The sequence below is a fragment of the Mesorhizobium sp. M0983 genome, from assembly GCF_040318975.1.
Taxonomy (GTDB): Bacteria; Pseudomonadota; Alphaproteobacteria; order Rhizobiales; family Rhizobiaceae; genus Mesorhizobium.
Window position 1 is genome coordinate 1 of the sequence record NZ_JAMYNH010000016.1, and the last position, 113,599, is coordinate 113,599.

General features: G+C 62.5%; 105 protein-coding genes, 3 tRNA genes, 1 pseudogene and 1 riboswitch (1 of these 110 cut by a window edge). Of the genes and pseudogenes, 53 read left to right on the forward strand and 56 right to left on the reverse strand.

What is annotated here, in order from left to right; genetic code table 11:
- Nucleotides 1-130 precede the first annotated feature (130 nt).
- Both NKH71_RS24270 and NKH71_RS24275 read left to right on the forward strand, forming a co-directional pair.
- Nucleotides 131-1,417: an NAD(P)/FAD-dependent oxidoreductase gene (locus tag NKH71_RS24270; RefSeq protein WP_352493830.1), complete on the forward strand. Its 1,287-nt coding sequence runs from the start codon at nt 131-133 to the stop codon at nt 1,415-1,417.
- A 258-nt stretch (nt 1,418-1,675) separates the two neighbouring features.
- Nucleotides 1,676-2,476, forward strand: a complete 801-nt coding sequence (locus tag NKH71_RS24275) for an SH3 domain-containing protein (RefSeq protein WP_245278604.1) — start codon at nt 1,676-1,678, stop codon at nt 2,474-2,476.
- 67 nt (nt 2,477-2,543) lie between these two features.
- Here the strand turns inward: NKH71_RS24275 and NKH71_RS24280 are convergent, their stop codons facing one another.
- The gene (locus NKH71_RS24280) at nt 2,544-3,290 is read right to left on the reverse strand and encodes an SDR family oxidoreductase (RefSeq protein WP_023719410.1); all 747 of its coding nucleotides are present in this window, start codon (nt 3,288-3,290) and stop codon (nt 2,544-2,546) included.
- 274 nt (nt 3,291-3,564) lie between these two features.
- Here NKH71_RS24280 and zwf point away from each other — a divergent pair, with 274 nt between their 5' ends.
- The 3 genes from zwf (at nt 3,565) to edd (ending at nt 7,626) form a co-directional block, all read left to right on the forward strand.
- Nucleotides 3,565-5,034: a glucose-6-phosphate dehydrogenase gene (gene zwf, locus NKH71_RS24285; RefSeq protein ID WP_023719411.1), complete on the forward strand. Its 1,470-nt coding sequence runs from the start codon at nt 3,565-3,567 to the stop codon at nt 5,032-5,034.
- The gene (gene pgl / locus NKH71_RS24290; protein WP_352547851.1) at nt 5,016-5,729 is read left to right on the forward strand and encodes a 6-phosphogluconolactonase; all 714 of its coding nucleotides are present in this window, start codon (nt 5,016-5,018) and stop codon (nt 5,727-5,729) included. The genes zwf and pgl overlap by 19 nt, the downstream gene beginning before the upstream one ends.
- A gap of 73 nt (nt 5,730-5,802) precedes the next feature.
- Nucleotides 5,803-7,626: a phosphogluconate dehydratase gene (gene edd, locus NKH71_RS24295; protein ID WP_352547852.1), complete on the forward strand. Its 1,824-nt coding sequence runs from the start codon at nt 5,803-5,805 to the stop codon at nt 7,624-7,626.
- Nucleotides 7,627-7,674: 48 nt separating this feature from the next.
- Here the strand turns inward: edd and NKH71_RS24300 are convergent, their stop codons facing one another.
- From NKH71_RS24300 to NKH71_RS24315, 4 genes are all read right to left on the reverse strand, one after another.
- On the reverse strand, nt 7,675-9,342 hold the full coding sequence (locus NKH71_RS24300; RefSeq protein WP_352791927.1) for a vWA domain-containing protein: 1,668 nt from the start codon (nt 9,340-9,342) through the stop codon (nt 7,675-7,677).
- Between the two features lie 112 nt (nt 9,343-9,454).
- Nucleotides 9,455-10,453 (reverse strand): GlxA family transcriptional regulator, encoded by a 999-nt coding sequence (locus NKH71_RS24305; protein WP_023719415.1) that lies wholly within the window; start codon nt 10,451-10,453, stop codon nt 9,455-9,457.
- A 16-nt stretch (nt 10,454-10,469) separates the two neighbouring features.
- Entirely contained in the window at nt 10,470-11,369 is a 900-nt protein-coding gene (gene folD / locus NKH71_RS24310; RefSeq protein WP_352791928.1) for a bifunctional methylenetetrahydrofolate dehydrogenase/methenyltetrahydrofolate cyclohydrolase FolD, read from the reverse strand.
- Between the two features lie 209 nt (nt 11,370-11,578).
- Complete coding sequence (locus NKH71_RS24315; RefSeq protein WP_352791929.1) at nt 11,579-12,229, reverse strand: hypothetical protein; 651 nt, start codon at nt 12,227-12,229, stop codon at nt 11,579-11,581.
- 742 nt (nt 12,230-12,971) lie between these two features.
- Here NKH71_RS24315 and proC point away from each other — a divergent pair.
- A complete protein-coding gene (gene proC, locus NKH71_RS24320; RefSeq protein ID WP_352791930.1) occupies nt 12,972-13,787 on the forward strand; it encodes a pyrroline-5-carboxylate reductase in 816 nt (271 codons plus the stop codon).
- A gap of 278 nt (nt 13,788-14,065) precedes the next feature.
- Here the strand turns inward: proC and NKH71_RS24325 are convergent, their stop codons facing one another.
- The 4 genes from NKH71_RS24325 to NKH71_RS24340 all read right to left on the reverse strand — a co-directional run bounded on the left by NKH71_RS24325 (nt 14,066) and on the right by NKH71_RS24340 (nt 18,522).
- Nucleotides 14,066-15,382: an NAD(P)H-dependent oxidoreductase gene (locus NKH71_RS24325; RefSeq protein ID WP_352791931.1), complete on the reverse strand. Its 1,317-nt coding sequence runs from the start codon at nt 15,380-15,382 to the stop codon at nt 14,066-14,068.
- Between the two features lie 99 nt (nt 15,383-15,481).
- Entirely contained in the window at nt 15,482-16,945 is a 1,464-nt protein-coding gene (locus NKH71_RS24330) for a hypothetical protein (RefSeq protein WP_352895376.1), read from the reverse strand.
- Nucleotides 16,946-17,059: 114 nt separating this feature from the next.
- A complete protein-coding gene (locus tag NKH71_RS24335; protein WP_352895377.1) occupies nt 17,060-18,178 on the reverse strand; it encodes a tetratricopeptide repeat protein in 1,119 nt (372 codons plus the stop codon).
- Between the two features lie 50 nt (nt 18,179-18,228).
- Entirely contained in the window at nt 18,229-18,522 is a 294-nt protein-coding gene (locus NKH71_RS24340) for a caspase family protein (protein ID WP_352791933.1), read from the reverse strand.
- Nucleotides 18,523-18,744: 222 nt separating this feature from the next.
- Between NKH71_RS24340 and NKH71_RS24345 the strand changes: the two genes are divergently transcribed.
- The gene (locus NKH71_RS24345) at nt 18,745-19,626 is read left to right on the forward strand and encodes a YihY/virulence factor BrkB family protein (protein WP_352493821.1); all 882 of its coding nucleotides are present in this window, start codon (nt 18,745-18,747) and stop codon (nt 19,624-19,626) included.
- A 114-nt stretch (nt 19,627-19,740) separates the two neighbouring features.
- Here the strand turns inward: NKH71_RS24345 and NKH71_RS24350 are convergent, their stop codons facing one another.
- From NKH71_RS24350 to NKH71_RS24365, 4 genes are all read right to left on the reverse strand, one after another.
- A complete protein-coding gene (locus NKH71_RS24350) occupies nt 19,741-20,502 on the reverse strand; it encodes a glutamine amidotransferase (protein WP_352791934.1) in 762 nt (253 codons plus the stop codon).
- 85 nt (nt 20,503-20,587) lie between these two features.
- Nucleotides 20,588-21,589 carry a rhamnose ABC transporter substrate-binding protein gene (locus tag NKH71_RS24355; protein WP_352482406.1) on the reverse strand — a complete coding sequence of 334 codons (1,002 nt, stop codon included), beginning with the start codon at nt 21,587-21,589 and terminating at the stop codon, nt 20,588-20,590.
- Nucleotides 21,590-21,635: 46 nt separating this feature from the next.
- Nucleotides 21,636-22,625, reverse strand: coding sequence for an ABC transporter permease (locus tag NKH71_RS24360; protein WP_352482407.1), 990 nt, complete (start codon nt 22,623-22,625; stop codon nt 21,636-21,638).
- A complete protein-coding gene (locus tag NKH71_RS24365; protein ID WP_352791685.1) occupies nt 22,622-25,180 on the reverse strand; it encodes an ATP-binding cassette domain-containing protein in 2,559 nt (852 codons plus the stop codon). Before NKH71_RS24365 ends, NKH71_RS24360 begins: the two co-directional genes overlap by 4 nt.
- Before the next feature lie 193 nt (nt 25,181-25,373).
- Between NKH71_RS24365 and NKH71_RS24370 the strand changes: the two genes are divergently transcribed.
- From NKH71_RS24370 to NKH71_RS24400, 7 genes are all read left to right on the forward strand, one after another.
- Entirely contained in the window at nt 25,374-26,657 is a 1,284-nt protein-coding gene (locus tag NKH71_RS24370) for an ROK family transcriptional regulator (RefSeq protein WP_023719428.1), read from the forward strand.
- A gap of 193 nt (nt 26,658-26,850) precedes the next feature.
- Complete coding sequence (locus NKH71_RS24375; RefSeq protein WP_023719429.1) at nt 26,851-27,051, forward strand: CsbD family protein; 201 nt, start codon at nt 26,851-26,853, stop codon at nt 27,049-27,051.
- Between the two features lie 503 nt (nt 27,052-27,554).
- Nucleotides 27,555-28,097, forward strand: a complete 543-nt coding sequence (locus NKH71_RS24380) for a hypothetical protein (RefSeq protein WP_023719430.1) — start codon at nt 27,555-27,557, stop codon at nt 28,095-28,097.
- A 278-nt stretch (nt 28,098-28,375) separates the two neighbouring features.
- A complete protein-coding gene (locus NKH71_RS24385) occupies nt 28,376-28,633 on the forward strand; it encodes a hypothetical protein (RefSeq protein ID WP_023719431.1) in 258 nt (85 codons plus the stop codon).
- Nucleotides 28,634-28,712: 79 nt separating this feature from the next.
- Nucleotides 28,713-29,306, forward strand: coding sequence for an SOS response-associated peptidase (locus NKH71_RS24390; RefSeq protein ID WP_023719432.1), 594 nt, complete (start codon nt 28,713-28,715; stop codon nt 29,304-29,306).
- Nucleotides 29,307-29,379: 73 nt separating this feature from the next.
- The gene (locus NKH71_RS24395) at nt 29,380-30,261 is read left to right on the forward strand and encodes a transglutaminase family protein (protein WP_352895378.1); all 882 of its coding nucleotides are present in this window, start codon (nt 29,380-29,382) and stop codon (nt 30,259-30,261) included.
- 88 nt (nt 30,262-30,349) lie between these two features.
- Nucleotides 30,350-31,201, forward strand: coding sequence for a transglutaminase-like domain-containing protein (locus NKH71_RS24400; RefSeq protein ID WP_023719434.1), 852 nt, complete (start codon nt 30,350-30,352; stop codon nt 31,199-31,201).
- A 128-nt stretch (nt 31,202-31,329) separates the two neighbouring features.
- On the opposite strand, the gene NKH71_RS24405 is transcribed toward NKH71_RS24400, so the two are convergent.
- The gene (locus tag NKH71_RS24405) at nt 31,330-31,881 is read right to left on the reverse strand and encodes a group I truncated hemoglobin (protein ID WP_023719435.1); all 552 of its coding nucleotides are present in this window, start codon (nt 31,879-31,881) and stop codon (nt 31,330-31,332) included.
- A 136-nt stretch (nt 31,882-32,017) separates the two neighbouring features.
- Between NKH71_RS24405 and NKH71_RS24410 the strand changes: the two genes are divergently transcribed.
- Nucleotides 32,018-32,206 (forward strand): hypothetical protein, encoded by a 189-nt coding sequence (locus NKH71_RS24410; RefSeq protein ID WP_023719436.1) that lies wholly within the window; start codon nt 32,018-32,020, stop codon nt 32,204-32,206.
- Between the two features lie 1,099 nt (nt 32,207-33,305).
- Nucleotides 33,306-33,923 carry a cupin domain-containing protein gene (locus NKH71_RS24415; RefSeq protein ID WP_352482423.1) on the forward strand — a complete coding sequence of 206 codons (618 nt, stop codon included), beginning with the start codon at nt 33,306-33,308 and terminating at the stop codon, nt 33,921-33,923.
- A gap of 1,370 nt (nt 33,924-35,293) precedes the next feature.
- Here the strand turns inward: NKH71_RS24415 and NKH71_RS24420 are convergent.
- Complete coding sequence (locus NKH71_RS24420) at nt 35,294-35,557, reverse strand: hypothetical protein (protein ID WP_023719439.1); 264 nt, start codon at nt 35,555-35,557, stop codon at nt 35,294-35,296.
- 203 nt (nt 35,558-35,760) lie between these two features.
- Nucleotides 35,761-35,835: transfer RNA gene (locus tag NKH71_RS24425), tRNA-Thr, on the reverse strand.
- A 160-nt stretch (nt 35,836-35,995) separates the two neighbouring features.
- On the opposite strand from NKH71_RS24425, the gene NKH71_RS24430 reads away from it, so the two are divergent.
- The 10 genes from NKH71_RS24430 to NKH71_RS24475 all read left to right on the forward strand — a co-directional run bounded on the left by NKH71_RS24430 (nt 35,996) and on the right by NKH71_RS24475 (nt 42,221).
- Nucleotides 35,996-36,178, forward strand: coding sequence for a hypothetical protein (locus NKH71_RS24430; protein WP_023719440.1), 183 nt, complete (start codon nt 35,996-35,998; stop codon nt 36,176-36,178).
- Nucleotides 36,179-36,337: 159 nt separating this feature from the next.
- On the forward strand, nt 36,338-37,630 hold the full coding sequence (gene murA / locus NKH71_RS24435; protein WP_352895379.1) for a UDP-N-acetylglucosamine 1-carboxyvinyltransferase: 1,293 nt from the start codon (nt 36,338-36,340) through the stop codon (nt 37,628-37,630).
- A 300-nt stretch (nt 37,631-37,930) separates the two neighbouring features.
- Nucleotides 37,931-38,365, forward strand: coding sequence for a DUF2948 family protein (locus tag NKH71_RS24440; RefSeq protein WP_023719442.1), 435 nt, complete (start codon nt 37,931-37,933; stop codon nt 38,363-38,365).
- 4 nt (nt 38,366-38,369) lie between these two features.
- Nucleotides 38,370-39,662: a histidinol dehydrogenase gene (gene hisD, locus NKH71_RS24445; protein WP_023719443.1), complete on the forward strand. Its 1,293-nt coding sequence runs from the start codon at nt 38,370-38,372 to the stop codon at nt 39,660-39,662.
- 2 nt (nt 39,663-39,664) lie between these two features.
- Complete coding sequence (locus NKH71_RS24450; protein ID WP_023719444.1) at nt 39,665-40,150, forward strand: UPF0262 family protein; 486 nt, start codon at nt 39,665-39,667, stop codon at nt 40,148-40,150.
- Nucleotides 40,151-40,208: 58 nt separating this feature from the next.
- Nucleotides 40,209-40,619, forward strand: coding sequence for an arsenate-mycothiol transferase ArsC (locus tag NKH71_RS24455; RefSeq protein ID WP_023719445.1), 411 nt, complete (start codon nt 40,209-40,211; stop codon nt 40,617-40,619).
- Nucleotides 40,620-40,708: 89 nt separating this feature from the next.
- The gene (gene infA / locus NKH71_RS24460) at nt 40,709-40,927 is read left to right on the forward strand and encodes a translation initiation factor IF-1 (protein ID WP_006200926.1); all 219 of its coding nucleotides are present in this window, start codon (nt 40,709-40,711) and stop codon (nt 40,925-40,927) included.
- Nucleotides 40,928-40,952: 25 nt separating this feature from the next.
- Nucleotides 40,953-41,582 (forward strand): Maf-like protein, encoded by a 630-nt coding sequence (locus NKH71_RS24465; protein ID WP_023719446.1) that lies wholly within the window; start codon nt 40,953-40,955, stop codon nt 41,580-41,582.
- Nucleotides 41,579-41,770 (forward strand): DNA gyrase inhibitor YacG, encoded by a 192-nt coding sequence (gene yacG / locus NKH71_RS24470; RefSeq protein WP_023719447.1) that lies wholly within the window; start codon nt 41,579-41,581, stop codon nt 41,768-41,770. Before NKH71_RS24465 ends, yacG begins: the two co-directional genes overlap by 4 nt.
- Before the next feature lie 375 nt (nt 41,771-42,145).
- Nucleotides 42,146-42,221: transfer RNA gene (locus NKH71_RS24475), tRNA-Phe, on the forward strand.
- Between the two features lie 202 nt (nt 42,222-42,423).
- Here the strand turns inward: NKH71_RS24475 and NKH71_RS24480 are convergent.
- The 13 genes and pseudogenes from NKH71_RS24480 to NKH71_RS24540 all read right to left on the reverse strand — a co-directional run bounded on the left by NKH71_RS24480 (nt 42,424) and on the right by NKH71_RS24540 (nt 54,878).
- Nucleotides 42,424-43,038 carry a class I SAM-dependent DNA methyltransferase gene (locus tag NKH71_RS24480; protein ID WP_245278607.1) on the reverse strand — a complete coding sequence of 205 codons (615 nt, stop codon included), beginning with the start codon at nt 43,036-43,038 and terminating at the stop codon, nt 42,424-42,426.
- 217 nt (nt 43,039-43,255) lie between these two features.
- The gene (locus NKH71_RS24485; RefSeq protein WP_023719449.1) at nt 43,256-44,011 is read right to left on the reverse strand and encodes an AAA family ATPase; all 756 of its coding nucleotides are present in this window, start codon (nt 44,009-44,011) and stop codon (nt 43,256-43,258) included.
- Nucleotides 44,008-44,463, reverse strand: coding sequence for a hypothetical protein (locus NKH71_RS24490; protein ID WP_352791676.1), 456 nt, complete (start codon nt 44,461-44,463; stop codon nt 44,008-44,010). Before NKH71_RS24490 ends, NKH71_RS24485 begins: the two co-directional genes overlap by 4 nt.
- Nucleotides 44,464-44,925: 462 nt before the next feature.
- Nucleotides 44,926-46,518 (reverse strand): gamma-glutamyltransferase, encoded by a 1,593-nt coding sequence (ggt, locus tag NKH71_RS24495; RefSeq protein WP_352791674.1) that lies wholly within the window; start codon nt 46,516-46,518, stop codon nt 44,926-44,928.
- A gap of 21 nt (nt 46,519-46,539) precedes the next feature.
- Entirely contained in the window at nt 46,540-47,259 is a 720-nt protein-coding gene (locus NKH71_RS24500; RefSeq protein ID WP_352716986.1) for an ABC transporter permease, read from the reverse strand.
- The gene (locus NKH71_RS24505; RefSeq protein ID WP_023719453.1) at nt 47,256-47,969 is read right to left on the reverse strand and encodes an ABC transporter permease; all 714 of its coding nucleotides are present in this window, start codon (nt 47,967-47,969) and stop codon (nt 47,256-47,258) included. The genes NKH71_RS24500 and NKH71_RS24505 overlap by 4 nt, the downstream gene beginning before the upstream one ends.
- Nucleotides 47,970-48,038: 69 nt before the next feature.
- A complete protein-coding gene (locus NKH71_RS24510; RefSeq protein WP_352791673.1) occupies nt 48,039-48,884 on the reverse strand; it encodes a transporter substrate-binding domain-containing protein in 846 nt (281 codons plus the stop codon).
- Nucleotides 48,885-48,970: 86 nt separating this feature from the next.
- On the reverse strand, nt 48,971-49,642 hold the full coding sequence (locus NKH71_RS24515) for a GntR family transcriptional regulator (protein WP_352482437.1): 672 nt from the start codon (nt 49,640-49,642) through the stop codon (nt 48,971-48,973).
- Between the two features lie 272 nt (nt 49,643-49,914).
- A complete protein-coding gene (locus NKH71_RS24520) occupies nt 49,915-50,970 on the reverse strand; it encodes an ABC transporter ATP-binding protein (RefSeq protein WP_352482438.1) in 1,056 nt (351 codons plus the stop codon).
- A gap of 26 nt (nt 50,971-50,996) precedes the next feature.
- Nucleotides 50,997-51,732 (reverse strand): annotated as a pseudogene (locus NKH71_RS24525) (RraA family protein).
- A gap of 64 nt (nt 51,733-51,796) precedes the next feature.
- Nucleotides 51,797-52,675, reverse strand: coding sequence for a carbohydrate ABC transporter permease (locus NKH71_RS24530; RefSeq protein WP_352790979.1), 879 nt, complete (start codon nt 52,673-52,675; stop codon nt 51,797-51,799).
- Nucleotides 52,672-53,595 carry a carbohydrate ABC transporter permease gene (locus tag NKH71_RS24535; RefSeq protein WP_352482440.1) on the reverse strand — a complete coding sequence of 308 codons (924 nt, stop codon included), beginning with the start codon at nt 53,593-53,595 and terminating at the stop codon, nt 52,672-52,674. Before NKH71_RS24535 ends, NKH71_RS24530 begins: the two co-directional genes overlap by 4 nt.
- A 2-nt stretch (nt 53,596-53,597) precedes the next feature.
- Complete coding sequence (locus NKH71_RS24540; protein ID WP_352790977.1) at nt 53,598-54,878, reverse strand: ABC transporter substrate-binding protein; 1,281 nt, start codon at nt 54,876-54,878, stop codon at nt 53,598-53,600.
- Between the two features lie 473 nt (nt 54,879-55,351).
- Here NKH71_RS24540 and NKH71_RS24545 point away from each other — a divergent pair, with 473 nt between their 5' ends.
- On the forward strand, nt 55,352-56,053 hold the full coding sequence (locus NKH71_RS24545; protein ID WP_352547886.1) for a FadR/GntR family transcriptional regulator: 702 nt from the start codon (nt 55,352-55,354) through the stop codon (nt 56,051-56,053).
- A gap of 72 nt (nt 56,054-56,125) precedes the next feature.
- On the opposite strand, the gene NKH71_RS24550 is transcribed toward NKH71_RS24545, so the two are convergent.
- Nucleotides 56,126-57,112 (reverse strand): aldo/keto reductase, encoded by a 987-nt coding sequence (locus NKH71_RS24550; RefSeq protein WP_352895380.1) that lies wholly within the window; start codon nt 57,110-57,112, stop codon nt 56,126-56,128.
- A gap of 267 nt (nt 57,113-57,379) precedes the next feature.
- Here NKH71_RS24550 and NKH71_RS24555 point away from each other — a divergent pair, with 267 nt between their 5' ends.
- Nucleotides 57,380-58,537: a mandelate racemase/muconate lactonizing enzyme family protein gene (locus NKH71_RS24555; protein ID WP_352482446.1), complete on the forward strand. Its 1,158-nt coding sequence runs from the start codon at nt 57,380-57,382 to the stop codon at nt 58,535-58,537.
- 83 nt (nt 58,538-58,620) lie between these two features.
- Nucleotides 58,621-59,517: an NAD-dependent epimerase/dehydratase family protein gene (locus NKH71_RS24560; RefSeq protein WP_352482448.1), complete on the forward strand. Its 897-nt coding sequence runs from the start codon at nt 58,621-58,623 to the stop codon at nt 59,515-59,517.
- A gap of 554 nt (nt 59,518-60,071) precedes the next feature.
- Here the strand turns inward: NKH71_RS24560 and NKH71_RS24565 are convergent.
- From NKH71_RS24565 to NKH71_RS24575, 3 genes are all read right to left on the reverse strand, one after another.
- Entirely contained in the window at nt 60,072-60,488 is a 417-nt protein-coding gene (locus NKH71_RS24565) for a VanZ family protein (protein ID WP_352482449.1), read from the reverse strand.
- A 731-nt stretch (nt 60,489-61,219) separates the two neighbouring features.
- Nucleotides 61,220-61,486: a DUF6894 family protein gene (locus NKH71_RS24570; protein ID WP_352482450.1), complete on the reverse strand. Its 267-nt coding sequence runs from the start codon at nt 61,484-61,486 to the stop codon at nt 61,220-61,222.
- A gap of 102 nt (nt 61,487-61,588) precedes the next feature.
- The gene (locus tag NKH71_RS24575; protein WP_352482451.1) at nt 61,589-61,780 is read right to left on the reverse strand and encodes a DUF3606 domain-containing protein; all 192 of its coding nucleotides are present in this window, start codon (nt 61,778-61,780) and stop codon (nt 61,589-61,591) included.
- 418 nt (nt 61,781-62,198) lie between these two features.
- On the opposite strand from NKH71_RS24575, the gene NKH71_RS24580 reads away from it, so the two are divergent.
- The 3 genes from NKH71_RS24580 to NKH71_RS24590 all read left to right on the forward strand — a co-directional run bounded on the left by NKH71_RS24580 (nt 62,199) and on the right by NKH71_RS24590 (nt 63,606).
- A complete protein-coding gene (locus tag NKH71_RS24580) occupies nt 62,199-62,498 on the forward strand; it encodes a DUF1236 domain-containing protein (RefSeq protein ID WP_352482452.1) in 300 nt (99 codons plus the stop codon).
- Nucleotides 62,499-62,636: 138 nt separating this feature from the next.
- Nucleotides 62,637-63,086 (forward strand): hypothetical protein, encoded by a 450-nt coding sequence (locus NKH71_RS24585; RefSeq protein ID WP_352482454.1) that lies wholly within the window; start codon nt 62,637-62,639, stop codon nt 63,084-63,086.
- Between the two features lie 175 nt (nt 63,087-63,261).
- Entirely contained in the window at nt 63,262-63,606 is a 345-nt protein-coding gene (locus NKH71_RS24590) for a hypothetical protein (RefSeq protein ID WP_352482455.1), read from the forward strand.
- 68 nt (nt 63,607-63,674) lie between these two features.
- Here NKH71_RS24590 and ggt (NKH71_RS24595) read toward each other — a convergent pair whose 3' ends face one another.
- The 3 genes from ggt (NKH71_RS24595) to NKH71_RS24605 all read right to left on the reverse strand — a co-directional run bounded on the left by ggt (NKH71_RS24595) (nt 63,675) and on the right by NKH71_RS24605 (nt 69,410).
- Nucleotides 63,675-65,411, reverse strand: coding sequence for a gamma-glutamyltransferase (gene ggt / locus NKH71_RS24595; protein WP_352482457.1), 1,737 nt, complete (start codon nt 65,409-65,411; stop codon nt 63,675-63,677).
- A gap of 433 nt (nt 65,412-65,844) precedes the next feature.
- Nucleotides 65,845-67,137 carry an L-rhamnose catabolism isomerase gene (gene rhaI, locus NKH71_RS24600; protein WP_352482458.1) on the reverse strand — a complete coding sequence of 431 codons (1,293 nt, stop codon included), beginning with the start codon at nt 67,135-67,137 and terminating at the stop codon, nt 65,845-65,847.
- A 170-nt stretch (nt 67,138-67,307) separates the two neighbouring features.
- Nucleotides 67,308-69,410 (reverse strand): bifunctional rhamnulose-1-phosphate aldolase/short-chain dehydrogenase, encoded by a 2,103-nt coding sequence (locus NKH71_RS24605; RefSeq protein WP_352482459.1) that lies wholly within the window; start codon nt 69,408-69,410, stop codon nt 67,308-67,310.
- Nucleotides 69,411-69,597: 187 nt separating this feature from the next.
- Between NKH71_RS24605 and NKH71_RS24610 the strand changes: the two genes are divergently transcribed.
- The 7 genes from NKH71_RS24610 (at nt 69,598) to NKH71_RS24640 (ending at nt 76,739) form a co-directional block, all read left to right on the forward strand.
- Nucleotides 69,598-70,407 (forward strand): DeoR/GlpR family DNA-binding transcription regulator, encoded by an 810-nt coding sequence (locus tag NKH71_RS24610; protein WP_352482460.1) that lies wholly within the window; start codon nt 69,598-69,600, stop codon nt 70,405-70,407.
- Nucleotides 70,408-70,462: 55 nt separating this feature from the next.
- Entirely contained in the window at nt 70,463-71,458 is a 996-nt protein-coding gene (gene rhaS / locus NKH71_RS24615; protein ID WP_352448664.1) for a rhamnose ABC transporter substrate-binding protein, read from the forward strand.
- An 83-nt stretch (nt 71,459-71,541) separates the two neighbouring features.
- The gene (locus NKH71_RS24620) at nt 71,542-73,083 is read left to right on the forward strand and encodes a sugar ABC transporter ATP-binding protein (protein ID WP_352482461.1); all 1,542 of its coding nucleotides are present in this window, start codon (nt 71,542-71,544) and stop codon (nt 73,081-73,083) included.
- Nucleotides 73,080-74,057 (forward strand): ABC transporter permease, encoded by a 978-nt coding sequence (locus tag NKH71_RS24625; RefSeq protein WP_352790969.1) that lies wholly within the window; start codon nt 73,080-73,082, stop codon nt 74,055-74,057. The genes NKH71_RS24620 and NKH71_RS24625 overlap by 4 nt, the downstream gene beginning before the upstream one ends.
- Nucleotides 74,054-75,055, forward strand: a complete 1,002-nt coding sequence (locus NKH71_RS24630) for an ABC transporter permease (protein ID WP_352790967.1) — start codon at nt 74,054-74,056, stop codon at nt 75,053-75,055. Before NKH71_RS24625 ends, NKH71_RS24630 begins: the two co-directional genes overlap by 4 nt.
- Nucleotides 75,055-75,372, forward strand: coding sequence for an L-rhamnose mutarotase (gene rhaM, locus NKH71_RS24635; RefSeq protein ID WP_352482465.1), 318 nt, complete (start codon nt 75,055-75,057; stop codon nt 75,370-75,372). Before NKH71_RS24630 ends, rhaM begins: the two co-directional genes overlap by 1 nt.
- Entirely contained in the window at nt 75,369-76,739 is a 1,371-nt protein-coding gene (locus tag NKH71_RS24640) for an FGGY-family carbohydrate kinase (RefSeq protein ID WP_352790966.1), read from the forward strand. Before rhaM ends, NKH71_RS24640 begins: the two co-directional genes overlap by 4 nt.
- 36 nt (nt 76,740-76,775) lie before the next feature.
- Here the strand turns inward: NKH71_RS24640 and NKH71_RS24645 are convergent, their stop codons facing one another.
- Both NKH71_RS24645 and galE read right to left on the reverse strand, forming a co-directional pair.
- The gene (locus NKH71_RS24645) at nt 76,776-78,026 is read right to left on the reverse strand and encodes a D-amino acid dehydrogenase (RefSeq protein WP_352640407.1); all 1,251 of its coding nucleotides are present in this window, start codon (nt 78,024-78,026) and stop codon (nt 76,776-76,778) included.
- A gap of 104 nt (nt 78,027-78,130) precedes the next feature.
- Nucleotides 78,131-79,126 (reverse strand): UDP-glucose 4-epimerase GalE, encoded by a 996-nt coding sequence (gene galE / locus NKH71_RS24650; RefSeq protein WP_023719473.1) that lies wholly within the window; start codon nt 79,124-79,126, stop codon nt 78,131-78,133.
- Nucleotides 79,127-79,391: 265 nt separating this feature from the next.
- Between galE and hemA the strand changes: the two genes are divergently transcribed.
- Nucleotides 79,392-80,669, forward strand: a complete 1,278-nt coding sequence (hemA, locus tag NKH71_RS24655) for a 5-aminolevulinate synthase (protein ID WP_023719474.1) — start codon at nt 79,392-79,394, stop codon at nt 80,667-80,669.
- A gap of 92 nt (nt 80,670-80,761) precedes the next feature.
- Here the strand turns inward: hemA and NKH71_RS24660 are convergent, their stop codons facing one another.
- Both NKH71_RS24660 and mscL read right to left on the reverse strand, forming a co-directional pair.
- Nucleotides 80,762-81,928 carry a pyridoxal phosphate-dependent aminotransferase gene (locus NKH71_RS24660; protein WP_352547899.1) on the reverse strand — a complete coding sequence of 389 codons (1,167 nt, stop codon included), beginning with the start codon at nt 81,926-81,928 and terminating at the stop codon, nt 80,762-80,764.
- Between the two features lie 111 nt (nt 81,929-82,039).
- Nucleotides 82,040-82,462, reverse strand: coding sequence for a large conductance mechanosensitive channel protein MscL (gene mscL / locus NKH71_RS24665; protein ID WP_023719476.1), 423 nt, complete (start codon nt 82,460-82,462; stop codon nt 82,040-82,042).
- A 233-nt stretch (nt 82,463-82,695) separates the two neighbouring features.
- Here mscL and NKH71_RS24670 point away from each other — a divergent pair, with 233 nt between their 5' ends.
- Nucleotides 82,696-86,184, forward strand: a complete 3,489-nt coding sequence (locus NKH71_RS24670; protein ID WP_352895381.1) for a PAS domain-containing hybrid sensor histidine kinase/response regulator — start codon at nt 82,696-82,698, stop codon at nt 86,182-86,184.
- A gap of 3 nt (nt 86,185-86,187) precedes the next feature.
- Here the strand turns inward: NKH71_RS24670 and NKH71_RS24675 are convergent, their stop codons facing one another.
- Nucleotides 86,188-86,850 (reverse strand): response regulator, encoded by a 663-nt coding sequence (locus NKH71_RS24675; protein WP_502893818.1) that lies wholly within the window; start codon nt 86,848-86,850, stop codon nt 86,188-86,190.
- Between the two features lie 118 nt (nt 86,851-86,968).
- Nucleotides 86,969-87,400 carry a hypothetical protein gene (locus NKH71_RS24680; RefSeq protein WP_352493790.1) on the reverse strand — a complete coding sequence of 144 codons (432 nt, stop codon included), beginning with the start codon at nt 87,398-87,400 and terminating at the stop codon, nt 86,969-86,971.
- Between the two features lie 126 nt (nt 87,401-87,526).
- Between NKH71_RS24680 and NKH71_RS24685 the strand changes: the two genes are divergently transcribed.
- Nucleotides 87,527-87,877: a DUF952 domain-containing protein gene (locus tag NKH71_RS24685; RefSeq protein ID WP_352482472.1), complete on the forward strand. Its 351-nt coding sequence runs from the start codon at nt 87,527-87,529 to the stop codon at nt 87,875-87,877.
- On the forward strand, nt 87,874-88,950 hold the full coding sequence (locus NKH71_RS24690) for a quinone-dependent dihydroorotate dehydrogenase (RefSeq protein WP_352482473.1): 1,077 nt from the start codon (nt 87,874-87,876) through the stop codon (nt 88,948-88,950). The genes NKH71_RS24685 and NKH71_RS24690 overlap by 4 nt, the downstream gene beginning before the upstream one ends.
- Before the next feature lie 3 nt (nt 88,951-88,953).
- On the opposite strand, the gene NKH71_RS24695 is transcribed toward NKH71_RS24690, so the two are convergent.
- Nucleotides 88,954-90,378 carry an MATE family efflux transporter gene (locus NKH71_RS24695; RefSeq protein ID WP_352482506.1) on the reverse strand — a complete coding sequence of 475 codons (1,425 nt, stop codon included), beginning with the start codon at nt 90,376-90,378 and terminating at the stop codon, nt 88,954-88,956.
- 50 nt (nt 90,379-90,428) lie between these two features.
- Here NKH71_RS24695 and NKH71_RS24700 point away from each other — a divergent pair, with 50 nt between their 5' ends.
- The gene (locus NKH71_RS24700) at nt 90,429-91,331 is read left to right on the forward strand and encodes a histone deacetylase family protein (protein ID WP_352482474.1); all 903 of its coding nucleotides are present in this window, start codon (nt 90,429-90,431) and stop codon (nt 91,329-91,331) included.
- Between the two features lie 62 nt (nt 91,332-91,393).
- Here NKH71_RS24700 and NKH71_RS24705 read toward each other — a convergent pair whose 3' ends face one another.
- The gene (locus NKH71_RS24705; protein WP_352475918.1) at nt 91,394-91,657 is read right to left on the reverse strand and encodes a DUF6460 domain-containing protein; all 264 of its coding nucleotides are present in this window, start codon (nt 91,655-91,657) and stop codon (nt 91,394-91,396) included.
- A 132-nt stretch (nt 91,658-91,789) separates the two neighbouring features.
- Between NKH71_RS24705 and NKH71_RS24710 the strand changes: the two genes are divergently transcribed.
- Nucleotides 91,790-91,863, forward strand: a tRNA-Gly gene (locus NKH71_RS24710).
- A 313-nt stretch (nt 91,864-92,176) separates the two neighbouring features.
- Here the strand turns inward: NKH71_RS24710 and NKH71_RS24715 are convergent.
- Nucleotides 92,177-93,166, reverse strand: coding sequence for a LysR family transcriptional regulator (locus NKH71_RS24715; RefSeq protein ID WP_352895382.1), 990 nt, complete (start codon nt 93,164-93,166; stop codon nt 92,177-92,179).
- 317 nt (nt 93,167-93,483) lie between these two features.
- Here NKH71_RS24715 and chvE point away from each other — a divergent pair, with 317 nt between their 5' ends.
- The 4 genes from chvE to araD1 all read left to right on the forward strand — a co-directional run bounded on the left by chvE (nt 93,484) and on the right by araD1 (nt 98,645).
- On the forward strand, nt 93,484-94,548 hold the full coding sequence (gene chvE, locus NKH71_RS24720; RefSeq protein ID WP_023719486.1) for a multiple monosaccharide ABC transporter substrate-binding protein: 1,065 nt from the start codon (nt 93,484-93,486) through the stop codon (nt 94,546-94,548).
- Nucleotides 94,549-94,647: 99 nt separating this feature from the next.
- On the forward strand, nt 94,648-96,180 hold the full coding sequence (gene mmsA / locus NKH71_RS24725) for a multiple monosaccharide ABC transporter ATP-binding protein (protein ID WP_023719487.1): 1,533 nt from the start codon (nt 94,648-94,650) through the stop codon (nt 96,178-96,180).
- Nucleotides 96,177-97,469 carry a multiple monosaccharide ABC transporter permease gene (gene mmsB / locus NKH71_RS24730; protein ID WP_352790962.1) on the forward strand — a complete coding sequence of 431 codons (1,293 nt, stop codon included), beginning with the start codon at nt 96,177-96,179 and terminating at the stop codon, nt 97,467-97,469. The genes mmsA and mmsB overlap by 4 nt, the downstream gene beginning before the upstream one ends.
- 183 nt (nt 97,470-97,652) lie before the next feature.
- Entirely contained in the window at nt 97,653-98,645 is a 993-nt protein-coding gene (gene araD1, locus NKH71_RS24735) for an AraD1 family protein (protein WP_352817560.1), read from the forward strand.
- A 28-nt stretch (nt 98,646-98,673) separates the two neighbouring features.
- Here araD1 and NKH71_RS24740 read toward each other — a convergent pair whose 3' ends face one another.
- Nucleotides 98,674-99,768 (reverse strand): 2'-deoxycytidine 5'-triphosphate deaminase, encoded by a 1,095-nt coding sequence (locus tag NKH71_RS24740; protein ID WP_352790958.1) that lies wholly within the window; start codon nt 99,766-99,768, stop codon nt 98,674-98,676.
- A gap of 135 nt (nt 99,769-99,903) precedes the next feature.
- Nucleotides 99,904-99,981: riboswitch (SAM riboswitch) on the forward strand.
- 70 nt (nt 99,982-100,051) lie between these two features.
- Here NKH71_RS24740 and NKH71_RS24745 point away from each other — a divergent pair.
- The gene (locus NKH71_RS24745) at nt 100,052-101,242 is read left to right on the forward strand and encodes an O-succinylhomoserine sulfhydrylase (protein ID WP_352790956.1); all 1,191 of its coding nucleotides are present in this window, start codon (nt 100,052-100,054) and stop codon (nt 101,240-101,242) included.
- A 52-nt stretch (nt 101,243-101,294) separates the two neighbouring features.
- Here the strand turns inward: NKH71_RS24745 and NKH71_RS24750 are convergent, their stop codons facing one another.
- A complete protein-coding gene (locus tag NKH71_RS24750; RefSeq protein WP_352790954.1) occupies nt 101,295-102,449 on the reverse strand; it encodes a ceramide glucosyltransferase in 1,155 nt (384 codons plus the stop codon).
- A gap of 227 nt (nt 102,450-102,676) precedes the next feature.
- On the opposite strand from NKH71_RS24750, the gene apaG reads away from it, so the two are divergent.
- Nucleotides 102,677-103,069, forward strand: a complete 393-nt coding sequence (gene apaG / locus NKH71_RS24755) for a Co2+/Mg2+ efflux facilitator ApaG/CorD (protein WP_254816331.1) — start codon at nt 102,677-102,679, stop codon at nt 103,067-103,069.
- Between the two features lie 76 nt (nt 103,070-103,145).
- Here apaG and NKH71_RS24760 read toward each other — a convergent pair whose 3' ends face one another.
- From NKH71_RS24760 to NKH71_RS24770, 3 genes are all read right to left on the reverse strand, one after another.
- Nucleotides 103,146-104,156, reverse strand: a complete 1,011-nt coding sequence (locus NKH71_RS24760; RefSeq protein WP_023719494.1) for an Hsp33 family molecular chaperone — start codon at nt 104,154-104,156, stop codon at nt 103,146-103,148.
- A 117-nt stretch (nt 104,157-104,273) separates the two neighbouring features.
- Nucleotides 104,274-105,185, reverse strand: coding sequence for an ornithine carbamoyltransferase (gene argF / locus NKH71_RS24765; protein WP_031194171.1), 912 nt, complete (start codon nt 105,183-105,185; stop codon nt 104,274-104,276).
- A 14-nt stretch (nt 105,186-105,199) separates the two neighbouring features.
- On the reverse strand, nt 105,200-106,399 hold the full coding sequence (locus NKH71_RS24770; RefSeq protein ID WP_023719496.1) for an aspartate aminotransferase family protein: 1,200 nt from the start codon (nt 106,397-106,399) through the stop codon (nt 105,200-105,202).
- 354 nt (nt 106,400-106,753) lie between these two features.
- Here NKH71_RS24770 and NKH71_RS24775 point away from each other — a divergent pair, with 354 nt between their 5' ends.
- Nucleotides 106,754-107,278, forward strand: a complete 525-nt coding sequence (locus NKH71_RS24775) for a GcrA family cell cycle regulator (RefSeq protein WP_023719497.1) — start codon at nt 106,754-106,756, stop codon at nt 107,276-107,278.
- Between the two features lie 69 nt (nt 107,279-107,347).
- Here NKH71_RS24775 and NKH71_RS24780 read toward each other — a convergent pair whose 3' ends face one another.
- The 3 genes from NKH71_RS24780 to NKH71_RS24790 all read right to left on the reverse strand — a co-directional run bounded on the left by NKH71_RS24780 (nt 107,348) and on the right by NKH71_RS24790 (nt 110,652).
- The gene (locus tag NKH71_RS24780) at nt 107,348-108,355 is read right to left on the reverse strand and encodes a magnesium and cobalt transport protein CorA (protein WP_023677347.1); all 1,008 of its coding nucleotides are present in this window, start codon (nt 108,353-108,355) and stop codon (nt 107,348-107,350) included.
- A 192-nt stretch (nt 108,356-108,547) separates the two neighbouring features.
- Nucleotides 108,548-109,273 (reverse strand): phosphate signaling complex protein PhoU, encoded by a 726-nt coding sequence (gene phoU / locus NKH71_RS24785; RefSeq protein ID WP_023719498.1) that lies wholly within the window; start codon nt 109,271-109,273, stop codon nt 108,548-108,550.
- Nucleotides 109,274-109,386: 113 nt separating this feature from the next.
- Nucleotides 109,387-110,652 carry an ATP-binding protein gene (locus NKH71_RS24790; protein ID WP_352493784.1) on the reverse strand — a complete coding sequence of 422 codons (1,266 nt, stop codon included), beginning with the start codon at nt 110,650-110,652 and terminating at the stop codon, nt 109,387-109,389.
- A 109-nt stretch (nt 110,653-110,761) separates the two neighbouring features.
- Between NKH71_RS24790 and ppk2 the strand changes: the two genes are divergently transcribed.
- The gene (ppk2, locus tag NKH71_RS24795; RefSeq protein WP_352482484.1) at nt 110,762-111,664 is read left to right on the forward strand and encodes a polyphosphate kinase 2; all 903 of its coding nucleotides are present in this window, start codon (nt 110,762-110,764) and stop codon (nt 111,662-111,664) included.
- A gap of 24 nt (nt 111,665-111,688) precedes the next feature.
- Here ppk2 and NKH71_RS24800 read toward each other — a convergent pair whose 3' ends face one another.
- The 3 genes from NKH71_RS24800 to NKH71_RS24810 all read right to left on the reverse strand — a co-directional run.
- A complete protein-coding gene (locus tag NKH71_RS24800) occupies nt 111,689-112,438 on the reverse strand; it encodes an enoyl-CoA hydratase-related protein (RefSeq protein WP_023719501.1) in 750 nt (249 codons plus the stop codon).
- 14 nt (nt 112,439-112,452) lie between these two features.
- Nucleotides 112,453-113,091 carry an acyl-homoserine-lactone synthase gene (locus tag NKH71_RS24805; protein WP_023719502.1) on the reverse strand — a complete coding sequence of 213 codons (639 nt, stop codon included), beginning with the start codon at nt 113,089-113,091 and terminating at the stop codon, nt 112,453-112,455.
- A gap of 97 nt (nt 113,092-113,188) precedes the next feature.
- Nucleotides 113,189-113,599, reverse strand: partial view of a helix-turn-helix transcriptional regulator gene (locus NKH71_RS24810; protein ID WP_352482485.1) — the 3' portion only. 321 nt of this gene lie beyond the right edge of the window; the window shows 411 of its 732 coding nt (coding positions 322-732); its start codon lies beyond the right edge, outside the window; its stop codon occupies nt 113,189-113,191.

A 113,599-nucleotide genomic window follows, 5' to 3' on the forward strand; every position in this document is an offset into this window, starting at 1 on the left:
AATCGCCAAGCTTTACTCAGTATACTCACGAACGCCCGACCGCTCCATCGGCCGAACAGCCGATCGCAGTCACATCCCTACTGCCCTACTGCCCTACTGCCCTACTGCCCTACTCCCCTAGCCGAGCATCATGACTTACCAATCCCCAATCTCCCCCGGCCGCTCCTGGTACGAGGACACGGCCGGACCAAGGCCCGAATATCCGGCGCTCGACGGCGACCGGACATGCGACGTGGTGATCGTCGGCGGCGGCTTTACCGGCCTGTCGGCTGCGGCTCATCTCGCCAAGTCAGGCGCGGATGTCGTGCTTATCGAAACGCATCGTTTCGGTGACGGCGCATCGGGCCGCAATGGCGGCCAGCTCGGCACCGGACAGCGGGCCTGGGCAGAGGAGCTGGAAGCGGAATACGGCTTTTCCTGCGCCAAGGCGCTGTTCGACCTGGCCGAAGAGGCCAAGGCGCATCTCCTCGACTTCGCCGCGGTGCACCAGATCGAGATCGACTATATGCCCGGCCAAATGTCGGTGGCGCACAAAAAGCGCTATGTCGACGACTACAAGGCACATGCCGAGATCATGGCAAGCCGGTTCGGCTATCCGCACATCTCATTCATGGATGCCGCGGAGACAGCCGAGCGGCTCGGCTCGACGCATTATTTCGGCGGCACCCGCGACACGGGCACCGGCCACATCCATCCGCTGAAGCTGGTGATCGGCACCGCAAAAGTCGCGGCACAGGCCGGCGCAAAGCTTTTCGAGCAGACACCGTCGACCGGCATCACCTCCGGCGGCGGCAAAGTGAGGGTGACGACGCCGAAGGGCACGATCATCGCCGGGAAGTGCTTGATCGGGGTCAACGCCTATGGCGGCACGCTCGAGCCGGTGAGTGCTTCGCATATCATGCCGATCGGCTCATTCATCGGCGCAACGGTACCGCTGGGCGCCGATTCCAAAGTGTTGCCGGGTGGCGAGGCGGTCGACGATTCGCGCTTCGTCGTGCGCTATTTCCGCAAATCGAAGGATGGGCGGCTGCTGTTTGGCGGGCGCGAGATCTACGCAGTCAACGATCCCAAGGACATTCACATCCACATCCGCCGGCAGATCGCCGAGATCTATCCGGCACTGAAGGACATTGAGATCACCCATGGCTGGGGCGGCTATGTCGGCATCACCGTACCGAGAAAGCCGTTCGTGCGCGAAGTCATGCCCAATGTGATCTCGGTCGGTGGTTATTCCGGCCACGGCGTCATGCTGTCCAATTTTTTCGGCAAGCTTTATGCCGAGACGGTCGCCGGCAACCGCGACCGGCTGAAGCTGATCGAGGATCTGAAGATTCCGCCTTTCCCCGGCGGCCGGCGTTTCCGCGCGCCACTGCTCTTTCTTGCGCTCAACTGGTACGCGTTGCGGGACAGGATTTAACCAGGCGTTGCAGAATCCTTAACCAGGGCGCAGAATCCCCGCCAAGGGCGCAGTGATGCCACAATCGCGGGCGAAAGATGATGCTCGTGGGCAGCTGAACGGGGAATTTTTGCGGGCCTGCCCGCTTTTGGTTTGGGAACGATGCCGATCGAAATGCCGGCACTCCGGCATCGTCGTGAGAACATCGGCCCGCAAATGGAGGTGGCAAGTGTGAGAGAGCCCTTCAGTTTCGGTGCGCCGGAACGACGGCGCCTTGCGATGCAATTCGGTTACGATATGCGGCCGACGTTCTGGCACGGGGTCCGGTCGAACGCGCATCTCGTGATCGCTGCGCTTGGCACGGCAGCACTGCTCGGCGTTGCCGCAGTGGCGCTGTGGCTGGCCTTGCCGGCCAATGAACGACAGGCGGCGGCGAGCCCTGAGCAGACCGTTCCGACCATTCCGGTCAAGACGACGAAGATCATGCCTTCCAAGGTCGCTGCGGCGCCGCGGACGACGGGCAAGGCCGACGCGGTTTCCCCGGCGGTGGCCGCGGCGGAAGCCGACATACCGGCGCTGGCTCCCAACGATCCCCGCTGGACGGGACCAAAGACGGCATCGGCCGCCGCCACAGCAGCATCCGACCAACTGGCAAGCCAGACCGATCAGGCGGCCGATAAATCGTCTGCTTCGGTGGCATTCGCCGATCCGGCAGCGAAACCCGACGCTGCGGCATTGTTTGCCAAGGTGGCGGCTCCCGGCAGCTCGACGAAAAACACAGGGCCCGACGGTGCGCAGACCGCTGCCATCCCCACACCCAAGCCGCAACTGCCGACGCAGTCCGCGAGCGAAGACGACAACAGCACCAAGGCAAAATCCGGAAAAACCAATACTGCCGGTACCGGACGCATCCTGAGATCCGTCACCATGCGCACCGGCCCAAAGAAGAATGCGGCCGCCATTCTCACCGTGCCGGCCAAGACCTCGGTGCAAGTGATGAGTTGCAAGCAGTGGTGCCAGATCGTCTACAACGGCAAGCGCGGCTGGGTCTACAAGAGCTACGTCAAAACCGGGGCGTAGGACAGACAGAGCGATCGCGGCTCGGATCGCTCGCCATCAGCCGCCTGTCGCCGGATGGCCTAGGGGTTCAAATGCAACGGCCGCCGTCGACTTCCAGCGCCACGCCGGTGATGAAAGCTGCTTCATCCGATGCGAGCCAAAGCGCGGCATTGGCCACGTCAAGCGGCGTCGAAAGCCGGCCGAGCGGGATCGATGCGCGGAACTTCTCGCGGATCTCGGGTGTGTCGGCGCCCATGAATTTCTCAAGCATGCCGGTCTCGCCGGCGACCGGGCACAGGCAGTTGACACGGATGTTCTTTGGCGCGAGTTCCACCGCCATCGATTTGGTCGCGGTGATCGCCCAGCCCTTCGATGCGTTGTACCAGGTGAGACCAGGCCGCGGCCTGATACCGGCCGTGGAAGCCGTCGTCAGGATGACGCCGCCGCCTTGCCGCTCCATGGCCGGCACCACGGCAAGTGCTGCGTTGTAGATTGCCTTCATGTTGACTGACGTGATCAGGTCGAAGGTCGCTTCGTCGACTTCCAGCATGTCACCGTTGCGATGGGTGTAACCGGCATTGTTGACCATGATGTCGATGCGACCGAAGGCGCTCATTGCAGCATGGACCATGTCGTCGAATTCGGACCGCAGCGAGACGTCGGTCTGGGTCCAGATCGCCTTTTCGCCGATCTCGCCGGCGACGCGCTCTGCGTCCTTGGCGTTCAGATCGGCGACAACGACCCGCGCGCCCTCCTCGGCAAAGCGCCTGGCCATGCCCTCGCCAAAGCCCGAGGCAGCGCCGGTGATGATGGCGACCTTGTTTTGGAGGCGCATGCCTTTCTCACTCATCGTTGAAGACGATCGACGACGCGTTTGGCCATGGCCATCGAAAGATGTGTGTCCATTGCCGATTTCTCCTTTGGCTTTCGCCTTGATCCCGCTCTATGCTGCACCTGCGAACGCTCCCGGAAGCATCGCTTGCCGACAAGCCTCCGGCCAGAGCCGGTGTCAAGAGCACACGCGGATGTGACGCAATGACACTGGCAAGTTTAAATCGATTAGATTATATCAGCCGCGTTATCGCGACCGGCGTCAGAGCGGACAGACCATGACCAGCCAGATCATCCCCGTCGACCCTTTCGACTTTATCATTTTCGGCGGCACCGGCGATCTGTCGGAACGCAAGCTTCTGCCGTCACTGTACCACCGGCAGCGCGACCACCAGTTTTCCGAGCCGACGCGCATAATCGGCACATCACGTTCGAAGATGACCGATGAGGAATTCCAGTCTTTCGCCCGGCAGGCGATTGCCGATCATGTGAAACCGGAAGATATCGACGCCACGGAACTGAAAACGTTCCTCGCACGGCTCTCCTATGTCCCGGCCGACGCAACCACAGGTGCCGGCTTCGACAGGCTGAAGAAGGCGATCGGCGACAGCGAACACATCCGCGCTTTCTATCTGGCGGTGGCGCCGGCGCTATTCGGCGACATCTCGCACAAGCTGAAGGAGCACGGGCTGATCACGCCGAATTCGCGGATCGTGCTGGAAAAGCCGATCGGCCGCGATCTCGCTTCGGCGCGCGCGCTCAACGACCTGGTCGGCGACGACTTCCATGAAAGCCAGATTTTCCGCATCGACCACTATCTCGGCAAGGAGACGGTGCAGAATTTGATGGCGCTGCGCTTCGCCAACGCGCTCTACGAGCCGTTGTGGAATTCCGCCAATGTCGATCATGTGCAGATCACCGTGGCCGAGACGGTCGGCCTGGAAGACCGCGTCACCTATTACGACAAGGCTGGCGCGTTGCGCGACATGGTACAGAACCACATGCTGCAGCTGCTCTGCCTCGTCGCCATGGAGGCGCCGTCGTCGATGGACGCCGATGCCGTCCGTGACGAAAAACTGAAAGTGCTGCGGGCGCTGAAACGCATCAACGGCAACGAAGCGCCCAAGCACACGGTGCGTGGGCAATACCGTGCCGGCGCCTCGGCCGGCGGGCCGGTGAAGGGCTATGTCGAGGAACTCGGCAAGAACAGCAACACCGAGACCTTCGTTGCGCTCAAGGCCGAGATCGGCAACTGGCGCTGGGCCAGCGTGCCGTTCTACCTCCGCACCGGCAAGCGGCTGGCGACCCGCGTTTCGGAGATCGTTATCGAATTCAAGCCAATCCCGCATTCGATCTTCGGCGAGAGCGCCGGGCCGGTCTCCGCCAACCAACTGGTCATCAGGCTGCAGCCCGACGAAGGCGTCAAGCAGTTCATCATGATCAAGGATCCTGGCCCGGGCGGCATGCGGCTGCGCCAGATCCCGCTCGACATGAGTTTTGCGCAATCCTTCGACGGCCGCGCGCCCGATGCCTATGAGCGGCTGATCATGGACGTCATCCGTGGCAACCAGACGCTGTTCATGCGCCGCGACGAGGTCGAGGCTGCGTGGAAATGGATCGACCCGATCCAGGACGCCTGGGAAAGCGGAAGGCAAGAGGCGCAAGGCTACACCGCAGGCACATGGGGCCCCTCGGCCTCGATTGCGCTGATCGAACGCGATGGGCGGACATGGCACGAGAGCAATTAGGCGGCGCCTACAACTGGCACGAATTTGCCGGACGCCAGGAGTTGGCGACAGCGCTTGCCGGCCACGTCGCCGGCCGCCTGTCAAAGGCGATCGCCGAGCGCGGCACGGCACTGCTTGCAGTCTCGGGCGGCACGACGCCGGCGAAATTCTTCGCGGCGCTTTCGACCGTTCCTATCGCCTGGGAAAAGGTGACGATAACATTGGTCGACGAGCGCTTCGTGCCGCCCTCGTCGCCGCGCTCCAATGCCGGTCTGGTTGCCGCTAACCTGCTGCAGAACGCGGCCGCCGCCGCGAATTTCGTGCCGCTCTACCACGCTGCGGCAACTATCGCGGGCGCAGCGGTCTCCGACAGTGAGGCGCTGCAAGTGCTGCCCTGGCCCCTCGATGTTGTTGTGCTCGGCATGGGAACTGATGGCCACACCGCCTCGTTCTTTCCGGATGCCGACAACCTGGCAAGATTGCTCGATCCGTCGTCGCAAAGGATCGTGCTTCCGGTTCACGCGGCAAGCGCCGGCGAGCCGCGGCTGACGCTGTCACTGGCGCGGATCATCAATGCCGCCTTCATCGCGCTGCATATCGAGGGCGCGGAAAAACGCACCGCATTCGAGGCCGCGCTTGGAGTTGGAACACGAAAGCCCATTCGCGCCGTGCTCGATGCAACTCAAAAGCCCGTAGAGGTTTTCTGGGCACCCTGATCTCAACTTGGCTGCAGGTCCCGGCAACAGCCGGAAGGTGTTTGCGGGACCTCGCCTGAAAGGACCGACCGCCATGACCGCAAGACGCGACATCGAAGCCATCACCCAGCGCATCCGTGAGCGCTCCAGGCCCGGTCGCGAGGCTTATCTCGGCCGCATCGGCGAAGCCTCGAACCGCACCGCCAACCGGGCCGTGCTGTCCTGCGGCAACCTGGCCCATGGCTTTGCCGTGTGCAGTCCTTCCGAAAAGGTGGCGCTTGGCGGCGACCGGGTGCCGAACCTCGGCATTATCACCTCCTATAACGACATGCTGTCGGCGCATCAGCCTTTCGAGACGTTTCCGGCACTGATCAAGGACGCGGCCCGCGAGGCCGGCGGCATCGCCCAGGTGGCCGGCGGCGTGCCCGCGATGTGCGACGGCGTAACCCAGGGCCAGCCCGGAATGGAGCTGTCGCTGTTCTCGCGCGACGTGATCGCCATGGCCGCGGCGATCGGCCTGTCGCACAACATGTTCGATGCCGCCGTCTATCTCGGCGTCTGCGACAAGATCGTGCCGGGGCTGGTGATCGCGGCGCTGACCTTTGGTCATCTGCCGGCGGTCTTCATCCCGGCCGGGCCGATGACGACCGGCATTCCGAACGACGAAAAGGCCAAGATCCGCCAGCTCTATGCCGAGGGCAAGGCGGGGCGGGCCGAACTGCTCGAAGCCGAATCCAAATCCTATCACGGGCCGGGAACCTGCACTTTCTACGGCACCGCCAATTCCAACCAGATGCTGATGGAGATCATGGGCCTGCACACGCCTGGCGCCTCGTTCGTCAATCCGGGCACGCCGCTGCGCGACGCGCTGACCAGGGAAGCGACCAAGCGGGCGCTGGCGATCACAGCGCTCGGCAACGCCTACACGCCAGCCGGGCGGATGATCGATGAGCGCTCGATCGTCAACGGTATCGTCGGCCTGCACGCCACCGGCGGTTCGACCAACCACACCATCCATTTGATCGCCATGGCGGCGGCGGCCGGCATCGCCATTACCTGGCAGGATATTTCCGACATCTCGGAAGCGGTGCCGCTGCTGGCGCGGGTCTATCCGAACGGCCTTGCCGATGTGAACCACTTCCACGCCGCCGGCGGGCTCGGCTTCCTGATCCGCGAACTGCTCGACGCAGGCATTTTACATGAGGATGTGCAGACGGTGTGGGGCGAAGGGCTGCGCCCCTACGCGGTCGAGGCCAAGCTCGGCGCCGATGGCGGCGTCGTGCGCGAGGCCTCGCCGCGCCAGAGCGGCGACGAGAAGGTGCTGGCGCCGTTCAAGAAGGCGTTCCAGCCGAGCGGCGGGCTGAAAGTGCTTTCAGGCAATCTCGGCCACGCCGTCATCAAGACATCGGCGGTCAAGCCGGAGCGGCGCATCATCGAGGCACCGGCCAAGGTGTTCGACAGCCAGCAAGGGCTGAACGAGGCGTTCAAGGCGGGGTCGCTGACCGGCGACTTCATCGCCGTCATTCGGTTCCAGGGCCCGAAGGCCAACGGCATGCCGGAATTGCACCGGCTGACCACCGTGCTCGGCATCCTGCAGGACCGCGGCCAGCATGTGGCGCTGGTTACCGACGGGCGCATGTCGGGTGCCTCCGGCAAGGTGCCGGCGGCGATCCACGTGACGCCGGAAGCGGCGGAGGACGGGCCGATCGCCAGGATTCATGACGGCGATATTATCAGGCTCGACGCCGAGGCCGGAACGCTCGAGGTGCTGGTGCCGGCCGGCGATTTCGCACTGCGCCGGCCCGCGGACAGCGACCTCATAGGCAATGAATTCGGCTTCGGCCGGGAGCTCTTCGCCGGGTTCCGGCAGATGGTGGGCCGCGCCGACCATGGCGCGAGCGCCTTCGGCGTGGCGTGACTTTTTCGGCCATGAGGAAGAGCGGCTGGTGGCCGCTCTCCCTTGGATCTATTGAACCGTCAGCTCGGCTCGCGCGCCGGCCCTGACCGTTACCGCGCCTTCCTTCGAGCTGCTGTCCGACTTCTCCGAAACCACCGCGTAGTCGCCAACCGACAAGGTGGCCTGATACTTCTGGTCATAGGCGTAGCCGACCGACTTGCGGGTTCCATCGATGTTCTTCTTGGCCTCGAATATCTCGATCTTCGAGGCCCCTGGCGCGGTGATCGCCAGCACGCCGGCGTTCATGGCGATCTTCAGATCCTGATGTTCGCCAATTTTGACACTGAACGGCTGCTCGGCCACCGCGAGATCGACGGTCGCGACCATTACATAATCGTCGGGCGGCAGATCGAACTTGCTGTCGGGGCCGTAGGCATAGGTCACCTCCTGCCTGGTCCCGCCGATGTCCTTTTTCGCCTGGAACACCTTGAAGCCGACGCCAGAACCCTCGGCCTTGTCGCCACCGGCAGCATAGTAGGCGTTGGCGACGACATGCCCGACGCCGACGATGATATCCTTGTCGATGACCCTGCCGGCGGCAAGCGGGACCGTCTCGGTAACCACGCCCTGGCCGATCGTGACGGTCACCTTCTCGTCGCCGGCCGGCAGCACGACTTTCGTGTCGCCATAGTAGGTCGGCAGGGTGTCGACGCCTGGATAGGCGATCACGACCGCCGCGCCGCCGTCAACGTCCGCCCCTTCGCTTGGCCGCGGGTGGATAACCAGCGTGCCGGCATTCAACGTGAAGAGCGGCTTGGCGACCTGGCCAGGCTCGATCTTGATCTTCTGTTCGGCCTTGGCCTCGCCGGCGCGCGCGACGACGATATAGTCGCCCGCCTCCAGATTGCCCTTGTAGGCGCCGTATTCGGTGGCGACGGGATCGCCGCGCGTGCCGTCGGAATTCGCCTTATAGATCTCCCAGGCATTGCCGTCGGTGACGGGATCGCCACCTTCGGCAAGCACGACGGTGGGCACGAAATTGGACTCCGCCGGCTGGGCAGGCGCCGGCTGGGGAGCAGGCTCCGGGGCGGCAGCCGGTTCAGGAGCGGATGGCGGCGGCGCAACGGTCTCGACGAGGGCGTCCTGCAATGCCTTTTCATCCGATGCTTCGATATATTTGCCGCCGGTGTTATCGGCCAGGCAGGCGACCTGCTTGCCTTCGGCAGCCGTCAGGCCAAAGCCGACGACATCGACGGTGAAGTCGATGCCGGCAGCCTCAAGCTCCTTGCCGAGCGCACAGGGATCGCCGCTGCATGTCTCGATGCCATCGGTGATGAGAACGACCGTCGCCTTGTCCTCGGTGTATTTCAATGCTTCCGCCGCTTGCTTGACAGCGGCGGTCAGCGGCGTCTTGCCCTGAAATTTCAAGCTGTCGGCCGCGGCTGAGATCGCACTTGCCGAGCCTGCCTGCGGCGGCACGATGAGTTCGATGTCGTCGCAACTGGCCTTCTCGCGATGGCCATAGGCCATGAGGCCGATTTCCTCATCGGCCGGGACCGATTGCAGCACGTTCCGCAGCGATTGACGGGCGATTTCGAGCTTGGGCTTGCCGTCGATCTGCGCCCACATCGAGCCGGAGGCATCGAGAATGACGATGACGCGATCGGCGGCGAAACCGAACCCCGTCGTCCAGAGCAACAGGGCCGCCGCAGCGACGCTCCGCACAAATCCCGCCATCAAAAATCTCCCCCGTCAGTCGCCGCCGCTCGGCGCCGGAACGCTATTTGACGCCGCGTCGCGACACAAGCCCGGACGGAGTACGAAGCTGCGTCGCCTCTCTGCCAAACCCTCAATAGGTCGTGCGGCGTTCCTCGGAAGGCGGCCGGCCGAATTGCAGCCGGTAGCTCTGGGCAAAATAGGAATGCGAGGTGAAGCCGGTGGCGATTGCCACGTCGAGGATCGGCATGTTGGTCTGGCGCAGCAATTCGCGCGCCCGCTCGAGCCTGAGCCGCATGTAATAGCGCCCGGGCGTCACACTGAGATGGCGCAGGAACAGGCGCTCGACCTGGCGCACCGACAGGCCCGCCGACTTGGCGAGCTGCACCGCCGACAGCGGCTCGTCGAGATGGTCGGCCATCAGCTCGACGATGCGGCGCAGCTTCTCCGACTTGCCGGTCAGGTCGCGTTCCGGGCCGACGCGCTGGCGGTCCCCGGCCGAGCGGATGCGCTCATGCTGGAACTGGTTGGCGACGCCATTGGCGAGACTCGAGCCGAAATCGCCGCGCACGATTTCCAGCATCAGGTCGATCGAGGTGGTGCCGCCGGCGCAGGTGTAGCGCTTGCGGTCGATCTCGAAGACGTTGCCGGTGCAGTTGATGTCCGGAAAGCGTTCGAGGAACCCGGCGCGGTTTTCCCAATGGATGGTGCAGCGATAGCCATCGAGCTGGCCTGCTTCGGCAAGCAAATAGGAGCCGACCGAAAGCGCGCCGAGCGCATTGCCGCGCCGGCCCCAGCTGCGCAGCGCCGCCAGCACCTTGCTCTTGCCGGGAAATTCCGTCGTCAGCCCGACCGAGACGAAAAGGATATCGACCGGCGGCAGATCGACAACGGCGTAGTCGATCTTGAGCGGCAGGCCGTTGGAAGCCATGACGGCATCGCCGTCGGCCGACACCGTCGTCCAGCCATAGAAATCGCGGCCGAGCAGCCGGTTCGCCGACCGGAACGTGTCGATTGCCGCGGCCAGCGAGAACATGGAGAACTTGTCGACCAGCAGAAACCCGAACTGCCGGCCGCCCTGAACGGGATCATTGGTGACCGGCCGTTCTAAGGGAACAGTGAGGTTCGGCAAGGACGCTGCTCTCTGGTCAGAAGGAAGGCCGTTTCAACCCGGCTGCGAGGTAGGCGGAAGCTAGCGTGTTGGCCATCAGCATGGCAATGGTCATCGGCCCGACGCCGCCAGGCACCGGCGTGATGGCGCCGGCCGCCTTCGCTGCTTCGGCAAAGGCGACATCGCCGACGAGGCGGGTCTTGCCTTCGCCCTTTTCAGGTGCGGCGATACGGTTGATGCCGACGTCGATGACGGTGGCGCCAGGCTTGACCCAGTCGCCGCGGACCATTTCAGGCCGGCCGACGGCTGCGACCAGAATATCGGCGGTGCGGGCAAGCGCCGGCAGGTCCCTGGTGCGGCTGTGTGCGATGGTGACCGTGCAGTTGGCGGCAAGCAGTAGATTCGCCATCGGTTTGCCGACGATGTTCGAGCGCCCGACGACGACCGCATTGAGGCCGGACAGATCCTTGCCGCGCACCCGTTCGATCAGCAGCATCGAGCCGGCCGGCGTGCAAGGCACGAAGGCGGTCTCGAACTCGCCGGTGCCGAGCTTGCCGACATTGATGAAGTGGAAGCCGTCGACATCCTTCTCCGGCGCGATGGTCTGGATGACTTTGCCGGCATCGATATGGCCGGGAAGCGGAAGCTGCACCAGGATGCCGTTGATGGCCGGATCGGCGTTGAGCTGGCCGATGATCTTCAACAGGTCCGGCTCGGAGGTCTCGGCCGGCAGCGTGTGCTGAACCGAATGGAAGCCGCATTCCTTGGCGGTGCGGGATTTGGAGGCGACATAGACCTGGCTCGCCGGATCCTCGCCGACGATGACCACCGCGAGGCCGGGCTGCCGTCCGCCCTTTTCCGCCAGTTCGGCGACCAGGGCCTTGACCCGCCGCACCACGTCTTCGGCGACGCTTTTTCCGTCAATCAACTCAGCCATGAACCACCCTCGACGCCCGATCGCCTAAGCCTGCCGCGTTAAAGCATCCCGCGGCGTACTCCAGATACCTTTTATGCATGTCGTTGCCCAGAACCATGCGCAGCCGGGCGGACATGCAGCGCGGCATTTTCACGAAAATCGAGCCGGGCAATCCCGTCAATGCGCCGTCCCATGCCGCTAACTCGAAACCGGCATGTTTTATTCGACGCTTAGAAATAGCGGCGCGTGCGGTTTTCGGTGAGCTCGCGAACCGCTTCGCGGAATTCACGCAGGCTGGCACGGATTTCCTCGATCTGGCTTTGCTGATCGGCGGCTTCCGAAACCTGATTTGCCTCCTTCGACCAGGCCTGAGTATAGGCCGAATGCTGCGGCGTGGGTTGCTGCGGATAAGGTGGCTGTCCGGCATAGAGCGGCTGTAGATCGAAGGCAGGCGGCATCGCTGCGCCGGAATTTGTCGCGGCGGAAGTCTCGCCGGACGCCATCTCCTCCGGCGCTCTGCCGGGCATGAGCCTGCGCAGCGCTGACAACACGGTACCGATCGGACCCCGACGCGCTGCCCGGTACGCTTTGTCCTCAGCGGGACCGGCATCGCGGCCGCCAACGGAGCCAGCGGGGTCGAACAATACATCGGCAGCTGCAGGCTCTTCCGTCAGTATGGTGGCGGCCTCCGGCCCATCAGGATGGAGCTGGCTTGTGCCGGCGGCTGCCAACAGGATCGGACTGGCACGCGCCTCGCGGCGCGACCGGGCGAGACGATGGCGTGTGGCGGCATCCTCGCGCCATGACGGGCCTGCACGGTCCTCTAGCGAAACCAGCGATGCTTCGTCCTCGTCGCGCACTGCCTCGACGAGCGACAGCAAAGACCGCTCGTTCCTCCAGTGTTGACGATTATCCCTGTAAGCCATGGTTCCTGGAGCTTTCCCCTAGGGCTGGGACGTAGCGACCGTCCACTGGTTAAGCCATGCTAAACAGGCATAGGAAATAAAAGGTTAATTTGGTCGGCTGAGAGACCTCGTTTCCCGCCTTAAGACAATGCCATCGAGTTCGTCGCCCACGATTGGTCGATCACTCGAAAAATGGCGGGATGTCGGTTAAGGGTTCATGAAGTCGCCCTCTTGAACACCGTCAGAATTCGGGGGAGGCTATCCGTATGATAACGCCAGACACTCCGTTTGCGCTGATGCTGGAGATGCACGCTGTGCTCTTCGGAGTTCCGGTGCTTAGTCTGCTGGCAGGGACCGCAATCCTTGCTTTGATACGCCGATGGCGCTTTTCTTCAGGGGCCGTGGCGGCTTGCAAGATGGCTATGGGAGTCGGCGTCGTGGCCGTGGCAGTTGTGCTTGGTTGGGGAGGATTTCTTGTCGGCTTTGGTGCGCTGTTGGAGAATCCAGGCTATCGCTCCCACCTCGTCTGCAATCCCTGTTTTTAGTCTGGGATGGGCCGAACCTGGCCGTCCAGAGTGATCGGGTCAGGACTGACCGAGCCCGATCAGGCGGCGAAAGCGGCGACATAACCCGGCCCCTGATCAAGGTCCGAGAGGGGCTTCCCCGTCCGTCCACGAACGTCTATGGCAAAGCCAACCATTTCGAATGGAGAGCTTCGATGACGATCAGGCTTGTTCTCGCCGGTTGCGGCAATATGGGCTACGCCATGCTCTCCGGCTGGCTGAAAGCCGGCAAGCTGGCTCCGGCTGCGGTGTTCGTGGTCGAGCCCAATGCCGAGTTGCGCAAGCGTGCCGAAGCACTGGGCTGCGCTGCTGCCGCGGATATCGGCGCCATACCGGCCAACGCCGTTCCGGCCCTCGTCGTCATTGCGGTCAAGCCGCAGGTGATCCGCGACGTGACGGCTGGCTACATCCGCTTCAACGATGGCCGAACCACTTTCCTCAGCATCGCCGCGGGGACGCCGGTCGCCACGTTCGAAGGCATTCTCGGCGACCGCGCGCCGATCGTGCGCTGCATGCCCAACACGCCGGCGGCTATCGGCAAGGGCATGATGGTGGTGTTTTCCAACAGGCTGGTTTCCGAGGACACCAAACGCCTTGTCGCCGACCTGCTTTCGGCAAGCGGGCAAGTGGCCGATATCGATGACGAGGGCCTGATGGATACGGTGACGGCAGTCTCCGGATCCGGTCCAGCCTATATCTTCCATTTCATCGAAGCGCTGACCGTGGCCGCCGAGAAGGCTGGCCTGCCGACCGGGACTGCCAAGCTCTTGGCCATGCAGACGGTCTACGGCGCCGCATCGCTGGCCGCCGAAAGCGGCGAGGAGCCCGGCGTGCTCAGGCAGCAGGTGACCAGCCCCAACGGCACCACGGCTGCGGCCCTTGCAGTACTGATGGGCGAGGACCGGCTGACACGCCTGCTCACCGAGGCGGTGGAAGCGGCGCGGCTGCGGTCGATAGAGCTGGGGAAGTAGGGCTTTCAGGGGAAGCCGGTCGGCGGCGATGATCTGCCGTGCATTTCAGGGGCAATAGCAAACGCTCTGTAGCGATCCTTCGCGCCCCCCTCTGTCCTGCCGGACATCTCCCCCACAACAAGGGGGGAGATTGGCAGTTTGGGCGCTCCGCTCACGAACTGCGATGTTGGAGATTGGCGAAAGCCGGCGTGACGTCCGATCTCCCCCCATGTGGGGGAGATGTCCGGCAGGACAGAGAGGGGCGCTGTCCCGCCGACGTCAAAGTTTCTGCACCGCACCTAACCCGCCCCATACAGCATCTCGTCCTGCAGCCGGCGCAAGGCGAATAGCCTGGTCGTCGGGTCGGGCGCGGCATTGTCGGCGGTGAGCAATTCGCCTTTCCTCACCGGTTTCAGCACCTTGCCGCCTTCGAGCAGGCCGACGGGCACGGCGTGGTGGGCGCGAGCCTCCTCGACGGTCATGGTCCAGGAGCGGTAGCAGGTCTCGCCGATCGCGTCGAACGTCTCGCCTGCCGCCAGATCGCGCTTGGCCACGGCGCAGACCTCGGCCACCGGCCTCGGCAGCGGCACCATGTCGGGCTTGCCGTAAAGCGCGATACGGGCGGCCGTCAGCGGCACTTCCAGCGAGGTCAGATGGTAGGGCCTGAAGAAGCTGTAATAGGGGCCGTGGCCGATATGCAGATCGTCCATGCGCTCGATGATCCGCGGATGAGTCGCCTCGACGATGACGAAGACACCGGGCGCCACGCCCTTGCCGACGGTATAGTCGACAACGCCCTTCTTCGACAGGATGCCGCCCTGCTCGCGCGGGATCAGCACCTTGACCAGCTCGTCACGGTCGGCCTTGGGGCCGTGCATGCCGGGAACGTCGGGTACCAGCCCAGTGGCGTTGGCGATGGCGCACATCTCGACCATGGTTTTCGAGCCGTCGACGAACTCGACCAGCATGCGCGGATTCATGTTGCGGCGCAGCGCTTCCGCGCGGTAGTCGTCGGGAACGGCGTCGTGGTTGAGAGGGTTGTTCTTGCCCTTGCCGGCGGAGACGATGGTGTAGCCGAGCGCCGAGGCGAACTCGATCAGCTCCATGCAGCTCGACGGCTCGTCGCCGGCGCCGACCGAATAGACGACGCCGAGCCGGTCGGCCTGCTGCTTGAGGTAGCAGCCAATAGTGACGTCGGCCTCGACATTCATCATCACCAGATGCTTGCCGTGCTGCATCGCCATCAGGTCGAAATCGGCGGCGACGCCGGGCTTGCCGGTGGCATCGATGACAACATCGATGAGCGGATTGGTGACCAGCATCTCGTTCGAGGTGATTGCGATCTTGCCGCTCTCGATCGCCTGGCTGACCTTCGAAGCGCTGTCCGCTTCGGCTGCCATTGCCTCGTCGCCATAGGCGATGCGGATGGCGTCACGCGCTGTATGCGGCCGGCGGGTCGAAATCGCGCAAACCGAAATGCCCGGCATCAGCATGCCTTGTGTCACCAGATCGGTGCCCATCTCGCCCGAACCGATGACACCGATGCGCACCGGGCGGCCTTCCGCCGCGCGCTTGGCAAGATCCCGGGCAAGCCCAGTCAAGGCGACATTGGTCATGCTGAAAACGTCCACTGCTTTTTTGATTTGAAGCGGGAATAGCAGGGAACGGCAACCCTTTGCCAATCGAAACCGGTCGCGGCCACCTTTTCCTGTGCGCTATTGCAATTCGGCCAGCAACGCTTGTGCCTCGGCAAGGTTCTTTGCGGAGCCGGCGGCAAGGTCGTCCATCTTGCCATCCCGAAAGATGACGAGCGCATGCTGGCAGGCGGCTATCGCTTCCTCGGCCATTGCCTTCTGCTTGCGAGCAGCACCCAGATCGGTAAGCACGTCGCACAGGCTGTCCTCGGTGAACGCAATGCCCGGCACCGAACCGATCTTCTTCTGCACGGCGATGGCCTCGCGCAGGATCGGCACCGCCTCCTCGATTTTGGCGACGTCGTTTTCGGCGCGGCCGGCGAGCGTCAGCTGATAGCCGATCTCGTTTTGCAGGCTCGCCCAGCGCTCGGGGTCGCGGTCGCGGTCGACCTGGTCTGCCAACGCCCGATTGACGGCGACCGCCTCGTGGAACAAAGCCGGCGAAGGCTCTTTCGCGCCGATCATGCCAAGCACATTGGCCAGGCTTGCCTGCGTGCTGGCCCAACGTTCGGGGGCGCGGTCGCGCGTGCGCACGCTCTGGATCGAACGATAGATGCCGGCCGAACGCTTCAGCAGGGCAACGTCGTCGCGCCAGTAGCCCAGCGTCGAAAGCGCGGTGGCCAGATTGGTCTGGTTGCGCAGCCATTCGTCGGCATCCCTGTCGCGGCTTATCACTGTCAGTGCCGCCTCATAGGCCTGGACAGACTTGGCCATGGCGTCCGGGTCGGAACTGGCGTTTGCCTGCATCATGCGGACATTGCCGAGGTCGCCTTCGACCGAAGCCCAGAGCGAGCGGTCGGGCAGCGTGGCATAGACGGCCAGTGCCTTTTCATGCGCGGCCGCCGCCTTCTGGTAGAGCGACGGGTCATTGGCGCTGCCGGCAAGGTAGTAATAGGCGCTGCCGAGTTCGTTCTGCAGCTGGGCGTGATCTTCCGGCACCGTGGCGAGGTCGTAGAAGGGCAGCGCCGCTTCAAGCGCCGTCGCCGACTGGTTGAACGCTTCGCCGTCCTGCGTGCGGTCGCCCAGAACCAGGAGCACATGGCCGAGACCCCATTGCGTTGCCGCCCAAGCGTCGGGGTCGCTGTCACGGCTCTGCATTTCGAGCGCCGCGCGATAGGCCACCGCCGAGCGCTGGAGCGCCTCGTCCGAACCGCCATCGGCCTTGCCGAGCATGGAAAGTGCTGCGCCCAGCCGGTACTGCGTCTTCGCCCAGTCCTTCGGGGCGCTCTCCTTGGTTCGCACGGTGAGCGCTGCATCATAGGCGGCGACCGCTTCTTCAAGGACCGCTTTGTCGCGAGCACGGTCGCCCCAGGTCGACAGCGAGTTGCCGAGACTGTGCTCTATTGAGGCGAATTCGAGCGGCGCGGCGGCGACGGTATAGACCTGCGAGGCCTCGCGATAGGCGGACGCCGACTTCCGGAGATAGTCGATGCCGGTGTCCCGATCGCCAAGCGTCGCATAGACCGAGCCCAGATTCTGGTTCAACGAAGCCCAGTCGAGCGGCAGCTTTTCGCGCGGATATTCAGAAAGTGCGGCCTCATAGGCAGCGACCGCCTTGAGCAGCGCGTCATTGCCGGCCTGCCTGGCGCCGAGACGCTGCTAGGCATTGCCAAGCGTCAACTGGCCGTTTGCCCAGCTGGCCGGCGCATGGTCGCGCGTCCACACCGTCAGTGCGGCCTCTGCCGCCTCCCGAGCACGCTGAAGCGTAGCAATGTCGCCATTGATCTGGCCGATCGATTCCAGCGCCGAACTCAAATTGTTCTGGATCGTCGCCCATTGCGCCGGCGCGCGCTCGCGCGTCATTTCCTCCGTCGCCGCCTGATAGGCGGCAACGGCCTGCTCAAGCGTCGGTACGTCTTGTTCACGCTCCCCGAGGCGGAACAAGGCCGCGCCGAGATTGACCTGGCTCAACGCCCAGTCGAGCGGCCCGCGCTCCCTGCGGTATTCGGTCAGCGCGGCGCGATGCGCTTCGATGGCGGCGCGAAAGCTGTCGCTGGTGGCTTGGCGCTCACCCAGTTCGGAGAGCACGATGCCGAGATTATTCTCAGTCGCCGCCCATTCGAGCGGCAGCTTTTTCGACACTTGCACCTCGAGCGCCGCGCGGAACGAGGCAACGGCATTGTCGAGCAACGTCGTGCCGTTCTCGCGCTGGCCGAGCCGCCAATAGACGGTGCCGAGATTGCCTAGCGTCGAGGCCCAGTCGTCCGGATTGGCGTCGCGCGTGTAGACGCTCAGCGCCTGATCGAAGGCGGCTGCCGCTTTGTCGAGGTCTTCGCGGCCGGCCTCGCGCTCGCCCAGCGTCGACAGTGTGGTGGCGAGATTGTTTTGCGTGGCCGCCCATTGCCGCGGGCTGTTTTCGCGCGACACATAGGTCAGCGCCTTTTCATAGGCAGCGACCGCCTGCACCAGAAAGGCGTTGTCGCCCGAGAAAGAACCATGCGCGGAGAGCGCCTGGGCCTCGGCTGCCTTGTAGAACCAGGCTTCATGGTCGTCCCATTTCTCGACCTGCTCATAGGCCTTGGCATAGTCCTGGGCTGCCGCCTGATAGCTGAAGGAGATTTCGTAGGTTTTGGCGCTGTCGCCGAAAACCTCGGCAAACTCGAAACGACGCGCCTTGAGGTCGGCTTCAGCCTGGTCGACGGTCTTCGACAGTTCGCCAACGCGGGCCTTGGCCTGTTCATGGATTTTCTGCGCTGCTTCCAGCGCGCCTTCCTGCACCGCTTGTTCGGCCAGTTTTGAAAACCGGACGATTTCCGGATCCTGGCTCTTCAGCGTCGCCTGCTCGGCCAGTACCTGGCGACGTCGGCACCCTCGGCATCGTCGACGAAGCCTTCGAGGTCGCGCCGCAATTTGCGTGCGTCGCGATTGGTCGCGACATCGGTTTCGAAGCCGAGCCTGTCGAACATCTCCTCGATGGCGCGGGCGTCGTTTTCCGCATTGGGCAGCTTGCCGACATGCTCATAGTCGGACTGCCCGATGACGAGCGCGACGCCTTTTAGCGCCTTCGGCTCCTCGCCCCGAGCAGGAACCAGCGCGCACAAAAGCAGCGCGGCAAACGCCACGCCTATGCGCCCTGTTGCACCTGGAAACAACATCGCCCACCCCAACCCAGCGTGCAATCTTCCACAGCGCCATGGCATCATGATGGCCGGCGCTTGGCAAGTGTTCGGGCAAGAGGTGTTCTTGTCGTGGCCTGTCGTGCCGCTCCGTTGCGATCTTCGCGCCCCTCCCTCGCCCAGCGCTGCGCCGCCGCTACTTGTTTGTTGACAGCATGCGAGGCCCACATGTGGAATTTGGCAGCAGAGAGCTGGAGGCTCCTCAAGCAGAGCGTCCTCGGCTTCATCGATGACAATGCGCTGAGCCATGGGGCGGCGATAGCTTTTTATGCCACGACCTCGCTTGCGCCGATCCTGCTGATCGTCGTCGCTATCGCCGGCATGGCCTTCGGGCACGAGGCGGCACAACTCGCCCTTTCGGCACAGATCGCCGGCCTGATGGGACCGCAAAGTGCCGAGCTGCTGCAGGCGACGATCGAAAACGCTTCGCAGAAGGAAGCGGGAACCCTTGCCAGCATTCTGGGGCTGGTCACGCTGTTCGTCGCCGCATCCGGCGTGTTCGGCGAAATGCAGCTGGCGCTGAACGAAATCTGGAAAGTCAAACCGAGGGCAGCAACGATCTCACGGCTGGTGCGGGCACGCATTGCAAGCCTGGGCCTGGTCGCCGCTCTCGGTTTCCTGCTCCTGGTGTCCTTGGTTGTAAGCGCCGCGATTTCGGCGCTCGGAGACGTCATCAACGCCTATCTGCCGTTCGGCACCATCATCCTGAGCGCGGTCAACGGGATTGTCTCGTTTGCCCTGATCGCGCTGCTGTTTGCCGCGATCTACAAGGTGCTGCCCGACCGCAGTCTGCAATGGCGCGATGTCGGCCTTGGCGCCGTCGTCACCGGGTTTCTGTTCACCATCGGCAAGTCGCTGATTGGCTGGTATATCGGAACCAGCGCTTTCGCATCGTCGTACGGCGCGGCCGGCGCCCTGCTCGTCGTGCTGTTGTGGGTCTACTATTCGGCCGAGATATTTCTGCTGGGCGCCGAATTCACGCGAGCCTATTCGGTTCGGCACGGCAGCCGGTCCGATTTGAAGAACAAGGTGGAATCGCATGACAAATGAGTTCACGCCGAAATTCGACTTGGCCGGCAAGGTGGTGCCTGTCACCGGCGCCTCGCGCGGCATCGGCCGCGCCGGCAGGCGAACTGCATCGGTCAAACCTGGTGTCCAGCTTTCTCATTCATTGCCGGCGAGCCAACGGACCATGTTCGCCATCAGTTTTCCGTAGAACGGCCATCCGAGGAAATTCTGCGAGAGCCAATGCGGGCCGATATCTGTTGCCCAGGCAATCGTGCGGCCGCGGCCATGGCTACCGACGGCAAGGAGCGGCCAGTCGGTGCCGCGGTGGTGGCAGGTCGCCAGAAGCCGGGACGAACCGTCGTGCCTGAATTCCAGCTTGTTCATGCCGAGGATCGGCGGCAACGGCCCCTCCACCCCGGAAAAAATCGGGTGGGATGACTGCAGGATGGAGGTCTGCAGGCCTTGCGGGACCTCCATGCCGTCGCTGTAGGGGAGGCAACGGACCGGCAGCACGTCCTCGACCGGGGTGTCGTGGAAACGCGCCGTCCCGAACATGCCCTGAAAACCCATATAGCCGCCGGCCAGCATCAGCCCGCCCCCACGTTCGACATAGGCCTTGAGCAGATCGAGGCGGTTGACGCCGACACGCCCGGCGCGGGCATCCGGCGTCACCAGCAATGTCAGGGCGCCGACGTCGGAGATCACCACCGCCTGATATTGGGCGAGCCCATCGAGGTCATAGGGAAACTCCGCGCTGCAACGCTCACCGCCGATCTGCGTGACGGCGATGCCCTCAGTGGCCAGCGCGGCATTGAAGGCCGTCGCGCCATTTGTCGAGGTCGCACTTGTAAGCACATCGCTACCGACGGCGACCGACGTCGTCGCCGCAAAGGTTTCGCCCGCAAGCAATATCTTCATTGCCGCCCCCGCACTGTTTTCATTCGAGAGGTTTAGGAAGGGCGCCGGTTGGACCGGCGCCCCGCGGAGTTCGAACTCCAAAGGATCAGAACTTGAACTCGGCCAGATTTTCGGGGGTCACGATCTTGGCTGGACCAAGGATCAGTTCGCCGCCGGCGCCAATCGTGTATTCGCCGAGCCTGCCTGCCGTGAACTTCTCACCCTCCTTTCCGGTGATCTTGCACTGCGCAAGCGCCTGGGCCGTCTGGTAGGTAAGATAGCCAAGATCGGTGACGTTCCACCAGATATCCTGGGCCGCCCCGTCCTTGATGTATTTCGAGATCAGAGTAGCCGGCGCGAGGCCGGTCAGCTTGACCTTGCCGATCATGCCCGCCTCCTCGAGCGCACGCGCGGCCGCCGGAAGGCCGATGCCTGCCGGGACGATGATCACCTTGAGATCGGGAAACGCCTGGACCAGCGCCAGCGCCTGCTGCTGGTTGATTTGTTCGCTTTCTTCGCCATAGGCCACCTGCACCAGCTTCATTTTGGAGAACTTCGGCTCGGCAGCCATCTTCGCCTTCATGAAGTCGATCCAGGCGTTCTGGTTGGTCGCCGTCGGCGTCGACGACAGGATCGCGAATTCGCCTTCACCGCCGCTGAGGGCGAATGCACTTTCCAGCATCATCTCGGCGAGACTGTCGCCCTTGACCTGATTGACAAATGCCGCGCGGGCATCGGCGGCCACATCGGAGTCATACGAAATCACCCTGACGCCCTGCTGAACGGCGCGCTTCAGCGCCGGCGCGACGGCATTGGCGTCGTTGCTGGCGATTGCGATGACCCCGACCTTCTGCGACACTAGGCTGTTGATGAATTCGATTTGCGCCTCGGCGGTCGCCTGCGATGGGGCGACCTGGGTAGCGGTGCCGCCAATTTCCTTGGCTGCCTCTTGTGCGCCTCCAAAAGCCACTTTGAAGTAGGGGTCTGTGTCGAGCTTGGGCAGGAAACCGACCGTTACGGGTTCCTTGGCGCATTCCTGGCTGAAGGCCAGCGAGGTTGGCGCGAGCAGAACCGCGGATGCGAGCAGGGCTAATCTAAACGCTTTCATTGTGACTCCTCCGTCAAAATTCGGGCTTAAAGGAAGGGGCCCGAGATCACCCCTTGGTCTCGCGCATTGCGCGGGATCTGCTGAGCATCTCCTGTGTGGAGCGCCAGTAATTGCCGACCAGCAGCGAGCCGATCAGAAGCAGGCCGATGATCATCCCCTGCGCGTCGCCACCGATCTGGTTGAGCGCCAGCACATTGCGGATGATGGCGATCAGGACCAGCGCCAGCATGACGCCGGTCAGGCGGCCCTTGCCGCCAAAGACGCTGACGCCGCCGAGCAGCACGATGGTGATGACGTCGAGCTCCATGCCGAGCGCATTGTTGGCGCGGGCGTTGGAGAGGCGCGCGGTATAGACGATGCCGGCGATGGCGGCGACGACGCCCGAGACGACGAACAGGTTCAGGACCATCCGGCGCGTGTTTATGCCGGAATAGCGCGCCACTTCGGGGCTGCCACCGAGCGCGTAGATGCGCTTGCCGGTCGGCGTCTTCTGCAGCACGACCGCAAACACCGGCGCCAGCAGCAGGAAGGGGACGATGGTCCACGGTATCTCGGTGCTCGGCAGGTTGTTGATGCCGAAATCCACGACCGCGGGCGGCAGGATGTTGACCGAACCGGTGCCGAGCAGGATGTAGCCAATACCTCGATAGAGCGCCATCGTGCCGAGCGTCACCACCAGCGACTGCAGTCCAAGGCCCGAGACCAGGTAGCCGTTGAAAGCGCCGAGCAGGCCGCCGGCGACGAGCGTCAGCGGGATTGCGGCAAGCGTTGGCACGCCGGCCTGTACCAGCAAGCCAAAGACGACGGACGTCAGCGCCAGCACCGAGGCGATCGACAGGTCGATTTCGCGGGTGATGATGAGCAGCGTCATCGGCAGGATCAGCAGCGCCTTTTCCGAGGCGCTGGCGGCCAGTTGCGAGAGATTGAAGCCGGAGACGAAATTCGGCACGAAGATCGCCGCGTAGAGGAAGATGGCCACGCAGGAGGTCGCCAGCAGCAGATCCCAGAAGTCGATCGAACGGAGGAACTTTCTCACCGCGCCCTCGCCTGTCTTGCCTGCTCGGCACGCCGCACGATGAACGTGTCGATGCCGATGGCGACCAGGATCACCAGGCCGTAGACGCCCTGCAGCCACAGCGGGTCGACGCGCACCAGCGTCAGCCCGTTCTTGATGACGAGCAGCGTGAGCGCGCCGAGGATGATGCCGAGCAGCGTGCCCGAACCACCGCGGATGGCGACGCCGCCGACCACCGCCGACGCGATCACGGTGAGTTCGAAACCGAGCGCGACGCGGGCATCGATGGTCGCATAGCGGGATGCCCACAGCGCACCGCACAGGCCGCCGAGCAGGCCGGCCATGCCAAAGGCCAGCAGAATCCGCCGGTCGACGGGGATGCCGATAAGACGTGCGCCGTCGGGATTGGAGCCGGCGGCAAACAGTTCGCGCCCGATGGCGGTGCGATAGAGCAGCACATAACCCAGGCACAGGATGACGATCGCGATAATGACGATCAGCGGCACGCCGGCGATCTTCAGGCCGGTCATGTCGAGCCAGGCTTGCGTGACTTCGTCGGCGCTGATCTGGTCGCCGGCTGCCCAGATCGAGTTGAAGCCGCGGAAGATCGACATCGAGGCCAGCGTGACGACGATCGCCGGGATCTTTCCCCTGGTAACGACAAGGCCGTTGATCAGGCCAGCGACACCACCGACCGCGCATGCGGTCATCAGGCCGATGCCGATGTCGAGCCCTGGATAGGCCTGGACCATGCTCGCCGCCATGTAAGCCGACAAGCCGATCACCGCGGCGATCGAAAGGTCGATGTTGCGGGTGATCAGCACCAGCATCTGCGCGAGCGCTGCAACCACGAGCAGGGCGGCATCCATCGACACGGCGGTCAGGTTTGCCGCGCTCACCATGCGCGGGTTGATGATGGTGACCGGGATAGCGACCGCCAGCATCGCGGCGAGCAGGCCGAACTCCCGCCGCTTCAGTATGTCGAGCGGTCCTTTTCTCTTCTCCTCGCTGGCAGGCTGTGCTGCCGGGTCGGCGCTTTCACCGGCCTTCGTCGCTGCTTCCAGCACCTTTTCCTGGGTGGCTTCGCCCCTGGTAAATTCGGCCGTCCGATGGCCTTCGCGCAGCACGATGATGCGGTCGCACATGCCGATGAGCTCGGGCATTTCGGAGGAGATCAGGATGATGGCCATGCCCTGCGCGGCAAGGTCGGCGATCATCGCATGCACTTCCGCCTTGGTGCCGACATCGATGCCTTGCGTCGGCTCGTCGAGGATGAGGACGCGCGGCTCGGTGCGCAGCCATTTGGCCAACACCACCTTCTGCTGGTTGCCGCCGGACAGTTCCTTCACCGGCTGCGCGTAGCCGGAAAAGCGAAGCTTCATGCGCTTCAGCCAGTCCGAAACCAGATCGATCGCGCGGTCCGTGCCGTAGAAGCCGGAGCGGGCTGCCTTGTCGAGGACGGGCAGCACGGCGTTGTCGAGGATGGAAAAATCCATCACCAGGCTCTGGCCCATGCGGTCTTCCGAAACATAGGCGATGCGCGCATCCATGGCGTCGCGTGCCGATGCGAAGCGCACAGCCTCGCCGTCGATCAGGATTTCGCCGGCATCCGGCTGGTCGATGCCGAACAGCACGCGCGCGATCTCGGTCCGCCCGCTGCCGACCAGGCCGCCGAGCCCGAGCACCTCTCCGGCGTGGAGCTTGAGGTCGATGTTGGAAAAGCCGCCGGCATGCGAAAGCCCCCTCGCCTCCAGCACCAGCGCGCCGGTGGCGTGGTTTCGTTCCGGATAGAGGTCGGTCACTTCGCGGCCGACCATCATGCCGATGGCGGCGGCGCGACCAAGCTCGGCCTTCGGCTTGATGCCAATGAGGCGGCCGTCGCGCAGCACCGCGATGCGGTCGGCGATGCGGAAGATCTCGTCCATGCGATGGCCGACGAACATCATCGCCACGCCATGCAGCCGCAGGTCGGCGACGACGGTGAACAGCCGCTCGACCTCGCGCTGCGACAGGGCGGCCGTCGGCTCGTCCATGATCAGCACCCGCGCGTCGAGCGACAGGGCGCGGGCGATCTCGACCAGTTGCTGTTCGGAGGTGCGCAACGTTCCGAGCCGGGTTTCGGCCGGCACGTCGAGGCCGACTGTCGCCAGCACCTTGCGCGCGCCGGCAAGCACGGCAGCGTTGTCGATGCCGCCGAAGCGATCGCGCGGCATATGGCCGAGATAGATGTTTTCCGCCACCGAAAGATCCGGGAAAAGACCAGGATGCTGGTGCATGACCGAGATGCCGGCAGCCTGGGCATCGTGCGGCGAATGGAAGACCACAGGCTTGCCGTCGACTTCGATATGGCCGCCGGTAGAGAGGTACACGCCGGCCAGCAGCTTCACGCAGGTGCTCTTGCCGGCACCGTTTTCGCCAAGCAGAGCCAGCACCTCGCCTGAGCGCAATTCGAAGGACGCGTCCTTGAGGGCAATCGTGCCGCCGAAGGCCTTTGTCGCCTGAACCAGGGCAACGGGGACAGCCACGTCGCTCTTCACCACGGCATCGGCTTCGCCTAATGCGCCCAAGTGCAGCACCCTTCCTCCCTGGTCCTGTTTTTTCAATTTGCTATATTAAATGGTTTGACGCCGCAACTGGAAAATTGACTTCCATGACCCCGAAGGGCACTGTCGCGTCGCGCACGGGTGCAGCTGGAGTGCTCGACCCAGCAGCCTAAAAGCTGCAGGCGGCCAGAGTGGCTCCGCGAGAATGAATGGGGAGGCGCCGGTTTTGTCCGGAAAAGGCAGCAATTCGGTCAAGGTTCGGCATTACAACGAGCGCTTCGTGCTTGATGCCATCCGCCGTCTGAAGGAGGCATCCAAGTCCGATCTGGCGCGCGCCGCAAATCTGACGCCGGCCGCGGTCGCCACCATTGTCGACGGGCTGGAGTCGTCCGGATTCGTAAAGCAAGTGGGAAAAAGGTTCGGGCAACGCGGATCGCCGTCCACCCTCTACCGGCTTACACCGGAGCGCATCTACAGCGCCGGCATCAAGATCGGCCGGCGCGCGCTGGAGGCCGTGCTCGTCGACTTCGCCGGCGAGGTCCGCTCGCGCGAGTCGCACGAATATCGCTTCCCGGATCCCGACATGGTGCTCAAGGCCGGCAACATGTCGCTGGCCAATTTCGACAAACTGGTCGAGGGGCTTGGCGATGCCAGCATCGTCGGCGTCGGCATCGCGTCGCCATATTTCCTCGGCGGCTGGAGCGAGGAGCTCGGCTTTCCCGACGACCTCGGTAGCCGGTGGGAAGCAATCGATCTGACGACTTTCTTCGCCACAAAGCCGAAGACCCCGGTCTTCGTGGAAAACGACGCGTCATCGGCCGCACTGGCCGAGCTCATCCAGGGGACTGGCGCGCGGTTCCGCGACTTCATGCATATTTCGATCGACACCTTTGTCGGCGGCGGACTGGTGCAAGGCGGCAAGGTCCACACCGGGCCGCACGGCAACAGTGCCGCGCTCGGTCCTTTGCCGGTCTCGCCTTCAAGCCTCGATTCGGTGGCGGCCAAGCCGGCGCGCTACCAGAGCCTGCTGCATCGCGCTTCGATCTATGTGCTGGTCAATCATCTCAAATCGCGCGGCATCGAAATCAACCGTGTGCGCGAACTCGATCCCTTGCCGCCGGGTGCGCGCGAGCCGCTGTCCGAATGGATCGACGATTGTGCCAATGCGCTGGTCGAGGCGATTATCGCCATCACCTCCGTCATCGACATCGAGGCGATCGTCCTCGACAGCATCCTGCCGCGGCCGATCCATCTCGAGCTGTTGGCAAAGGTGCAGACCCAGTTCAACAGGATCAGCGCCATCGGCATCGTGGCGCCGGAAATCGTATCTGGACAATTCGGCCCCGAGGCCTCGCCGATCGGCGCGGCGATGCTGCCGTTCTCGGCACTGTTGGCGCCCGACAGCGGCGTGCTGATGATCGGCAAGGACAGAACAATGCTGCTGGGCAGCCTTTCGAGGCTCGCCAGCCAAAGCCAACCAGCGAGAAGCTCGGCGACTTCAACGGGATAGGTTGGCGCTGCGAGAGAGCATCAAGCTCCGGGCATCATCAACATCAGTTCGCAGTCCGGCACGGGCACGGCGGGCTTTTTGCGCCGGCACCGGAACTTTTAGCGGCCGCTGATCTTCATTCGTCACCGACATTGAAATGCCGATCGGTCCGCGCTCCGCTTCAGTGCGGGCCCAGGAAGCAAAGGAGGAACATATGAACTGGGATCAAATCAAGGGAAAATGGACGCAGTTCAAGGGCAAGGCGAAGGAGCAGTGGGGTGACCTCACCGACGATGATCTTGATCGGATCGAGGGCAACCGAGACCAGCTCTTGGGGCGTATCCAGGAGCGATATGGCATCGCCAAGGAAGAGGCAGAGCGCCAGGTAGATAACTGGTCCAGAAGCATCAGCTGAGCCTTGGACGCAACGCCGTCTGCTGCCCACCACCGGGGTGAACTCTGCGTCGCCCGCCGTGCCGACTGGTGCGGTGGGCTCTTTCGACAGCGAGGCCCGCGAGGAACCTTTAGCCGTATCTAATGTTCTACTTGCGTGGCGGGCTTCGCCCCGGCGTGCGCCCAGCCCGGAGGCGAAGGAGTGCAATCATGAACAACATTATCTGGCTGGTCGGCGCCATCGTGATCGTAATCGCTATTTTGAGCTTTTTGGGTCTGCGATAGCATCTGAGCCCTCTCTTCGAGCCGGCGGCCCGGTCGGCATGGCCTCAGCACACCCAAGCTGGTCAGACTTAGGTCCCAAGCAAGACGCTCCAGGAATGGACCGAAGCCCCGGCTGAGGAACGTAGCCGGCTGGCTCACGTTGTAGTGAGCTTTGGCGCGACCAAGATGCGTCTGGGCGGAAGAGTTCAAGCCAGAGAGGAGAAGCCCGACGCTCCGAACGAGCGTCGGGTTTGGACGCAAATGCAAACGATCAGCCGACTATTCGATTCCCATGCCCAGGCAGCACGTGCTGTTGCCAGGCTTCAGGCCGGCGGGATTCGTCGCCGGCAGATCAGCGTGGTCGGATCTTACAATGACAACGATGAACCGATCAGCGTTGCTGGATATTACAACGATGAGATGAGCGCTCTCTGGCGAGGTGCGGGCGCAGGCGCCGCACTTGGCGCGACGGCTGGTCTGCTGGCCGGTTTTAGCGCTTTTGGAGCTCAGGGCATTGATCCCGCGGGGATGACCGGCATGGCTCTGGTCGGTGCGGCGTGGGGCGGCTTTGGCGGCGGGCTTCTTGGAACCTTCGCCAATTTTGCCCAGAAGCCGGGCAAGCCGAAGATCGCAGAGGGTGTCGTTCTGGTGATGGCCCGCGTCGATGAAAAGCAGGCCGGCGCCGCGCAGGCAGTGCTTCGGAGTTCCGTGGAGATGCCGCGGCGCATCTGCCGTTCCGGACAGATGAAGACGAGCGCTTACACAAATTCAAGCCGGCTCCGCGTCCAATCTGGTGCCCGATGAAGTTTGTTTCGCGAAATGGGAATTCAAACCGGAGGCGCGCGACGAAAGTTTGGCAAACCAACACCTTGGAGGCATGCGGGCTGCTTGCCGTCGTGCTGTCCCTTATCCTTACGGTTCTATTGGCAGGTCTCATCCTTGGCTGAAGCCGTGCCCTTGCCGCCGGCGACACGGTGCCAAGCTCCGGCAATCGGCAACTGGCGAAAGGTGCGGCCAGTTCGAAGGATTAAACCATTCGTGCTAAGCGTTCACAGCTTGTCGCCATAGGAGAGGACGCCGAGATGGACAAACGGGCTGAAGGAGACGCGGAGAGATTGGCTCGAGGCGAGTTCGAGCTCAAAGCCGAACGATATGGCGTGAACGCCTTTCTTCTCGTTGTCGAACTTATAAATCTGCTGGAAAAGCGCGGAACAATCAGCAGCGACGACGTCGCGAAAATAGCCGAGGCCGCCGCACTTGCCGTTGCCGCATCCAGCGAACCCGACATGAACAGCATCAATCTGTTGCAGGCCATCGCCGCCGCACGCCGGCCCAAATAGGGCAAATCCGGCAGCAATCGGCGCGAACCGATAACGCTATATTGAAACTGATCTCGATCGAGCGTCCGGAGCCATATTAATGTGCAATGACTACGAGCAGCACATCGCCTGGGCCGAGTATTGCCGGATGATGGCTTTGCTGACGCTCAATATTCCCAGCCATCAAACCGAACTGGATCTGCCGCAGGCGGATGACATCCACATCAACGACCCCGCGCCTGTAATGCGGGCTGCCGGCAACACAATCGAACTGGCGTCGATGACGTTCGGCTTTCCTCCGGCCGGACCAAAAGGCGGACCTGTATTCAACTTTCGCTCGGAGGGACGACAGTTCGGCAACAGCAAACGCTGCCTTGTCCCGGCGTCGGCATTCTTCGAATTCACGGGAACGAAATATCCGAAAGCCAAGCACAGGTTCACGCTGAATGGCCATCCGTTCATGGCGATTGCCGGGCTTTGGCGCGAGGCTGTCGGCAACAAGCCGCCGACGTTCACGATGCTGACGACCGATCCAAGCCCGGATGTCGCGCCGTATCACAATCGGCAAGTGGTTGTGCTGCGGCCATCGGACTGGGCGGCATGGATCCATCTGAGGAAGTCCGAGGCTGAACTCATGCGGCCGCTGCCGGAAGGGTCGCTCAGAGCGGAAACAGTTCGCGCAGGTTCCGAGTAGGAACCATCGGAAGAGCGTGGAAAAGATTATATGATTGCGCCAACATCGCAGGTAAACTTGTCGACCAAAACTGATGCCGATCTTCTCAGTCCAGCATACGACGGTCTATCGCTATAGCCGGCCGGTGAGGTTCGGCGAGCATCGGCTGATGTTCAGACCGCGCGACAGCTTCGATCAAAGACTCCTGGACCACGCCTTGTCTGTCGATCCCGAGCCGAAAGAGGTTCGCTGGATCCATGACGTTTTCGGAAACTGCGTGGCGGTGATCGATTTCGAGAACCCCGCGAAAGAGCTGCGCTTTGCGACAGACATTCGGCTGGACCACACGCCGCAGCATGCGCCCGATTTCCGTATCGACGAAGCTGCGCTTCACTATCCGTTTTCCTACGATCCCGACGAAGCCGCCGATCTCTCCCAGACGATGGAACGTCAATACGAGGATGACAGTGACGAGGTTGGCAAGTGGGCACGACAGTTCCTCAGTGCCGCAGGGCACACCGGGACCGGCAATCTGTTGATGACGCTTTGCTATGCCATCCACGAGAGCTTTGTGTATTCCCGTCGAAGCGAGCCAGGGACGCAGCCGCCGCTGATGACGTTGCACCTGCGTCGCGGCACATGCCGGGACTTTGCGCTGTTCATGATGGAGGCGGTTCGTTCGCTCGGCTTTGCCGCCCGTTTTGTGACTGGTTACGTCTATGTGCCGAGCCGCGACAGCGCGACGGTTCTTGGCGGCGGGTCGACGCATGCCTGGTGCCAGGTCTATCTGCCGGGTGCCGGCTGGGTCGAGTTCGACCCCACCGCTGGCATTGTCGGCAATCGGGATTTGATCAGGGTGGCCGTGGCCCGGCATCCTCGTCAAGCCATTCCGCTTTCCGGGAGTTATTCGGGAAGCGCGTCGAGCTTTCTTGCAATGACCGTCGAGGTGAATGTGGCGAAGGAGATCGGTGCGTAGGAAAATTAGCATCCGCTGATGTTTTCCCGGAACTGTTTGGCCGACGCGGAGTTTGCCCGGTTGCTGAATGACAACAATCGGAGCGTCGATGCGGATCCGCGCAGGTTACACCCTCACCTACGAATGTCCGCAGCCAACGCCGATGCTGTTGGCGCTCGAAATCCATCCATCGCGCCGGGTCGATCTGTTGACGGAACAGGTCATCGATTTCGATCGTCCCGTCGAAGCACGCGGCTACGTCGACGGTTTCGGCAACGCCTGCACGAGGATCGAGGCGCCCTCGGGCCAGACGACGATCTCAACCACCTTCGATATCTACGATAGCGGCGAGCCCGATGCGGTCGCCGAGCAGGCTGTGCAGCACAAGATCAAGGACCTGCCGGACGAGGTGCTCGTCTTTCTTCTCGGCAGCCGCTACTGCGATACCGATCGTCTTGGAGATTTTGCCTGGGCGAAATTCGGCAATACCGCGCCTGGATGCGCGCGTGTCCAGGCGATCTGTGATTTCGTTCACAATCACATCGTCTTCGATTACCAGAAAGCTGACCCGCTGCGGACGGCTCACGACAGCTTCACCGACCAGGCCGGCGTTTGTCGTGACTTTACCCATTTGGCGATCGCGCTATGCCGTTGCATGAATATTCCCGCGCGGTACTGCACCGGCTATCTCGGTGACATCGGGGTACCGCCGGCGCCGTATCCGATGGATTTCAGCGCCTGGTTCCAGGCCTATCTCGCCGCCACCTGGTTCACATTCGATCCTCGCCACAACCGCCCGCGCATCGGGCGGATATTGATGGCAACCGGGCGCGACGCGACCGACGTCGCCATCTCAACCAGTTTCGGTTTTTCGCGGCTTACCCGTTTCGAAGTCGTGACGGAGGAGGTCCAGGCCGAACCTTCCCTGGCGTCTGTCGAAAATTCCGCGTTCTCACCTTGAGCTGCAAGGTTCGTAGAGGTGGGTCGACGATGTCCCGAGGCCCCTCTGACCTCGAGGTCAGGGCCGCGCCGCATAGTCACGGCGACGCGCGCCATGCTCAGAACGAATGCCCGCACGATATAAGCGCTTCAGCCCCGCTTGACGTAGCCGGCGGTGACCTCGTCTTTGTGGGCGGCGAAAGCTTCCAAGACTTCGGTTTTCTCAGGCTTCGGAATTTTGAAATGATCCAGGGTTCGCCCGAGTTCCGCTGCGACCTCATCGAATTCCGCCGGGGAAATCCGCAGGTCGCGATGCGCCTCCTCGAGGCCGAGCGGCGTCGTGCCGGGCTTGGTGGCGACGAACTTGAAGGGCCCACCAGAAACGTCGCAGACCCACAGCGTGCGCATGAACTTGAGGCCGGGCAACCTTTCAAGGTTCTTGGTGTGCCATTTGCGCAATTGTGGGTTCTTCGACTTCTTGCCGACGATCGGGTTCTTCACGACGGCGTCGCTGAAATGATCGATCACCGCTGCGATGGCGAACACACCCCCCAGCCTCTCATACAGACTTTCTTCAGCTGTGGTTTTCTTGGCCTGGGCGAGTGCGTTGTCGGCAGGCAATACCGCCGTCGACGCGGCGGCCAGCGCCAGCGCGGCAACAACACTTCGTCTTGTCAAAGAGGTCGAAACGGCCGTTTTCATCCCTGGTTCCCTTCGAGGTTAGGCCAGAGCAAGCCGCAGCCTGTCTGGCGGGCTTCATGAAGTGACATTCGGACACACTTTGTCATATTTTAGCATCGTCTAAGGAACTAACGAGCCCTTCGCCCGAATTATTCCGATGGACGGCATTCTCACGGTCAACATGCGTAAAAAGGGCGAAGGCCGCGCGGATGAGGAAGGCTTAAGCACGCGTCGCTGCACGCGGCAGAGGTCGCGAAGCCACTTCGGCCGCATCGGCGGCCCGATCGATGTTGCGGGCACCGTAGTGTTCCTGGCCTCGCTGGCGGCGGTCGCCTGCGGCCAATAGCCTGTGCTTTTCAAAGATCGCTAGCTTCTGCGGATAGGTGATCCGCACCTTTGCGTTGCACCCGTCGCATTTGAAGTGCGCGATTGTTCTTAGTGCAGAGCCCTTTCTTACCGCCGGATGCGAGCAATCCGGACATTCGAATGTGAGCGCGACATCCGATAAGTCTTTGGCTAAGCCCATTTCCATCCCCTTCGCAAGCTCGGTGGCTACACTCTGGCGATTCTCAATGGGCAATTCAGATGCCAAACGGCTGTGCCAAAGCGGGATTAGACCAATTCACCTCGGAACGCCGCAAAGCTAGTGCGCCTTCTCTGTGCCCTTTGAGCGACGAAGAGACCTAACTTCCTCCAGCAGTTCGCGCTCATTGGTAGTCAAGTTTCGGAAGATTGCGACAATCATCACCGCTAAGGCTTCGGCATCCAGGCTTAAAAGGTCAATGTGTTCATCTGCGCAAACCTGATCAAACACGCGTTCACAAATAGCCAAATCGTGAGGGCTGAGGCGAGTGCTATTGAAACGCCGGCGCGACATTTGCGAGCCTTCGACGCCCGCCGCCCTGTTGCAAAAGAAGCGGGCCCTGGCAAGAAACGCGAGTCGTTGAGTGGTTGTTCCCGGCTGCAAGCTTTGCTAAGCCGCCTGCAGCAGGGGCAGACCAGAAGCCTTTCCCCGCACGCATCATGGCGCATGCGAACGGAGCTGTGCGCCGACCTTGGCATCTCAGACATTTTCGAGCGCCCGCCTGAACGGCTCTGGCTACCATGCGCGGACCGATTTTGGACGGCTGGACCGTTGGACTCACGTCAGACACAGTAGCCTGGGGGCAAGACCGCTTCAAACCATAAACGGGGCCGGCTACCCATTTGACGACGCGGAGGAGCCACGCGTTTCGCTGCTGGCACTCGTCATCGCAGCCAATGCCACCGCGACGACCTAGTTCCAATACTTGAAAACTCTCCCGAGACGGTTTGGCATCATGAACAGTCTTCTTTGGCGGCAGGCGCACTAGGGTGGCCCGAAATTGGTCCGCGCCGTAAGGCGGTACATATGCTAATAGCTAATATTGGGTCGAGGGGGCGACCATGAAAAGGGAGGACCAACCATGAAGCCGCATTCCCTCAGCGCCCGCCGTATTAGCCTGCTTATATTCTCGGTGTGTGCTTTCGGGCTGATGACGTCAGTCTCAATGCCCGCAGACAGCAAATTCGCCGTCGAGCCGGTGGTTGAGAAAAAGGTGACGGAACTGCCCTCCGGACCGTTGTACTGGCGGCTGGATAATCTGCCAACGCTGGCGCAGGCCCAAAGCGCGGCGGGCCCGACCTCGCTTGCGGCGGAGATCGCAGGCAAGGTCTGGCTGTTCACGCTTGGACCGAAGGATGGCTCGACAACCGGCGGAACCAAGGTCATCGAGATCGGACCGATCCCTCCGATCAGTGCAAGCGAGTATTTGCTGCGCGTCAACCGCGCCGGTGGAGCGCCCGGCGTCAAGACGAAGATCCATACGCATCCGGGACCGGAGGCCTTCTATGTGCTGGCCGGCAAGGTCGGCCAGAGGACGCCCCACGGAGTGACCTATGCTGAAGCTGGCACAGCCATGATCGGACACGGGGCCAACACGCCGATGGAGGTGTTCAGCGCCGGCACAACCGATCTCGATGAGCTGGCCATCTTCGTGGTCGACGCCAAGCAGCCGTTCTCGTCGCCGGCCAGCCTCGACTGAGGCGACATTTCCCGGGGTGGTACTTCCGCTCTCCACCTGTTGCAGACAGTCGGTCAACGAGCTGTGAATGTCTGCCCTGGGTCGAACTCGGGTCGTTCAGCGTGGTGGGTTTTGACCCCAACGCCATCGGATTGGGTTCGCCTGACCTGCATAGCCGTCCATTTCCCGCTCGGGGCTCATATTTCCAGCGAGGCCTGACAACGACGGTCCAGGCCTTCATGGGGCGGGAAGTTTCACGATCTTGTCTCTTCTGTAGTCATAGCCGGTCTTCGGAGTTCCGTTGCGATAGTCGTTATAGGTCCAGCGGCCGGTGGCCCAAGCATTGACAAAGTCGGTGCACCACTTCACGCCTCCGGGAGGAGGTCGTCCTCGAACCCATCTCTTTTTCGATGTTACGCCTTTGAGGCAGTGCTGAATTGCAGCGCGCCTCTGTTCCGGACTCTGCAGTTTCGCTCTGCCTGCTTCAAACTGGGTTCTACCATCGCTTTGACAGCCAGCAATCAGCAGTGCTGTTGCGACGATCAATTTGCCGGCGCATTTCAAATGAGGCTCTCCAAATCGGGCACGTCAGTGTACCGCAATTAATTGGCACATGGACCGTCCCGCCACAATCGCTTGGAACGATCAACCGTGCGTCTTCGGCACGCCTGCATCAATTGTGTCGAGCCCCGGCATCTATACACGCCACCGCGAGGTCATCGCGGATGCGATGATGCGGCATGAACGGAACTTGAGAGGTGAAACGGCGAGAGGCGCTCACTTCGGTGGTGGCATCGGCGGCTTAATGTCGGTCCGGTAGAACCAATATCTTGTCCACTCAAAGGGTCCTTTACACACCATCTTTAGGGGTCTGTATTTTGGAGTTTCAAGCCAAGTGGTGCAGCGGTACGACTGGTGTTGGTCGTTGATCATTTTATCATATCTGATGACCACGGTATTTATGCCGTCCAACTTCTCTTCACCGACGCGGCTGCAAGTTCGGTTTATCGGCGTCCCGTCCGGATTCAAGTCGCTGCCCGGAGGACGTGCCGTCGCGATCCAGCGCCCAAAAGGCTGGCGTCGTGAGTATACCATATCGCCTATGTAGATCTCTTCTTGATGCAGAAACCCAGGTTGGTCACCATACCTAATTAAGTGGTCCGTAACCTGAATGGCGGGCGTCCTTAATACTCTTTCGTTGGCTTTGTTTAGAGGACTGCACGCCTCGGCCTCCTGCACATCGCGGGATGCTGTGGAGCCTGGAGCCGCTTTGGATTCCAAAGGCAGACAGATCAAGCAGACTGAAAGGGCGAGGATGAATCGAGCAAAAAGGCTCATCGTCCTTGTAAAGCACGTCCCATCGAGCACCGTGAGATAGACCCCGACTGAATTTACTCCATATCCGGCACGTCACCGCTGGTGAATAGCACGGTCGGCGGGCCGTAGTCACCAAGCGCCGGGTTCGCGTCACGGCTCCATGCGATTACGCCAACGTGCTTCCCTGCGAGCGTCTTAGCGGTGCGGATGGCGCGTTCCTCGCTTTGCTGATCAGCCGGACCAAAGGTGGGAAACAGTTCGCCGTCCTCGCCACGATCGAACGCCACGACGACGATCAGCTTGGGCTGCTTCTGGCCAGGCAGAATATGATCCGACATGGCGGTAAGCTATCACATCACAGAGGATTGAGTCGCGTTCGAGACTCGGGAGGTGAGCGTGCAAGACGATCATTTTTGACAAGCCTGCGCGCGTGGCACTCGGCAGGTCGCGGGGCGCCTATTTTTCGGCAACCTCGCCAACCGTGCACAATCATCATCGAGCAGGTCAAGCGGCCTTGGAAGGTGCGCTAGCGAAAACGATCTGGTGCTGCGAGAGAGGATTGAACTCTCGACCTCTCCCTTACCAAGGGAGTGCTCTACCACTGAGCTACCGCAGCCGCCGATGGCGGGGCTTCTGCCATATCGAACCGGCAAGCGCAAGGCCAAGACAAAGACGGGTTGAAAGGCCGCACCAGGCGATTGTTCCGGACATGGCCATGCCACAATGTTGGCTATCCCTTGATCCGCACGGGCGGGTCGCCGGCCGGGGACGGGACGATGAACGACAAGACAATTTCTCCGAACAAGGATGGTCTACCAAAAAAGGCTGGCCGGAAGGACCGGCTGGCCGAGCAGTTGCGTGCCAATCTGCAGAAGCGCAAGGCGCAATCGCGCTCACGGCGAACCGGCGGGGCCGACCAGCGGCCGGACGGGCTGCAGGCGGCAAAGCAGAAGGATTAACGCGAATCGGCTATGTTGGTCGCCGGTATTTTGGCCAAGGTATCGTGGGCCAACGCGGGGAAATAGCCTGTTTCTTGAACCAAGCCGGCCAATGGTCTAGATGGGCCGCAACTGACTCAACCGATTTAAACCGGCTTTTCGGCCGAGGGGACGCTCTTCATGGATCGCATCAGAATTGTCGGCGGCAACAAGCTTGCCGGAAGCATCCCGATCTCGGGCGCGAAAAACGCCGCGCTGCCGCTGATGATCGCCGCGCTTTTGACCGACGACACGCTGACGCTGGAAAACGTGCCGCATCTGGCCGACGTCGAGCAGCTGATCCGCATCCTCGGCAATCACGGCGTCGACTATTCGGTCAATGGCCGCCGCGAAAAGCAGCATGAGGGCTATTCGCGCACCATCAATTTCTCCGCCCGCAACATCGTCGACACGACGGCGCCTTACGAGCTGGTGTCGAAGATGCGGGCGTCGTTCTGGGTGATCGGCCCTCTGCTGGCCCGCATGGGCGAGGCCAAGGTGTCGCTGCCCGGCGGCTGCGCCATCGGCACGCGGCCGGTCGACCTCTTCCTGGAAGGCCTGCAGGCGCTGGGCGCCGATATCGACGTCGACACCGGCTATGTCATCGCCAAGACCAGGAACGGCCGGCTGGTCGGCAACCGCTACGTGTTCCCGAAAGTCTCGGTCGGCGCCACCCATGTGCTGATGATGGCGGCCTCGCTGGCCAAGGGCGAGACGGTGCTCGAAAACGCAGCCCGCGAGCCCGAGATCGTCAACCTTGCCGACTGCCTCAACGCCATGGGTGCGAAGATCTCCGGCGCTGGCACCGCGACCATCACCATCGACGGCGTCGAGGCGCTGTCGGGCGCCCGCGTCAGGGTGATCCCCGACCGTATCGAGACCGGCACCTATGCGATGGCGGTGGCGATGACCGGCGGCGACGTCGTGCTGGAAGGCGCGCGGCCCGACTTGTTGCAGACGGCGCTGGACATCATTTCGCAGACCGGTGCTGAGATCACGCAGACCAATTCCGGCATCCGCGTCAGGCGCAACGGCGCCGGCATTTCGCCGGTCGACGTGACGACGGCGCCGTTCCCGGCGTTCCCGACCGATCTGCAGGCGCAGTTCATGGGCCTGATGACGATGGCCAAGGGTAAGTCGCGCATCACCGAGACGATCTTCGAAAACCGCTTCATGCACGTCCAGGAGCTCGCCCGGCTCGGCGCCCACATCACGCTGTCCGGCCAGACGGGGATCGTCGACGGCGTGGCGAAGCTGAAGGGCGCGCCTGTCATGGCAACCGACCTTCGCGCCTCGGTGTCGCTGGTCATCGCCGGCCTTGCGGCAGAAGGCGAGACCACGGTCAACCGCGTCTATCATCTCGACCGCGGCTTCGAGCGGCTGGAAGAAAAGCTGTCCGGCTGCGGCGCGGAGATCGAGCGCATTTCGGGGTAACGATAGCAGGCTCAGGTCAGCGCCGCCCCTCATCTGCCTGCCGGCATCTTCTCCCCGTATAGGGACGGGAGAAGGACCGTCTGGCGAAGGATTTCGCCAATCTCCAGCGTTGCGGAGAGGGTGCCGAGGTTGCGGCCAGCCTCTTCTCCCGTCCCTATACGGGGAGAAGGTCCCGGCAGGCAGACGAGGGGCGGCGCTGACCGGGGCGATTGCCTGGCCAAGACCTCCGGTGCGGTTGCACGAGCCGGAAAGACCGCCTAACAGAAGGTCGAATAGTCAACTCGCAGGTGCGAATTCCGCATGAATGGCCTTAAGCTTGTCGCGCTCGACGATCAGGATCTGAGCATCATCTCGGCGCATGTCCAGGATGCCGTGATGAAGGTCAGCGATCTCGAATACCTGCCTTCGGTCAAGCGCTTCGTGCTGACCATGAACCGCTTCGTCTGGGAGGCGAAATCGGGCTTCTTGCGCCAGCACAATGAGCGGCGGCAAGCGGTGCTGCATTTCGACCGGGTGCTCGCCGCCAAGACCAGCGGCATTGCCCGCGACAAACCGGACGAGGTGCTGTCGCTGCTGGCGATCAGCTTTCTCGCGCTAGACAAGCCGGCCGGCATCGTCGAGCTGATCTTTGCGGGAGGCGGCGCCATCATGCTCGATGTCGAATGCATCGAGGCGCGGCTTGCCGATGTCGGCGGTGCCTGGGAAGCGACCTCGCGCCCGGTCCACAGGGCCTGAGCCGATGGCCATCACGCTTCGCCAGTCCGACGCCGATTTCGAGCAGCGCTTTGCCGCGTTCCTGCTGACCAAGCGGGAAGTCTCGGCCGACGTCGACGCCGTGGTGCGCGAGATCATCGCCAAGGTGCGCGCCGACGGCGACGCGGCGCTCGTCGCCTACACGCAGAAATTCGGCGGCGGCGACCTGACAAGGCTCGGCATTGCGGTGTCCAAGGATGACATTGCCAAGGCTTACGATGCAGCCGATCCGCAGACGGTCGAGGCGCTGAAATTCGCCCGCGAGCGCATCCGCTCCCATCACCAGCGGCAGCTGCCTAAAGACGATCGCTATACCGACGCCGCCGGCGTCGAGCTCGGCTCGCGCTGGACGGCGATCGAGGCCGTCGGGCTCTATGTGCCGGGCGGCACGGCGAGCTATCCGAGCTCGGTGCTGATGAACGCCGTGCCGGCCAAGGTCGCCGGCGTCGAGCGCATTGCCATGGTGGTGCCAGCCTCCGGCGGCGACGTGCCGCCGCTGGTGCTGGTCGCGGCCGACCTTGCCGGCGTTTCCGAAATCTACCGCGTCGGCGGCGCCCAGGCGATCGCAGCCCTTGCCTATGGCACCGAGACGATAAAGCCCGTCGCCAAGATCGTCGGCCCCGGCAATGCCTATGTCGCGGCGGCCAAACGCCAGGTGTTCGGCACGGTCGGCATCGACATGATCGCCGGGCCTTCGGAAGTGCTGGTCGTCGCCGACGGCAGCAACGACCCCGACTGGATCGCAGCCGACCTGCTGGCCCAGGCCGAGCACGACGTGTCGTCGCAATCGATCCTGATCACCAACGACCCTGCCTTCGGCGACGCGGTCGAACAGGCGGTTGAACGCCAATTGCAGAACCTGCCGCGCGCCGCGACGGCGGCGGCGAGTTGGCGCGATTTCGGCGCCATAGTCCTGGTGCCGACGATCGAGGCAGCACTGCCGCTGGTCGACCGCATCGCGGCCGAACATGTCGAGCTTGCCATCGACGACCCAGAGCCTTTCCTGGCGCGGATGCGCAATGCCGGTGCGGTGTTTCTCGGCCGGCATACGCCGGAGGCCATCGGCGACTATGTCGCCGGCTCCAACCACGTGCTGCCGACGGCGCGCTCGGCGCGCTTTTCGTCCGGGCTTTCGGTGCTCGATTTCGTCAAGCGTACCTCGATCCTGAAGCTCGGGCCGGAACAGTTGCGGGCGCTGGCGCCGGCGGCGATCACGCTGGCCAAGGCGGAAGGACTCGATGCGCATGGACGCTCCGTCGCCATCCGGCTGAACATGTAGAAATGTCCGACTACGACGAAACCCGCGCCAGGCTGATCGATGTCGAGCTCGACGAGACGATCGGCCGATCGACGCCCGATGTCGAGCATGAGCGGGCGGTGGCGATCTTCGACCTGATCGAGGAGAACCGTTTCCAGCCGGTCAATGACGACGGTGCCGGGCCATACCGACTGAAACTGTCGCTGGCCGAATCCCGGCTGGTGTTCGCGGTGGCGCGCGAGGACGGCGCAGCCGTGGTCACCCATATCCTGTCGCTGACGCCGCTTAGGCGCATCGTCAAGGATTACTACATGATCTGTGAAAGCTATTACGACGCCATCCGCACCGCGACGCCCAGCCATATCGAGGCGATCGACATGGGCCGGCGCGGCCTGCACAATGAAGGCTCGCAGACGCTGATGGACCGGCTTGCCGGCAAGATCGACATCGATTTCGACACGGCGCGCCGGCTGTTCACGCTGGTTTGCGTGCTGCACTGGCGAGGTTAAACTGGCCGCCCCGCTGCCCCGCTCGATCCTGCCCCGCTCGATCCTGTTTGTTTGCGGCATGAACGCCGTGCGCTCGCCGATGGCCGAATTGCTGGCGCGCAAGGTGCTCCCGCCTACCACTTTCGTCGCCTCGGCCGGGGTGCGCGGCGGCGAACGCGATCCGTTCGTCGATGCCGTGCTGGCCGAAGAGGGGCTGTCGCTCGGCGAACGGCACCCGAGAACGATGGACGACCTCGAAGACGATTATTTCGATCTGATCGTGACGCTGGCGCCGGAAGCCCACCACACCGCGCTCGAACTCACCCGCTCGCTGGCCGTCGAAGTCGAATATTGGCCGATGCCCGACCCGACCGGCGTCAGCGGCACGCGCGAACAGATCATGGCTGCCTATCGCGACGTGCGCGAGCGGCTGAAGGCGCGGATCGGCCGCCGTTTTCTCGGCAACGAGGCTGAAAACGCCGCGGATTAAGCGTGTTCACAAGCGGACGTTTATCATATAGGTTCCGCGCAACTTTCCGGCCGGGGCGCTGGAAGTACCCATCCAAGCAAAGGTATCGAATGCCGAAGGAAGAAGTCCTCGAGTTTCCGGGTGTCGTGACGGAATTGCTGCCCAACGCGATGTTCAGGGTCAAGCTCGAAAACGAACATGAAATCATCGCCCATACGGCCGGCCGCATGCGCAAGAATCGCATCCGCGTTTTGACCGGCGACAAGGTCCTGGTCGAGATGACGCCCTACGACCTGACCAAGGGCCGCATCACCTACCGCTTCAAGTAAGTTCAAGGACCCGGCCGGGATCGCGATGGGCATTTTGCAGAAGCTCGTGCTTGCCTCGGGTTCGCCGCGCCGGATCGAGCTGTTGCAGCAGGCCGGCATCGAGCCGGATCGCGTGCTGCCGGCCGATGTCGACGAGACGCCGCTGCGCGCGGAGCATCCGCGGTCGCTGGCCAAGCGGCTAGCGACGCAGAAGGCCGAGAAGGCGCTGGTCTCGCTGAAAACCGAGACGGACTACCTGCCGAGCTTCGTGCTGGCCGCCGACACGGTGGTTGCCGTCGGGCGGCGCATCCTGCCCAAGGCCGAGACGCTCGACGATGCCGCCAACTGCCTCGGGCTGCTGTCCGGCCGTTCGCACCGGGTCTATTCCGGCATCTGCCTGATCACGCCGGGCGGCAAGCAGCGCTTGCGGCTGGTCGAGACCAGGGTGCGCTTCAAGCGGCTGCCGCGCGAGGAGATCGACGCCTATATCGCGTCGGGAGAATGGCGCGGCAAGGCCGGCGGCTATGCCGTCCAGGGGCTTGCCGGCGCCTTCGTCGTCAAGCTCGTCGGCTCCTACACCAACGTCGTCGGCCTGCCGCTCTACGAGACGGTGGCGCTGCTGAGCGGCGAAGGCTTCAAGGTGCACGTCAACTGGCTGGCGGGTGCGCGGATATGAGCCCGGACGACAAGGTCACGCCGCTGCGACCCAAGCGGCCCTGCCCCGAATGCGGCAAGCCATCGGCGCGCGAAACCTACCCGTTCTGCTCGAAGCGCTGCAAGGACATCGACCTCAACCGCTGGCTGAAGGGCGTCTACGTCATCCCGGGCCGCGACGACGAGGACGACGACGACCACCAGAAATAGCGCCGTCCGCCTGCAGTTTTCCACAAGCTCGGGACGGTTTCGCGGCCGCGATTGTGACCGATGATCGGCCTTGCCGACTGCCTGTCGCTTCCCGCCTGAACTCAATGTCCAGAAGCTGTTCCATCCGGGTAGAGTCGGATGGAACAGGTTCTGGCGTTTTGCCTGAGCATGATCTTTTCCGAAAACCGGATTCCACTTTTCGGGATCATGCTTTTTGTTTGAGCATGATCTTTTCCGAAAACCGGATTCCACTTTTCGGGATCATGCTCTAAGCGCTGGACAGGCCGGATTCCCGTGCTATAACCCACGCGCTTTCAAGGGGTGCCGACGGCGCTTTCATGAACCCGGTGTGCAGATTGCCGCCCGCCGGAGCAGGCCCAGATAGCTCAGTTGGTAGAGCAGCGGACTGAAAATCCGCGTGTCGGTGGTTCGAATCCGCCTCTGGGCACCACTACTTCCTCGTATAAAGTCAATGGCTTGCGGTGTCGCCAGCTTGGCGACTTACGGCATTTCATGTCGCGCCGTGTTGCGAACTGTTACCGTTGAGTTTCAAGGGTTTCCTGCGACTGTCGGCAACTCCACGCGACATGAACTTCAACAAAGACCAGCCTCATGGCAAATGCTCGGTTTCAAATTTCATGTGCCCGCCGGCTTTACCGCTTTCTGGCAACCACCAGGAAATTCTGCGCAAGCTCCGCCGGAATCCTGGCACTTGCGCAGGTCCTTTCAAACGGCACCATCAATATTTCGCACAGTCTTGGCAGCAATTTCCCGGGTCGCGGCAAAAAACCGTACCCAACTATCCGCTCGACAATAAAGCCATTTGCAATGAGCGTCTGCTCGTATCCTTTAATGCTCAAAGTGTGGCGGACTGTCCCTCCTGCATAACGGTTCAGAATGCGGCAGACCAGCCCTATTGGGGAGGTCGCATTCATGTGGATATTCGAGATTAGCAATCCACCTTCGTTCAAATGCGCGCTGATGGCCGACAGTGCATCCTTCCTGAGCTCATCTTCAGCATTGAGGAAGAATCTGAATGCCGTGACCACGTCGAACCTTTCGGCAAGCGGAGAGAACGTAAGATCAGCGCGGACCAATTTCACGTTCTTCGGAACCCGTGCGCTAGCCAGCATAGATTGGGAGATGTCAACGCCGACGACTTCACCAAAAAATGGAGCTGCGATATTTGCTATGCGGCCTGTGCCGCATGCGAAGTCCAGGCATTTCCGGTTCGGCCCGCCGACAGGCAGGAGAATACGTTCGACCAAAGGCTTTTCGATACCCGACCACAGAGCTGCATAGTAGCCGGACCGGTACGTGTCGGAGTAATGGGCACCGTACCCAGCCGTCTGGTGGCTTGCTCGGTAATCCCGACGAGCGGGTGCACGGTTCTCATGGACGCTCCCGAACGGTCGCCGCTGCGCCCGCAGAAATCTGCGAATGCCAACGAACGATCTCACCGTGAACACCATGCAACTCGCGCCTCTAGTCTGGCCCGACGCATGCCGTCGCGGGCAATCCGTGCCCCACGATGCGCGCGACGACCTGTTCGAAATTGCGTGGGTCGAGGCCGTCGACACGCATCAGCGGCCATTTGTCTTGCAGGCATTGGCCGATCTCCCTCGCGATATCCGCTTGCTTCAGGCCCCTGACCACTCCGACTTCGAGAAGGCGCTCGAGGTACGGCTGCCGCGCATACCGCTCAATGAGGCGGTGGCGCAGCGTTTCCCCGGGCGCGTCGACTTGAATGAGGAGATCCGGTCGCGGCAGGAACGTCAGGCAATTACGAACCATGTCGATACTTGGATTTCGTCCCAACAGGACGAGCGCACACAACGCCTGAACGATGCCCTCTTCGAAAATGAAGTACCCTTCTGAGGCCTTCGCCGTATTCCAGGCTTCGAAGAGCAAAACGACGTCGATCTTCAGACGCAACGCCCATATTCGGCTTTTTGGAGGGATCGATGCCAAAAGCCGCGCAGCGGCCCCCTCGCTCGGCGGGGTCGAGAACAAGACCGGACTCGCGGTGGCGAGCTTGTGCACCAGACGCTGGATACCATGGCGTGTCTCCGGGCTTTCATCCTCGACCGAATCGACTTCGCTGCCGACAGACACAAAATCAATCCGGCGATAGCCATTGACTGTCTTCACACGGATGTCGTGTTTCGCCAGCTCACGGCAAAGGGCGCGGAGAAGGGTCGTCTTGCCTGCACCAGGCGGACCGAACAACTCGATAATCATGTAGGGATCTCCCGAACAGGAAGCAGAAAGATCGGATGAAGCGAGCTCGCCCGCTCCGGCGGTGTGGCGAGCGTAAACACTCTGGCATCCGCCTGGCCGAGTTGACCCCGCTCGCTGGCATCCTGCTGACGCCGCAAAAAGCTTTGGAGGAGATGCGATGCGGTGGAAGACTGCCTTTCCATGGCGTGCAGTCCCGCCTGTTGAGCCGCGACAGCGTTGCCGGTTGACTTGAGAACTTGCAATTGCTTCTCGATCGCCTGCGCTTGCGGCTGGTTGACACGCCTGTCGCTGTCGAACTGGCTCGTCGCCCGTGCCATCTCCTGATCGATCGAGCGCCCCACGGTTGCCCGTTGGTCGACGTCGGTCGTCGTGGCTTCCAGGCGTGCGAGCCTCGACGACGCCGACCCCGCCGCCTGCGCCAACACCTCCGTCGTCGCGCCGCTTGCGCCCATAGGGAACATGGACCTCAGAAAGTCTCTAAATTGCCTGGGGATCAGTGCTTACTATGAGTGCCGAACCATACCATCATCCATCTGAATGACTGTCGGCACCACGGCACGCGCGTTTGGGCGCTGAACAGGGCAACGAGTTCAGGCCGAGCGGGCGGTTTTGGCTTGACGCGACACAAACGCGACATTCGGCCTAAAATCTGAACAATATCAATCACCGACAGCGGACTGAAAATCCGCGTGTCGGTGGTTCGAATCCGCCTCTGGGCACCATTTTTTTCCCTGTACGGCCCGGAGACATAGGTAACAGTTTATACCTAGACATGGGTGACAATCTCGCGCCGAGCGGATTGTCGATGGCGTGCAAGAATTATCTGGACCATGGCGCCAGAGGCTCCTGCTCGCCGACCAATGGCGATGAAGAACGCCTTCAGCATCTTGGATTCCGCTCTGGCCACAACCGCCCTACAGACCGAGGGCGCAGCCGTCCTTGCGCGGTTCAGAACCGCCCAGCAGCGTCCCGTTTGCCCAATCGATGCGAATAGCCTGCGCACCGCCGATCGGGTCCGTGGCAGGAATGATTTCGAAACCGCGCCGGCTAAGTTCAGCTACGGTTTCGCGAGCGAGCCCGTGTTCGGCCTGGACCTTCATCGTGCCGCTGACGGGGGCGACCCGCGGCAGATCGATCGCCTCCTGCAGGTCCATCCCGAAGTCGAGCACCTTCGTCAGCAGGTGCGCGTGGCCCATTGCCTGGTAGTAGCCACCCATAACGCCGAAAGGCATCTCTGCCCGGTCGCCTCTCGCAAGCATCCCGGGTATGATGGTATGCAGAGGCCGCTTGTTCGGCGCCACTGCATTGGGGTGCCTGGGGTCAAGGGAAAAGCTTTGCCCGCGATTGTGCAAGACGACACCGGAGCGTGGCGAGACCAGGCCCGAGCCAAAGCTGTCGAAGACCGAGTTGATGAAACTGACCGCATTGCGATCCTTGTCGACAACGGAAATATAGACCGTGTCGCTGTGCAGCGGCATATCGAACGCCGGCAGGTCCGCGCGGGCGCGCTTTAGGTCAATCATGCCGGCCAGACGATCGGCCCAAGCATTCGACAACATGTCGGCCACCGGGACCTCGGACGCATCAGGATCGGCGACGAGCAGGTCACGCGCGGCGTAAGCGAGGCGTGTCGCTTCGATTTCCAGGTGAAGCCGGTCCGCGGATTGCGGGTCGCCGTTGGCTTCGAAGCGCGAGAGGATGTTTAGAATCAGCAACGCGATCACACCCTGGCCATTCGGCGGACATTCGAACACATCGCAGCCTCGAAACGCCGTGCTGATCGGGGTCACGTACTCGCCTGTTGCCGAGGCGAAATCTTCGAGTGTGTGCAATCCGCCGAGCCCACGAAGATAGGCGACCATGTCTTCGGCCACAGGGCCAGCGTAGAAAGCCTCTCGTCCTTTTCTTGCGATCAGCCGCAGCGTTGCAGCCAACTCAGGCTGGCGATGCACTTGGCCAACGCTTGGCGCGCGACCGTTTGGCAGGAAAATCCGTTTCGCAGTAACATCGGAGGCCAGAAGTTCTTCCTCCAACGCCCAGTCACGATGGACCCGCGGTGAAATGGCGTAGCCTTCCTCGGCGAAGCGTATAGCAGGGGCCAGAATTTGATCGAAGGGCATGTGCCCGTGATCAGCGTGCAATCTGGTCCAGGCATCGATCGCTCCCGGGATGGTGACGGAGCCAGGAGAATTGCGAGCTACCTCCGCCATGCCACGTTCGAGGAACCAGTCAATTGTGAGGGCGGCGGGTGTCCTGCCCGATCCGTTGTAGGCGATGACCTCGCCGGATCCGTTTCGCGACAGAAGAGCGAAGCAATCGCCTCCAATGCCTGTCGAGGCTGGTTCGACGACACATTGCACCGCGCAGGCTGCGATGGCGGCATCCATGGCGTTGCCGCCGGTCGCCATGATCTCCACCGCCGTCAGGGTCGCCGACGGATGAGAGGTGGCGGCCATGGCCTCGCGTGAAACGACGACCGAGCGCGTTGGTTTCTCAAAATTTCGCATGCTATGCCCTTCTGATCGTGCTCAAGAGGCGGCGTCCCTCATCGTCGAGGGGCGGTGCCGCAGATGCCGCGACATCCAGTATTCGAGTGCCGCCAAGGCACGGATGATCGCGAAATTCAAAGTGAGATAAATGGCGCCCGCGCAGATGAAGACTTCAAAGGCGCGGTAAGTCTGGGAGATCAATCCCTGGGCAATTCCAGTCACCTCCATCAAGGTCACGATGGAGGCCAGAGACGTGCCCTTGATCATCAGGATGATTTCGTTGCCGTAACTCGGCAGAGCCTGGCGAAAGGCCAGCGGCAGGATAACATGCCGATAGGTCAGACAGGTGGACAGGCCGACAGACCGGGCCGCCTCGACAAGGCCGCGCGGCACCGATTGAATCGCGCCGCGGAGGATTTCACTGCCGTAGGCGGTGGTGTTGAGTGTCAGCGCGATGATTGCGCACCAGTAAGGTTCGCGGAAAACGGCCCATAATCCAATTGCCGACAGTTGGTGCCGGAACTGACCGAGGCCATAATAGGTCAGAAAAATCTGCACCAGCAGGGGCGTGCCCCTGAAGACGGCAACGAAGCCACGGATCGGCAAAACGACGAAGGGCGATTCCGATTGCTGGGCAAGCGCCAATGTGACGGCAAGGACGAAGCCGGCAACAATGGAAGTCAGGGCCAATTCTATCGTAAGCGGCAGGCCGGCGAGGAGCTTCGGCAGGATTTCGAGGAAAAAACTGAAATCTATCATGCCGACCGGACGCGCCACGGCGCCTTTCGTTCCAGACGGTAAAAGGCATGGCCGGTGACGGAAGCGATAGCCAGATAGAGCAAGGCTGCAGCAATGTAGAAGATGAATGGTTCACGGGTCGAACCGGCAGCGATCTGTGCCTGGCGCATCAGTTCAACGAGGCCGATTACCGATATCAGCGACGAGTCCTTCAGAACCAACTGCCACACGTTGCCGAGACCTGGCAGCGCGTAGCTCAGGAGCTGGGGAAAAATAACCTGTCGCAGCCGCTGCAGCCGGTTGAGACCAAGCGCGCAAGCGGCATCGTGCTGTCCTTGGTCGATGGCGAGGTAAGCCCCTCGATAGACCTCGGCTTGATAGGCGCCCGAGATGATTGCGATGGCCAAGGTTCCAGTGGCAAAGGCCGGAACGCCGACGAATCCGGACCCGCCCAGGCTATGACCAAGCGAGGTCAGGGCGACACTTCCTCCATAGTAAAGCAGATAAATGGTCAGAAGGTCGGGCACGCCTCGGAAAACCGTGCAATAGCCAAGGGCCAAGAACCTCAATACCTTGGAGTTGCGGAGACGGCCGGCCGCTGCCAGCCCACCGAATACAGCGCCAAGCGCAAAGCCCAGCACAGACAGAAGCACTGTAACCGAGGCCGCCATGAGAAGAGCAGCCCCCCAACCTCCGTGCTGGAAACCAAGTAGCCGGAATGCGTCAACCATCGATACCCCCGGCAGGGCGAACGGCTCAGCTCCGGAACGGGTCAGGAATGGCCGTTCGCCGACAAGCGCCTACTTGACTGGAGTGACGTCGCTCTTGAGCCATTTAAGCGACAGGGTTTTGATCGTGCCATCGGCGATCGCGGCGTCGATGGCCCCGTTGAGCATATCTTTCAGCTTGATGTCCTCTTTGCGGATACCGGCACCGGAGCCAAGACCGAAGAGCCCCCCGACAAATCCCGGCCCGGCAAGCGTATAGTCGCTGAACTCCGGTTTGCCCAGCGTGGCGGCCAGCGCTGTCTGCTGTGCGAAGAGCGCGTCGATGCGACCCGCGGCAAGATCGAGATCGTGTTGCTCGGTGGTCTTGTATTCGCGAATCTCAGCGACGTCCGAGAAGTATTTTTTCACAAATTCCAGGTTCGCCGTTGCGGCCTGAACTCCAATGATCTTTCCCTTCAGCAATGGCTTGAGCTTGTCGATTGCCGCCTGCGCAGAGGCTTCATTCTCCAGCTTGAACCGCTCGTTGGAAATGCCGACCTTGCCCAGTTCGCTATCCTTTGCGACCGCGAAACCTGAGGGATCCACCGCATATGGCTGGGTAAAGTCAATGATCTTCAGACGTTTTTCAGTGATGAACATGCTCGCCATGATCACGTCGAACTTGCCAACGGTCAGCGCGGGGATCATGCCGTCCCAGTCCTGTGCGACGATCTTGCACTCGATCTTCATTCGCCCGCACAGATCATTGGCGAGATCGACTTCGAAGCCGTCCAATTTGCCGTCGGCTGTTGTGAAATTCCAGGGCGCGTAGGCTCCTTCGGTGGCAATGGTAATTGCCTTTGGTGTTTCTTGTGCGGCGGCGGCCTGGACCAGGCCGAACAAGACCGACGCAATGGCTGCGATGCGGCTAATTTTCATGTCATTCTCCTCTTTTTTGCCGGTATGGCAGTTCCCTTTCGTCGTGCCGGATTATCTTCCGGCTTCAACGAGTTAGATGGCGTTTTCTAGCGGCGGCCGGGACTTGCGAAGTTGGCCAGAAGGGGCGCTGTCTCGACGATATGATCCCGCATGACGATCTCTGCCTTGCCGGCATCACCTGACCGCAACACCTCAATCAGGATCTCGTGCTCGGCGCGCGCGCTGGCGGGCTTGTCGACATAGTCGAACCAGATGCGCAGGTAGGGTTCGATCACGACGTGCAGGCTGGCAATCTGCCGGACCAGCTTGGGTCGGTTGCTCAATTGGCAAATCTGCAAATGGAAGGCCTGATGGCGCACGACCCAGTCGCTGCTGCCGGTCTGGCTGGCGCGCTCCATGCGGTCGAGCTGGCGTTCCAGTTCTTCAAGCACTTCGATATCGATGTGCGGCATGGCAAGCCTCACCGCCAGCCCTTCGAGCACCGAGCGCATTTCAAACGTTTCGTATATCTCATCGAGGGTAAGGCCAGCGACGATACAGCCACGGTTCGGGCGAATGACCACAAGACCTTCCGCGGCCAGCTGGCGGAATGCTTCGCGAACCGGCATGCGGCTCATGCCGATTTCCGTCGCGATCTCTTCCGGGATAAGCCGGTCCCCGGCGCGGTAGCGCCCCATCCTCAAGGCACGCTGAATGTGGCGATAAGCCTCCTCCTCGGCGGTCGTGATGCCCAGCGGCTCGATTGCGTCTGCTGCCATGTCCTTGGTCCAATCAGAGCGTATCTGTGTATCCACTTATCCAGTTGTCGCGACCTGTGTCAAGCACCGAAGCTTGTGCGCGTTTGAATTTCTCTTGTGAGAATAAACACTTGGGGGGAAAATGGGGCAAGCACACCGTCATCAGCTACGCCGCTGATCGGCGTGCTTTTCGGTGCCTACGCGTCGGAAACCTTCGACGCCTCACCGACCTCTTCGACAATGCCGGCCAAGGTCGATGCCGAGATTCGCCGGAAGCCCGTCAGCGCCCGCCCCTAAACAATCCTGATGCCGCTTCGAGCATCGAACAGATGCACCTTGGAGACCATGATCTCCAAGCCAATCTCCTGATCAGGTCTGAACGGGGGCTGATCCCGCACCTCGGCCATGAGGTCGACGCCACCTGCATTCAAGGTAAGTTCCTGGGCCTCGCCGGTCGGCTCGACCACCTGAACCTCCGCCCGAGCGTGGTTCCCGCCGATTGCAATGTGCTGCGGACGAATTCCGTATACCACCTCTTCCCTGTCCCCCATCCGGCCGTCCTCCGGTAAGGGTAAGCGGAGACCCTGCTCGGCGACGAATGCGCCGTTGTCGATCCGGCCCGGGATCAGGTTCATTTCCGGGGATCCGATAAAACCGGCGACGAACAGGTTGGCGGGTTGCTCATAGAGCTCTGAAGGTGTGCCGATCTGTTCGATGCGGCCCCGGTTCAGCACTACGATACGGTCGGCAAGGGTCATCGCTTCGGTCTGATCGTGAGTGACGTAGATGCTCGTTCGGCCCAGCCGCTGGTGAAGCTTCTTGATCTCGGCGCGCATCTTGACACGCAGCTTGGCATCGAGGTTGCTCAGCGGCTCGTCAAACAGGAAGGCGGCTGGATCGCGCACGATCGCCCGGCCCATGGCGACGCGCTGGCGCTGACCGCCGGACAGCTGGCGTGGCATGCGGCCAAGCAGATCCTGCAGGCCGAGGATTTCAGCGGCCGCTTTCACCCTCGCGACAATCTCTTCTCTGGGGACCTTCGCCAATCGAAGCGCAAAGCTCATATTGTCCGCGACACTCATGTGCGGATAAAGCGCGTAGCTCTGGAACACCATCGCAATGTCGCGCGATTTGGCCGGCATCTCGTCGACGACCCGCCCGCCGATGCGGATCTCGCCTGTCGTCTGTTCTTCCAAGCCGGCGATCATGCGCAGAAGGGTTGACTTGCCGCAGCCTGAGGGACCGACAAGGACGACAAACTCGCCGCTGGCGATCTCGATCGTCACATCGCGCAGAACTTCCACGGCGCCAAAGCTCTTGCCGAGCTGATCTATCTGGATTGCAGACACCTATTTTCCTCCCGTCCGGGCACTACTCATTTTCGTTGAGCATGCCGCCAGGCGCGGTATTCGGCCTCGCCTTCGGGGCTCAACGGGTAGTATTTCCGCAGGTCGCCTCCCTCGGCCAAGCGCGTGCGGGAAAATTCCTCCCACTCGATATGTTCGCCGGCGAGCTCAACTAGTTTTGGGGCAAGGGCTACCGGTACCACGACGACGCCATCATCGTCGGCGACGATGATGTCTCCCGGTATGACGAGTACGTTCGAGCAGGCAATGGGGACGTTAACGGCAAAGGGGACGATGTTGGTCTGGGCGTGGAAATTCGGCGTGACATCCCTCACCCAGATGCCGATGTCCAAGGCAGTCGCCTGGGCAGAATCTCGGATACACCCGTCGACAACCACGCCGGCCCCGCCACGCCCGGCGAAATAGGTCAACATCATCTCACCGAAGATACCGCTGCCAAGGTCGCCGCGCGCATCGACGACCACCATGTCGCCCGGCTGCGTGGGGTACAGGACGTGACGGTGAAGTTGGCGTTCGGGCTCCTCATACTCAGTCTCGTTGTAGAGATCCTCGCGCTTCGGCATGCACTGGAGGGTGAGAGCCGGCCCGGCCGCCGTGCGGCCGGGCGTTAGCGGCCGCGGCCCTCGGATGTGCGGATCGCGAATACCCATCCATCTTGTGATAAAGCTCGCTGGCCAAGGTCGCTGAACCGATCGCTGCAAGTGCGTCGACCAGCTGCCTCGGTGGCCGAGAAATGTCCTTTATTGCCGCTGCCTGGCCTACTTCCACGTTTCATCCTCCCTTCGATCAAGTTTTTCATGATCTCAATTCAGCCGCGAACTGCACCGGTCGTGAGACCCTTGACCAACAGGCCTTGAGCAAACCAGACAAACGCCAAGGTCGGGATGACCATGAGGACGCCCGCCGCCGACATCGCTCCCCAGTCGATGCCGAACTGCGAGACGAAGTTGGTCAGCCCGACTGGCAGCGTCTGTGCGGCCTTGCTGGAAGTCAGCGTCAATGCGAGCAGCAGGTCATTCCAGGTGAAAAGGAAGGTGATGACCGCGCTGGCCCCGATGCCAGGCGCAATCAGCGGCGCCACGATCTGGACCAGGGTGCGCACCGTGCCGGCGCCGTCCGACTGGGCAGCCTCCTCGATCTCTTTGGGCACATCCTGGATGAAGCCCAGCAGCAGCCAGATGGCGACGGGCAGTTTAGCCGCCGTATGGCTCAGGATCAGCGCCCAAATGGTATCCAGCAGGCCGAGCGCGGCGAACACGGCGAAGAGCGGGATGGCGAGCGCGATGACCGGAATCATGCGCATGATCAAAAGCAGGCCAAAAATCAGCATGACGCCCGGCATCCTGAAGCGCGACAGGGCGTATGCGCAGGGTATGGCCAGCAGATGGACCAAGATGACCGTCGCGACCGAGACGATGACGGTGTTCCACACATAACCCATCGTGTCGTACTCGGTGAAGACGGAGACGTACTGCGTCATCGTCGCGGTCTCGGGGATGATGTGCACCGGGACGGAGAAGATGTCGGCTGAACTGCGGATCGAGGTCAGGAACAGCCATGCCAGCGGAAAGACGGTGAGGGCGATGGTCAGAACCAGCGCTAGATATTGGCCGGCGGCGCCTGCCGTGAACCGGCGGCGACGGCGCCGTGGCTTGGGACGCGCGCTGACGATCGCGGCTTCGGTCATATCGCTCTCCGTTTCGCAATCAGCCACGGCACCCCGTAGAGGAGGCCGAGCACGAACAGCGACATTCCCAGCGCGATGTAGGAAACCGCCGCCGCGTGTCCGAAATCCACCGCCTGAAACGCCAGCAGATAGGAATAGACGGTGAGTAGGTTTGTGGCGCCTCCCGGCCCGCCCTGCGTCATCAGCCATACGACGTCGAAGGTCCGGAACGTGTCGATGATGCGAAGCATCAGCGCTATCATGATGACCGGACGCATCAGTGGCAGCACGATGTGCCAGAAGCGCTGCCATGGCGTGGCGCCGTCCACCGTGGCGGCCTCGAGCGGCTCCTGCGGCAAGGATTGCAGACCGGCAAGAAAGAGCAGCACCATCAGCGGCGTATTCTGCCAGACATCGGCGACAATCACCGAGACAAGAGCCCAGGTCGGATGATTGAGCCAGGGGATGTCGGGCAGGTTGAACATGCGCAGCAGCGCGTCCACGAGCCCGTACTGGGTGTTGAAAAGCCAACGGAAATTCAGCCCCACGACGGCGGGCGCGATCATCGGCGGCACCAGCAGCAAGGTGCGCGCGAGCCGCATTCCGCGCAATTTGCCGTTGACGAGCACAGCGATCGCCATTCCAGCCACCACTTCCACCGTGATGGAAACGACGCTGAAGATGATCTGATTTCGCAGAGCCTGATTGAACTGGCGGCCGAAGAGTTCGTCGGTGTAATTCCCTGTTCCGGCGAATGGCGCTGAGCCGCTCAGATCCCAGCGAAAGAAACTCATTATGAAAGAATATCCGAGCGGATAGATAAGGATGGCGAGCATGACGAGGAGCGCGGGGCTGGCCAGGAGGTACCCCCTCTGCCAAGTGTAGGGCAGCGGCGAACGTCGCCGACGCCCCGGGACCTGGTGCTGCGCGACGGGCGGCATCCTCAGTCGTATGCTCCGGCCCGACGCATGATCTCCTCCGCCTCAGTCGCCGCCTGGTTGAGCGAGTCGCTCGGCGAGACCTGGTCGGTCAGGGCCTGTTCGATAGCCGAAAACATCAAGGTGCAGACTTTCGAGAATCCAGCCAGCTTCGGCCATTCCTTGCCGTTCGCTATCGTCGTCTCGAGTTGCTGCAGCCACACGGCCTGGGGACCTTTTGCCGCTGCAATCACTTCCTTGGCGATCGCCTGACTGCTGGGGAAGTTGGTGAACTGATCGAACTGCAGCCGCTGCGCCTCCGGACCGACCGTATATCTGATGAATTCGACGGCAGGTTCCTTGCGTCCTGATTGTCCATTGAGAGCCATGGCATGGGAGATGGCGCACGAAATCGCTGCCTTGTCCCTGATGTAGGGTGCAGTCGACCACTTGCTGACGACCCGCGAAGTTTCCGGATTGGATAAGGTTGCGAAGGCACCTGGCCAGTCGAAATTGGCGTAGACCGTACCGGACGAGAATTCGGTCGAATTTTCATTCCACTGATAGCCGACCGCGTCCGGCGGCACGATTTTGTGCTTCTGGATGAGGTCGCGGTAGAAGGTGAGGGCTTTGATGCCGGCTTCGGAATTGAAAGCTGGCTTGTTGGCCTGATCGACCCAGTCCCCGCCGGCTTGCCACAGGAGATCGCTGAAGGTGCGCTGCGCGGGGTCACCCTGCCCCGGCACGACCAGCCCATAGTGGCCATTGCCGGTAAGTTTCAGGCCGACGTCCACCAGATCATTCCAGGTTTCGGCCGGCTTCAGGCCTTTCTCCTGGTAGATGTCGCTGCGGTAATATTGAACGCGCGCATCCATGTTGCGCGGGATAGCGGCCAGATTGCCGGTCTTGGGATCGCGTAGGTATTTGACCGCAACCGGATAGAAGTCAGCCAGTTCGGAGTCGCTGAAATAGCTGTTCAGCGGCGCAAAATGGTTGAAATAGGAATCGATCTGGGCGGTGTGCGTGCTGTAGACGTCGTACTGGCTCGATTTCGCGGCGCTGAGTGTGACGACTTTCGATGTCAGCGGAGTGAATTCCAGCAGATCGTAGCGAACCTTGATGCCAGTCTTGGCGGTGAAATCCTGAACGATTTTCTCCCAGTATTTGGGATAGAGCGGGCCGCCGGTGATCAGCAGCGCGGTGATCTCGTTCGCCTCTGCTCTAGCGATCCACGGCGTAGCAAGCGAGCCGGCCGTCACCGCGGCACTCGCGGCCAGGAATTTGCGTCTCGATAGGTTTCCGGACATCACAATTTCCTCCTTGTTTGTAATTGGTCGGCCCCCTTTCGGGGTCGAGCGACGACGGCCAGGTTTTCCCTTGAGCCGCAGTGTGGCTTTGCTCCTCCCACAGCGACACAGCCCAGATCACGCCCGTCCACATGCTGCCTTGCCCTGCCGAGGCCCGATGGCCTCTGAGGCTTCCGGCGGTAGCCTTTCCTTTCGTCCTGCCTTCCTTTCGGCGGGCTCTGCGACCCGCAAACCACGCAATCGGTGCGTCGCGAGCCGTCGAGACGGCCGGACACAATGCGATGAGCGCGGTCAGCCGACGCGCAATGGTCCTGATCTCGAACGTCGTGGGCGGGGATATTGAAGTTGAGAGTCCAACGTCCCTTCCCGCGGGCCGAGTTATGGGTTAGTGAGCATTCATGAGATAAGTTGACTGCATATCCAACCATCAGCCTATAAGCTTATCAGACAAGTGGATATTAATGGTCGATTCCATGGAGGTCAAGCTTCAAACTTTGCCCAAGCAGGTGGCGGGCGTACTCGCGCGTCGCATCGCCACCGGCGGCGTCGCCGGCAGCCAGGGGCCGTCGGAACAGCAGATCCTTCAGGAGTTCGGGGTTTCGCGCGCGGTCGCGCGGGAAGCGCTCAAGATCCTAGCTTCTCTCGACATGATCGAGATCGCACAGGGAAGGCGCGTGGTGCTGCGTCCTGCCGAAGAATGGGATTATCTCAGTCCATTGCTGATCGACTGGCTGCCGCCCGAACAGGTCCGCGAACTGCTGGCGGAAGCGCACGCGACGCGAATAATCATCGAACCCGCCATCGCCGCCATCGCGGCCAAACACATGACCAAGGAAAACCTCGAACGTCTCGGCACGCTGCTCGCGGCGATGTCCGCGACCGAAGACAATCCGGACGCGTATCTGAAGCTCGACCTGGATTTCCATATGGAAATTTGCCGCGCTTCCCGGAACAGAATCCTTGACCGCTTCATGTATTCGTCACGGTGGTGGCAAGCGGCGAGCAGACGCATCAGCAACCAGATGCCGCATGCTCTTCCTTCCGCCACAGAAATGCACAGAGCGATCTACGAGGCGCTGGTCGCACGCGACGCCAAGCGCGCCGAAGAGGCGATGCGCCGACACCTGAAGGCAACCATTGCCGTCGCCATGCCCGACAAGGAAATGGCGAGCTAAGCAACGTTCTACAGGCGCGGCCAGCTGTCGTGGCTGACCGCGCCGCCTGCGTGTCGGGAGGACACGACCGAACTAAGCTCTTCTGGCTTCCTGTTCCTGACGCTGCCTTGCGCGATATCCGAACATGTCGCCTTTGTCCTTGATTTCCGCCCAGATGGGGGCGGTGAGTTTGTCGATGGCCGCGACGTCCACGTCGGAAATCTTCCAACCGACACTCTCGACGTTTTCCTCAAGCTCCCTGACCGTCCGCGCGCCCACAAGGGGCGAACTCACACCCGGCCTGCTGGTGAGCCATTGGATCGCAAGCTGCGGCAGCGTCTTGCCGTATTTGGCCGCTATCGGCTTGAGGGCATCGACGGCTCCGACGGCGCGCTCGTAGGTGCCCGGTTGGAACAGCACGGTGGTGCGCCGCTCGTCTCCCTCGACGAATTTGGTATCCGGCGAGAGCAAGCCCGTGAGCAGCCCTTGGGCCAGACCGCTGTAAGGCATGACGCCGATATTGTGCTTGCGGCAATAGGGAAGAGTTTGCCCCTCAACCTCGCGCCACAGCATGTTGTAAGGAGGCTGGAGCACGTCGATGACGCCATGCTGGCGGGCGCTGCCCATATCAGCTGTGCTGAAATTCGAGACGCCAACCGCTTTGATCCGCCCTGACGACCGAAGCCTCTCCATCATCGTCATGGTAGGGCCGATGGGAAAATCCGAATTCGGCCAGTGGACAAAATAGACGTCGACATAGTCCGTCTGCATCCGCTTCAGCGAGCCATCAAGCGCCGTCTCTATCGCTGCAGGTTCGAGATGGTTGGGCGCAACCTTGGTCGCGATGATCGCCTTGTCCCGGCGGCCGGCCAGCGCCTTGCCGACGACCTCCTCGGCATGGCCATGTCCATAGGCTTCGGCTGTGTCGATCAGCGTAATGCCAAGCTCCAGGGCGCGGCGAATCACCCGGATCGATTCCTCGTCATCGGCCGCGCCCCAAAACGCGCCGGACATACCCCAAGTCCCCAGGCCGATCTCCGACACCTTGACCGGCGACGATCCTAGCTGTCGCTGTTGCATCCTGTTCCTCCGGTTTGCGGCATGCATGGCTGTGCTTGTCGCCTTGCTGCCACTCATTTATACGCTTATATGCTCGTCTAACAAGTAGGTTTTAGCTTGGCTGAATTCCCGGCGATCTACGGTTCCAGTGCTTTCAAAGTGCATTTCTGCGTAATCGCTCAAAGGGGGTTTACGCCACATCTTCTCATCTTATATGCTCATCGGACAAGTTCAATTCGCCCGTACGGTGCGTTTGAAGCGCGGCGCCATCATTGGAGGATGGGTTCGATGAAGATCGTGGACATCAAGACGGCGGTCGTCGCCTATCATGGCAAGGCGACTCTGATCCGTATCGACACGGACGCCGGCATCTCCGGTTACGGCGAGGCGAACCCCGATGCGGGCGCGGCCGCGATCGTCGGGCTAATTTCGGAGCTCAAGTCGGAGCTCATCGGTCAGGATCCACGCAACGTCGAATATTGCTGGGACAAGATCCGCCGCGACCATGTGTTCTCCGGCGCCCAGGCCGGCGTCTTTCTCATTGCCCTGACCGGGCTTGAGATGGCGCTGTGGGATGTAGCGGCGAAGGCTGCTGGCCAGCCGCTCTATCGCATGTTCGGCGGCAAGTTCCGCGACCGGATCAGGCTCTATGCCGATTGCGGCGACGGCGATGAAGAAACCGGTTCGCCGGAAGGATGCGCGGCGCGCGCGCGCCGCATGGTGGACGAGGGCTTTACGGCGCTAAAATTCGACATCGACAATTTGCGCCATCCGGCAAAGTTCGACGCGGCAAACCACACCATCAACGGCGCGGAGCTGCGCTTCATGGTGGAACGCGTGGCCGCGGTGCGCGAGGCGATCGGCCCTGACATCGATCTCTGTATCGACCTGCACGCGCGCTACGACGTGCTCAGCGCCAGCCGCATTGCAGGGGAGATGGAGCGGTTCAACCTTCTGTGGCTGGAAGAACCTATTCCGGCAGAAAATGTTGAGGCACTGAAGCAGATCCGCATGCGGACCAAGACCCCGATCTGTGTCGGCGAGAATCTCTACCTGCGCTGGGGTTTTCGTGAGTTGTTCCAGAATTATGGCGCCGACGTCATCATGCCCGACGTGCCGAAATGCGGCGGCCTCGCGGAAAGCCGCAAGATCGCGAATCTCGCCGAGATGTATTATGTGCCGTTCGCGCCGCATCTCGTGTCGACGCCGCTCGGCACAATGGCGACGTGCCATGTCTGCGCGAGCGTTCCGAACTTCCTGGTGCTGGAGTGGCATGCCCTGGAAGAACGGGAAGTGTGGGACAGTTATGTGCGCCTGCCAGACGGCGCCAGGTCGATCGTTGAAGACGGCCACATCGTGGTGCCCGACGTGCCCGGCATCGGCGTCGATCTCGACATGGATGGCGTCCACAAATACGCCGTGCCCGGCTACGGCATCTTTGAATAGCGCGCGACTGAATAGCTCTTGACCGGGCGGAAATGCCTTTTGGCCAGATTTCCGCTCGCCGATAGAAGTCCGTTGGAGGAATCATGGGCAAGCGGATCATTTTCACCGGTGGCAGCGGCAAGATCGGCCGTCACGTCATACCTTACCTGCTCAAGCGTGGGCATCAGGTCCTGAACCTCGACCTGACGCCACTTGATGTGCCAGGCGTCGACACCATCATCACCAACCTTGCCGATGCCGGCGAGACCTACAATGCACTGACGCTGCATTTCGGTTTCGGCGAATATTTTGGCGGGAAAGGCCGTGGCCCAGTCGACGCCATGGTCCATTTCGCGGCCATCCCGAGAATATTCCTGCGACCGGACAACGCCATGTTCGCCGCCAATGTGCTGTCGACCTACAATGTAATCGAGGCCGCCACCAAGCTCGGCATCCGCAAGATCATCACCGCGTCCAGCGAGACGGTCTATGGCGTGTGTTTTGCCGAAGGCGAACGCGATTTCACATCGTTTCCGGTGGAAGAGGACTACGATACCGATCCGACCGACAGCTACGGTCTTTCCAAGGTCTTGGGCGAGAAGATCGCACGCTCCTTCGCTTCCCGCACCGGATACGACATTTACGCGCTCCGAATAGGTGGCGTTGTCGAGCCGCAAGACTATGCCCGCTTTCCGGAGTTTTTGGCGGACGCTTCAAAACGGCGGCGCGATGGCTGGACCTATATGGACGCGCGCGATCTGGGCCAGATCGTGCATCTTTGCATCGAGAAGGACGGTTTGGGGTTCCAGATATTCAATGCCGTCAACGACAATATCGTTGCCGATGCGCCAACGGCAGAGTTTCTCAAGAAGCATGCACCAGGCACGCCGATTACACGCTCGATAGAGCAATTTGAGGGGCCAATCTCAAATCGCAAGCTGCGTGAGCTTCTAGGGTTCCAGCAAGAGCATGATTGGCGAGCTCAGCCTCGGGATTCATGATCGGGGCCGGCCCGGCTCCTACCACTGAGCAAGCTTCGATTGGCGCCCGGTCCGTGACGGCCCATGCCGAGATCTCCCCGCTTGGCCGTCGGCGAATCTTCGGCAGCGTTTACGGCTGCTCGGTCGGCCGGATGACGATCTCGTGCCGAGCGGATTGTCGATGATCTGCAAGTATTATCTGGCGTGAAACCATGGGGCCAGCGAAGGCTTGGCGACTTCCGGCAAAAAGGCCCGCCGCTCCATTTGCGAAGCGGCGAGGCCCCATATTCGGGGACGATCGCCGGAGTGTTCCCCGGCATTGCTTACAGCGCAATTCAGGTGCCAGAATTATTGACCCAAAACGGGTCACCGCATCGGAGGCGAGAAGGCGGACCTTCCGCGATCACGCTACTGCCGCGCTTTGCCATCGCTGCTACATTACTTTGCGGCGGACCTGATTTTTCCGCCTGGCCGGCGTCCGTCAGGCAACTTACCCCAACGCGCCCCCCAAGTGACGCCGGCCATTTTCCCCATATTGCAGCACGGGCGCGCCGATTCCGTTATGCGCTTTCGAGCTATGGCAATCCGCCGGCGAGCCGCTTTGTCCAGCCTGCAATTGTCAGCCCGAAGGCCATTCCGGCGCAGTCTGCCACCCAGTCGAATAGATCCGGGTGGCGCCCTATCAGCTGCACGGCCTGAAGGCCCTCGATCGCCGCGCCCGTGAGCACGAGGAGGACGATCAGCTTCGCCTTGTGTTCCGGCCAGCCGAGACTTCCGAGAGCCGCCAGCACGACGAAGGCGGCGGCGTGATTGAGCTTGTCGTGACCAAACGTGAAAGCCAGGCCAAGACCCTGCAGGAGCTGCTCCGGCAAAAGGGCGAACAGCAGAACGCCGGCAAACGCGGAGGGAAAAGCAATCCTTGCCACGATCTGATAAGAATCCAGGCGCAACAAGGGTGAAATGGCCTTTCGTCCGAAATCGGCAGGGAACACCGCTGGCCGCTGAATCGAGAGCGAGCGCGGCGTCCAATTTCCGCCGTCCGGGCGTCCGGTGCATCGTCAGAATGAATGAATGCTTCGGGTCAGCCGCTGCACAGGCCGGGCTCGTGCGAGTGGTCTGCAATGGTGTGGCTTCCGCGATCACGCAATTACCCGCCGCGCCAACGCAGCTACTATCTGGCTGCGGCGGACCTGATTTCCGCTTGGCCGGCGCTGCATTAGGCACCTTACCCCACGCCTCACGAAGCAGCGCCGGCCATCTCTCCCAGCTAATGCGCGTCGCGTTCGACCGGCCTCATGCGAGGCGCTTAAGGTTCTTGTCTTGATGCATGTCGTTAACGCAAAACCGCTTCACACTTTTGCGCGACATGCATTGGATTTCCACCGGTTGCGCGATGACCCGGCCCGCATCAAAAAGCCCGCCGCCCTGTCGGACGACGGGCTCCGTTGCCTGGGCGCCAGGGCGCCGCGGTAGCGACTTCTGCTACTTATGCTCCCGCAGGTTTCCAATATGCTGCCGCCGCATGGCGTTGCGCATCGGCTAAACAAACGAAGCCCGCGCCTCTGGCGGAGGGCGCGGGCCGACCGGGTTGCACCCCGATCTGCAGCAGAAACCCGGGAGGTTCCCGCTGCTTAAGATAACAATTAGAGACTTCTAATGTTCCCTTGGGGAAGATGCCGGCTGCACCAGAAATCTCATGGTCGGCACGATAACGATCGGGCCGTCAACTCATGCGCATGTTGATCTGGAAAATCCGTTCGTCGAAATGCTGCGTTTCGACGGCAAAGGTCAAAGCCACTTCAAGCACCAGACCGTCATGGTCGTTCCGGACCTTGACTGTGATCCTACGGTGAGGAAGGCCATCCCTGGCCATCTCGCCCAATGTGCGAAGGGCTTCTTTCCTGACCAGCGGGAAATCGTCATATAACATTCCCTGATCGTCGGAATAGACGATTCCGTCTTCATTGGAATCGAAGAAGTAGCGGGGCATTGCGCTTGGCCGAAGCGCGGCATCCGGGCACGTTGTCGATAGCTGGCCGCGATCTCGGCCAATCGCGATCAGTGCCTCTCCACCGTTGGCTTCGCCGCCATCTCACTTGCGCTCGCGCAATGCCTTCACCGCCTGCGAGAGGATCATCCGGTCGCCGCCGGTCCTTTTGATAAGCTTGCTCACTTGGCTGGGCGAAACACCATTTTCCCGCGCGAAATATTCGACCTCGTAATACTCATCCGCCGAAACGCGATTGCGGTCGCTGAAGTCTCGCTTGGTCTTGTCGTCGGCCATTTCTGTTCTCCTCGCCCCTTCTCTTCGCTTAAGGGGGTCAACTTTGATGCACGCAGCAATTTGAGGGTTCGCCCGCCACAAAGTGACACGCGAATCCTATCGGCGCAGGAAGGGACAGGCTGCGCAGATGCCGGGTTCGATCGGAATGGAACAGCCAAGATCGGTGCGAGCAACCGTCGAGTTTTCCATGGGATCCTCCCGGAACGTGCAGCCAGCAACGGCCACGCGCCGCCACGGTTCCGGGTCACGCGGCAAACCCACCCTTTGCGCGCAAGGATCAGACTTAGGTCCTGCGGCAACACGTCGGTTGGTCCCTGCCGGGCGGGACCGAAGCCCCGTCGACGGAACGTTTTCAGCTGCCTTCCGTTCGAGTGAGCCTTGGCGCGAAGAGCGGACCGAGTTCGCAAAGGAGACGACCATGAGAATGCATTTTTCCACCGCGGTGGCGGGACTGTTGCTGCTGGCAGGCGTCGGCGCCGCTGCGGCGCAAGACGTTGTCATCGAGCCGGAGCAGGAAACGGTCATCAAGGAGTATGTGAAGAAGCAGCCGCTGGCCTCGGTGAAAATCCCTGGGGTGGAGCTCAATATCGGCTCGACGCTCCCTGACACCGTCGAGCTTCATGAGGTGCCGAGCGTCAAATATCGTTATGTCGTGATTGACAACCGTACCGTTGTCGTCGACCCAGGCACGCGCAAGATCGTCAAGGTTATCGAGTGACATGAAAACTCGGGCAGCCGTCACCCGCCGCTCAGAACTGAGCGGCGGGTGACGTTTGCGTTAGGCGGTTCCTCGTGCCGTCGCTCGGCAGGAACCCGCCGTAGCATTGAGGGCCGGGGGGCCTCACAGGCAGTTTCAATGCGAACAATCAGCAGACTTTTTGATTCCCATGACCAAGCGGCGCGAGCCGTCGAAGCACTTCAGGCGGCAGGAATTGCGCGCCGCCAGATCAGTGTCATCGGACCCTACGATGACGAAATCGGCGCCGTCCTGCGCGGTCCAGGCAAGGGTGCCGCCCTCGGCGCGGCGGCGGGTTTGTTGGCCGGCCTCGGCGCCTTTGATATCCCAGGCGTCGATCCCGTCGGCGCGGGATGGCTGGCATCGGCCCTCGTCGGTGCAGCCCTGGGCTGCGTTGCCGGCAGACTTTTCGGCACATTATCCGATATCGGCAAGCAGCCGGGCAAGCCGGATGCGGCACAAGGTGTGATCCTGGTGCTGGCGCATGTCGATGAAAGGCAGGCCGACACCGCACAGGCGGTGCTTGGGGCTTCCATTCAGGCGACGCAGTCTTTGGCCAGGGCGGCTTGAAGATTCAGCTCGGGCAAAGCGCTTGAGCAGGCCGCGCAGCGGGGCGATCAAAGCGCAAATCCAAAAATCTCTGGCAAGCCGCGGCCAGAAAGTGTTGAACACCGTGCCGATCACATTCGGCGAGCGGTTGCGCTCGGCGAGGCTTGATGATTTGCTGTCGGTTTGCGGAGAACGAATGATGCATGAGCCTGTCGGTCAAGACGAATATGGGTCGACCAGCCCGTTCGATCCGGACGATCTGTCGAGGTTGAACGCGATCGGCCCGAGCGCCGGCAGCAACGATTTCGAGAAATACGCAGTCGCCGTGATCATCGTGTTCGGCGCTCTGATCATCGGCGGGCTGATGGCTGCCGGCTTGAGCTTCGGGCGCCGCAGCACCTTCTTTTTCGCGCTTGGCGGCGCCACCGCGGCATGGATATCCGGCAATGCGCTTCTACTCGACCGGCCCCGCATCTACGCGCTGTTCGTCGGCGTCGCGGCGTTGATGCTGATTGCGTCGGCCATCGCGCTGGTCACCTGAAGCAAGGCGAATCTTCCTATTGACCGTGACCTGATCCGAAAACCGGTTCCCCCTTTTGAGACCATGGTCTAATACCCGATAGCCTCGCCGGATGCGGCGCGGCTGTCGATGGCGCCATTGTAGCGGGCGCCGCCACCCTTCTCGATTTCCGCCAGGCTCTTGCCGCCGACCAGGATGCCGGCCGCCTGGCCCCAGGTCGTGTCGGCAAGATCGAGGTGGTAGCCCATGCCGGTGAGCAGCTTTTCGGTATCGGGCGACAGGCCGAAAGGTTCGATATAGACCGTGTCGGGCAACCACTGGTGATGGATGCGCGGTGCGTCGATCGCCTCCTGGATGTTCATGCCGTGGTCGATGACGTTGACGATCGCCTCCAGCGTGATGGTGATGATGCGTGAACCGCCGGGGCTGCCGATGACCATGAACGGCTTGCCGTCTTTGGCGAGGATGGTCGGGCTCATCGACGACAGCGGCGTCTTTTTCGGCGCGATCGCGTTGGCCTCGCCCTGGACCAGGCCATAGAGATTGGGCACGCCGGGTTTCTGGGTGAAATCGTCCATCTCGTTGTTGAGCAGGATACCGGTGCTGCCGGCGACGACGCCGGCGCCGAAGGAGCCGTTCAGCGTGTAGGTTACCGCGACGGCGTTGCCGTCATTGTCGATGATCGAATAATGCGTCGTCTCGCTGCTTTCGCCAAAGCCCTTCGGCATCAGTTCCTGCGAGACGCCGGCCCGGAACGGATCGATCTTTTCACGGATTTCCCTGGCGTAATTCTTGTCGAGCAGTTTTGCGACCGGATTGTCGACGAAGCCGGGATCGCCGAGCGCCGAATTCCGGTCGACATAGGCGTGGCGCATCGCCTCGACCATGACGTGAACCGTCTCGGCCGAACCGGCGCCGAGATAGGACAACGGATAGAACTCAAGCACGTTGAGGATCTCGCAGATGATGACGCCGCCGGAGCTCGGCGGCGGCGAGGAAATGATCTCGTAGCCGCGATAATTGCAGGTCGCCGGCTTCAGCTCGCGCACCGCGTAGTTTTCGAAATCAGCCCTGGCCAGAATGCCGCCCTTCTCGCCGCTTGCCCTGACGATAGCGTCGGCGATCGCGCCTTTGTAGAAGGCATCCGCCCCGCGTTCGGAAACGGCGGCAAGCGAAGCCGCGAGATCGGGCTGAACGAGGCGCTCGCCGACAGCATAAGGCTTGCCGTCCGGCTTGAGGAAAATGGCCGCCGCCGCTGGGTCCCTCGCCAACCGCTCCGCGCCGCCCCGGAGCGAGGCCGCATCGCCCTGCTCCAGCACGAAGCCCTCCTTGGCAAAGCGGATGGCCGGCGCCAGCAAGTCCTGCCGCGACAGCGTGCCGTATTTCTCCCGCGCCGTCTCGAAACCGGCAACCGAGCCCGGCACGCCGACCGCCAGATAGCCGTCGAGGCTGGCGCCCTTCACCGGCTTGCCGTCCTTGTCGAGATACATGGTTTTGGTCGCGGCCAGCGGCGCGCGCTCGCGGAAATCGAGGAAGGTCGAGCGGCCGTCCTTGAAGCGGATGGTCATGAAGCCGCCACCGCCGATATTGCCGGCGGTCGGATAGACCACGGCCAGCGCATAGCCGACGGCGACCGCGGCATCGACGGCATTGCCCCCCTTCTTCAGCACCTCGACGCCGACTTCCGAGGCCAGATGCTGGGCGCTCACCACCATGCCGTGCTCGCCCTTCGCCGGCTGCGGCGAGGCGGCAAAGGCGAGGAAGGGTACGAAGGTCAGGGTGAGGGAAAGGCTGACGGCGATTAGGGTTCGGCGGGTGTTGTGCATGGCCGTTCTCCGAGGCGTGGGGTAGGCCTAGGAAACGCGCTTGGCGAGGTCGAGTCTACTGACATTAATGGGATTGGCGAGGGTTCAGGCCGGCGGAACTGCCGATCTCCCCCCTTGCGGGGGAGATGGCCGGCAGGCCAGAGGGGGGTGCTGTCCCTCCGACCTCTCCAGCAATGCGCGGGCACATCCTCTGGCTATTTTGCAGGTTGCACGGTTCGACGTTGGAGATCCGTCCCACCCCCCTCTGTCCTGCCGGACATCTCCCCCGCAAGGGGGGAGATCGGATTTCGCCTTTGGTTTTCGCCAACATTCAACGCTGACAGGCAATTTTGTTCTTGCTTTGCGCCGGCAGCTATGCTATTAATTTGGGTAAGGTGCCAATTGGCTCCAACGACCCGCCCTTCGTGGCGGGTTTTTCATTTTCACCCCAACATCAAACAATCCCGCCGCCGACGCTCGCCACCGCCGGCCGTTCCGCTGCGACCTTCGCCCGGTAGCCGGAGGCGCGGTAGGCGGCGACCGGATCGATGGCGCCACCGGTCTTCAGCCGCGCCATGGCAAGGATCGGCTCGACGTCGGTACGATAGGCTGTCTTCAGCGTCTGCGTCGCCATCAGCGCGTCATTGGCGTCCTGAAAACCTTCGAGCGCCTTGCGGTCGACCAGCAGTGCCTGGGCATAGGCGCGCTGCACCTCGACTGCCGACAGCATCAGGCTTTCGATCGGATCGGTAACGTTATGGCTCTGGTCGAGCATGTGGGCGGGATCGAAACCTTCGGCACCGGCAAGCTCGGCATCGACCAGCTCGTTGAAGACGAGGAACAGGCGGTAGGGATCGATCGAGCCGGCGTCGAGGTCGTCGTCGCCGTATTTCGAATCGTTGAAATGGAAGCCGCCGAGTTTCTTGAACTGGATCAGCCGCGACACGATCATCTCGATGTTGACGTTGGGGGCGTGATGGCCGAGGTCGACAAGGCAGAACGCCTTGTCGCCAAGCTCTTTGGCGATGATGTAGTTGGTGCCCCAATCCTGCACGACCGTCGAATAGAAGGCCGGCTCGTACATCTTGTGCTCGGTGAACAGCTTCCAGTCGCCCGGCAGCGCGGCATAGATCTCCTTCATCGCGTCGAGATAGCGCTCGAACGCCTTGGCGAAATTGACCTGGCCGGGAAAGTTCGAGCCGTCGCCGATCCACACCGTCAGCGCTTTCGAGCCCAGCGTCCTGCCGATCTCGATGCATTCGAGATTGTGCTCGACCGCCTGCCGGCGCGTCGCCGCGTCGGCGTGCGACAGCGAGCCGAACTTATAGGAAAGCTTCTGGTCTCTGGCGTCGGAGAAGGTGTTGGAGTTGATCGCGTCGAAGCCGATGCCGAAGCGGGATGCCGCCTGCTTCAGCCGGTTTGGATCGGCCTTGTCCCAGGGAATGTGCAGCGAGACGGTCGGCGTCGCCTGCGTCAATTGCCGGATGACGGCGCAGTCCTCGATCTTGTCGAAAATGTCGCGCGGCTCGCCGGCGCCGGGAAAGCGGGCAAAGCGGGTGCCGCCGGTGCCGACGCCCCAGGACGGGATGGCGACGGCGAATTTCTCGACCTTGTCGCGGATGGCGTCGATGGTGATGCCCCGGCGGTCGAGGCGCTCGCCGAGAGACTCGTAGTCGCGTCTGAGGTCGGCATTGCGCGCGGCATTGTGCCTGTCGACGAGCTCGGCGGAGATGATGGTTTCGGACATGGTGGTTTCCTCCCAAATGCGTTCGGTTGACGCTGCCCCTCATCCGCCTGCCGGCACCTTCTCCCCGTATAGAGACGGAGAGAAGGGAAGCGCTCCGGCATTGGCGACCCCCTCTCCCCGTCCTTACGGGGAGAGGGTAAGGGTGAGGGGGCAGCGCCGCCTTCAAACTATTATCGCGTAAAACTCTGTGCGTTGCCGGCGTCGACGTTGATGATGTTGCCGGTCGATTTGGCCGACATATCGGAGGCGAAGAAATAGATCGCCTCGGCGATGTCTTCGGGGAACACCGAGCGCTTCAGCATCGAACGCGAGCGGTAGTGCTCCTCGAGATCGTCGGTCGACATCTTGTAGGCGGCGGCGCGCTGTTCCTTCCACTCGCCGGTCCAGATCTTCGAGCCGCGCAGCACGGCGTCGGGGTTGACGACATTGACCCTGATCTGCGCTTCCGCGCCTTCCAGTGCCAGGCAGCGTGCCAGATGGATTTCGGCGGCCTTGGCTGTGCAATAGGCGGCGGCGTTGGGCGATGCGGCAAGACCGTTCTTGGAAGCGACGAAGACGACATTGCCGCCGATCTTCTGCGCCCGAAACAGCCGGAACGCCTCCCGCGAAACCAGGAAATATCCCGTCGACAGGATGTCCATGTTCTTGTTCCACAGCGCCAGCGTGGTGTCCTCGATCGGCGCCGAGGAGGCCAGGCCAGCGTTGGACACGAGGATGTCGATGCCGCCAAATTCGACCGCCGTCTCGGCGAAGCCGGAGACCACCTGATCCTCGGATGTGACGTTGATAACGACGGGCCGCACGAAATCCTTGCCATAGGCTTTCGCAAGCTCGTCATTGGCGCTGGCAAGAGCTGCCTCGTCGATGTCGGCCACCACGACGCAGGCGCCCTCGCGCAGCAGCCGGTTGGCGGTCGCGCGGCCAATGCCGCCGGCGCCGCCGGTGACCAGCGCGATCTGGCCGGCAAGGGCTTTTGGCTTCGGCAGGCGCCGCAGCTTTGCCTCTTCGAGCAGCCAGTATTCGATATCGAAGGCTTCCTGGTCGGGCAGGCCGACATAGGTCGACACCGTCGAGGCGCCGTGCATGACGTTGATGGCGTTGACGTAGAATTCGCCTGAAATGCGCGCCGTCGCCTTGTCGCCGGCGAAGGTGAACATGCCGACGCCGGGCATCAGATAGACGACGGCGTTCGGATCGCGCACGGGCGGCGAATCCGCGTGCTTGCAGCGATCATAATAAGCCTGATAGCCGACGCGATACTCAGCCACGTCGTCGGCTAGACGGGCAATGACGGCATCGACGTCGGGATTTTTGGGGTCGAACTCGATAACCAGCGGCCGGATCTTGGTGCGCAGGAAGTGGTCCGGGCAGGACGTGCCGAGTGCCGCCAGCGGCCGCAAATCCCTGGAATTGACGAATTCGAGCACGGCAGGAGAATCGTCGAAATGGCCGAGCTTGTGGCTGTTCTCCGAGATCAGGCCACGGATCCTCGGCATCAGTTTTGCGGCGACGGCGCGACGCGCCGGCGCATCGAGCGATTTGACGACTTCGCCGCCGAAGATCGGCTTGCCCTGGCTCTTGCGCTCGAACCAGTCGATCGCCTGGTTGATCACCGAGATCGTCGTCTCGTAGCATTCCTTCGGCGTGTCGCCCCAGCTGAACAGGCCATGGCTGGCCAGCACGACACCCTTGGCGTCGGGGTTCTCGAGGCAGAATTTCTCCAGCCACAGGCCGAGCTCGAAGCCCGGACGTTTCCATGGCAGCCAGCCGATCGTGTCGCCGAAGATCTCCTTGGTCAGCGCCTGCGAATCCTTGGCGGCGGCAATGGCGATGATGGCATCGGGATGCATATGGTCGACATAAGGCTTCGGCACGAAGGCATGCAGCGGCGTGTCGATCGAGGCCGCTCGCGGATTGAGATTGAAGGTGCAGTGAGGCAGATAGCCGACCATCTCGTCTTCATATTCGAGGCCGCGATAAAGACCTTTCAGCGCACGCAATTTGTCCATGTAGAGCGTGGCGAAGCCGTCTGTTTTAATCGAGGCGCTGTCGCCGCCCGAGCCCTTGACCCACAGCACTTCCACGCTCTCGCCGGTGAGCGGATCCTTTTGCCAGATCTTGGAGGAGGTGTTGCCGCCGCCATAGTTGGTGACGCGCTTGTCGGAGCCAAGGACGTTCGAGCGATAGACCAGGCGTTCGGGCTCGCTCATTGCTTGCGCTTTTGCGTCATCCCAAAGATTGGCGAGGCGCGTGCCGGAGCGCTTGTCGAGCATAGGTATCCTCCCTTTGGGACACGCAAACGGCGCCGGTCCCTTTTGTCCGAATTTCTACGCAAGCGGCGGTCTTGTCAATCACAAACGATCAATATCAGTCATATTGCATTGCACAATGAAATTATCTGATCGGAAATGATTGACACTGCGCGCTTTGGGTGCCTAGATGCTCAGGCAGGGAGGAACCATGCACGAAAAAGAGCGCCACAGGATCATTCTGTCCGCCGTCCAGGAAAAACCTGTGGTGACGGTGCAGGAGATGGTCGACCTGACGGAGTCGTCGGAGGCGACGATCCGGCGCGACATCGCGGCATTGCATGTGCAAAAGCGGCTGCGCCGGGTGCGCGGCGGGGCCGAGGCGCTTTCGCCGCCGCAGTTCATCGGCCTTGCCGGCCGGCCCTTTTCCGTCAACGAAACCATCAACGCTTCGCAGAAGCGGGCAATCGCGCGGGAAGCCGTGGATCTGTGCAAGGACGGCGAGCCGATCATCATCAATGGCGGCACCACCACCTTCCAGATGGTGCATTTCCTGACCGGCCGCCGCATGCCGATCTTCACCAATTCCTTCCCGATCGCGGAGCACTTGCTCAGGCACTCCAAGAACACGGTGATGCTGTCGGGCGGCACCATCTACCGCGAGCAGAACATCATCCTGTCGCCGTTCGACAATGACGTGACGCGCAATTTCTACGCGCGCCGCATGTTCATGGGCGCGCAAGGGCTGGGGCCGCTCGGTCTTATGGAAGGCGACCCGCTGCTGATCCAGGCCGAGCAGAAACTGATCGACCAGGCAGACGAATTGGTGGTGCTGGTCGATTCCTCGAAGTTCCGCAAACGCTCGAGCCTGATCCTGTGCGGCCTGTCGCGCATCGCCACTGTGATCACCGACGACGGCGTCGAGGATCGCGAAGCCAAGATGCTGGAGACCGCCGGCGTGACGTTGATCATCGCCCGCACAACGGCAACCAACAAGGAAGAATCTTCGCTGCAGGCCTGAGAAAAACTCACGCCCGCAGCGGTGATGGAATGCAACGCTCAAGGGAGGATATTCGATGAGCTTTCTGAAGAAATTGATGGTTACGGCGGCGTTCTCCGCCGCCATGTTCGTGAATGCCGCCTACGCCGAAAACGTCAAGATCGCGCTGGTAGTGAAGTCGCTCGGCAACGGCTTCTTCGACGCCGCCAACAAGGGCGCCGAAGAGGCGGCGAAGGAGCTCGGCGATGTCGACATCATCTACACCGGCCCGACCAAGGCGACCGCCGAAGCTCAGATCGAAGTGGTCAATTCGCTGATCGCCCAGAAGGTCAACGCCATCGCCATTTCGGCGAACGACGCCGACGCGCTGGTGCCGGTACTGAAGAAAGCGATGCAGCGCGGCATCACCGTCATTTCGTGGGATTCAGGCGTCGCACCGGAAGGACGTCAGCTTCACCTCAACCCCTCCGACACCAACCTGATCGGCGAGACCATCATCAAGCTGGCCGCCGACTACCTGCCGGAAGGCGGCGATGTCGCCATCCTGTCGGCTTCTTCGACCGCGACCAACCAGAATGCCTGGATCGACGCGGCCAAGAAGGTCCTGCCGGAGAAGTTCCCCAAGATCAAGCTCGTCGCCACCGTCTACGGCGACGACGACTCGGCCAAGAGCACGGACGAGGCCAAGGGTCTTTTGAAGTCCTATCCGAACCTCAAGGCGATCATCGCACCGACCACGGTCGGCGTCGTTGCCGCCGCGCAGGTGGTGACCGATGAAGGCCTGATCGGCAAGGTTAACGTCACCGGCCTGGCGCTGCCGTCGGAGTTCAAGAAGTTCATCGACAATGGCGCCAGCCAGGCGGTTGCGCTGTGGAACCCGATCGACCTCGGCTACTCCGCCGTCTACCTCGCCCACGACCTGGCGGTGAAGAAGGAAGAAGCCAAGCCCGGTGCTACGCTGTCGATCGGCCGCGTCGGCAAGGTCACGCTCGACGACACCAACTCGGCTGCGATGGCTCCGCCCTTCCAGTTCGACAAGTCGAACATCGAAAAATTCTCCAAGATCTATTGATCCTGGAGCCTTCGAACTGGTGCGGCGGGGCCCAGGTTCCGCCGCGCTTTCAAACGAACCTTGTTTCAGGGCTTGATACGATTATGGACACGACAGCCCAACACGAAGTGGCGAAGGAAGCGCCTTTGTCTTCCGGACCGCGCCTGACGCTGTCCGGCATCTCGAAAAGCTTTCCCGGCGTGCGCGCGCTGCACGATGTCGGCCTGTCGCTCTATCCCGGGCAGGTAACCGCGCTGATCGGCGAAAACGGTGCCGGAAAGTCGACGCTGGTCAAGATCATGACCGGCATCTACCAGCCGGATGCTGGCACGATCAGCATCGACGGCCAGCCGGTCACACTGCCCAGCGCCCACACCGCGTTCGGGCATGGCATCACCGCCATCCACCAGGAAACCGTGCTGTTCGACGACCTGACGGTGGCCGAGAACATCTTCCTCGGCCATGCGCCGCGCACGCGTTTCAAAACCATCGACTGGCGCACCATGCGCAAGAATGCCCGCGAGGTGCTCGACACGATGGGCGCCGGCCATATCGACGCCGACGCCAGGCTGAAGGATCTCGGCATAGCCAACAAGCACCTTGTCGCGGTTGCCCGCGCCATGTCGATCGACGCGCGGATCGTCATCATGGACGAGCCGACGGCAGCGCTTTCGATGAAGGAGATCGAAGAGCTTTTCCTGCTGATCGAATTCCTCAAGAGCGACGGCAAGGCGATCCTGTTCATCAGCCACAAATTCGATGAGATCTACCGCATCGCCGACCGCTATACCGTGTTCCGCGACGGCGAGATGGTCGGCGAAGGCCTGATCAAGGACGCCGGCCAGAGCCAGATCGTGCGCATGATGGTCGGCCGCTCGGTCGATCACATCTTTCCGCAGCGCAAGGCCGAGATCGGCGCGCCGGTGCTGGCCGTCTCCGGCCTGTCGCATCCGACCGAGTTCGACGACATCGGCTTCGAGCTGCACAGGGGCGAAATCCTCGGCTTCTACGGCCTTGTCGGCGCCGGGCGCAGCGAGGTGATGCAGGCGATATCAGGCATCACCCGCACCAGCGGCGGCACGATCACGCTGGAAGGCAAGGCGATCGCGCCGAAATCGGCGGCGGATTCGATCGATGCCGGCATCGTCTATGTGCCGGAGGAACGCGGCAAGCAAGGCGTGGTGATCGGCCTGCCGATCTTCCAGAATGTCTCGCTGCCTTCGCTCAAACGGACATCCAAGTCCGGCATGTTGCGGCTGGCGGAAGAGTTCGCGCTGGCCCGTGCCTATACCGAGCGGCTCGACCTGCGCGCCTCCTCGCTCAGCCAGGACGTCGGCACGCTGTCGGGCGGCAACCAGCAGAAGATCGTCATCGCCAAATGGCTGGCGACCGCGCCAAAGGTGATCATCCTGGACGAGCCGACCAAGGGCATCGACATCGGCTCGAAGGCGGCCGTGCACGGCTTCATGGCCGAGCTCGTCGCGCAAGGCCTGTCGGTGATTATGGTGTCGTCCGAATTGCCGGAAATCCTCGGCATGTCCGACCGCGTCGTCGTCATGCGCGAGGGCCGCATTGCCGCGGTCTACGACAATAAGGGGCTCGACGCCGAAACCTTGGTCAGGACGGCAGCGGGGATCGCGGCATGAAGGCTTTTCTCAGATATCGCGAGGTCTGGCTACTGGCGGCAATCGTCGTGCTGATCGGGCTGATCTCGACGCGTTTTCCAGGTTTTGCCGATCCGGCCAATCTGCGCCAGGTGTTCAACGACACGTCTATCCTGATGATCCTGGCGCTCGGCCAGATGGTCGTCATCCTGACCCGCTCGATCGACCTGTCGATGGCTTCCAATCTCTGCTTCACCGGCATGGTGGTGGCGATGCTGAACGCCGCGCATCCGGCAATCCCGATCCCGCTGCTGATCGTCATCGCACTTCTGGTCGGCCTGGTGCTCGGCGCCATCAATGGCCTGTTGGTGTGGCGGCTGAACATTCCCTCGATCGTGGTAACGCTCGGCACTCTCACCATCTACCGCGGCGCCACCTTCGTTATTTCAGGCGGCGCCTGGGTCAACGCCGACCAGATGAGCCCCGATTTCATCGGCCTGCAGCGCGCGACGTTCCTCGGCATACCGGTGCTGTCATGGATTGCCCTGCTGGTCATCGCCTTGTTCTTCCTTGTGATGACGCGCACGGCGCTCGGCCGCTCGATCTACGCCATCGGTGTCAACCCGACCGCATCGGTCTATGCCGGCATCGACGTCGGCCGGACGAAATTCATCGTCTTCTGCATTTCGGGGATGATCGGCGGCCTCTGCGGCTATCTCTGGATCTCGCGCTACGTCATCGCCTCGGTCGAGGTCGCCAACGGCTATGAGCTCAACATCATCGCCGCCTGCGTCATCGGCGGCATCTCCATCGCCGGCGGCATCGGCTCGGTCGGCGGCGCGGTGCTCGGCGCGCTGTTCCTCGGTATCATCTCCAACGCGCTGCCGGTGATCAATATCTCGCCCTTCTGGCAAATGGCGATTTCGGGCAGCGCCATCATCCTGGCCGTGGTGCTCAACGCGCGCGGCGAACGCCGGCAAGGCCGCATCATCCTCAAAAAGGCGGAAGTGGCATGACCAATACCCCTGCCCCGCGCCATGTTCCGAACCGACTCGACAAGCCGTTCACTGCGGCGATCTTCTCATGGGAGGCGCTGCTGGTCGTCGTGGCGGTCGCCATCTTTGCCGTCAACAGTTTTGCCTCGCCCTATTTCCTCGACGCGTGGTCGCTGTCGGACCTGACTTTCAACTTCACCGAAAAGGCGCTGATCGCGCTGGCCATGGCACTGCTGATCATCTCCGGCGAAATCGACCTGTCGGTCGCCGCTATCATCGCACTCGCCTCGACGATGATGGGCATGGCGGTGCAGGCCGGCGCCGGCACGCCTGTCCTGGTGGCAATCGGCATCGTCGTCGGGCTCGGCTGCGGCGCCTTCAACGGGCTGCTCGTCACCAGGCTGGGGCTGCCGTCGATCGTCGTCACCATCGGCACGATGAGCCTGTTTCGCGGCGTTGCCTTCATCATCCTCGGCGACCAGGCCTACAAGGGCTATCCCGCGAGCTTCGCCTTCTTCGGCCAAGGTTATGTCTGGTGGGTGGTGTCGTTCGAACTGACGCTTTTCCTGGTCGCGGCCGTCGTCTACTGGTTCCTTCTGCATCGGACGAGCTTCGGCCGCCGGGTCTTTGCCATCGGCAACAACCCGGTTGCGGCGCAGTTTTCCGGCGTGCGTGTCGGCCGCATCAAGTTCATCCTGTTTTGCCTGACCGGCCTGATGGCGGGCATCGCCTCGGTGCTGATTACGTCACGGCTCGGCTCGACCCGGCCGTCGATCGCGCAGGGCTACGAACTCGAAGTCATCACCATGGTGGTGCTCGGCGGCGTCAGCATTCTCGGCGGCGCCGGCAGCATTCTGGGCGTCGTGCTGGCGGCCTTCATCATGGGGCTGGTGACCTTCGGTCTTGGCCTGCTCAACGTGCCGGGGATCGTCATGTCGATCTTCATCGGCCTGCTGCTGATCATCGTCATCGCGCTGCCGATCCTGTGGCAGCGCGTGCGGCGGGAGCGCTTTGCCTGATGCCCGAAAAATATGCGTTCAAGATGAAGCTCAATCCCGGCATGAAGGCCGAATACAAGAGGCGCCACGACGACATCTGGCCGTCACTCGTCGCGTTGCTAAAACAGGCTGGTATCTCCGATTACTCGATCCATCTCGACGAGGAGACCAACACCTTGTTCGGCGTGCTGTGGCGCCGTGACGACCATGGCATGGACGAATTGCCTAAGCATCCGGCGATGCAGCGCTGGTGGGCCGAGATGGCAGACATCATGGAAACCAAGCCGAACAACGAGCCGGTGGCGGTGCCGCTGGAAACAATGTTCCATATGGAATGACCCGCCACGTCGCCGTCATCGATATCGGCAAGACCAACGCCAAGGTGGCGCTGGTCGATCTCGCCGCAGCAAGCGAAGTGGCGCTGCGCAGGATGGTCAACGAGCCGGTTCGGCAACGCCCGTATCCGCACCACGACGTCGAGCGGTTATGGGCGTTCATCCTCGGCAGCCTGGCCGAGATCGATCGCGAGCAGCGCATCGACGCGATATCGATCACCACCCATGGCGCAACGGCGGTGCTGGCCGACGCATCAGGCGAACTGGCGCTGCCGGTGCTCGATTACGAGTTCGACGGTCCGGATGCCTTCGCCAAGGACTACGACGCGATCCGCCCGCCTTTCACCGAGACCGGCACGCCGCGCCTGCCGGCCGGCCTCAATCTCGGCGCGCAGTTGTTCTGGCAGCAGAAGCGCTTTCCAGCGGATTTCGCCAGGGCCGCCGCGATGCTGATGTATCCGCAATACTGGGCCTTGCGCCTGACCGGCGTCGCCGCCAGCGAGGTGACTTCGCTCGGCTGCCACACCGATCTGTGGAACCCGTGGAAAGCGGATTTTTCCTCACTGGTCGACCGGCTGGAATGGCGCCGGCTAATGGCGCCGGTGCGGCAGGCCAAGGACCGCTTGGGCCCGATCCTGCCCGCTCTGGCGCGGCAAACCGGCCTCGATCCGCAAACGCCGGTGTATTGCGGCCTGCACGATTCCAACGCCTCGCTGCTGCCGCATCTCCTGTCCGACAAGCCGCCTTTCTCCGTCGTCTCGACCGGCACCTGGGTGGTGTCGATGGCGGTTGGTGGCAGCAAGGTCACGCTCGATCCGGCGCGCGACACGCTGGTCAATGTCAACGCGTTCGGCGATGCCGTGCCCTCGGCGCGCTTCATGGGTGGCCGCGAGTTCTCCGTGCTGACGGAAGGCCAATTGGAAGACTGGACCGAAGACGATGTCGCCGCGGTGCTCGCGCGCAAGACGTCCCTATTGCCTTCGATCCAACGGGGTTCGGGGCCGTTTCCGCACTGCGCCGCGGCATGGCTTAACGCGGACGGCATCAACAATGGCCAGCGCTTTGTCGCCATCTCGTTCTACCTGGCGCTGATGACCGCGACCTGCCTCGATCTGATCGGCGGCGGGGGGTCAACCATCGTCGAAGGACCCTTCGCCCGCAACCGGCTGTTCACCCGCATGCTGGCTGCGGCGACGGCGCGCGCCGTCATTGCCTCCGCGGCTGCGACAGGCACCAGCATCGGCGCCGCCTTGCTGGCGTCGGACCAGGGGACACCGCAAGGCAGAGGCGAAAGGACCGAACCGTCGGCCGATCCACTCTGGACAAGTTACGTGCGCTCCTGGCGTTCGGCAGTCGACGAACGAGCCTGACCGCCGAGCTCATGGCGCCCTGCGGTCAGGCCGTTGCTAGCCCGCGTAGAGCAATCCCTGTGGATCGATCTCCGGCTTGCGGCCGGCGACCACGTCGGCAAGGAATTTTCCCGAACCGCAGGCCATGGTCCAGCCGAGATGGCCGTGGCCGGTATCGAGATATAGATTGTCATACCGCGCCCGGCCGATGACCGGCACGGAGTTCGGCATCATCGGGCGAAGTCCAGCCCAGAGCTCGGCCTTGCTCTCGTCGAAGGCGCCGGGGAACAGGTCCTTGCCGGTGTTCAGGATCGAGTTGAAATCGCGCGGCTTGAACGTGCGGTCGAAACCGGTGAACTCCGCCGTCGAGGACATCCGCAGCCGATTTCCCAGCCTGGAATAGCCGATCAGCCGGTCCTCGTCGGCGCCGCCCATGATCGGCCCCTTGCTTTCATCTTCCAGCGGAACGGTCACGGTATAGCCCTTCACGGGATAGACGGGCAGGTCGATGCCGTAGCGGCGGCCGAGCAGACCGCTCTCCGGCCCCATGGAAATGACCACGGCGTCGCCGGCCACCGGGCCGGCCGAGGTCATCACCGCGCGCACCCGGTCGCCGTCGATGTCGAGGCCTTCGACCGTCGTGCCGTAGAGGAATTGGACACCGAGTTTTTCGGCGGCATAGGCAGCGAGGCGCTGCGTGAATTGACTGGAATCGCCGGTCTGGTCGATCGGCGAATAGACGCCGCCGGCAATTTTGTCCTTGGCTCCGGCAAGGCCGGGCTCGAGCTCGACCAGCCGGTCGCGGCCGACGATCTCGATCGGCAGGCCATGTTCGGCGAGATAGCGGTAATTGTCGGTGCCGGTATCAAAGCTCTGCTGCGAGCGGAAGAAATACAGAATGCCTTTCTTGCGCTCGTCATAGTGAATGCCGGTGTCAGCGGAGATGGCGTTGATGCAGTCGCGTGAATAAAGCGCCAGGCGCAGCTTGATCTCGGTGTTGGCGCGCATGCGCTTATGCGTGCACTGGCGCAGGAAGCGCAGGCTCCAGGCGACAAAATACGGATCGAAGCGCAGCCGCACCTTGATGCCGAGATCGTGGTTGTAGAGGGCTCGCAGGAACGTTTTAAGCGCGGCGGGCGAAGCCCAGGCGGTGGCATCGCCGGGAGATACCAGGCCGGCATTCGACTGGCTGGTGCCGCGCGCCGCCGCCGGATGGCGCTCGATCACCGTGACTTCATGGCCGTCGCTTGCCAGACAATAGGCCGCCGCCGTGCCAACGACGCCGGCTCCAAGCACCGATATTTTCATGCCGCCCCCAAGTCGAACGCAGCCGAACGCCTGCACGCTCAGCCGTGAGGCCCTTCAATAGCGCCTCTGCCTCCTGCCGACGAGCCCTTGCGGAGAGCCCGCGCTTAGCCCAGAGCCGAATTCTTGCTGGTCAGGATGCGCTCCCAGGCAAGCGCATCGGAGACGATCTGGTCGAGGTTGTCACGCTGCGGGGTCCAGCCGAGTTCGCCGCGGGCCAGCTCCGAATTGGCGACAACCGCGGCGGCGTCACCGGGGCGGCGCTCGCCCATCCGCACCTCGAAATCATGGCCGAAGACGCGGCGTACGCTGTCGATGACCTCGAGCACCGAATAGCCGTGGCTGTAGCCGCAATTGGCGACCAGGCTCGATCCGCCGGCACGCAGCCGCTGCAGGGCCAGCCGATGCGCCGCCGCCAGGTCGCTGACATGGATATAGTCGCGCATGCAGGTGCCGTCCGGCGTCGGATAGTCGGTGCCGAACACCTGCATGAAGGGGCGCTTGCCGAGCGCCGTCTCGCAGGCGACCTTGATCAGATGCGTGGCGCCGGGCGTCGACTGGCCGGTGCGGCCCTTCGGGTCGGCGCCGGCGACGTTGAAATAGCGCAGCGCCGTATAGCGCAGCCCATAGGCAATAGCCGCGTCGCGGAGCATCCATTCGCTCATCAGCTTGGACAGGCCGTAGGGCGATTCCGGCGCAAGCCTGGCGTCCTCGCGTACCGGCTCCAGGCCGGCGCCGCCATAGACGGCGGCGGTCGAGGAAAAGATGAAATTGGGCACGCCTTCGCGCACCGCGGTCTCGATCAGGGTGCGTGTCTTGCAGGTGTTATTCTCGTAATAGGCAAGCGGGTCGGCCACCGATTCGGGCACGACAATCGAGCCGGCGAAATGGATGATCGCGTCGACCTTGTTGTCGCGGATGATCGAGGCGACCAATTCCTTGTCGGCGACATCGCCGACGACGAGCTTTGCTTCCGGAGCCACCGCCCATTCAAAGCCGGTCGAAAGCCGGTCGAGGACGACGACGCTGTCGCCCGTGTCCAGCAACTCCCAGACCATATGGCTGCCGATATAGCCGGCACCGCCTGTCACCAAAACCGTCATCCGCATCCTCGCTATTCATGATTTATCGGAACTGTCTCAATCGTCGCCGTACTGGAAAACCTGCCGCCAGGCCATTACAATCTGCGGTAACCAGTCTCATCGGCGGGTGGCATTGTCCTGAAACAAGATTGATCCACATCAAGGGAATAGGCCACGTTCCGTGGTCGTTAGGAACAGGCCTGGGGCGTGGCATTTTGACCAAAACGGTGCGGTGGACGGCGAATAGGCCAATGACTATGATCCCGCGCAAAATTGGGAAGGCGACATGAATTACCAGCGGTTCTTCGAGGAAGCGATCGACCAGCTCCATGCAGAGCGTCGCTATCGCGTCTTCGCCGACCTTGAGCGTATCGTGGGAAAATTCCCGCGCGCCATCTGGCGTGCCAATGGCCGCGCCGAGGAAATCACCGTCTGGTGCTCCAACGATTATCTCGGCATGGGCCAGCATCCCGACGTCATCGCCGCGTTCCAGAAGGCGGCAGGCAAAATGGGATCGGGGGCCGGCGGCACCCGCAACATTTCGGGCACCAGCAACCCGCTGGTCGAGCTCGAACTGGAGCTTGCCGACCTGCACGACAAGGAAGCGGCACTGGTTTTCACCTCCGGCTTCGTTTCAAACGAAGCGTCGATCTCGACCATTGCAAAGCTGCTTCCCAATTGCCTGATCATCTCGGACGAGCTTAACCACGCTTCGATGATCGAGGGTGTGCGGCGCTCGGGCGCCGAGAAGAAGATCTTCCGCCATAACGACGTCGCGCATCTCGAAAGCCTGCTGCAGGCGGCCGGCCGCGAGCGTGCCAAGCTGATCGTCTTCGAGAGCGTCTATTCGATGGATGGCGACATCGCGCCGATCAAGCAGATCGTCGACCTCGCCGAGCGTTACAATGCGATGACTTATATAGACGAGGTCCATGCCGTTGGCATGTACGGGCCGCGCGGCGGCGGCATCACCGAGCGCGAAGGGCTGGCCGACCGCATCGACATCATCGAGGGCACACTGGCCAAGGCGTTCGGCACGCTTGGCGGCTACATCACCGGCACCAGCGCCGTGATCGACGCCGTGCGCTCCTATGCGCCGGGCTTCATCTTCACCACGGCGCTGCCGCCGGCGATCGCTGCCGCGGCAACCACCTCGATCCGCCATCTCAAGCGCTCGCAGGCCGAGCGCGACGCGCAGCTGCGTCAGGCGACGCGGACCAAGGAAGTGCTTGCCGCGGCCGGCCTGCCGGTAATGGAGTCACCTACCCACATCGTGCCGCTGCTGGTCGGCGATCCCGAGCTCTGCAAGATGGCCAGCGACCGCCTGCTCGGCGTGCACGGCATCTATATCCAGCCGATCAATTACCCGACAGTGCCGCGCGGCACCGAACGGCTGCGCATCACGCCGACACCGTTCCATTCTGACGCGCTGATTGCCTCCTTACAGGACGCGCTAGTCGAGACATGGGATGCGTTGGGGATTCCCTACGGTTCGGCCGGCCGGCCTTCAGTGGCCAAGAGCGACCGCGTCATTCCGTTGCTGGTGCCGAAGTCGGGCGGGTAACCTCCGCCGCTACGGGCACCATTGCGGAAGCCGCCTATCGGTGCCGCCTCATTTTTCAGTGCTGCGATGCCTGGCGCGAAGCTCAACACACCTCACACAGTCTTCATCCATTTCGCCAGCCGGTGCGCGGCTTCTTCGAGCTGGTCGAGGCGGCGGTGGAAGCATAGCCTGAGGAAAGCTTCGCCGCCGGGGCCGAAGGCGGTGCCGGGGGCCAGGCCGACATTGGCGCGGTCGACCATGTCGAAAGCGGCAGCGCGGGAATCGGTGATGCCGTCGACGGCGAAGAACAGATAGAACGCGCCCTGCGGCACGGTGAACCGCGCCCTGCCGGTTTCGGCGAGAATGCCGCAGACGAGGTCGCGCGCCGCCCTCGCCCGCTCCACCTGTTCGACGATGAAGGCATCGCCCTCGTCGAGGGCGACGACGGCGCCGCGCTGCATGAACTGCGCAACGCCGGAAGTCGAATACTGGACCAGGTTCTCGAACACCTGCTGCAAGGCGGGATGGATCTTGATCCAGCCGATGCGCCAGCCGGTCATCGCCCAGTTCTTGGAAAAGGAATTGACGAACAGGATGCGGTCCTCATCGGCCATGATGTCGATGAACGACGCCGCGCGGCCATGGCCGTAGTGGAACAGCGAATAGATCTCGTCGGCAATGATCCACAGGCCCCTTTCGCGGGCGAGATCGAGGATTGCCTGCAGCGTCTCCTTGTCGGCGGTCCAGCCGGTCGGGTTGGACGGCGTGTTGACGAACAGCGCCTTGGTCCGTGGCGTGATCGCCGCTGCGATCTTGTCGACATCGCAGGACCAGCCATTGCCGGACTGATCAAGGGTGACTGCAACCGGAACGGCGCCGGCCACGCCGGCGGCGGCGGCGAAATTCGGCCATGCCGGCGACAGGTAGACAAGTTCGTCGCCCTTGCCGGCCACCGCGTCGATGGCCATCTGGATGGCATGCATGCCGGAGCCGGTGACGATGAATTCTTCGTTGGCGAAAGTCTTGCCGAAATGCCTGGTGTAGTAGCGGGCGAGCGCCTGCCTGAGTTCGGGAATGCCCCGCTGCCAGGTGTAGAAGGTCTCGCCGGCGGCCAGCGCCTTGGCGGCGGCATCGGTGATGAAGGCAGGCGTCGGCAGGTCGCCCTCGCCGGCCCAAAGCGGGATCATACCGTCGCGGCCGCGGCCACGATTCATGACGGCGACAATGCCGCTTTCGGGCGCCGCCCGCGCTTCGGCGCGCAGAGTATCGATCAGGGTCATGGATGGGTCCGTTTTCGTTTGCTCGACTGCTAGCGTGTTTCAGGGCGGACGAAAACAGAAAACCCCGGCCGCAAGCGACCGGGGTTTTGGTCCAGAAAGTTGCCGCAGGCGCTACTTTCTGGCGAGGAGATCGCGAATTTCGGTGAGCAGCGCGACGTCGGCTGGTGGCGGAGCGGCCGGGGTAGCCGGTTTCTCGCGCTCCAGCCGCTGGCGCAGATTGTTCACCGCCTTGACCATCAGGAAGATAATGAAGGCGAGGATAAGGAAGTTCAACGCCACGGTGATGAAGCTGCCATAGGCGAAGACCGCGCCCTGTTTCTTGGCATCCGCCAGCGATGTGGCGTTAACGGCCGAGGACAAGGGCAGAAAGTAGTTGTTGAAGTCTAATCCGCCCAAAATCGCCCCGATGACCGGCATGATGATGTCGTCGACCAGCGAGGTGACGATCTTGCCGAAGGCAGCGCCGATGATGACGGCGACGGCCAGGTCCATCACATTGCCCCTGGAAATGAATTCCTGAAACTCTTTCAGCATTCGACCCTCCTTTTCCTGACCGGCCGTGCTGCCGTCCACGCCCTCGGCATCGACCGGCAGGCAGAATAGCAAAAACCTGCGGTTGCGACAGGAGCAAAGACGTGTTTCCCCGGCCTGGATTGCGCGAAGCCGCGGCCATAATGCGCCGAAAGCCGCGATGGACTCGGTGGCCAAGCTGTGATTGCGTCTGCAAGGCCGGATGAAAAAGCCGGCGCAGGGAGGAAGTTCGAGGCGTGCAGGGCTGGTTCATCGTCATCATCGCGATCGCCTATGTGACGTTGCTGTTTGCTATCGCCAGCCTGGGCGACCGGCGCTCGACCTCATCCGGGCCTGGCCGCGCCCGGCCCTTTATCTATGCGCTCAGCCTTGCCATCTACTGCACCTCCTGGACCTTCTTCGGCTCGGTCGGGCTGTCCTCCGAGCGCGGCCTCGAATTCCTCGGCATCTATATAGGGCCGGTGCTGGTGTTCGTGTTCGGCTTTCCGCTGCTGCAGCGCATCGTCAGGCTGGCAAAGACCGAGAAGATCACCTCGATCGCCGACTTTCTCGGCGCCCGCTACGGCAAGAGCTTCGCTGTCGGGGCGATCGCCACGCTGATCGCAACCATAGGCGCGGTGCCTTACATGGCGCTGCAATTGAAGGCGATCTCCGGCTCGGTCAGCCTGATGGTCGAGCACTATACCGGCTCGCCGCCGTCGTTCGATCCGTTCGTCAGCGACATCTCGCTTGTCGTTGCCATGCTGCTGGCGCTGTTTGCCGTGCTGTTCGGCACGCGCCATGCCGACGCCACCGAACACCAGGACGGGCTGGTGCTGGCGGTGGCGGTCGAAACCGTGGTCAAACTCGCCGCCTTCCTGGCGATAGGCCTGATGGTCACGTTTCTGATCTTCGGCGGGCCAGGCGATATGTTCGACCGGCTCGCCGAAAACACGCAGGTGCGCCAGGCGATGGGCTACAACACCTCGCTCGCGACCTGGCTGGTACTGACATGCCTGAGCGGCTTTGCCATCCTCATGCTGCCGCGCCAGTTCTACGTCACCATCGTCGAGAACCGCAGCGAGGCCGAGCTGCGCACCGCGACATGGGTGTTTCCGCTCTATCTCGTGGCAATCAACCTGTTCGTGCTGCCGATCGCGCTGGCCGGCCTGGAACTGGTCGGCCCCAGGACCAGCAGCGACCTCTATGTGCTGTCACTGCCGCTGTTCAGCGGCCACGACGTGCTGGCCATGGCCGCCTTTATCGGCGGCCTGTCGGCGGCGACGGCAATGGTGATCGTCGAAAGCGTCGCGCTGTCGATCATGATCTCCAACGACCTGATCATTCCGCTGTTCGTGCGCCGGCTGCTGCGGACCACGACCTCAGAGAGCGAGGACTGGTCGACGCTCATCCTCAATGTGCGGCGGGCGGCGATCTTCATCATGCTGTTCATCGCCTTCCTCTACTACCGCGAGAGCACAAACAGCGCGCGGCTATCCTCGATCGGCCTGATGTCGTTCGCCGCGATCGCGCAGTTCGCGCCGGCAATGATCGGCGGCCTGGTCTGGCGCGGCGCCAACGGAAGGGGTGCGGCACTCGGCATGGTGGCCGGCATCGTCGTCTGGAGCTACACGCTACTGCTTCCCTCGCTCGCCGCGCCCGAGACCGGCATCCTCGTCCACGGCCTGTTCGGCTTCGATGCATTGCGGCCGCAAGCCCTGTTCGGCACCGTCGCCGAGCCGCTGAACCATGGCGTGCTGTGGAGCCTGTCGATCAACACGTTGTTTTTTGTGTTCGGCTCACTGTCGCGCGCGTCGGTGCCGCTGGAACGCATCCAGGCGTCGATCTTCGTGCCGCGCGAGGCGGGGCCGCTGCCGAGCCTGCGCCGCTTCCGCACCACGATCACCGTCAACGACCTCAAGGACACGATCGCGCGCTATCTCGGTGTCGAACGCACCGAGCGCTCCTTCCAGTCATTCGAGAAGAGCAGCGGCACTTCACTGCACGGCAACGAACAGGCCAGCATGGATGTCATCCGCTTCTCCGAGCAGCTTCTGGCCAGTGCCGTCGGCTCCTCCTCGGCGCGGCTGATCCTGTCGCTGCTGCTGCGCCGCAACGACCGCGAATCCAAGGACGCCTTCCGCCTGCTCGACGACGCCACCGAGGCGCTACAGCACAATCGCGACCTGCTGCAGATCGCACTCGACCAGATGGAACAGGGCATCACCGTCTTCGACCGCGATTTCCGGTTGATCTGCTGGAACCGCCAGTACCGGGCGCTGTTCGACCTGCCCGACGAAATGGGCCAGGTCGGCGTCTCGCTCGATCGTATCCTGCGCCACCTTGCCGAGCGCGGCGATATACCGCCAGACCAGCGCGTCACCATGCTGAACCGCCTGACCAGCTTCGTCAGCCCATGGCAGATGGAGCTGAAGACCAGCGGGCGTATCCTGGAATTGCGCTCCAATCCGATGCCGGACGGCGGCATCGTCGCCACCTATGCCGACATCTCAGGGCGCGTCGAGCAGGATCTGGCGCTGAAGCGCGCCAATGAATCGCTGGAACAGCGCGTGAAGAGCCGCACCGCCGAGCTCACCCGCGTCAACGAGGAGCTGGCGCAGGCGCAGATGCTGGCCGAAGAGGCCAATCTCGGCAAGACGCGCTTCCTCGCTGCCGCCGGCCACGACATCCTGCAGCCGCTGAACGCCGCCCGCCTCTATTGCACGTCGCTGATCGAGAAGACCGGCAAGGGGCCTGCCGGCAAGGCGGCGATGAATATCGAATCGTCACTGGAATCGGTCGAGACCATCCTCGGCGCGGTGCTCGACATTTCGCGCCTCGATGCCGGCGCGATGAAGCCGGACGATACGAGCTTCGGCCTCGACGGGCTGCTGCGCCAGATCGGCAACGACTTCCGGCCGCTTGCCGCCGAAAAGAAGCTCGAACTCTCGATCATGCCGTCGTCGCTCAGCGTCATGACGGATCGAAATCTGCTGCGCCGGCTGATCCAGAACCTGGTCTCCAACGCCATCAAATATACGCGCCATGGCCGCATCCTGGTCGGCGTGCGGCGGCGCGGCGAACTGGCCGAGATCCAGGTTATCGACACCGGCATCGGCATTGCCGGCGACAAGCTCAACACCGTGTTCCGCGAATTCACCCGGCTCGACGAGGGCATGCGCGAGGCGGAAGGCCTCGGCTTGGGGCTCTCCATCGTCGACCGCATCGCCCGCGTCCTGCGCCTTGAAATCCGGATCTTCTCCAATCCCGGCAAGGGCACGCGCTTTTCCGTGCTGCTGCCGGTGGCGGCCGTGCAGGCACCGCGGCGCGAGGCCGAGGCGAAGCCGCCTGCCCGCGCTACGACCTCGCTTGCCGGGCTGCATGTGCTCTGCATCGACAATGACGGCCGCATCCTCGACGGCATGCGGCTGCTGCTCGAGGGCTGGGGCTGCAGCGTCGATACGCTTTCCGGCGCGGAGGATCTCGACAGGTCCGCCATGCATCGGCCGGACATTGTGCTTGCCGACTATCATCTCGACGACAAGACCGGCCTCGAATTGATCGCCCAGTTGCGTGCGATCCATGGCGAGGACCTGCCGGCCGTGCTGGTCACCGCCGACCGCTCCAGCGAGGTTCGCGCCGCCGCCGGCAGGCTCGACGTGCCTGTGATCAGCAAGCCGTTGAAACCGGCGATGCTGCGCTCGATGATGGCCAGGGTCAGGCCGCTGGCGCCGGCGGCCGAATAAGAATCAGCCGGCGGCCTGCACCGGGTCGCTGCCGATCTTGGACAAAAGGATGACCGCCTGGGTGCGGCTGTCGACGCCGAGCTTCTGCAGGATGGCCGAGACATGCGCCTTGATCGTCGCTTCGGAGACGCCGAGCTCATAGGCTATCTGCTTGTTGAGCAGTCCCTCCGCCAGCATGCCGAGCACGCGCGTCTGCTGTGGCGTCAGCGCCTGCAGCCGCTTGATCAGGTCGGAAATCTCGGGATCGCGCTCGACGCCGAGATCGACCCCGGCGGGTGCCGCGATATCACCTGCGAGCACCGACTGCACCGCATTGCGGATCTCTTCCATGCTGGCCGATTTGGAGATGAACCCCGAGGCGCCCAGGTCGAGCGCGCGCCGGATCGTCACCGGATCGTCATGCGCCGAGACCACCATCATCGGCACCGCCGGATGGATGCCGCGCAACGAGATCAGGCCGGAAAGGCCGCTTGCGCCCGGCATCGAGAGGTCGAGCAGGACCAGATCGACATCCTCATTGGCCAGGACCAGCGCCTTGGCGCTTTCGAAATCGCCGGCCTCGTGAATGGCGGCAACATCTCCGATGCCGGCGAGTGCCTCCCTCAATGCACCGCGAAAAAGCGGATGATCGTCGGCGATGACGAATGTGTAGCCCAACGGTGATATCCCTCCCCGAATCCCGTTGGCGATTTTCCGCCTTGCAGGATCTGAACGATCATAACGCTACGCCGCTGTTCGGCGTGGCCGGCTTGCTATTCCCGCCCTAGGTCTTTTTGCGAATTGCCTAGGTCTTTTGCGAATTGGGCTTGGCGCCGTCTTCGTCCTTGTCCATGTCCTTGACGATATCCATGAAGCTGCGCAGGAAGCGCTCCATGTAGCCCATCGTCTTGTTGAAATCCTCCTCGCTGGGCAAAGTCGATTCGAAACGCGCGGCAAGCGAATTTTCGAGCTTGGCGACGCGTTCGTCGAGCGCCTTCACCGAATTTTGCAGCCGGTCGATCTGATCCTGGAAGGCGGCACGTTCGTCGGCCGCTGTCTTGCAGACGAGCTGACCGGAACGCTCCTCGCAGAGCGACATGGCGCCGGTCTGCGTATCCATGCGCACATAGCCATTGGCCGATTTTTCCAGCCGGTAGCGATCGGCTTCCTCGGAAAAGGCCGAAGCTGCGACAAGCGAGACCAGTGCTGCGGGGATCAAGACGTGTTTCAGACGCATGTTTTCCTCCATGAGCCAGTCGGCGCAATCTATCACAGTTTGCGCCGGAATTGGGGAAGAACCTGAAATGGGGAAGAACGCGGGCCTGCCCTTCCCCGCGTCGTCGGTTCGGACTATAGCGCAACGATGTCCGAGATCATCTACAAGATAGTTCCCGAGGCGCTGTGGCGCGAGGCTGAACGAGAAGGCCGCTTCACCGGCGCGCCGATCGACGTCGCCGATGGCTTCATCCATTTTTCCACCGCCGGGCAGGTTCGGGAAACGGCAGCCAAGCATTTCGCCGGCCAGAGCGGGTTGCTGCTGGTCGCCGTCGACGGCGCGCACCTCGGCGATGCGCTGAAATACGAGGTCTCGCGCGGCGGCGCCTTGTTCCCGCATCTTTATGGCGGGCTCGGCCTGGATGCGGTCGTCTCGGTGCAGGCATTGCCGCTCGGTGCCGACGGCCGGCACGAATTCCCGGCGCTGGAGGCCGAATGAGCGCGTTCGACCGGATCGGCCAGAAACTGCTGTTCACGCTCGATCCGGAAACCGCGCATGGGCTGTCGATTGCCGCGCTGAGATGCGGCCTGCCGGTCGCCGGGCGCCCTTTGCGAGACGACAAGCTAAAGGTCAGCCTTTGCGGGCTCGATTTCCCGAACCCGCTCGGCATGGCGGCCGGCTACGACAAGAATGCCGAAGTGCCGGACGCACTGCTCGGCCTCGGCTTCGGCTTCGCCGAGGTCGGCACGATCACGCCGCTGCCGCAGACGGGCAATCCGAAGCCGCGCATCTTCCGGCTGCCTTCGGACGGGGCAGTGATCAACCGGCTGGGCTTCAACAATGAAGGCCACGCCGCCGCGGAAAAACGTCTTGCTGCCCGCAAGGGCCGCGCCGGCGTCGTCGGCGTCAACGTCGGGGCCAACAAGGACAGCGCCGACCGCGTCGGCGACTATGAGCGCGGCGTGATCAGGTTTGCGCGATACGCCGGCTATCTGACGATCAACATCTCCTCGCCAAACACGCCGGGCCTGCGCAACATGCAGGCGCGCGAACAGCTTGGTGAACTCCTGTCGCGGGTCATGGCCGCGCGTGCGGCGGCACCGGCAAAGCCGCCCGTCTTCCTCAAGATCGCGCCGGACCTGGTCGAGGCCGAACTGGAGGACATCGCCGCCGAGATCACCGACAAGCAAATAGACGGCGTCATCATCTCCAACACCACGATCGCGCGACCCGGCCTGCGCAACGCCGGCATTGCCGGCGAGACCGGCGGGCTTTCGGGAAAACCCTTGTTCGAGCGCTCGACCATCGTGCTGGCAAGGATGCGAAAACTGCTTGGCCCGGATTCCGCCATCATCGGCGTCGGTGGCGTCGATTCCGCCGAGACGGCGCTGGAAAAGATCCGTGCCGGCGCCGATCTCGTCCAGCTCTATACCGGCATGATCTATGCCGGGCCGGCGCTGCCGGGGCGCATTCTTTCCGGCATGGTCCGTTTCATGGACAGTCAAGGGCTGAAATCGCTGCGCGAGCTTCGCGACAGCCGCCTCGATCACTGGGCGACGAAACCGCTTTAGCGATCAGTTAAAGGCCGTGCGCACCCGCAGCCGCAATGTAGCGAGCAGGCTAAAGCCGCGCACCAGCAGGAACACGTGCAGCGCGGCCCACAGGCCGTGATTGCCGAACGCCGGTGCCAGGATCAGCAACGCGGCGCTGAACGCCAGGAACGACAACAGCATCATGTTGCGCATGTCGCGCGACCATGTCGCGCCGATGAACACCCCGTCCATCTCGAAGGCCAGCGCGCCGCTGAGCGCAGTGAACGCCGCCCACGGCAGGTAGATGTCGGCAATGGCGCGGACGTCTGTCGAGGTCGTGATCAGGGCGATCAGATCCGTGCCCTCCAGCAACAAGAAGAGCGTCGCAGCGCCGGCCAGACCAAGCCCCCAGAACAGCGTCAGCCGCACCGCCTGGTCAAACGCCGTGGCGGCACGGGCGCCGATGGCGCGCCCGGCGAGCTGTTCGGCGGCGGTGGCGAATCCATCGAGGAAATAGCCGGCAACCAGGAAGAGGTTCATCAGCACGGCATTGGCGGCCAGCGTCAGAGTGCCGAACTGCGCGCCCTGGCGGGTGAACAGCGCGAAGGCGGCGAGCAGTGAGAAGGAGCGGATCATGATATCGCGATTGAGCGACATCATGCGCAGGAATGCCGCCAGATCGAGCACGCGATGGCGTGGCAGCCTGGGTGCGGCCCAGAAGCGCCGGCCGACGATGGCGAGACCAAGCAGCATGGCGACGAATTCGCCGGTGAGCGTCGCCCAGGCGACGCCGGCAACACCCCAGCCAAGCTCCAGGCCAAGCAGGAAGCAGAGGGCGATGTTAATGCCGTTCAGTATCAATTGCAGCATCAGCCCTAGCCCGCCCTCGCCGCGCCCCAGCACATAACCAAGGATGGCGTAATTGATAAGCGAGAACGGTGCTGCGAGCATCCTGATGCGGATATAGACGTCCATCGCCGCGCCGACGCGCGGCTCGGCGCCGATGAACCATTGCCCGGCAGCCGAAACCAGGGGCGCAAGTGCGGCAAACACGATGCCGGCGACGACCGCGATCAGCACGGCGCGCCAGAACACCGCCTGCTCCTCCAGTGCATCGCCGCGCCCGAAGGCCTGGGCGACGAGGCCGGTGGTGCCGGAGCGCAGGAAGTTGAAGGTGGTGAAAACGACGTCGAAGATCAGGGCGCCGGCCGCCAGGCCGCCGAGAAGGGCGGCGTCGCCGAACTGTCCGACCACCGCCGTGTCGACAATTCCGAGCAACGGCGTCGTCAGATAGGCAAGCGTCATCGGCACGGCGATGGCGAGCACCGAACGGTTGGTGACGACGAAAGCCCTGGCTTCGGTGACGTGGGCTTCGGTGGGTAAAGCCTGCTCCAAACGTGTGTTGCTTCCTGTTGCGGCTTGATCGGCTAGCCGATGTGCCCCAGTTTGCGGACCTCGCGCAACCATCCATCCCGGCATGGTCAACCGAAACCCGCCTCTGGCGCACCGGCCGTCCCATGTCCTTGCAGATCGTTCATCATCCCGATTACGACGCCGGTTTCGCCGTCAACCACCGCTTCCCGATGAGCAAATATCCGCTGCTGATGGACGCCTTGCGGGCACGCGGCCTGGCGCGGCCCGAAGCGCTCAACACACCAGCGGTGGCGCGGCCATCATGGCTGAAGCTTGCCCACGCGGCAGACTATGTCGACCAGGTGCTTGCCTGCGACGTGCCGGTGAGGATCGAGCGCGAGATCGGCTTTCCCGTGGGACCGCGGGTTTCGCTGAGGGCGCAGCTCGCAACGGCCGGCACGGTGATGGCGGCGCGGCTGGCTTTGCTGAACGGAATCGCTTGCAACACGGCCGGCGGCAGTCATCACGCGCGGCGCGCGCAAGGCGCCGGCTTCTGCACCTTCAACGACGTGGCCGTTGCCGCGCTGGTGCTGCTCGCCGAAGGTGCCGCCCAAAACATCCTGGTCGTCGACCTCGACGTGCATCAGGGCGACGGCACGGCGGATATCCTGAACGACGAGCCGCGCGTGTTTACCTTCTCCATGCATGGCGACCGCAACTACCCCGCGCGCAAGATCGCCTCCAACCTCGACGTCGCCCTGCCCGACGGCACCGGCGATGCAGCCTATCTGGAGCGGCTGGGCGCCATCCTGCCGGAGCTGTCGGCGCGAAAGCGCTGGGATCTCGTCTTCTACAATGCCGGCGTCGATGTCCATGCCGAGGACCGGCTCGGCAGGCTGGCGCTGTCGAATGACGGGCTGCGCGCCCGCGACGATATGGTGATCCGCCATTTCCGCACGCTAGGCGTCCCGGTGTGCGGCGTTATCGGCGGCGGCTATTCGACGGATGTCGCAGCACTTGCCGCACGCCACGCCATCCTGTTCGAGGTGGCTGCGGGCTACGCGTGAAAGGCTGTTTGTTTGAGCATGATCTTTTCCGAAAGCCGGTTCCCACTTTTTGGGATCATGCTCTACTTCCTGAAATTGGCGATCCTGAGCAGGATGAAGGCCGGCACGACGATCGCGGCACCGAGCAGGATGTAGCCGAGGAAGCGGTCGATGGCGTGGAAGCCCAAATTCCACAGGTCGATGAAGAATTTGCGGATGCCGTAGAGCACGTCCATCGGCGACCAGCCGAAGGCGTTCATGACCAGGCCGACGAGGAACGACACCACAAGCAGCTTCAAGATCACCCGGAGCGGCGTATCGCCGAGAAAGCGGTTCAGTGCGGACAAGGCCTGTCTCCACAGTCGGGTGCCGCGATTCGGGCACATGCCCAGAAATACGCAGTTGACCGCCCGGCATCAAGCCGAGCCCTCAAACCGGATTGCGCATCGGCGCCGGGCCATGATATCGGAGGAACCAGCGCGGGTATGATGTAATGGTAGCTTGTCAGCTTCCCAAGCTGAACGCGCGGGTTCGATTCCCGCTACCCGCTCCAGCTTTTGCCACACGGGTTGCGCCTGAGTTGGCGATGTTGAAAACTTGCGGCTTTACAGGCAGTTTTACAGCTGCTGGCCGTCCTTCATCTGTTTGGCCGATGTGCCAGTTCGTCGAATATCTCACATTGAGGGTCGGCGGGGCCTCGAATGACCCCAACCGGAATGTCTACCCTTGGCCCGCTGGCTTCTGCTGGCGGGCTTTTTTTGAGCATCACGCAGCAGTTGTGGCCGACGTGCATCGGCGCCGCTGCTGGTGGGCCTGTCTGGTCGTCTGGCCGGCCACGGGATGCGCCCCGCTACCCGCTCCAATCCTCAGCCCACCTCCCGCAAAATAAAATCGTGCAGCATCTTGGCCGCCGGCGACAGCGCGCGGTTCTTTACCGTGATCAGGCTGTAGGGCCTGACCTCGATGTCGAACTCGGTCTGGACGACGTCGATGGCGCCCTCGAGCCCTTCGGGGTTCTGAATGAACTTCGCGACTTGGATCGACACCGGCGCGATCGCGTCGGATTGCGCGACCATGACCAGAGTCAGTAACAGCGAGCTGGTGTTGAGGATGCGATCCGGCAGCGCGATGTTGCGGTTCAAAAAGTTGCTTTCCATGGCTTGGCGCAGCGGCGAGCCGCCCGACTGGAAAACCCAGTCATAGGCGGCGGTGTCTTCCAACCGCACTGCCTTGCCCTTGGTCAGCGGGTGGCCGCGGCGCACGATCAGGCAGGCCTTCTCGACGCCGATGACGCGGGCCTCGAACAGCCGCGGATTGAGGTCGTCGGGGATGCGGGCGATGATGAAATCGTGCCGAGAGGCGATCAGCTCGCGCGCCAGCACGTTCGAGGTCTCGACCTGCATGGTGATTTCGATGCGCGGATAGAGGCGCCGGATCTCGCGGATCGCCGGCACCGCCAGCTCGATCGCCGGTGCCGTGACCGCGCCTAGGAACACCGAGCCGCCCTTGCCCGCCTTGAGCTCGAAGATCTCGCGGTCGACCTCGCGCATCTCGAGCAGGATCGATCGCGCGCGCCGTGCCAATGCCTTGCCATAGGGCGTCAGCGTGATGCCGCGCGGCAGCCTTTCGCAGAGCTTGACGTCGAGCACCGCCTCCATCTCGGCGATCATGCGCGAAGCCGCCGGCTGCGAGATGTTCATGACCTGGGCCGCGGCACTCACCCGCCCGTGCTCGTCGAGGGCTGCGATCATGCGCATGTGACGCAGGCTCAAGCCGCTGCGCAGCAAGGTTCCGCCATCACCCGGGATTTCATCGTAACCGGCTGATATTCCGCCAGGGTTTCGCAGCGCCGCCATGATTTTTCCCTACTCCTACGCCCGGCGCCCCAGCTGGATCCGGCAGCGTCGTCACTAGCCTAAGCCATATCAGTCTCGATATAGCAACCATCAAAGATCGCATTTGACAGTTATGGCAAAGCGACACACCCTTCGCGCGTCCTGAGACTTGACGGTCGGTGACGAGGGAAAACTCGTATCGATTGAAACCAGAGTTTCGGGGCCGATTGGGAGGATACCGGAGATCGATTGACGGCAGCGGCGCGTTTGGCGCTCCTGCACGATTGCGCGGCCCACGAAACCCAAGGGTACGCGTCCATCAACCAGGGAGAGTTAATGTGAAGATTATCAAGACACTGGCCGCCGTCGCGGCCCTAGGCATCGCGGCTATGACGCTGCCGGCGCAAGCGGGCGAAGGCCTGGTCGGCGTGCTGATGCCCACCAAGACCTCGCAGCGCTGGATCAACGACGGCGACGCCGTCAAGTCCCAGCTCGAGGCTCTGGGCTACACTGTCGACCTGCAATACGCGCAGGACGACATTCCGAACCAGCTCAGCCAGCTGGAAAACGAAATCACCAAAGGCCCGAAGGCGCTGATCATCGCTTCGATCGACGGCACCACGATGGGCGATGCGCTGCAGAAGGCGAATGACGCCGGCGTCGTCGTCGTCGCTTACGACCGCCTGATCAAGAAGACGCCAAATGTCGACTACTACACCACCTTCGACAATTTCGGCGTCGGCGTCATCCAGGCCAAATCGCTGCTCAAGGGCCTCGGCTATCCCGAGAAGAAAGGCCCGTTCAACATCGAGCTGTTCGGCGGTTCGCCGGACGACAACAATGCGTTCTTCTTCTATAACGGCGCCATGTCGGTTCTTCAGCCGCTGATCGACGACAAGACCCTCGTCGTGAAGTCCGGCCAGATGGGCATGGACAAGGTCGGCACGCTGCGCTGGCTGGCGGCAACCGCCCAGGCCCGCATGGACAATCTGCTCTCCGCCAACTACTCGGACGGCAGCCGCGTCGATGGCGTGCTCTCGCCCTATGACGGCCTGTCGCGCGGCATCATCGCTTCGCTGCGTGCCGTAGGCTACGGCACTGCCGATCAGCCATGGCCGATCGTCACCGGACAGGACGCCGAGACCGCTTCGGTCAAGGCGATCATTGCCGGCGAACAGTATTCGACCGTGTTCAAGGATACCCGCGAACTCGCCAAGGCGACGGTCGAACTCGTCGACAAGGTGCTCTCGGGCGGCAAGCCGGAAGGCCTCGACACCACGACCTACAACAACGACGTCAAGGTCGTTCCCTCGATCCTGTTGACGCCGCATGACGTCGACAAGTCGAACTACCAGGCCCTGGTGGTCGACTCCGGCTACATCAAGGCCGAAGAACTGAAGTAATCGCGGTTACAAAGCCTGGGGTCCTGCGCAGGCAGGGCCCCTTTTCGTTGGCGAGCCAGCCCGGTATTGTTTGCGGACCTCGCAGGAGTGGTATTCTCAATGGCATCGACGATTTTGGAGATGCGCGACATCACCAAGACGTTTCCAGGCGTCAAGGCGCTGTCGAACGTCAAGCTCATGGTCGAGGAAGGCGAGATCCATGCCGTGGTCGGCGAGAACGGCGCCGGCAAGTCGACGCTGATGAAGGTGCTGTCGGGTGTGTATCCGTCCGGCACCTATGACGGCCAGATCATCTATCGCGGCGATGAGTGCCATTTCAAAGGCATCCATGACAGCGAGCGCAAGGGCATCGTCATCATCCACCAGGAGCTTGCGCTGGTGCCGATGCTGTCTATCGCCGAAAACATATTTCTCGGCAACGAGCAGGCCAAATACGGCGTCATCGACTGGAATGCCAACGAGACGCGCACCAGCGCCCTGCTCAAGAAGGTCGGCCTCAAGGAAGACCCCAACACGCTGATCACCAATATCGGCGTCGGCAAGCAGCAGCTGGTCGAGATCGCCAAGGCGCTCAGCAAGGAAGTGAAGCTGCTCATTCTGGACGAGCCGACGGCGAGCCTGTCCGAAAAGGACAGCCAGGCGCTGCTCGATCTGCTGCTCGAATTCAAGCGGCAGGGCATCACTTCGATCCTGATCTCCCACAAGCTCAACGAGGTGAACCGGGTCGCCGACAAGGTCACGATCATCCGTGACGGCCGGACCATCGAGACGTTGGCCAAGAAGGACATCTCGGAGGACCGCATCATCACCTCGATGGTCGGCCGTTCGCTCGACGACCGCTACCCGCCGCGAGAGCCGAAGATCGGTGAGACCGTTCTCGAAGTGAAAAACTGGTCGGTCTACCATCCCATCCATGCCGAGCGGCAGGTCATCAAGGGCATCAACCTCAACGCCCGCAAGGGCGAGGTGGTCGGCATTGCCGGGCTGATGGGCGCCGGCCGGACCGAGTTTGCCATGAGCCTGTTCGGCCGGTCCTATGGCCGTCGCATCACGGGCGAGGTGTTCCTTAACGGCAAGCCGATCGATGTCTCTTCGGTGAGCAAGGCGGTGGAACACGGCATCGCCTATGTTACGGAGGACCGCAAGACCTACGGTCTCAACTTGATCGACCATATCAAGCATAACATCACGCTGGCCAACCTGCCCGGCGTCTCGCGCCATGGCGTGATCGACGATTTGCGCGAGCTTTCCGTCGCCAACGATTATCGCGGCAGGACCAATATCCGCGCCTCAAGCGTCTACCAGATGACCGGCAACCTTTCTGGCGGCAATCAGCAGAAGGTGGTGCTGTCGAAATGGCTGTTCGCCAATCCGGAAGTGCTGATCCTCGACGAGCCGACACGCGGTATCGATGTCGGCGCCAAATATGAAATCTATACGATCATCGCGCGTCTCGCCTCCGAGGGTAAGGCAATCATCGTCATCTCGTCGGAAATGCCCGAACTGCTCGGCATCACCGACCGCATCTACGTCATGAACGAAGGACGCATCGTCGGCGAAATGGCGGCGAGCGACGCCAGCCAGGAAAAGATCATGCGCGCCATCGTCCGTGGAGAAGGGAAAGCATCATGAGCACCGAAAGCGCTCCCGGGCCGCAAACCGGCGTCGCCCAGGATATACAACAGGCACCTCGCATTGCCGTCTCGGCGCTGGTCACCAATCTGCGCGAATACGGGTTGGTGCTGGCGTTGATCGCAATCATGGTGTTCTTCCAGTTCACCACGTCCGGAACGCTGTTCAAGCCGGTGAACCTCAGCAATCTCGTGCAGCAGAACAGCTTCATCATCGTGATGGCGCTGGGCATGCTTCTGGTGATCGTTTCGGGCCATATCGATCTCAGCGTCGGCTCAGTCGCCGGCTTCATCGGCGCACTGGCGGCGATGATGATGGTTATCTGGCCGCTTGGCCCATTGAGCAATCCGCTGGTGGTGTCGATCGTCTGCCTGATCGTGGGTGGCGCGATCGGCGCGGCACAAGGCTACTGGATTGCCTATCACCGAATACCGAGCTTTATCGTAACGCTGGCGGGCATGCTGATCTTCCGCGGCATCTGTCAGGCGTTGCTGGGTGGCGGGTCTTCCGTGGGGCCGCTTCCAGTCGGCTTCAAGGCGCTGAGTTCCGGCTTCATTCCGGACCTGATCGGCCCATTGACGCTGATACCACCGACCGTGAACGCCGCCGGCAAAACCATTGTCGGCAGCGGCCTGACGCTGCACCTGACGACTATCGTGATCGGCCTCGCCGCCGTGCTCGCCTATGCCTATTTCGGGCTCAGGGCGCGGCGCACCCGCGAGCGGCATGGCTACGAAGCCGAGCCTTTCTCGCTGTTCGTCGTCAAGACCCTGGTGATCAGCGGGCTGGCGCTGTTTCTGGTCTACCAATTCGCCACCTATAGGGGCCTGCCCATCGTTCTCATGGTGATGGGCGTGCTGATCGCGTTGTTCGTCTTCGTTACCAAACGCATGACGATCGGCCGCCGCATCTATGCGATGGGCGGCAATGCCAAGGCAGCGCAGCTATCGGGCATCAAGACCGAACGGCTGACGTTGATGGTGTTCATCAACATGGGCGTGCTGTCGGCACTCGGCGGCCTGATTATCGCGGCGCGCTTGGGACAGGCGGTGCCGGCGGCGGGCCTCGGCAGCGAACTCGACGTCATCGCCGCGGTGTTCATTGGTGGCGCTTCGGCGATGGGCGGCGTCGGCCAGGTCATCGGCGCGGTGGTCGGCGGTTTCATCATGGGCGTCATGAACAACGGCATGTCGATCATGGGCGTCAATGTCGATTGGCAGCAGGTGGTCAAAGGCCTGGTGCTGCTCGGCGCCGTCGTCTTCGACGTCTACAACAAGAACAAGGCTTGAGAGGCAACCAGGAGGCATACGGGTCACATCGCGGCGCTGCCGGGCGGCGCGAAGAAGTCCCCCGAGGGACCTGACCCGCGAGCGCAATCCGGACGAAGAATTTCAACCGCGGCGTGGACAGGGTCCGAGCCGCGCCGGGCAGGGTTTGCCAAGAAGGCAGGCCGCAATTCAGAGAGGGTTACCATGCTGATCTCACAGATCCTCGACGACGCCGAGACGATCCGCGTCGTTGCCCGCAACGGCGGCAAGACCCGCGTCATCAACGGCGCCCGCAGCGTCTATTCGCTGGCGATGGAAGCCGCGCGCACCGGCACCGGGCTTGTCGCCCTGATCGAGCGCAAGGGCTTCGGCGAAACCGTCGATCTCGACGCAGCCTACAAGAAGGGACGGCTGCTGTCGCCGATCAACCATCCCGATCCGGCGCATCTCCATCTCACCGGCACCGGGCTGACGCATCTCGGCTCCGCCGCGACCCGCGATTCCATGCACAAGAAGCTCAGCGATGGCGGCGAGGAACAGCTGACCGATTCCATGAAGATGTTCCGCATGGGGCTGGAGGGCGGCAAGCCGGCGAAGGGCCAGATCGGCGTGCAGCCCGAATGGTTCTACAAGGGCAACGGTACCATGGCAGTGGCGCCCGGCGCGGCGCTCATGTCGCCCGCCTTCGCCCAGGATGCCGGCGAGGAGCCGGAAATCGCCGGAATCTATGTGATCGGCGACGACGGCGCCCCGTTCCGCGTCGGCTTCACGCTGTCGAACGAGTTTTCCGACCACGTCACCGAGCGCGTGAATTATCTCTTCCTCGCCCATTCGAAACTGCGCAACGCCTCGTTCGGGCCGGAGATCCTGATCGGCGACCTGCCGTCCGACATTCGCGGCGCTTCACGCATCCTGCGCCACGGCAAGCTGCTTTGGGAAAAGCCGTTCCTGTCGGGCGAGGCGAACATGTCGCACACCATTGGCAATCTCGAGCATCACCACTTCAAATACTCGGCCTTCCGCCAGCCGGGCGACGTGCATGTGCACATGTTCGGCACGGCGACGCTGTCCTTCGCCGACGGCATCAGGACGGAGGCCGGCGACGTGTTCGAAATCGAGGCGAAGGATTTCGGCCTGCCGCTGCGCAACCCGCTCGAAATCGAGCAGCCGGTGAAGGTGGCGGTGAAGGCGCTTTGAGCCGGCATAGCCGCAAGTAAGGGGAAGCTCAGCGCGCCGCGCGGAAATGCTTGGACAGTTTTAGGCCCTGCGCCTGATAGTTGGAGCCGAGATCGGTGCCGTAGAGTGCCTGCGGCCGTTTCAGCATGTGCTCGTAGACCAGCCGCCCGACGATCTGGCCATGGTCGAGAATGAACGGCACTTCGTGGCTACGCACCTCGAGCACCGCCCGGCTGCCGGTGCCGCCCGACGCCGAATGGCCGAAACCGGGGTCGAAGAAACCGGCATAATGGACGCGAAACTCGCCGACCAACGGATCGAAGGGCGTCATTTCGGCGGCGTAGAGCGGCGGCACATGCACCGCCTCGCGTGACACCAGGATATAGAATTCGTCCGGATCGAGCACCAGCTCGCCGGCACCGCTCTTGTAGAGCGGCTCCCAGAAATCGACGACATCCTGCGCGGCGCGCTTGTCGACGTCGACCAGGCCGGTGTGGTGCTTGCCGCGATAGCCGACCAGCCCGTCCTTGTCACCGTCGAGGTCGATCGACAACGCGATGCCGCCGCCTGAGATGTTGGGCGGCTCGGTGGCGACCAGCATCTCGGCGCGATGCAGGTCGTGCAGTTCGCTTTCCGACAAAAGCGCATTGCCGGTGCGGAACCTGATCTGCGACAGCCGCGAGCCGGTGCGCACGACGATCGGGAAGGTGCGCGGGCTGACCTCCAGATAGAGCGGGCCTTCATAGCCGGCGGCGATCTTGTCGAACTCGTGGCCGCGGTCGGTCATTACCCGAGTGAAGATGTCGAGCCGCCCGGTCGAGCTCTTCGGGTTGGCCGAAGCCGAAATATGCGCGGGCAGCGCCAGGCTTTCGAGCAGTGGCACGATGTAGACGCAGCCGGTTTCGAGCACGGCACCTTCGGCGAGGTTGATCTCGTGCAACTTCAGCCGGTCGAGCTTGTCGACAACTCTGTGGTCGGGGCCGGGCAAGAAGGAAGCACGCACGCGCCAGGCCTTGTCGCCGAGCCTGAGGTCAAGGCTGGCCGGCTGGATCTGGTCGGCATCGAGCGCGCGCGGCGATTTCAGCGCGCCCGTCTGGAACAGCGCGGAAATATCCTGATCGGGAAGAATGCCTGTCTGCCGCAAGGGTCTGGCTCCGTTCGAACGCCGGGCGAGGTCTTGTTCTGCCGCAGGTCCGACACTGGACGCCTTTGGCACCTGCTTGGTACAACCCTCTTAATCATGCCGGCAATTGACGCAAGCGTGGCGCGGGTCTAAAGCTCGTTATCCCGTGGTGATTTGGCCGGTCGGCTTGCAGCCACGTTAAACAAGTCGCTAAAGGACCGTCGGGCCGCAAGGCCATATGGACCGGTTGCGACTTTCGCGACCGGTTTTTTGTTGTTTGGACCATTTTTGGTGTTTGGATAGAATGATGACCAAGAAGCGCGACTGGAAGCCTCAGACCGCACTCGTGCATGCCGGGACGCTGCGTTCCGGCTTCGGCGAGACCTCTGAGGCGATGTATCTCACCCAAGGCTATGTCTACGAGACGGCGCAAGCAGCGGAAGCGCGCTTCAAGGGTGAGGAGCCGGGCTTCATCTATTCGCGCTATGCCAATCCGACGGTCGACATGTTCGAAAAGCGTATGTGCGCGCTGGAAGGCGCCGAGGACGCGCGCGCCACGGCGTCCGGCATGGCGGCGGTGACGGCAGCATTGCTGTGCAGCGCCAAGGCGGGCGACCATATCGTGGCGGCGCGCGCATTGTTCGGCTCCTGCCGCTGGGTGGTCGAGACGCTGGCGCCGAAATACGGCATCGAGGCAACGCTGGTCGATGGCACTGACATCGCCAATTGGGAACAGGCGGTCAAGCCGAACACCAAACTGTTCTTCCTGGAAAGCCCGACCAACCCAACGCTGGAGGTGGTCGACATCGCCGCCGTCGCGGCACTTGCCAACTCGATTGGCGCCAGGCTGATCGTCGACAATGTCTTCGCCACGCCCTTGCAGCAGAAACCCTTGCAGCTCGGCGCCCATATCGTCGTCTATTCGGCCACCAAGCATATTGACGGCCAAGGGCGCTGCCTTGGAGGCGTTATCTTGTCGGACAAAAAATGGATCGACGAGAACCTGCATGACTATTTCCGCCACACCGGCCCCAGCCTCTCGCCCTTCAATGCCTGGACCCTGCTGAAAGGCCTGGAGACGCTGCCGCTGCGCGTACGCCAGCAGACGGAAAGTGCCGGCCGCATCGCGGATTTCCTCGCCGAGCGCCCGCAAATCGCCCGCGTCATCTATCCCGGCCGTGCCGACCACCCGCAAGCGGCCGTGGTCAAGAAGCAGATGTCGGGTGGTTCGACGCTGATCTGCCTGGATGTGAAGGGCGGCAAGCAGGCGGCCTTTGCTTTCCAGAACGCGCTCGACATCGTGCTGATTTCCAACAATCTCGGCGACGCCAAGAGCTTGATCACCCATCCGGCGACGACCACGCACAAGAATTTGACCGATGAGGCCCGCGCCGAGCTCGGCATCGGACCGGGAACGCTCAGGCTTTCCGTCGGCCTGGAAGATACCGACGATCTGCTCGAAGATATCGAGCAAGCGCTGAGAGCTGCCGGATAAGGCTGGCCGAACAGGGCGAGCGGGTTCGTACAGCCCGCGCCGGACGTGCCGGTCAGGCGCCGGACGGGGTCTCTTCCAGCTCCGCGACGGCCTTGGTCTGGATGGTCATAACGTTGCCGCGCCAGTCGACGGCGCCGCTCAGCCAGCCGCGCGCCCATATCGCCGGCAGCATGCAGTCGCGAACCATCATTGCCAAGATGGTGCGCAGCGACAGGTGCCATCCTTTGACCCAGGCCAGGGCACATTCCGGCAGGTAGGCCGCGACCAGCACGGCGATGGCGGTTGCCGGCAGGCTGACGCCGGCGTCAGCCGCCGCGATCAGCGCAAGCACCAGCGGCGGCGCCGCGCCGATCAGGATCTCGGGGGCGAAGAACAGCGCGAAGGTGACGCGGCGCAGCCGCGCCCAACGCGCCTGCCGAGACCAGATCTCGCCAAGCGTGCGCCGGCCGAGCGGCTGTTCGAACGGCGAAGCGACAAGATTGACCCGCAGTCCGAGCCGGTTGACCAGCTTGGTCGCGGCGGCGTCCTCGGCAATCTCGGCGGCCAGTGCGCGGATGCCGCCATTGGCGTCAAGCATCGACTTGTTCCACAACATGCTCTTGCCCTGGGCGAAGCCAAGGCCGAGCGCCTCTCCAGCGTACTGCCAGCGTGCCTGCAGCGTGTTGAGAAAGGCGCATTCGACCTCCCCCCAAAACCCTTCAGGCCGCGAGCCGATCGGCGTCGAGCAGACGAGGCCGGTGTCGGGCCGCCATGCCGCCATCAGCTGCTGGACATAATCGCTCGGCATAAGCACGTTGGAATCGGCAAGGATGACCCAGCGATAAAGCGCCGCTTCCCAACCCTTCACGCAATTGTTGAGTTTCGGATTGCCGCTGATGCGGTCGTCGCCGACGAGCAGCCGGGCGCGTATAGCCGGAAAACGCGCCATTGCAGCGGTGATCGACTTGACCACGGGGTCGTCGGCATGGGCGACGCAGAAGATGAGTTCGTAGCGCGGCCAGTCGAGTGAGAAGGCGCGCTCCAGCGTCTCCTCGGTAAACGGCTCGACGCCGCGCGCCGGGACGACGATCGATACCGGTAGCACGGTGGCGGCGGGCGATGCGATCCTGGCTGCTCGCTTCAGCTTCAGCGAAGCTAACAGGATGCTGGCGAGATTTGAAAGAAGGAGAGCTATGGAAAAGAGGGCGGCTGCGAATGTCGGTTCCATCGAGATCTGGTCACTCCAGAAATGCCGGCCGCCTGACGGCCGTTTTCAACAATTCGACAGAACACCGAGTCGCCCGGCACAAGCCTGCACACCATCATTGTCATGTGTCACTTAAATGACATTGTTTTTCGGCACCTGCGCTTGAGTCGGGCAAGGAGATGACGCGCATCGTTGATCAAACTGCGCTGAGCGTCGAAAGTTCCATCTACATTGCTTTGGAGCAGTTTATGTACAGCGCCGTCACCCGCAACATCGAAGTGCAGGTCAGGCCGTTCTATCTGGAGGATCACTCCGACCCGCCGCAAAACCGCTATGTCTGGGGCTACCAGGTGACCATCGACAATCAGTCGGACGAGTTCGTGCAGCTTCTGTCGCGCTACTGGCACATTACCGACGGCACCGGCAAGGTCGAGGAAGTGCGCGGCCCCGGGGTCGTCGGCGAGCAACCGGGACTCAACCCCGGCGACAGCTATCAGTATACGTCTGGATGCCCGCTCTCGACCCCGTCCGGCATCATGGTCGGGCACTACACAATGCGCAACAAGCGGGGCGAGACCTTCGACGTCGCCATCCCCGCCTTCTCACTCGATTTGCCAGGCACGCGGCGCACCGTCAATTGACGTTCACTTTGATTCCTCTTCCCGCCTTGCGGGGCGAGGAACCCAAGTTCTGCGAAGGCAGCCGCACTGACGCTCGTTATTGAGCCGCTGCAAATTCCGCCGGGTCGAAGTCATATTGCTTCGAGCAGAATTCGCAGGCGACGTGAATGCTACCATCCTCGGTGCTGTCTCTGATCTCCTCGGCGGAAAAACCCTCGAGGATGCCGCGGATCTTCTCCCTCGAGCATGAGCACTGGTCGGCGACCGGCACGCCGCCGAAGACGCGGACACCATGCTCGTGGAACAGCCGGTAAAGCAGCCGCTCGGCGCCGATAGTCGGATCGATCAGCTCGGTCGGTTCAATGGTACCAAGCAGCGCCAGCAGTTCCTGCCAGGAATTGTCGGTCGGGTCGTGGATTTCCTCACGCGGATCGCCGTCGCCCCCGGGAAGGTCGGGTACGCGCATGCGTTCCGGCGACTGCGGCAGGAATTGTGCCAGCAGGCCACCGGCGCGCCATTGCTCGCGGGCACCGCCGACGCCGGGCGTCAGAAGCTTGGCCACCGAAAGCCGTAGGTCGGTCGGAATCTGCTCCGATTGGCGGAAATAGGTGCGTGCGGCTTCTTCCAGCGTGACGCCGTCGAGCTGGACGATGCCCTGGTAGCGTTGCGTGTGGGCGCCCTGGTCGATTGTCAGCGCCAGGACGCCGCTGCCGAGCAGCGTCTGCGGCGACGTCTCGCCGGCAGCCGTCAAAGCCTCCAGCCGGTCGGCATCGAAGCGGGCATAGGCGCGCAGCGCGTGCGGCGTGGAGAAATCCGCGACCAGCATATCGACCGGCCCGTCGGTGCGGGTCTGCAGAATGAACTTGCCCTCGAACTTCAACGAAGTTCCGAGCAGGACGGTCAGCACACAGGCTTCGGCCAGTAGTCGTGCCACCGGCTCGGGATACTCGTGGCGGCTGAGAATAGCGTCGAGCATCGGCCCGAGCTGGACGGTACGGCCGCGCACGTCGAGCGGGCCGACCTCAAACGGCACGACATGGTCGTCGCCGGCGTAGCCGAACTCGCCGAGCTTGGGTTGATGTTCAGCCAATTGACGAGTTTCCAACATGACAAAGCTCCGGGGCGCGGCGATGCCGCCCTCCGGGGCGCATGCGACGAGACGCGCTCGATTTGCGTGATGCGCCTGAGATAGGCACCACGAACTCCCGGATCAAGGCGGCCCGGATCAAGCGCCCAGGCACCAGGCCAAAACCGCCTTCTGGGCGTGGAGCCGGTTCTCGGCCTCGTCGAACACCACCGAATGCGGCCCATCGATGACCTCGTCGGTAACCTCCTCACCGCGATGCGCCGGCAGACAGTGCATGAACAGCGCGTCCGGCTTGGCTTTCGCCATCAGGGCCGCGTTGACCTGATAGGGCAAGAAGACATTGTGGCCGCGCGCACGGTGCTCCTGACCCATCGAGACCCAGCAGTCGGTGACGATGCAGTCGGCCTCGTGAACGGCCTCCTCGGGCGAACGAGTGAATTTCAGCTTGCCGCCATTGGCCTTCGACCAGTCGACATGCCTCTGAGCCGGTTCGCTGCCTTCGGGCACGGCGACGTTCAGCTTGAAGCGGAACCGCGCAGAGGCCTCCAGTAAAGAATGCAGGACATTATTGCCGTCGCCGGTCCAGGCGATCGTCTTGCCGGCCACCGGACCGCGGTGCTCTTCGAAGGTCATGATGTCGGCCATCAACTGGCAGGGATGGGTTTCGTCGGTCAGCCCGTTGATGACGGGCACCGTAGCGTTTTCCGTCAGTTCCAGCAGCCGGTCATGCGAGGTGGTGCGGATCATGATGGCATCGACATAGCGCGACAGCACCTTGGCCGTGTCTGCAATAGTCTCGGAACGGCCAAGTTGCATCTCGGTGCCAGTCAGCATGATCGTCTCGCCACCCAACTGCCGCATGCCGACGTCGAACGACACGCGCGTGCGCGTCGAGGGCTTGTCGAAGATCATCGCCAGCACCTTGCCTTCGAGCGGCTTGGTGCGTTCGCCGGCCTTGAGCCTCGCCTTTCGCACAGCTGCGTCGTCGAGCATGAAGCGCAGATCGCCTTCGGAAACGGCGGAAAGATCGGTGAAGTGGCGAAGGGACATCAGGAATTCCAGGATTACTTCGCGGCGGCAGCGACGATGGCATCCGCCAGGCTCTTGGCGCCGGCACGAATGCGCTCGAGCCCCTCGTGGATCTCGGCATCGGTGACGGTGAGAGGCGGCAGCAGACGGATAACGTTGTCGCCGGCCGGAACCGTCAAGAGATGCTGGTCGCGCAGTGCCACCGTAACCTTGGTGTTGGGCATCGCGCATTTAAGGCCGAGCATCAGGCCGGTGCCCCTGATGCTTTCGATAACGTCCGGAAATTCGTCGGCGACACCGGCCAGCCCCTGTTTCAAGAGCAGCGCCTTGCGCCGGACGTCATCGAGAAAGCCGTCTTCCAGCACCACGTCGAGCACGGCGTTGCCGACCGCCATGGCCAGCGGATTGCCGCCGAAGGTGGTGCCGTGCACGCCGGCGGTCATGCCGGCCGCTGCCTCGTCGGTGGCGAGGCAGGCGCCCATCGGGAAGCCGCCGCCGATGCCCTTGGCCACCGCCATGAGGTCGGGTGTGACACCCGCCCACTCATGCGCGAACAGCTTTCCGGTGCGGCCGACGCCGCATTGGACCTCGTCGAAAATCAAGAGCAGTCCGTGCTGATCGCAGAGCTGCCTGAGCCGCTTCAGCGATTGCGACGGCACTTGCCTGATGCCGCCCTCACCTTGCACCGGCTCGATCAGGATCGCCGCGGTTTCAGGCGTGATCGCCTTTTCGGCGGCGTCGATGTCGTCGAAGCCGACTTGGTCGAAGCCGTCGACCTTGGGGCCGAAACCTTCCAGATATTTGTACTGGCCGCCGGCGGCGATGGTCGCCAGGGTGCGGCCATGGAAGGCGCCTTCGAAGCTGATAGTGCGGAAGCGCTCGGGATGGCCCTTGACGAAGTGATAGCGCCGCGCCGTCTTGATGGCGCATTCAAGCGCCTCTGCGCCGGAATTGGTGAAGAACACCTTGTCGGCGAAGCTGGCGTCGGCCAGCCGCTCGCCGAGCCGGCTCTGTCCCGGAATCTCGTACAGATTGGAGACGTGCCAGAGCTTGGCGGCCTGTTCAGTGAGGGCCGCGACCAGATGCGGATGGCTGTAGCCCAATGAATTCACGGCGATGCCGCCTGCGAAATCGAGATATCGCTCGCCCTTGTCGGTGACCAGCCAGGTGCCTTCACCGTGGTCGAAAGCCAGGGGTGCGCGAACAAAGGTCTCGAAAAGCGCCGAACCGCTCATTATATGCGTCTCCGGAACCGGAAAATCAAAAAGCCGCCAAAGCGGCGGCCCTTGTGGCTTATCGTGTTTTTCGGCCGTGAAGTCAACGAAAAGGTCGCGCAAGGACGTGCGGCAAGCCCCCCAGCACAATGCCGGCTCATAAGCGACCGGGCAAGTTGGGGAAAACCGAAAAAACCGATTCGTGTTGGCCTTGGGACTCTTGTCACCGAGTCAGCGCATAAGGTAATTGTAGTAGAGAAATAACTAGATTTCGTGCGGCGGACCTAATCACCCGATATATGTGGTGTCTGCCCGGCAGAAGCCGGGTCGGGAATGGATTCCGATTGCCGCACTTTTCAGCAGGAGCGCGGTCTCATGAACTGGACTGACGAGCGAGTCGAACTTCTCAGAAAATTGTGGTCGGAGGGTCTCAGCGCCAGCCAGATCGCCGCACAGCTTGGTGGGGTCAGCCGCAATGCGGTCATCGGCAAAGTGCACCGGCTGAAACTGTCCGGCCGCGGACGCACAACCGCATCACCGGCACGCCAGAAGAAGACGGTACAGGGATCGACGATCCAGAAATCGGTGTCGCGGGCAGCAAGCGCCACGCGCCATGCCACCACGTCGATGTCGATCGGTGCGACCGCGCTCAAGGCGCAGTTCGATGCCGAACCGGTGTCGCGCCACTATATCCGCCCGGTCGAAAACGTCGTCGTGCCGATCTCCCGGCATCTGCAACTCGTCGAGCTGAACGAGCGCACCTGCAAGTGGCCGAATGGCGATCCGCTTTCGGAAGACTTCCATTTCTGCGGCAACGACGCCGCCGAAACCGGACCCTACTGCAAGTACCACGCCCGGGTGGCGTTCCAGCCGGCGTCGGAGCGGCGGCGGAGCAGGTGAATGGTGGCGGCTTGAGCCTGGCGTAAGAAGCAAGGCTCCCATTTAGCCCTATTCACTATTCACCTCTCTTCAAAGCCACCCATTCTTGCGAAACCGCCAGTAAAGAAACGTGCAGATCAGGGCGATTGCCGCCAGTACGGCCGGGTAGCCATATTCCATCCTCAGTTCCGGCATGTCGCTGAAATTCATGCCGTAGATGCCGGCGAATGCTGTCGGCACGGCCAAGATGGCGGCCCATGAGGCAAGCTTCTTGGAGATCGCCGTCTCCTGACTCTGGCCGACCAGAAGGCTCGCCTCGAAGGCGAAGGCGAGAACCTCACGCAGGCTGTCGATCTTTTCCTGGACCGTGCGGATGTGGTCGGTGACGTCGCGAAACAGCGGGTGCATGGCTGTATGGATTTGCGGCAGATCGGCGCTGGTCAGCCGCCGGCAGACCTCCACCAGCGGCAGGGCCGCATTACGCAGGCGCAAGAGATCGCGGCGCAGCATGTAAAGCCGCTCGATGTCGGAGCCGGTCATCGGCTTCAGCAGAACCTTGTCCTCGATCGCCTCGACCTCGTTTTCGATCTGCTCGAGCACCGGCATGTAGTTGTCGACGATGAAATCGAGAATGGCGTAGAGGACGAAATCCTCGCCCTTGGCGAGGGAATGCGGACAGCTTTCCCAGTGCTGGCGAACGGCGGCGTAGGAGGTCGACGGGCCATGCCTGACGCTGACAATGTAGCCAGCGCCGACGAACAGATGCGTCTCGCCGAAGGTGACACGGCTGTCGATCAGCTGCGCCGTGCGGGCAACGATGAACAGGGCATCACCATATTGCTCGATCTTCGGCCGTTGGTGCGGATGCTCGGCGTCCTCGATCGCCAACTCGTGCAGATGGAATTGCGCCTGGACGCGCAGCAATAAATTGCGGTCGGGCTCCAGCAGTCCGATCCAGACGACATGGCCCGGCTTCCCGGCCCATTCGCCGGCTTCCTCGATCGGTATGTCGGCGATGCGCCGCCCAGCCGTATAGACGCCGCAAGCGATTATGCCCGACATCGGCGGCGCGGGAGCAAACTCGCGGACATATTCCATCCCAGCCTCCTGAAGGCAGGCTTTCATCGCGGAACTGAGAAGTCGGCGCGTCGAAAGCTTAGCGCAATTTGCTCTCAGGTGGCGAATCCGAAATTCGCATTAGTGTCGAGCAGCAGGGGAGCTGCTTTTCGGATTTGAGAGCCACTCCACCAAGTGGCAACTCTAGCGGCCACCACGTTTTGTTTCGAGAACTCACTTCGCAGGCAGCGTTGCGGGAAGAATTATCTTATCCGTCTTGTCGCCCTTCGGGCGATCGGCCGGCATCTGATCGCCGGTGACGATATAGTAGATCGTCTCGGCGATGTTGGTGGCGTGGTCGCCGATGCGCTCGATGTTCTTGGCGCAAAACAGGAGATGCGTGCAGGGCGTGATGTTGCGTGGGTCTTCCATCATGTAGGTCAACAACTCGCGAAACAGCGAGGTGTACATGGCATCGATCTGGTCGTCGCGGTCGCGCACGAAACCGATTTTCTCCACCGACCGCGACGCGTAGACGTCGAGCACTTCCTTGAGCTGGGTCAGTGCCAGATTGGCCAAAGCCTCGAGGCCGCGGAACAGGCTGTTCGGCTGGCGCCCGTCGGCGACGGCAACCACCCGCTTGGCGATGTTCTTGCCGAGGTCGCCCACCCGTTCGAGGTCCGCCGAGATGCGGATCGCGCCGACGATCTCGCGCAGATCCGTCGCCATCGGCTGGCGCTTGGCGATGATGATGATCGCCTTGTCGTCGATCTCACGCTGCCCCTCATCCAGAACCAGGTCGTCTCGAATGACTTTCTGGGCGAGCCCCGGATTCGCATTGACCAGCGCCGCTACTGCCTGCTCGACCATGCGCTCGGCATGCCCGCCCATCGCCGCGATGCGCTTCGACAGATATTTCAGCTCCTCGTCATAGGCGCTGACGATGTGCACGGACTGCATGGACGAATGCCTTCCCGGATCTTCTGGTTGAGTCGTTCGCTCGAATCCCCGCTGATACGCTAGCCGGATGACAGAAAAAAGAAACGGCCCATCATGTGGTAGATAGTACGGCGTCAGCGAGCCGGCAAATGGACCGTGAACGCCGCGCCCTTGCCGACCTCCGACCTGATGGAGAGTCTGGCGTTGTGGCGGGTTAGGATATGCTTGACGATGGACAGGCCAAGGCCGGTGCCCTTTTGGGTCCGGCTGTTCTCGACATCGACGCGGTAGAAGCGCTCGGTGATGCGCGGGATATGTTCTTCGGGGATGCCGGGGCCGAAATCCCTGATGGTGACGTCGATGCCCGGCTCGGGATCGCTGTCGCCGCGCGTGATCGACACCACGACGCGTCCACCGGACTGACCGTATTTGCAGGCGTTTTCTAGCAGGTTTTCAAAAACCTGGAAAAGCTCGTCGCGATCGCCGGGCACGTCGAGCGGCCCTTGCGCGAAATCCCGCTCGATGACGACGCCGCTTTCCTTGGCCAGCGGCCCAAGCGAATCGATGACGCTGTCGATGGCCTGGCGCAGATCGACCTCGGTTCCCGGCTTGAGATAGGGCTTCATCTCCAGGCGTGACAGCGACAGAAGGTCGTCGATGAGGCGCGCCATGCGGCTGGTCTGGTTCTGCATGATCTGCAGGAACTGCTCGCGTGCCGCGGGGTCGTTGCGGGCCGGCCCGCGCAGCGTCTCGATGAAGCCAGCGATCGAGGCGAGAGGCGTGCGCAACTCGTGGCTGGCATTGGCAATGAAGTCGGCGCGCATTCTGTCGATCCGGCGCGCCTCGCTCTGGTCCTTGAACACCAGCACGTAGAGATCCGTGGCGTGGCCGACAGAAGACGCGCTCACCCGATAAGCTCGTTCGACCGGCAGCTTCTCGATGTAGTCGACGCTGTCCGAAGCGACGTTGCCCGACAAGATATTATCCAGCAAGGCCTGCATTTCCGGCGCGCGGAATTTCAGCGACAGCGATACGCCGGGGGCAATCCCACCAAAGGCTGCAAAGGCGGCGGCGTTGGCATGGACGATGGCGGCGGAGCGATCGAAAATGACCAGCGGATCGGCAACCGCCGCCGCGAGATATTCGCCGGAAAGCCGTTGCAGGCCGCTCGCCTCGATGGCCGCGGCATTTTCGGTCGATTGATGCGCGACGCCGGCCGGCAGCATCGCAGCGGCAACCAGCACGGCGCCTGCCAGCAGCACCACATAGCCGGATATGCCGGCAAAACCATAGACCATCAGAACTGCAACGAAGCCGGCCGCCAGCAGCCAGCGGCTGTTCCACAGCCGCATGGCGACGGCTTGCGCCCTGCCTTTCCGCTCTGTGCCGATGTCGGCCATTTGCGCTCCGTCGCCTGCGCTCCGTCTGCGGCCACCTCAAGAACTTCCTGCTGGACCGGCATGGAGGCTCCCAATAGCATGAGTCCGGAAGCTGGAAAGGTTCGTCTCGATGAAAAACGCCAAGGAAGGCCCCGCTACAGGTTCGTCGGGGCCGTTGAAGATCATGATCGACGGCAAGGAGCGGGAGTTCGACATCGAGGCCCCCACTCTTCCGGACTGGGTCGAGGACCGCAAGCTGACCGCCGGCGGCTATCCCTACGACAAGAAGATGAAGAGCGAGGGGTATGACGAGAGGCTCGAGCAGCTGCAGATCGAGCTGGTCAAGGCGCAGGCGTGGCTACAGTCGACGGGCAAGCGGGTGATGTCTCTGTTCGAGGGACGCGACGCCGCCGGCAAGGGCGGCACGATCTTCGTTTTGCGCCAGTATCTGAACCCTCGGACGGCGCGCAACGTGGCGCTGACCAAGCCAACACCCACTGAGCTTGGACAATGGTACTTCCAGCGCTACGTCGACCACTTCCCGACGTCGGGCGAATTCGTCACCTTTGACCGCTCCTGGTACAACCGCGCCGGCGTTGAACCGGTGATGGGATTCTGCACGCCCGCGCAGCACGAGCAATTTCTGGACGAGGTTCCGCATTTCGAGCGGATGATCCGCAACGAGGGCATCTATTTCTTCAAATTCTGGCTGAACATCGGCAGGGAAACGCAGCTTGAGCGATTCCATGACCGTCGCTGGAGCCCGCTGAAGAGCTGGAAGTTTTCGCCGATCGACATCGCCGGCATCACCAAATGGGACGACTACACCAAGGCGCGCGACCTGATGGTCGAACGCACGCACAAGGAGTTCGCGCCCTGGATCATTGTGCGGGCGAACGACAAACGGCGCGCACGGCTGGCGGTCATGCAGCGCATTCTCCTGTCACTTCCCTATGACGGCCGCGACCTCGACGTCATCGGCAAGGAGGACAAGAAGATCATCGGCGAAGGGCCGACTTTCCTCGAAAAATAAGCTCACCTCATCGATTCACGGCTCTCATGCCGCCATCCGGGCAATCCGCTGCAGCCGCTTCAGCGTGGTGTCGTCCTGCAGCGCCTGCTGGAAAAGCGAGATCTCCTGATCGATGCGGTCGCAGAGCGCGCCGGTGTCCCCCCTAAGCAGGTCGCGCGTCTGCAGCAGTGCCGCGACTGGCTTCTTGGCGAGCTGCCTGGCTCTGGCCAACGTGGCTTCCTCGACACTGACGTCCGTCACGATCTCGCCGACAAGGCCGAGCTGCCTGGCATCTTCGGCGGCGAGCGTGTCGCCGAGGCAGAAGAAGCGGAACGCACCGGCATAGCCGAGCTTCTGCGGCGCCAGGATGCTGGTCGCCGCGTCCGGCACCAGGCCGAAATCGACGAACGGCACCCGGAACGTGCTCTTGCTCGAGGCGATCACCATGTCGCAGTGGAACAGGATGGTGCAGCCGACGCCGACGGCGTCGCCGTCGACACAGGCAAGCACCGGTTTCGGGAACGTCGCCAGCGTGCGGAACATATCGGTGACGGCGGCGATCAATCGCCGATGTTTGGTGGCATCGAGAAATTCGGAGAAATCAGCACCGAGGCAAAAGCACCCGGCCAGGCCGCGCAGGACCACGACGCGGACGTCGTCATCGACAGCGGCTTCATGGAATGTCCTGGCCAGGCTTTCGTAGGCCCGCCTGTCCAGCACCGGGCGGCCGTCACCCGACGATACGGTGACGATCAGCGTGTGATTGCGGAATTCTGTTTTTGAGTGAACGTTCATGGCCCTCTCCAATCTTACGAGGCGCGTCTCTGTCCGAGCATGTCCGGGTACCCTCTGGCCAGCACAGGCGCAAAGTGATTGCGGCGCGATCGCACCACGTCGAGCGTGTGCTCGTTGAAGGTGAGCAGTGTGGCAACGACCTGCTGGTTGCCATAGGTCCGCTGATAGCCGAGCGGCGTTGCCAGGAAATGCAGTTGCAGCGCGCGAAGCACCCACATCGGCTCGAATTCGATGATCACCTGGTTGACGTTGCGCTTCAGACCCCACTCGACGAAGCCGGCGATCAGTTCGGTGCCCACCGTCGACACGCCGCGCCGGCCGTCGCGGAATCCCGGCGCAACCGCATAGCGGGTCAGTTCATAGACATTCGGCCCCGACGGTGGGGTTCCCTCATAAAGGTCCGCCAGCACATCGGTTAGAAGATGTGCCCGGGTCGTCGGCAACATACGCTGGTAACCGGCGAGCTCGCCATTGCGGATGACGATCTGGTGCACTGCCTCGTCGTGGTCGAATTGATCGATCTCGAGGCCATCGGGGCGCTGCAGATCGGTCCATCCCATCTCCTCGACGAAAATCTTGTAACGCAACCGATGAACTGCCTCCCAAAGGCCTGGGCGTTCCATCAATTCCTGGGTGGTGAGGGAAAAAAGCATTTGCCGTCTCCTAGGTTCAATAGGAAAATACGGCCGTGCTCCCCCGAGAAAATTACGCGATCACGTAGGCAAGAATTTCTAGGCCGGCGCGGCCGACCTAGTTAATATAGCCGCGCCTTATCGCTTCCGCGACGGCTTGGACCCGGTTGACGGCACCGAGTTTGCTTTTGGCGTTAAGAAGGTGTTTCTCTGACGTGTGTTCCGAAATGCCGAGAATTTGGGAAATCTCCCATTCGGACTTGCCAACGGCGGCCCATTGCAGGCATTCGCGCTCACGCGGCGTCAATTCGACATGGTCGATGGTTTTGCCCGCCATGGTGTGGAGCTGCATGGCGCGGCCAATCGCATAAGTCGAGACCAACGAGACCAACCCGAACTCGGCGCCCGACAATTCGACAGCCTCGCCGCCCAGCGACACCATGACGATCTGGCCATCGAGCGTGATCAGCGGGAAGGCCAACCCGTCGCGCAGCTTGAATTCACCGGCGTCGCCCATCACCTCGCCGCC

Coding starts and splice junctions, on each gene's coding strand:
- NKH71_RS24270 (WP_352493830.1), top strand. CDS start 131: ATGACTTACCAATCCCCAATCTCCCCCGGCCGCTCCTGGTACGAGGAC.
- NKH71_RS24275 (WP_245278604.1), top strand. CDS start 1,676: ATGCAATTCGGTTACGATATGCGGCCGACGTTCTGGCACGGGGTCCGG.
- NKH71_RS24280 (WP_023719410.1), bottom strand. CDS start 3,290: ATGCGCCTCCAAAACAAGGTCGCCATCATCACCGGCGCTGCCTCGGGC.
- zwf (WP_023719411.1), top strand. CDS start 3,565: ATGACCAGCCAGATCATCCCCGTCGACCCTTTCGACTTTATCATTTTC.
- pgl (WP_352547851.1), top strand. CDS start 5,016: ATGGCACGAGAGCAATTAGGCGGCGCCTACAACTGGCACGAATTTGCC.
- edd (WP_352547852.1), top strand. CDS start 5,803: ATGACCGCAAGACGCGACATCGAAGCCATCACCCAGCGCATCCGTGAG.
- NKH71_RS24300 (WP_352791927.1), bottom strand. CDS start 9,342: ATGGCGGGATTTGTGCGGAGCGTCGCTGCGGCGGCCCTGTTGCTCTGG.
- folD (WP_352791928.1), bottom strand. CDS start 11,369: ATGGCTGAGTTGATTGACGGAAAAAGCGTCGCCGAAGACGTGGTGCGG.
- proC (WP_352791930.1), top strand. CDS start 12,972: ATGACGATCAGGCTTGTTCTCGCCGGTTGCGGCAATATGGGCTACGCC.
- NKH71_RS24325 (WP_352791931.1), bottom strand. CDS start 15,382: ATGACCAATGTCGCCTTGACTGGGCTTGCCCGGGATCTTGCCAAGCGC.
- NKH71_RS24345 (WP_352493821.1), top strand. CDS start 18,745: ATGTGGAATTTGGCAGCAGAGAGCTGGAGGCTCCTCAAGCAGAGCGTC.
- NKH71_RS24350 (WP_352791934.1), bottom strand. CDS start 20,502: ATGAAGATATTGCTTGCGGGCGAAACCTTTGCGGCGACGACGTCGGTC.
- NKH71_RS24355 (WP_352482406.1), bottom strand. CDS start 21,589: ATGAAAGCGTTTAGATTAGCCCTGCTCGCATCCGCGGTTCTGCTCGCG.
- NKH71_RS24375 (WP_023719429.1), top strand. CDS start 26,851: ATGAACTGGGATCAAATCAAGGGAAAATGGACGCAGTTCAAGGGCAAG.
- NKH71_RS24380 (WP_023719430.1), top strand. CDS start 27,555: ATGCAAACGATCAGCCGACTATTCGATTCCCATGCCCAGGCAGCACGT.
- NKH71_RS24385 (WP_023719431.1), top strand. CDS start 28,376: ATGGACAAACGGGCTGAAGGAGACGCGGAGAGATTGGCTCGAGGCGAG.
- NKH71_RS24390 (WP_023719432.1), top strand. CDS start 28,713: ATGTGCAATGACTACGAGCAGCACATCGCCTGGGCCGAGTATTGCCGG.
- NKH71_RS24395 (WP_352895378.1), top strand. CDS start 29,380: ATGCCGATCTTCTCAGTCCAGCATACGACGGTCTATCGCTATAGCCGG.
- NKH71_RS24400 (WP_023719434.1), top strand. CDS start 30,350: ATGCGGATCCGCGCAGGTTACACCCTCACCTACGAATGTCCGCAGCCA.
- NKH71_RS24405 (WP_023719435.1), bottom strand. CDS start 31,881: ATGAAAACGGCCGTTTCGACCTCTTTGACAAGACGAAGTGTTGTTGCC.
- NKH71_RS24410 (WP_023719436.1), top strand. CDS start 32,018: ATGGACGGCATTCTCACGGTCAACATGCGTAAAAAGGGCGAAGGCCGC.
- NKH71_RS24415 (WP_352482423.1), top strand. CDS start 33,306: ATGAAGCCGCATTCCCTCAGCGCCCGCCGTATTAGCCTGCTTATATTC.
- NKH71_RS24420 (WP_023719439.1), bottom strand. CDS start 35,557: ATGTCGGATCATATTCTGCCTGGCCAGAAGCAGCCCAAGCTGATCGTC.
- NKH71_RS24430 (WP_023719440.1), top strand. CDS start 35,996: ATGAACGACAAGACAATTTCTCCGAACAAGGATGGTCTACCAAAAAAG.
- murA (WP_352895379.1), top strand. CDS start 36,338: ATGGATCGCATCAGAATTGTCGGCGGCAACAAGCTTGCCGGAAGCATC.
- NKH71_RS24440 (WP_023719442.1), top strand. CDS start 37,931: ATGAATGGCCTTAAGCTTGTCGCGCTCGACGATCAGGATCTGAGCATC.
- hisD (WP_023719443.1), top strand. CDS start 38,370: ATGGCCATCACGCTTCGCCAGTCCGACGCCGATTTCGAGCAGCGCTTT.
- NKH71_RS24450 (WP_023719444.1), top strand. CDS start 39,665: ATGTCCGACTACGACGAAACCCGCGCCAGGCTGATCGATGTCGAGCTC.
- NKH71_RS24455 (WP_023719445.1), top strand. CDS start 40,209: ATGAACGCCGTGCGCTCGCCGATGGCCGAATTGCTGGCGCGCAAGGTG.
- infA (WP_006200926.1), top strand. CDS start 40,709: ATGCCGAAGGAAGAAGTCCTCGAGTTTCCGGGTGTCGTGACGGAATTG.
- NKH71_RS24465 (WP_023719446.1), top strand. CDS start 40,953: ATGGGCATTTTGCAGAAGCTCGTGCTTGCCTCGGGTTCGCCGCGCCGG.
- yacG (WP_023719447.1), top strand. CDS start 41,579: ATGAGCCCGGACGACAAGGTCACGCCGCTGCGACCCAAGCGGCCCTGC.
- NKH71_RS24485 (WP_023719449.1), bottom strand. CDS start 44,011: ATGATTATCGAGTTGTTCGGTCCGCCTGGTGCAGGCAAGACGACCCTT.
- NKH71_RS24490 (WP_352791676.1), bottom strand. CDS start 44,463: ATGGGCGCAAGCGGCGCGACGACGGAGGTGTTGGCGCAGGCGGCGGGG.
- ggt (WP_352791674.1), bottom strand. CDS start 46,518: ATGCGAAATTTTGAGAAACCAACGCGCTCGGTCGTCGTTTCACGCGAG.
- NKH71_RS24500 (WP_352716986.1), bottom strand. CDS start 47,259: ATGATAGATTTCAGTTTTTTCCTCGAAATCCTGCCGAAGCTCCTCGCC.
- NKH71_RS24505 (WP_023719453.1), bottom strand. CDS start 47,969: ATGGTTGACGCATTCCGGCTACTTGGTTTCCAGCACGGAGGTTGGGGG.
- NKH71_RS24510 (WP_352791673.1), bottom strand. CDS start 48,884: ATGAAAATTAGCCGCATCGCAGCCATTGCGTCGGTCTTGTTCGGCCTG.
- NKH71_RS24515 (WP_352482437.1), bottom strand. CDS start 49,642: ATGGCAGCAGACGCAATCGAGCCGCTGGGCATCACGACCGCCGAGGAG.
- NKH71_RS24530 (WP_352790979.1), bottom strand. CDS start 52,675: ATGACCGAAGCCGCGATCGTCAGCGCGCGTCCCAAGCCACGGCGCCGT.
- NKH71_RS24535 (WP_352482440.1), bottom strand. CDS start 53,595: ATGCCGCCCGTCGCGCAGCACCAGGTCCCGGGGCGTCGGCGACGTTCG.
- NKH71_RS24540 (WP_352790977.1), bottom strand. CDS start 54,878: ATGTCCGGAAACCTATCGAGACGCAAATTCCTGGCCGCGAGTGCCGCG.
- NKH71_RS24545 (WP_352547886.1), top strand. CDS start 55,352: ATGGAGGTCAAGCTTCAAACTTTGCCCAAGCAGGTGGCGGGCGTACTC.
- NKH71_RS24550 (WP_352895380.1), bottom strand. CDS start 57,112: ATGCAACAGCGACAGCTAGGATCGTCGCCGGTCAAGGTGTCGGAGATC.
- NKH71_RS24555 (WP_352482446.1), top strand. CDS start 57,380: ATGAAGATCGTGGACATCAAGACGGCGGTCGTCGCCTATCATGGCAAG.
- NKH71_RS24560 (WP_352482448.1), top strand. CDS start 58,621: ATGGGCAAGCGGATCATTTTCACCGGTGGCAGCGGCAAGATCGGCCGT.
- NKH71_RS24570 (WP_352482450.1), bottom strand. CDS start 61,486: ATGCCCCGCTACTTCTTCGATTCCAATGAAGACGGAATCGTCTATTCC.
- NKH71_RS24575 (WP_352482451.1), bottom strand. CDS start 61,780: ATGGCCGACGACAAGACCAAGCGAGACTTCAGCGACCGCAATCGCGTT.
- NKH71_RS24580 (WP_352482452.1), top strand. CDS start 62,199: ATGAGAATGCATTTTTCCACCGCGGTGGCGGGACTGTTGCTGCTGGCA.
- NKH71_RS24585 (WP_352482454.1), top strand. CDS start 62,637: ATGCGAACAATCAGCAGACTTTTTGATTCCCATGACCAAGCGGCGCGA.
- NKH71_RS24590 (WP_352482455.1), top strand. CDS start 63,262: ATGATGCATGAGCCTGTCGGTCAAGACGAATATGGGTCGACCAGCCCG.
- ggt (WP_352482457.1), bottom strand. CDS start 65,411: ATGCACAACACCCGCCGAACCCTAATCGCCGTCAGCCTTTCCCTCACC.
- rhaI (WP_352482458.1), bottom strand. CDS start 67,137: ATGTCCGAAACCATCATCTCCGCCGAGCTCGTCGACAGGCACAATGCC.
- NKH71_RS24605 (WP_352482459.1), bottom strand. CDS start 69,410: ATGCTCGACAAGCGCTCCGGCACGCGCCTCGCCAATCTTTGGGATGAC.
- NKH71_RS24610 (WP_352482460.1), top strand. CDS start 69,598: ATGCACGAAAAAGAGCGCCACAGGATCATTCTGTCCGCCGTCCAGGAA.
- rhaS (WP_352448664.1), top strand. CDS start 70,463: ATGAGCTTTCTGAAGAAATTGATGGTTACGGCGGCGTTCTCCGCCGCC.
- NKH71_RS24620 (WP_352482461.1), top strand. CDS start 71,542: ATGGACACGACAGCCCAACACGAAGTGGCGAAGGAAGCGCCTTTGTCT.
- NKH71_RS24625 (WP_352790969.1), top strand. CDS start 73,080: ATGAAGGCTTTTCTCAGATATCGCGAGGTCTGGCTACTGGCGGCAATC.
- NKH71_RS24630 (WP_352790967.1), top strand. CDS start 74,054: ATGACCAATACCCCTGCCCCGCGCCATGTTCCGAACCGACTCGACAAG.
- rhaM (WP_352482465.1), top strand. CDS start 75,055: ATGCCCGAAAAATATGCGTTCAAGATGAAGCTCAATCCCGGCATGAAG.
- NKH71_RS24640 (WP_352790966.1), top strand. CDS start 75,369: ATGACCCGCCACGTCGCCGTCATCGATATCGGCAAGACCAACGCCAAG.
- NKH71_RS24645 (WP_352640407.1), bottom strand. CDS start 78,026: ATGAAAATATCGGTGCTTGGAGCCGGCGTCGTTGGCACGGCGGCGGCC.
- galE (WP_023719473.1), bottom strand. CDS start 79,126: ATGACGGTTTTGGTGACAGGCGGTGCCGGCTATATCGGCAGCCATATG.
- hemA (WP_023719474.1), top strand. CDS start 79,392: ATGAATTACCAGCGGTTCTTCGAGGAAGCGATCGACCAGCTCCATGCA.
- NKH71_RS24660 (WP_352547899.1), bottom strand. CDS start 81,928: ATGACCCTGATCGATACTCTGCGCGCCGAAGCGCGGGCGGCGCCCGAA.
- mscL (WP_023719476.1), bottom strand. CDS start 82,462: ATGCTGAAAGAGTTTCAGGAATTCATTTCCAGGGGCAATGTGATGGAC.
- NKH71_RS24680 (WP_352493790.1), bottom strand. CDS start 87,400: ATGCGTCTGAAACACGTCTTGATCCCCGCAGCACTGGTCTCGCTTGTC.
- NKH71_RS24685 (WP_352482472.1), top strand. CDS start 87,527: ATGTCCGAGATCATCTACAAGATAGTTCCCGAGGCGCTGTGGCGCGAG.
- NKH71_RS24690 (WP_352482473.1), top strand. CDS start 87,874: ATGAGCGCGTTCGACCGGATCGGCCAGAAACTGCTGTTCACGCTCGAT.
- NKH71_RS24695 (WP_352482506.1), bottom strand. CDS start 90,378: ATGGTTGCGCGAGGTCCGCAAACTGGGGCACATCGGCTAGCCGATCAA.
- NKH71_RS24700 (WP_352482474.1), top strand. CDS start 90,429: ATGTCCTTGCAGATCGTTCATCATCCCGATTACGACGCCGGTTTCGCC.
- NKH71_RS24715 (WP_352895382.1), bottom strand. CDS start 93,166: ATGGCGGCGCTGCGAAACCCTGGCGGAATATCAGCCGGTTACGATGAA.
- mmsA (WP_023719487.1), top strand. CDS start 94,648: ATGGCATCGACGATTTTGGAGATGCGCGACATCACCAAGACGTTTCCA.
- mmsB (WP_352790962.1), top strand. CDS start 96,177: ATGAGCACCGAAAGCGCTCCCGGGCCGCAAACCGGCGTCGCCCAGGAT.
- araD1 (WP_352817560.1), top strand. CDS start 97,653: ATGCTGATCTCACAGATCCTCGACGACGCCGAGACGATCCGCGTCGTT.
- NKH71_RS24745 (WP_352790956.1), top strand. CDS start 100,052: ATGATGACCAAGAAGCGCGACTGGAAGCCTCAGACCGCACTCGTGCAT.
- NKH71_RS24750 (WP_352790954.1), bottom strand. CDS start 102,449: ATGGAACCGACATTCGCAGCCGCCCTCTTTTCCATAGCTCTCCTTCTT.
- apaG (WP_254816331.1), top strand. CDS start 102,677: ATGTACAGCGCCGTCACCCGCAACATCGAAGTGCAGGTCAGGCCGTTC.
- NKH71_RS24760 (WP_023719494.1), bottom strand. CDS start 104,156: ATGTTGGAAACTCGTCAATTGGCTGAACATCAACCCAAGCTCGGCGAG.
- argF (WP_031194171.1), bottom strand. CDS start 105,185: ATGTCCCTTCGCCACTTCACCGATCTTTCCGCCGTTTCCGAAGGCGAT.
- NKH71_RS24770 (WP_023719496.1), bottom strand. CDS start 106,399: ATGAGCGGTTCGGCGCTTTTCGAGACCTTTGTTCGCGCACCCCTGGCT.
- NKH71_RS24775 (WP_023719497.1), top strand. CDS start 106,754: ATGAACTGGACTGACGAGCGAGTCGAACTTCTCAGAAAATTGTGGTCG.
- NKH71_RS24780 (WP_023677347.1), bottom strand. CDS start 108,355: ATGGAATATGTCCGCGAGTTTGCTCCCGCGCCGCCGATGTCGGGCATA.
- phoU (WP_023719498.1), bottom strand. CDS start 109,273: ATGCAGTCCGTGCACATCGTCAGCGCCTATGACGAGGAGCTGAAATAT.
- NKH71_RS24790 (WP_352493784.1), bottom strand. CDS start 110,652: ATGGCCGACATCGGCACAGAGCGGAAAGGCAGGGCGCAAGCCGTCGCC.
- ppk2 (WP_352482484.1), top strand. CDS start 110,762: ATGAAAAACGCCAAGGAAGGCCCCGCTACAGGTTCGTCGGGGCCGTTG.
- NKH71_RS24800 (WP_023719501.1), bottom strand. CDS start 112,438: ATGAACGTTCACTCAAAAACAGAATTCCGCAATCACACGCTGATCGTC.
- NKH71_RS24805 (WP_023719502.1), bottom strand. CDS start 113,091: ATGCTTTTTTCCCTCACCACCCAGGAATTGATGGAACGCCCAGGCCTT.